Source organism: Couchioplanes azureus, from assembly GCF_014648355.1.
Classification (GTDB): domain Bacteria; phylum Actinomycetota; class Actinomycetes; order Mycobacteriales; family Micromonosporaceae; genus Actinoplanes; species Actinoplanes azureus.
The window spans coordinates 1-113,700 of the sequence record NZ_BMQY01000011.1 but is presented as its reverse complement, the minus strand read 5'-3'; the positions used below and the strand labels follow the sequence as shown (position 1 = coordinate 113,700).

106 protein-coding genes and 1 pseudogene (1 of these 107 only partly in view) are annotated in these 113,700 nt (G+C 74.0%); 33 read left to right on the top strand and 74 right to left on the bottom strand.

Annotation, left to right across the window (positions count from 1 at the left end):
• Positions 1–1,163 carry the 5' portion of a YncE family protein gene (locus tag IEY99_RS29575; RefSeq protein WP_189207377.1) on the bottom strand. Its footprint begins 91 nt before the window's first position, so only the first 1,163 of its 1,254 coding nucleotides appear in the window; its start codon is at positions 1,161–1,163; its stop codon lies off the left edge, out of view.
• 139 nt (positions 1,164–1,302) lie between these two features.
• On the opposite strand from IEY99_RS29575, the gene IEY99_RS29570 reads away from it, so the two are divergent.
• The 3 genes from IEY99_RS29570 to IEY99_RS29560 all read left to right on the top strand — a co-directional run bounded on the left by IEY99_RS29570 (position 1,303) and on the right by IEY99_RS29560 (position 3,890).
• Positions 1,303–2,451 (top strand): PucR family transcriptional regulator, encoded by a 1,149-nt coding sequence (locus tag IEY99_RS29570; RefSeq protein ID WP_229799363.1) that lies wholly within the window; start codon positions 1,303–1,305, stop codon positions 2,449–2,451.
• 83 nt (positions 2,452–2,534) lie between these two features.
• Positions 2,535–3,188 carry a DUF6230 family protein gene (locus IEY99_RS29565; RefSeq protein WP_229799362.1) on the top strand — a complete coding sequence of 218 codons (654 nt, stop codon included), beginning with the start codon at positions 2,535–2,537 and terminating at the stop codon, positions 3,186–3,188.
• A gap of 9 nt (positions 3,189–3,197) precedes the next feature.
• The gene (locus IEY99_RS29560) at positions 3,198–3,890 is read left to right on the top strand and encodes a hypothetical protein (RefSeq protein ID WP_189207375.1); all 693 of its coding nucleotides are present in this window, start codon (positions 3,198–3,200) and stop codon (positions 3,888–3,890) included.
• A gap of 51 nt (positions 3,891–3,941) precedes the next feature.
• Here IEY99_RS29560 and IEY99_RS29555 read toward each other — a convergent pair whose 3' ends face one another.
• Together IEY99_RS29555 and IEY99_RS29550 are read right to left on the bottom strand one after the other, a co-directional pair.
• Positions 3,942–4,631, bottom strand: coding sequence for a TetR/AcrR family transcriptional regulator (locus IEY99_RS29555; protein WP_189207374.1), 690 nt, complete (start codon positions 4,629–4,631; stop codon positions 3,942–3,944).
• Between the two features lie 42 nt (positions 4,632–4,673).
• Entirely contained in the window at positions 4,674–5,630 is a 957-nt protein-coding gene (locus tag IEY99_RS29550; RefSeq protein ID WP_189207373.1) for a lamin tail domain-containing protein, read from the bottom strand.
• 239 nt (positions 5,631–5,869) lie between these two features.
• Between IEY99_RS29550 and IEY99_RS29545 the strand changes: the two genes are divergently transcribed.
• Complete coding sequence (locus IEY99_RS29545; protein ID WP_189207372.1) at positions 5,870–6,802, top strand: lipid II:glycine glycyltransferase FemX; 933 nt, start codon at positions 5,870–5,872, stop codon at positions 6,800–6,802.
• A gap of 91 nt (positions 6,803–6,893) precedes the next feature.
• The gene (locus IEY99_RS29540) at positions 6,894–8,468 is read left to right on the top strand and encodes a UDP-N-acetylmuramoyl-L-alanyl-D-glutamate--2,6-diaminopimelate ligase (RefSeq protein ID WP_189207371.1); all 1,575 of its coding nucleotides are present in this window, start codon (positions 6,894–6,896) and stop codon (positions 8,466–8,468) included.
• Here the strand turns inward: IEY99_RS29540 and IEY99_RS29535 are convergent.
• From IEY99_RS29535 to IEY99_RS29525, 3 genes are all read right to left on the bottom strand, one after another.
• The gene (locus tag IEY99_RS29535; protein WP_189207370.1) at positions 8,425–9,246 is read right to left on the bottom strand and encodes a hypothetical protein; all 822 of its coding nucleotides are present in this window, start codon (positions 9,244–9,246) and stop codon (positions 8,425–8,427) included. The two genes, IEY99_RS29540 and IEY99_RS29535, sit on opposite strands and share 44 nt — an antisense overlap.
• A 97-nt stretch (positions 9,247–9,343) precedes the next feature.
• Entirely contained in the window at positions 9,344–9,937 is a 594-nt protein-coding gene (locus IEY99_RS29530; protein WP_229799361.1) for an FHA domain-containing protein, read from the bottom strand.
• Positions 9,934–11,667 (bottom strand): serine/threonine-protein kinase, encoded by a 1,734-nt coding sequence (locus IEY99_RS29525; RefSeq protein WP_189207369.1) that lies wholly within the window; start codon positions 11,665–11,667, stop codon positions 9,934–9,936. The genes IEY99_RS29530 and IEY99_RS29525 overlap by 4 nt, the downstream gene beginning before the upstream one ends.
• 164 nt (positions 11,668–11,831) lie before the next feature.
• Between IEY99_RS29525 and IEY99_RS29520 the strand changes: the two genes are divergently transcribed.
• Positions 11,832–12,260 carry a hypothetical protein gene (locus IEY99_RS29520; RefSeq protein ID WP_189207368.1) on the top strand — a complete coding sequence of 143 codons (429 nt, stop codon included), beginning with the start codon at positions 11,832–11,834 and terminating at the stop codon, positions 12,258–12,260.
• Between the two features lie 67 nt (positions 12,261–12,327).
• Here the strand turns inward: IEY99_RS29520 and IEY99_RS29515 are convergent, their stop codons facing one another.
• Complete coding sequence (locus IEY99_RS29515; protein WP_189207367.1) at positions 12,328–12,939, bottom strand: hypothetical protein; 612 nt, start codon at positions 12,937–12,939, stop codon at positions 12,328–12,330.
• A 245-nt stretch (positions 12,940–13,184) separates the two neighbouring features.
• On the opposite strand from IEY99_RS29515, the gene IEY99_RS29510 reads away from it, so the two are divergent.
• The 4 genes from IEY99_RS29510 (at position 13,185) to IEY99_RS29495 (ending at position 17,853) form a co-directional block, all read left to right on the top strand.
• Positions 13,185–14,123 (top strand): hypothetical protein, encoded by a 939-nt coding sequence (locus IEY99_RS29510; RefSeq protein WP_189207366.1) that lies wholly within the window; start codon positions 13,185–13,187, stop codon positions 14,121–14,123.
• A 1-nt stretch (position 14,124) separates the two neighbouring features.
• The gene (locus IEY99_RS29505) at positions 14,125–15,306 is read left to right on the top strand and encodes a serine hydrolase domain-containing protein (protein ID WP_189207365.1); all 1,182 of its coding nucleotides are present in this window, start codon (positions 14,125–14,127) and stop codon (positions 15,304–15,306) included.
• Between the two features lie 76 nt (positions 15,307–15,382).
• On the top strand, positions 15,383–16,498 hold the full coding sequence (locus IEY99_RS29500) for an alpha/beta fold hydrolase (RefSeq protein ID WP_189207364.1): 1,116 nt from the start codon (positions 15,383–15,385) through the stop codon (positions 16,496–16,498).
• A 134-nt stretch (positions 16,499–16,632) separates the two neighbouring features.
• Positions 16,633–17,853 (top strand): helix-turn-helix domain-containing protein, encoded by a 1,221-nt coding sequence (locus IEY99_RS29495; RefSeq protein ID WP_189207363.1) that lies wholly within the window; start codon positions 16,633–16,635, stop codon positions 17,851–17,853.
• A 5-nt stretch (positions 17,854–17,858) separates the two neighbouring features.
• Here IEY99_RS29495 and IEY99_RS29490 read toward each other — a convergent pair whose 3' ends face one another.
• From IEY99_RS29490 to IEY99_RS29455, 8 genes are all read right to left on the bottom strand, one after another.
• Positions 17,859–18,752, bottom strand: a complete 894-nt coding sequence (locus IEY99_RS29490; protein WP_189207362.1) for a P1 family peptidase — start codon at positions 18,750–18,752, stop codon at positions 17,859–17,861.
• 7 nt (positions 18,753–18,759) lie between these two features.
• Complete coding sequence (locus tag IEY99_RS29485; protein ID WP_189207361.1) at positions 18,760–19,569, bottom strand: SAM-dependent methyltransferase; 810 nt, start codon at positions 19,567–19,569, stop codon at positions 18,760–18,762.
• 51 nt (positions 19,570–19,620) lie between these two features.
• Entirely contained in the window at positions 19,621–20,379 is a 759-nt protein-coding gene (locus IEY99_RS29480; RefSeq protein WP_229799360.1) for a hypothetical protein, read from the bottom strand.
• 165 nt (positions 20,380–20,544) lie between these two features.
• Complete coding sequence (locus IEY99_RS29475) at positions 20,545–21,168, bottom strand: class I SAM-dependent methyltransferase (RefSeq protein ID WP_229799359.1); 624 nt, start codon at positions 21,166–21,168, stop codon at positions 20,545–20,547.
• Between the two features lie 228 nt (positions 21,169–21,396).
• On the bottom strand, positions 21,397–21,894 hold the full coding sequence (locus tag IEY99_RS29470) for a hypothetical protein (protein ID WP_189207360.1): 498 nt from the start codon (positions 21,892–21,894) through the stop codon (positions 21,397–21,399).
• 128 nt (positions 21,895–22,022) lie between these two features.
• On the bottom strand, positions 22,023–22,325 hold the full coding sequence (locus IEY99_RS29465; RefSeq protein WP_189207359.1) for a DUF1905 domain-containing protein: 303 nt from the start codon (positions 22,323–22,325) through the stop codon (positions 22,023–22,025).
• Positions 22,326–22,678: 353 nt separating this feature from the next.
• Positions 22,679–22,939 (bottom strand): hypothetical protein, encoded by a 261-nt coding sequence (locus IEY99_RS29460; protein WP_189207358.1) that lies wholly within the window; start codon positions 22,937–22,939, stop codon positions 22,679–22,681.
• Positions 22,940–23,048: 109 nt separating this feature from the next.
• A complete protein-coding gene (locus IEY99_RS29455) occupies positions 23,049–24,995 on the bottom strand; it encodes an AfsR/SARP family transcriptional regulator (RefSeq protein ID WP_189207357.1) in 1,947 nt (648 codons plus the stop codon).
• Between the two features lie 684 nt (positions 24,996–25,679).
• Here IEY99_RS29455 and IEY99_RS29450 point away from each other — a divergent pair.
• The 5 genes from IEY99_RS29450 to IEY99_RS29430 all read left to right on the top strand — a co-directional run bounded on the left by IEY99_RS29450 (position 25,680) and on the right by IEY99_RS29430 (position 29,404).
• A complete protein-coding gene (locus IEY99_RS29450) occupies positions 25,680–25,859 on the top strand; it encodes a hypothetical protein (RefSeq protein WP_189207356.1) in 180 nt (59 codons plus the stop codon).
• A gap of 420 nt (positions 25,860–26,279) precedes the next feature.
• Positions 26,280–26,555 (top strand): DUF6059 family protein, encoded by a 276-nt coding sequence (locus IEY99_RS29445; protein WP_189207355.1) that lies wholly within the window; start codon positions 26,280–26,282, stop codon positions 26,553–26,555.
• 131 nt (positions 26,556–26,686) lie between these two features.
• Positions 26,687–27,385: an N-acyl homoserine lactonase family protein gene (locus IEY99_RS29440; protein ID WP_189207354.1), complete on the top strand. Its 699-nt coding sequence runs from the start codon at positions 26,687–26,689 to the stop codon at positions 27,383–27,385.
• A 55-nt stretch (positions 27,386–27,440) separates the two neighbouring features.
• Positions 27,441–28,742 (top strand): sensor histidine kinase, encoded by a 1,302-nt coding sequence (locus tag IEY99_RS29435; protein WP_189207353.1) that lies wholly within the window; start codon positions 27,441–27,443, stop codon positions 28,740–28,742.
• Entirely contained in the window at positions 28,739–29,404 is a 666-nt protein-coding gene (locus IEY99_RS29430; RefSeq protein WP_189207352.1) for a response regulator, read from the top strand. Before IEY99_RS29435 ends, IEY99_RS29430 begins: the two co-directional genes overlap by 4 nt.
• On the opposite strand, the gene IEY99_RS29425 is transcribed toward IEY99_RS29430, so the two are convergent.
• The 7 genes from IEY99_RS29425 to IEY99_RS29395 all read right to left on the bottom strand — a co-directional run bounded on the left by IEY99_RS29425 (position 29,401) and on the right by IEY99_RS29395 (position 38,324).
• Entirely contained in the window at positions 29,401–30,600 is a 1,200-nt protein-coding gene (locus tag IEY99_RS29425) for a M24 family metallopeptidase (protein ID WP_189207351.1), read from the bottom strand. The genes IEY99_RS29430 and IEY99_RS29425 overlap by 4 nt on opposite strands.
• A 24-nt stretch (positions 30,601–30,624) precedes the next feature.
• Positions 30,625–31,674 carry a PLP-dependent cysteine synthase family protein gene (locus tag IEY99_RS29420; RefSeq protein WP_189207350.1) on the bottom strand — a complete coding sequence of 350 codons (1,050 nt, stop codon included), beginning with the start codon at positions 31,672–31,674 and terminating at the stop codon, positions 30,625–30,627.
• Between the two features lie 30 nt (positions 31,675–31,704).
• Positions 31,705–33,540 carry an asparagine synthase (glutamine-hydrolyzing) gene (gene asnB / locus IEY99_RS29415; RefSeq protein WP_189207349.1) on the bottom strand — a complete coding sequence of 612 codons (1,836 nt, stop codon included), beginning with the start codon at positions 33,538–33,540 and terminating at the stop codon, positions 31,705–31,707.
• A gap of 86 nt (positions 33,541–33,626) precedes the next feature.
• Positions 33,627–34,007, bottom strand: coding sequence for a SchA/CurD-like domain-containing protein (locus IEY99_RS29410; RefSeq protein WP_189207348.1), 381 nt, complete (start codon positions 34,005–34,007; stop codon positions 33,627–33,629).
• 37 nt (positions 34,008–34,044) lie between these two features.
• On the bottom strand, positions 34,045–35,907 hold the full coding sequence (locus IEY99_RS29405) for an asparagine synthetase B family protein (RefSeq protein WP_229799358.1): 1,863 nt from the start codon (positions 35,905–35,907) through the stop codon (positions 34,045–34,047).
• Positions 35,907–36,809 (bottom strand): NAD(P)-dependent oxidoreductase, encoded by a 903-nt coding sequence (locus IEY99_RS29400; protein WP_189207347.1) that lies wholly within the window; start codon positions 36,807–36,809, stop codon positions 35,907–35,909. Before IEY99_RS29400 ends, IEY99_RS29405 begins: the two co-directional genes overlap by 1 nt.
• A gap of 18 nt (positions 36,810–36,827) precedes the next feature.
• Positions 36,828–38,324 (bottom strand): peptide MFS transporter, encoded by a 1,497-nt coding sequence (locus IEY99_RS29395; RefSeq protein WP_189207346.1) that lies wholly within the window; start codon positions 38,322–38,324, stop codon positions 36,828–36,830.
• A 134-nt stretch (positions 38,325–38,458) separates the two neighbouring features.
• Here IEY99_RS29395 and IEY99_RS29390 point away from each other — a divergent pair, with 134 nt between their 5' ends.
• Complete coding sequence (locus IEY99_RS29390; RefSeq protein ID WP_189207345.1) at positions 38,459–40,015, top strand: FAD-dependent oxidoreductase; 1,557 nt, start codon at positions 38,459–38,461, stop codon at positions 40,013–40,015.
• A gap of 62 nt (positions 40,016–40,077) precedes the next feature.
• Here IEY99_RS29390 and accC read toward each other — a convergent pair whose 3' ends face one another.
• The 14 genes from accC to IEY99_RS29320 form a co-directional block, all read right to left on the bottom strand.
• The gene (gene accC / locus IEY99_RS29385; RefSeq protein ID WP_189207457.1) at positions 40,078–41,430 is read right to left on the bottom strand and encodes an acetyl-CoA carboxylase biotin carboxylase subunit; all 1,353 of its coding nucleotides are present in this window, start codon (positions 41,428–41,430) and stop codon (positions 40,078–40,080) included.
• A 5-nt stretch (positions 41,431–41,435) separates the two neighbouring features.
• Complete coding sequence (gene accB / locus IEY99_RS29380) at positions 41,436–42,005, bottom strand: acetyl-CoA carboxylase biotin carboxyl carrier protein (RefSeq protein ID WP_189207344.1); 570 nt, start codon at positions 42,003–42,005, stop codon at positions 41,436–41,438.
• Positions 42,002–43,711: an acetyl-CoA carboxylase carboxyl transferase subunit alpha gene (gene accA, locus IEY99_RS29375; RefSeq protein ID WP_189207456.1), complete on the bottom strand. Its 1,710-nt coding sequence runs from the start codon at positions 43,709–43,711 to the stop codon at positions 42,002–42,004. Before accA ends, accB begins: the two co-directional genes overlap by 4 nt.
• An 88-nt stretch (positions 43,712–43,799) precedes the next feature.
• Complete coding sequence (locus tag IEY99_RS29370; RefSeq protein WP_189207343.1) at positions 43,800–44,687, bottom strand: methyltransferase domain-containing protein; 888 nt, start codon at positions 44,685–44,687, stop codon at positions 43,800–43,802.
• 29 nt (positions 44,688–44,716) lie between these two features.
• Entirely contained in the window at positions 44,717–45,301 is a 585-nt protein-coding gene (locus IEY99_RS29365; RefSeq protein WP_189207342.1) for an NADPH-dependent FMN reductase, read from the bottom strand.
• Between the two features lie 5 nt (positions 45,302–45,306).
• Positions 45,307–47,043 (bottom strand): AMP-binding protein, encoded by a 1,737-nt coding sequence (locus IEY99_RS29360; protein WP_189207341.1) that lies wholly within the window; start codon positions 47,041–47,043, stop codon positions 45,307–45,309.
• Positions 47,044–47,057: 14 nt separating this feature from the next.
• Positions 47,058–48,536, bottom strand: coding sequence for an aminotransferase class III-fold pyridoxal phosphate-dependent enzyme (locus IEY99_RS29355; RefSeq protein WP_189207340.1), 1,479 nt, complete (start codon positions 48,534–48,536; stop codon positions 47,058–47,060).
• A gap of 24 nt (positions 48,537–48,560) precedes the next feature.
• Positions 48,561–50,021 (bottom strand): aminotransferase class III-fold pyridoxal phosphate-dependent enzyme, encoded by a 1,461-nt coding sequence (locus IEY99_RS29350; RefSeq protein WP_189207339.1) that lies wholly within the window; start codon positions 50,019–50,021, stop codon positions 48,561–48,563.
• 37 nt (positions 50,022–50,058) lie between these two features.
• Complete coding sequence (locus IEY99_RS29345) at positions 50,059–51,141, bottom strand: type III polyketide synthase (protein WP_189207338.1); 1,083 nt, start codon at positions 51,139–51,141, stop codon at positions 50,059–50,061.
• Positions 51,138–51,614 (bottom strand): SRPBCC family protein, encoded by a 477-nt coding sequence (locus IEY99_RS29340; RefSeq protein ID WP_189207337.1) that lies wholly within the window; start codon positions 51,612–51,614, stop codon positions 51,138–51,140. Before IEY99_RS29340 ends, IEY99_RS29345 begins: the two co-directional genes overlap by 4 nt.
• Positions 51,615–51,617: 3 nt before the next feature.
• A complete protein-coding gene (ubiG, locus tag IEY99_RS29335; protein WP_189207336.1) occupies positions 51,618–52,382 on the bottom strand; it encodes a bifunctional 2-polyprenyl-6-hydroxyphenol methylase/3-demethylubiquinol 3-O-methyltransferase UbiG in 765 nt (254 codons plus the stop codon).
• A complete protein-coding gene (locus IEY99_RS29330) occupies positions 52,382–52,807 on the bottom strand; it encodes a hypothetical protein (RefSeq protein WP_189207335.1) in 426 nt (141 codons plus the stop codon). Before IEY99_RS29330 ends, ubiG begins: the two co-directional genes overlap by 1 nt.
• A gap of 5 nt (positions 52,808–52,812) precedes the next feature.
• Entirely contained in the window at positions 52,813–53,988 is a 1,176-nt protein-coding gene (locus IEY99_RS29325) for an acyl-CoA dehydrogenase family protein (protein WP_189207334.1), read from the bottom strand.
• A complete protein-coding gene (locus IEY99_RS29320) occupies positions 53,985–54,263 on the bottom strand; it encodes an acyl carrier protein (protein ID WP_189207333.1) in 279 nt (92 codons plus the stop codon). The genes IEY99_RS29325 and IEY99_RS29320 overlap by 4 nt, the downstream gene beginning before the upstream one ends.
• A 241-nt stretch (positions 54,264–54,504) precedes the next feature.
• Between IEY99_RS29320 and IEY99_RS29315 the strand changes: the two genes are divergently transcribed.
• Positions 54,505–56,688 carry an MMPL family transporter gene (locus IEY99_RS29315; RefSeq protein WP_189207332.1) on the top strand — a complete coding sequence of 728 codons (2,184 nt, stop codon included), beginning with the start codon at positions 54,505–54,507 and terminating at the stop codon, positions 56,686–56,688.
• A 29-nt stretch (positions 56,689–56,717) separates the two neighbouring features.
• Here IEY99_RS29315 and IEY99_RS29310 read toward each other — a convergent pair whose 3' ends face one another.
• Genes IEY99_RS29310 through IEY99_RS29295 form a run of 4 tightly spaced genes read right to left on the bottom strand, consistent with a single transcriptional unit; the run spans position 56,718 to position 59,372 of the window.
• Positions 56,718–57,029, bottom strand: a complete 312-nt coding sequence (locus IEY99_RS29310) for a transcriptional regulator (protein ID WP_189207331.1) — start codon at positions 57,027–57,029, stop codon at positions 56,718–56,720.
• A complete protein-coding gene (locus IEY99_RS29305) occupies positions 57,026–57,469 on the bottom strand; it encodes a hypothetical protein (RefSeq protein WP_189207330.1) in 444 nt (147 codons plus the stop codon). Before IEY99_RS29305 ends, IEY99_RS29310 begins: the two co-directional genes overlap by 4 nt.
• A gap of 42 nt (positions 57,470–57,511) precedes the next feature.
• A complete protein-coding gene (locus IEY99_RS29300) occupies positions 57,512–58,531 on the bottom strand; it encodes a YlbL family protein (protein WP_189207329.1) in 1,020 nt (339 codons plus the stop codon).
• A 52-nt stretch (positions 58,532–58,583) separates the two neighbouring features.
• Positions 58,584–59,372: an MBL fold metallo-hydrolase gene (locus IEY99_RS29295; protein WP_189207328.1), complete on the bottom strand. Its 789-nt coding sequence runs from the start codon at positions 59,370–59,372 to the stop codon at positions 58,584–58,586.
• Positions 59,373–59,442: 70 nt separating this feature from the next.
• Between IEY99_RS29295 and IEY99_RS29290 the strand changes: the two genes are divergently transcribed.
• Positions 59,443–60,423, top strand: coding sequence for a GlxA family transcriptional regulator (locus IEY99_RS29290; protein WP_189207327.1), 981 nt, complete (start codon positions 59,443–59,445; stop codon positions 60,421–60,423).
• Between the two features lie 22 nt (positions 60,424–60,445).
• Here IEY99_RS29290 and IEY99_RS29285 read toward each other — a convergent pair whose 3' ends face one another.
• From IEY99_RS29285 to IEY99_RS29230, 12 genes are all read right to left on the bottom strand, one after another.
• Positions 60,446–60,748 carry an antibiotic biosynthesis monooxygenase family protein gene (locus IEY99_RS29285; RefSeq protein ID WP_189207455.1) on the bottom strand — a complete coding sequence of 101 codons (303 nt, stop codon included), beginning with the start codon at positions 60,746–60,748 and terminating at the stop codon, positions 60,446–60,448.
• Positions 60,748–61,101 carry an antibiotic biosynthesis monooxygenase family protein gene (locus IEY99_RS29280; RefSeq protein ID WP_189207326.1) on the bottom strand — a complete coding sequence of 118 codons (354 nt, stop codon included), beginning with the start codon at positions 61,099–61,101 and terminating at the stop codon, positions 60,748–60,750. The genes IEY99_RS29285 and IEY99_RS29280 overlap by 1 nt, the downstream gene beginning before the upstream one ends.
• A complete protein-coding gene (locus tag IEY99_RS29275; protein WP_189207325.1) occupies positions 61,098–61,850 on the bottom strand; it encodes an SDR family NAD(P)-dependent oxidoreductase in 753 nt (250 codons plus the stop codon). The genes IEY99_RS29280 and IEY99_RS29275 overlap by 4 nt, the downstream gene beginning before the upstream one ends.
• 10 nt (positions 61,851–61,860) lie before the next feature.
• Positions 61,861–62,337, bottom strand: coding sequence for an anthrone oxygenase family protein (locus IEY99_RS29270; protein ID WP_189207324.1), 477 nt, complete (start codon positions 62,335–62,337; stop codon positions 61,861–61,863).
• Between the two features lie 3 nt (positions 62,338–62,340).
• On the bottom strand, positions 62,341–62,799 hold the full coding sequence (locus IEY99_RS29265; protein WP_189207323.1) for an SRPBCC family protein: 459 nt from the start codon (positions 62,797–62,799) through the stop codon (positions 62,341–62,343).
• A 1-nt stretch (position 62,800) separates the two neighbouring features.
• On the bottom strand, positions 62,801–63,064 hold the full coding sequence (locus IEY99_RS29260; RefSeq protein ID WP_189207322.1) for an acyl carrier protein: 264 nt from the start codon (positions 63,062–63,064) through the stop codon (positions 62,801–62,803).
• Between the two features lie 26 nt (positions 63,065–63,090).
• Entirely contained in the window at positions 63,091–64,332 is a 1,242-nt protein-coding gene (locus IEY99_RS29255) for a ketosynthase chain-length factor (RefSeq protein WP_189207321.1), read from the bottom strand.
• 55 nt (positions 64,333–64,387) lie between these two features.
• Positions 64,388–65,641, bottom strand: coding sequence for a beta-ketoacyl-[acyl-carrier-protein] synthase family protein (locus tag IEY99_RS29250; RefSeq protein WP_189207320.1), 1,254 nt, complete (start codon positions 65,639–65,641; stop codon positions 64,388–64,390).
• On the bottom strand, positions 65,638–66,066 hold the full coding sequence (locus IEY99_RS29245; protein ID WP_189207319.1) for a cupin domain-containing protein: 429 nt from the start codon (positions 66,064–66,066) through the stop codon (positions 65,638–65,640). Before IEY99_RS29245 ends, IEY99_RS29250 begins: the two co-directional genes overlap by 4 nt.
• Positions 66,063–66,398: a TcmI family type II polyketide cyclase gene (locus IEY99_RS29240; RefSeq protein WP_189207318.1), complete on the bottom strand. Its 336-nt coding sequence runs from the start codon at positions 66,396–66,398 to the stop codon at positions 66,063–66,065. The genes IEY99_RS29245 and IEY99_RS29240 overlap by 4 nt, the downstream gene beginning before the upstream one ends.
• A 27-nt stretch (positions 66,399–66,425) precedes the next feature.
• Positions 66,426–67,163: an SDR family NAD(P)-dependent oxidoreductase gene (locus IEY99_RS29235; protein WP_189207317.1), complete on the bottom strand. Its 738-nt coding sequence runs from the start codon at positions 67,161–67,163 to the stop codon at positions 66,426–66,428.
• Between the two features lie 172 nt (positions 67,164–67,335).
• On the bottom strand, positions 67,336–69,228 hold the full coding sequence (locus IEY99_RS29230; RefSeq protein ID WP_189207316.1) for an AfsR/SARP family transcriptional regulator: 1,893 nt from the start codon (positions 69,226–69,228) through the stop codon (positions 67,336–67,338).
• A gap of 771 nt (positions 69,229–69,999) precedes the next feature.
• Between IEY99_RS29230 and asnB (IEY99_RS29225) the strand changes: the two genes are divergently transcribed.
• From asnB (IEY99_RS29225) to IEY99_RS29205, 5 genes are all read left to right on the top strand, one after another.
• A complete protein-coding gene (gene asnB / locus IEY99_RS29225) occupies positions 70,000–71,868 on the top strand; it encodes an asparagine synthase (glutamine-hydrolyzing) (RefSeq protein WP_189207315.1) in 1,869 nt (622 codons plus the stop codon).
• Positions 71,869–71,915: 47 nt separating this feature from the next.
• Positions 71,916–73,988, top strand: coding sequence for a multicopper oxidase family protein (locus IEY99_RS29220; protein WP_189207314.1), 2,073 nt, complete (start codon positions 71,916–71,918; stop codon positions 73,986–73,988).
• A 2-nt stretch (positions 73,989–73,990) separates the two neighbouring features.
• Positions 73,991–75,460, top strand: a complete 1,470-nt coding sequence (locus IEY99_RS29215) for an MFS transporter (RefSeq protein ID WP_189207313.1) — start codon at positions 73,991–73,993, stop codon at positions 75,458–75,460.
• A 35-nt stretch (positions 75,461–75,495) separates the two neighbouring features.
• Entirely contained in the window at positions 75,496–77,082 is a 1,587-nt protein-coding gene (locus IEY99_RS29210) for a multicopper oxidase family protein (RefSeq protein WP_189207312.1), read from the top strand.
• A gap of 383 nt (positions 77,083–77,465) precedes the next feature.
• The gene (locus tag IEY99_RS29205; protein ID WP_229799357.1) at positions 77,466–78,908 is read left to right on the top strand and encodes a multicopper oxidase family protein; all 1,443 of its coding nucleotides are present in this window, start codon (positions 77,466–77,468) and stop codon (positions 78,906–78,908) included.
• Between the two features lie 70 nt (positions 78,909–78,978).
• Here IEY99_RS29205 and IEY99_RS29200 read toward each other — a convergent pair whose 3' ends face one another.
• Positions 78,979–79,437: an anthrone oxygenase family protein gene (locus tag IEY99_RS29200; protein ID WP_229799356.1), complete on the bottom strand. Its 459-nt coding sequence runs from the start codon at positions 79,435–79,437 to the stop codon at positions 78,979–78,981.
• 4 nt (positions 79,438–79,441) lie between these two features.
• Entirely contained in the window at positions 79,442–79,822 is a 381-nt protein-coding gene (locus IEY99_RS29195; RefSeq protein WP_189207310.1) for a SchA/CurD-like domain-containing protein, read from the bottom strand.
• Between the two features lie 188 nt (positions 79,823–80,010).
• Between IEY99_RS29195 and IEY99_RS29190 the strand changes: the two genes are divergently transcribed.
• The 3 genes from IEY99_RS29190 (at position 80,011) to IEY99_RS29180 (ending at position 82,447) form a co-directional block, all read left to right on the top strand.
• On the top strand, positions 80,011–80,886 hold the full coding sequence (locus tag IEY99_RS29190) for a DUF6410 domain-containing protein (RefSeq protein WP_189207309.1): 876 nt from the start codon (positions 80,011–80,013) through the stop codon (positions 80,884–80,886).
• Positions 80,887–81,110: 224 nt separating this feature from the next.
• Entirely contained in the window at positions 81,111–81,644 is a 534-nt protein-coding gene (locus IEY99_RS29185) for a SigE family RNA polymerase sigma factor (RefSeq protein WP_189207308.1), read from the top strand.
• Positions 81,641–82,447: a hypothetical protein gene (locus tag IEY99_RS29180; protein ID WP_189207307.1), complete on the top strand. Its 807-nt coding sequence runs from the start codon at positions 81,641–81,643 to the stop codon at positions 82,445–82,447. Before IEY99_RS29185 ends, IEY99_RS29180 begins: the two co-directional genes overlap by 4 nt.
• Before the next feature lie 7 nt (positions 82,448–82,454).
• Here the strand turns inward: IEY99_RS29180 and IEY99_RS29175 are convergent, their stop codons facing one another.
• Entirely contained in the window at positions 82,455–83,435 is a 981-nt protein-coding gene (locus IEY99_RS29175) for a pectate lyase (RefSeq protein ID WP_189207306.1), read from the bottom strand.
• Between the two features lie 167 nt (positions 83,436–83,602).
• Between IEY99_RS29175 and IEY99_RS29170 the strand changes: the two genes are divergently transcribed.
• From IEY99_RS29170 to ptsP, 4 genes are all read left to right on the top strand, one after another.
• Entirely contained in the window at positions 83,603–84,226 is a 624-nt protein-coding gene (locus IEY99_RS29170; protein WP_189207305.1) for a DedA family protein, read from the top strand.
• Between the two features lie 79 nt (positions 84,227–84,305).
• Complete coding sequence (gene dhaK / locus IEY99_RS29165; protein ID WP_189207304.1) at positions 84,306–85,307, top strand: dihydroxyacetone kinase subunit DhaK; 1,002 nt, start codon at positions 84,306–84,308, stop codon at positions 85,305–85,307.
• Positions 85,262–85,957, top strand: coding sequence for a dihydroxyacetone kinase subunit DhaL (gene dhaL, locus IEY99_RS29160; RefSeq protein ID WP_229799355.1), 696 nt, complete (start codon positions 85,262–85,264; stop codon positions 85,955–85,957). The genes dhaK and dhaL overlap by 46 nt, the downstream gene beginning before the upstream one ends.
• Positions 85,958–88,378: a phosphoenolpyruvate--protein phosphotransferase gene (gene ptsP / locus IEY99_RS29155; protein WP_189207303.1), complete on the top strand. Its 2,421-nt coding sequence runs from the start codon at positions 85,958–85,960 to the stop codon at positions 88,376–88,378.
• Here the strand turns inward: ptsP and IEY99_RS29150 are convergent.
• From IEY99_RS29150 to IEY99_RS29095, 12 genes and pseudogenes are all read right to left on the bottom strand, one after another.
• On the bottom strand, positions 88,352–89,635 hold the full coding sequence (locus IEY99_RS29150) for an MFS transporter (RefSeq protein WP_189207302.1): 1,284 nt from the start codon (positions 89,633–89,635) through the stop codon (positions 88,352–88,354). The genes ptsP and IEY99_RS29150 overlap by 27 nt on opposite strands.
• Positions 89,632–90,456: a formyltransferase family protein gene (locus IEY99_RS29145; protein WP_189207301.1), complete on the bottom strand. Its 825-nt coding sequence runs from the start codon at positions 90,454–90,456 to the stop codon at positions 89,632–89,634. Before IEY99_RS29145 ends, IEY99_RS29150 begins: the two co-directional genes overlap by 4 nt.
• Complete coding sequence (locus IEY99_RS29140) at positions 90,453–91,454, bottom strand: acetyl-CoA carboxylase biotin carboxylase subunit family protein (protein WP_189207300.1); 1,002 nt, start codon at positions 91,452–91,454, stop codon at positions 90,453–90,455. The genes IEY99_RS29145 and IEY99_RS29140 overlap by 4 nt, the downstream gene beginning before the upstream one ends.
• 170 nt (positions 91,455–91,624) lie before the next feature.
• Positions 91,625–92,614: pseudogene (sbnB, locus tag IEY99_RS29135) on the bottom strand (2,3-diaminopropionate biosynthesis protein SbnB); the annotation flags it as partial.
• Between the two features lie 125 nt (positions 92,615–92,739).
• Positions 92,740–93,291, bottom strand: a complete 552-nt coding sequence (locus IEY99_RS29130) for a GNAT family N-acetyltransferase (protein WP_189207299.1) — start codon at positions 93,289–93,291, stop codon at positions 92,740–92,742.
• Between the two features lie 126 nt (positions 93,292–93,417).
• A complete protein-coding gene (locus tag IEY99_RS29125) occupies positions 93,418–95,328 on the bottom strand; it encodes a RiPP maturation radical SAM C-methyltransferase (protein WP_189207298.1) in 1,911 nt (636 codons plus the stop codon).
• A gap of 13 nt (positions 95,329–95,341) precedes the next feature.
• Positions 95,342–95,638 carry a hypothetical protein gene (locus IEY99_RS29120; protein ID WP_189207297.1) on the bottom strand — a complete coding sequence of 99 codons (297 nt, stop codon included), beginning with the start codon at positions 95,636–95,638 and terminating at the stop codon, positions 95,342–95,344.
• Positions 95,639–95,726: 88 nt separating this feature from the next.
• A complete protein-coding gene (locus IEY99_RS29115) occupies positions 95,727–98,651 on the bottom strand; it encodes an AfsR/SARP family transcriptional regulator (RefSeq protein WP_229799354.1) in 2,925 nt (974 codons plus the stop codon).
• 212 nt (positions 98,652–98,863) lie between these two features.
• Positions 98,864–100,057, bottom strand: a complete 1,194-nt coding sequence (locus IEY99_RS29110) for an MAB_1171c family putative transporter (RefSeq protein ID WP_189207296.1) — start codon at positions 100,055–100,057, stop codon at positions 98,864–98,866.
• Positions 100,050–100,538, bottom strand: coding sequence for a hypothetical protein (locus IEY99_RS29105; RefSeq protein ID WP_229799353.1), 489 nt, complete (start codon positions 100,536–100,538; stop codon positions 100,050–100,052). The genes IEY99_RS29110 and IEY99_RS29105 overlap by 8 nt, the downstream gene beginning before the upstream one ends.
• A gap of 38 nt (positions 100,539–100,576) precedes the next feature.
• Positions 100,577–100,987 carry a hypothetical protein gene (locus tag IEY99_RS29100; protein WP_189207295.1) on the bottom strand — a complete coding sequence of 137 codons (411 nt, stop codon included), beginning with the start codon at positions 100,985–100,987 and terminating at the stop codon, positions 100,577–100,579.
• 32 nt (positions 100,988–101,019) lie between these two features.
• On the bottom strand, positions 101,020–101,847 hold the full coding sequence (locus tag IEY99_RS29095) for a PIG-L deacetylase family protein (protein WP_189207294.1): 828 nt from the start codon (positions 101,845–101,847) through the stop codon (positions 101,020–101,022).
• A 366-nt stretch (positions 101,848–102,213) separates the two neighbouring features.
• On the opposite strand from IEY99_RS29095, the gene IEY99_RS29090 reads away from it, so the two are divergent.
• A complete protein-coding gene (locus IEY99_RS29090; RefSeq protein ID WP_189207293.1) occupies positions 102,214–102,603 on the top strand; it encodes a histone-like nucleoid-structuring protein Lsr2 in 390 nt (129 codons plus the stop codon).
• A gap of 190 nt (positions 102,604–102,793) precedes the next feature.
• On the opposite strand, the gene IEY99_RS29085 is transcribed toward IEY99_RS29090, so the two are convergent.
• Positions 102,794–103,351 carry a hypothetical protein gene (locus IEY99_RS29085; RefSeq protein WP_189207292.1) on the bottom strand — a complete coding sequence of 186 codons (558 nt, stop codon included), beginning with the start codon at positions 103,349–103,351 and terminating at the stop codon, positions 102,794–102,796.
• A 46-nt stretch (positions 103,352–103,397) separates the two neighbouring features.
• Here IEY99_RS29085 and IEY99_RS29080 point away from each other — a divergent pair, with 46 nt between their 5' ends.
• The gene (locus IEY99_RS29080; RefSeq protein WP_189207449.1) at positions 103,398–104,072 is read left to right on the top strand and encodes a response regulator transcription factor; all 675 of its coding nucleotides are present in this window, start codon (positions 103,398–103,400) and stop codon (positions 104,070–104,072) included.
• A gap of 27 nt (positions 104,073–104,099) precedes the next feature.
• Here the strand turns inward: IEY99_RS29080 and IEY99_RS29075 are convergent, their stop codons facing one another.
• Entirely contained in the window at positions 104,100–105,473 is a 1,374-nt protein-coding gene (locus tag IEY99_RS29075; protein WP_189207291.1) for a sensor histidine kinase, read from the bottom strand.
• 99 nt (positions 105,474–105,572) lie between these two features.
• On the bottom strand, positions 105,573–108,416 hold the full coding sequence (locus IEY99_RS29070; RefSeq protein WP_189207448.1) for a M28 family peptidase: 2,844 nt from the start codon (positions 108,414–108,416) through the stop codon (positions 105,573–105,575).
• A gap of 202 nt (positions 108,417–108,618) precedes the next feature.
• Here IEY99_RS29070 and IEY99_RS29065 point away from each other — a divergent pair, with 202 nt between their 5' ends.
• Positions 108,619–109,476 carry an SDR family oxidoreductase gene (locus tag IEY99_RS29065; protein ID WP_189207290.1) on the top strand — a complete coding sequence of 286 codons (858 nt, stop codon included), beginning with the start codon at positions 108,619–108,621 and terminating at the stop codon, positions 109,474–109,476.
• A gap of 21 nt (positions 109,477–109,497) precedes the next feature.
• On the opposite strand, the gene IEY99_RS29060 is transcribed toward IEY99_RS29065, so the two are convergent.
• The 4 genes from IEY99_RS29060 to IEY99_RS29045 form a co-directional block, all read right to left on the bottom strand.
• Complete coding sequence (locus tag IEY99_RS29060) at positions 109,498–109,851, bottom strand: VOC family protein (RefSeq protein ID WP_189207289.1); 354 nt, start codon at positions 109,849–109,851, stop codon at positions 109,498–109,500.
• On the bottom strand, positions 109,848–110,732 hold the full coding sequence (locus IEY99_RS29055) for an alpha/beta fold hydrolase (protein WP_189207288.1): 885 nt from the start codon (positions 110,730–110,732) through the stop codon (positions 109,848–109,850). The genes IEY99_RS29060 and IEY99_RS29055 overlap by 4 nt, the downstream gene beginning before the upstream one ends.
• Positions 110,729–112,036, bottom strand: coding sequence for an MFS transporter (locus IEY99_RS29050; protein WP_189207287.1), 1,308 nt, complete (start codon positions 112,034–112,036; stop codon positions 110,729–110,731). The genes IEY99_RS29055 and IEY99_RS29050 overlap by 4 nt, the downstream gene beginning before the upstream one ends.
• The coding region (locus IEY99_RS29045) for an SDR family oxidoreductase (protein ID WP_189207286.1) at positions 112,033–113,700 on the bottom strand (1,668 nt) is incomplete at its 5' end. The genes IEY99_RS29050 and IEY99_RS29045, both read right to left, overlap by 4 nt.

Genomic DNA, 113,700 nt, shown 5'->3' with positions numbered 1-113,700 from the left:
CGGCCGGTCGCGAAGCTGATCGCCGTCACCCGGTCGGCGCCCGACTCCGAGATGACGCAGCTCTGCCCGTCGCCGCTGACCGTCGCCCAGTACGGCTTGCTCGCGGCGACCAGCTCCCCCGGCGCGAGGGTGGCCCGGTCGACGATCGTGGCGTAGTCGTCCACGGTCCCCGCCACGCACAGCCTGGTGCCGTCCGGGCTCATCGACAGCCCGTGGTGCCGCGAGTCGTTCACCCACGTCGTGCGGTCCTCGTTGGTGGCGGGGTTCTTCGGCAGCTCGCGGACCCGGGTGACGCGGTCGCCCCGCACGTCGTACTCGACCACCCCGCCGAAGAAGGACACCTGGAAGTACAGGGTGGACTCGTCGGGGGTGAAGACCGCCGGGCGGACGGCGTCGGAGAGGTCGCGGCGGCCGGCCGCGTCGAGGCGCGGGCGCATGTCGATCGTGCGTACGGTGCGGAAGGTCTGCGTGTCGGCGATCGTGAGGTGCCGGTCGCCCTTGGTCCAGTCCTGGGCCGGGGCGTCGAGCGACGTCGTGACCGCGCCGATCGACGAGTTCCACAGATACCGCCCGCCGTCGGTGTAGACGTTCTCGTGCGGCTGGTCGCCGGTGGGGAACGAGCCGAGCTGCCGGCCGGTGGCGATGTCCAGCACGTGCACGGTGTTGGAGGTCGAGGCCGAGACCGCGACCGACCGGCCGTCGGGCGCCACGGCCATGTGGTCGCTGCGGAAGCCGGAGACCGGGAACCGCCACCTGACGGCGCCGGTGGTGAGGTCGATCGAGACCACGTCGGCGAAGCTCGGGCGCGAGACCACCAGCGCGTCGCCGGCCGGGGTGGTGTACATGTCGTCGACGAGCTGGTCGTGACCCTCGCCGGAGCTGTACCGCACGCCGAGGTAGAAGACGAGCTTGAGCGGGTCCGAGTAGATCTCCCGCAGCCGCTCGGCCCGGTCGGGCACGACGTCGATGCGGCCGAGGGAGGCGAGGTCGCCGCGGGACTCGATGACGTCGACGGTCCCGTCCCAGTTGTTGCCGACGAACATGACCTCGCGCAGCGGTGCCGCCGCGGCCACGGGCGCCGCGGCCGGGACGGCGCCGAGCGACGCCGCCAGCAGCAGGGCGGCCAGGGCCCGGGTCTTCGACGGTACGGACGCAGCGCTCACGGACGCCTCCGGCGGACGGGCGGGGCGCGGTGGGTGTTCCGCCCGGCGCCCCGCGATGTTACTTTGCGGTAACGCATAGGGAACAATGAATGTCCCCCGTGCCGGTAGAGGACGGGAACCAATGCCGCAGCCGCCCGTTGTGCACCGACCACAACCGCGCGAGGACGCCCTCGCCGCGCTCGTGCGGGACCTGGCGGCGGACCCGCACCTCGTCGACGAGGTCGTGCGCGCGGTCGGCGCGGCGTTCCCCGAGGCGTCCCGGCGGCCGTCGGCGGAGATCCGGCACGCGGTGGCCGCCCTGCTGGCCGCCGGGTTCGCCGCCTTCACCCGCGACGGCGAGCCGGACTTCACCGAGGCCTGCCGCTTCGGCGCCGCCCGGGCCGCGCTCGGCGTGCCGGTCGCGGCGCTGCTGTCCGGGGTGCACGCCGGCCGCGGCCGGATCCTCGAGATCGCGATCGAGCGCGGGCGGGCGGCCGGCATCGCGGCCGAGGTCATGATGCAGGCCCTGCTCCGGCTGGACCGGTACGGGCTGCTGCTGGAGCGGCAGGTCGTCGAGGCGTACCGGGCGGCGCGGCGGGACCTGCGCCGCGACTACCGCGACGCCCGGAGCGCGGTGCTGCGGACGCTGCTGCTGGGCGAGCGGAGCGACGGCGTGCCGGACCCGGCCCGGTTCGGCCTGACCGCCGGCGGCCGCTACCACTGCCTGGCCGCCGACGCCGCCGACCCGGCCCAGATCCGCGGCCTGGAGGCGAGTCTGGCCCGCTGCGGCGGGGTCGTCGCCCCGGTGGCCGGGCGGCTGGCCGCGCTGGTCCCGCGGCTGCCGTCGCCGGCTCCCGCGACGCCGGCGCTCGTGGTGACCACCCCGGCGGTCGGCCTGGACCGGGCGCCGGCCGCGTACGCCCTGTGCCTGACCGCCCTGCGCGCGGCCGGCGGCGACGCGCCGGCCGGGATCCGCCGGACCGGGATGCACGGCGTGGCGGACCTGGCCGGCGAGACCGCGCTCGCGGCGCAGCCCATGCTGGCCGGCTTCCTCAGCGAGAGCCTGCTCGGCGGCCTGGACCCCGGCGACGAGTTCCACCACGAGCTCGCCTCGACCGCGCTGGCGTACCTGGACCACGGGCAACGCCTGGACCGGACCGCCGAGGCGCTGCACCTGCACCCGAACACGGTGCGCTACCGGCTGCGCCGGCTGCAGGAGCTGACCGGGCTCGGCGAGCGGCTGACGGTGCTGGAGACGGTGCGGTGGTGGTGGGCCCTGCTCTCCTGGCCCGGCCCTTCGATTCATTGACAGCTGTTAATGTCGTGAACTACCGTCCGAACTCACTGAGAAAACCCACCTTTTCTCAATCATCTCCGGACGGAGTGACGACGGTGACGGATCACCCCTCGACATCCCCGGGACGCACGAACTGGCGCCGCTTCGGCGTGGTGATGGGGCTCAGCGCCGTCGCCACCGCCGGCGTGGTCTCGCTCATCTCGAACGGCGCGCTGGCCGCGACCTTCGTGGTCTCCGGCCAGCAGTTCAAGGTGAGCGCCGACGAGCTCGTGGCGACCGGCTTCATCCAGTACGGCACGGTCGACGCCCGCCTCGACCCCGGCAGCAATCCCCCGTCCCAGAAACCCGAACCGGTCGCGGTCTCGGCCATGAAGACCGCGACGCTGAAGAACCTGTGCCAGTCGGTGGTCACCGACCTCGGCGACTTCGGCTCGGTGAGCCTGGTCATCCGCGCCGGCACCGGCGACCAGCCGGTCACCGCGCGGAACATGGTCGTCGACATGGCCCAGCTCGACGGCAACGCCAAGTTCGAGACCATCGAGATCGGCCGCGACGCGTCCACCCTCGACAAGGGGCCGGAGAACGACCCCGGCGAGAAGGCGCAGCGCCGGGAGGGCTTCTTCAGCCAGCAGGCCGAGAAGGTCACCATCACCAACCTCAAGCAGGTCGCCTGGTCCACCAACGCGGCCGAGTTCAACCTGCGCAACCTCAAGCTGGCCCTGCACTGGGGCAAGGACGAGTGCTTCTAAGGAGATCCGATGCGACACCTCGTTCGGACGGGCGTCGTCGCCGCCGCCCTCGGCCTCGGCCTCGGCGCGTTGCCCGCGGCACCCGCCCTCGCGCTCGCCCCCGGCACCACCGTCACCCCGGCCGGGCACGACTACACCGCCGCCCTGGTGAGCGGCACCACCGCCGCCTTCGTGGTCGGCAGCACCACGGTGAACTGCGCCCAGTCGGGCACCACCGGCCAGGTGCCGGCCGAGCCGGCCAACACCAGCCCCGACGGCCCGGTGGTGTCCCCGGTCAGCCCGGCCACGTTCGGCACCAACGGCGCCAGCTGCCCGACCAACGTGCCGTTCACGACGGCCCGCACCGTCTCCAACGCCACCAACGGCCCGTGGACGATCGCGTTGCAGTACGACCCCGCGGGCTCCACCGGCACGATGACCATCCCGGCCGCCGGCGTGGTCACCACCATCACCGGGCTCGCCTCGTGCACGGTCACGGTGGCACCCGACGGTCCGGCGTCGGTGAGCGGGCCGTGGCGCGCGGGCGGCGCGGCCGGACCGCCGGTGCTCGACTTCTCCGCCGGGGTCACCCTGCCGATCCGGGTGACCGGCGGCCTCGCCTGCCCCACCGGCGCGACCACGGCGACCTTCCGGGCGACGTACGAGATCACCGACGCCACGGACCCGGCCCGGCAGATCACCGTCTCGGCCCCGGAGGGCTGAGGGCGCTCGGCCCGGCAGATCACCGTCTCGGCCCCGGAGGGCTGAGGGCGCTCAGGTCCCGTTCGCCACCCGGGCGGCGTCGGCCGGGCCGAGGAAGGGCACCAGGACGAAATACGTGAGGTCGGGCAGGCGGTCCGGAAGCTCCGCCGCCCGGCCCGTCGAGACCAGGTCGAAGATGACCCCGTACACGCCGTTGACGACGGCCTCCACCACCCCGTCGGGCACCTCGGGCCCGCCGGGGCGGCGGGGCACCTCGGCGAAGAAGCCGGTGTAGCTCTCCAGCAGCAGCCGCCGCCGTTCCCGGGCCCGCGGCCCGGCGGCCAGCACCTCCACGACCGCGAGCACCGCGAACGCCGGCTCGGCGGCGAGGATCCGCAGCAGGGTGTCGAGCCCGCGGTGGATCCGCTGCGGCCAGCCGGCGCTCTGCGCGAACGCCTCGGCGACCGTCTTCTGCATCAGGCCGACCCCCAGATCGAAGGCCGCCAGCAGGCACGTCTCCTTGTCGGCGAAGTGCTCGTAGAACGCGCGCGTCGAGACGCCAGCGGTGGTGCAGACCTCGGTCAGGGAGGCGTTCACATAACCCTTCTGCGCCACCACGCGGGCCATCGCGTCGACCAGCCGGTCCCGCTGGGTGCGCGAGACGAACTCGCGGGGCAGGTCGTGCCGGCCCCGGGGCAGGCGCGCCCCATCGGCCGGGCGCGACCCGGGCAGGCGCTCGCGCTCGCCGGCGACCTCGACCATGGTGCCCCCTCGCTGTACGTCGCCGGACAGCTTAGGGCCTTGTCAGGCCGGCGGCCGGGTGCCCACCGGGTACTGCATCCAGGCGCGCATGTCGCCCTTCGGGTCGAACAGGTACGCACCGTCACCCAGCGCCCGCTCGTCGTCGGTCGGGTTGTCGAACACCGGCGAGCTCAGGCCCCAGTACCTGTGGGTCGCGGTGTCCCTGCCCGTGCCGACGTGGACGTAGAGCGAGCCGTGGGCGGGGATCACGCTGCCCGCCCGGAACGTGTAGCGGCGCAGGCCGGAGTCGCGGACCCACCAGCCGCCGATCGGGACGGCGGCGGCGGAGGCGTTGTCGAGGCGGACGTACTCCCCGTTGAGGTTGCGCTCGTCCAGGCCCTCGGCGTCGTAGTTGACGAACGCCGAGATGGCCGCCTGCTGCGACGGCCCGCTGCCGCAGGCGTCGGTGTCGTAGAGGTTGAGGCGGTCCTGCGCGGCGCGGGCCTGCGCCGCCCGGTAGGCGGCGTTCCACGCGTACTCGCCCTTGAAGGGCTGCCACAGCGTCAGCCCGCGCCGCAGCAGGTCCAGGCCGACGTCGCGCCACACCCCGCCGATCCGGACCTGGACGGCGCGCAGCGGGCGGTTCTTGCTGGCGCTCGAGGCGTGCTGGGCGGTCATCCGGACGACCCCGCCGCCGGCCCGGACGAGCTGCTCGAGCCGCGCGGCGGCGGCCACCGCGTGACACTGCCCGCGGCGGCGCGACGCAACCGTGGAGTAGACCGTCAGCTCCATGGCCTGCACGTTGATGAGCCGAATCCAGCGCGGGTTGTTGCGGCCGTCGCCGGTGACGTCCACCAGGAGGGTGTCGCCGTCGCCGACCCGGACCACCTTGCCGGTCCAGACCTGGCAGCGGGGACCGCCGCCGGTGGGCAGGCAGGAGCCGGACGCGGCCGCCGCGGGGGCGGCGACGCCGCCGGACGCGAGGACGGCGGCCAGCACGAGGGCGAGTCGGCGCAGCATGCCACTGGTATCGACCGTCACACCGCCGGCCTGAGCGAACATCCGGGAGCGCCCGGACGGCCGGTTGCGGTGTCGCCCGATGCGTCACAAATCGCGCTCAGAAACGGCCCGGCCCCGATCGCGCGCCGATTCCGCTTTAAGGTGGTCGGCGTCCCAATGCCTCGTGGAGGATTCCGATGTCACTCGATGTATCTTGGCCGTGGCACTCCGTATTGCCCGGAGACTCCTGGGACCGGAAATTGGCCGAGCGCGACGCCCATTTCCTGCAGACCACCCATTGGGCGGCATTCCAGCAGGCGATGGGACGAGAGGTCTTCTTCGGCGAGGGACCGGGCTGGCAGTGCATGGCGATCCTGGAGCGGGCCGGGGAGAATGCCCGGCTGTACGCCCCGTACGGCCCGGTGGCGGACGATCTCGAGGCATACACCGCGGCGGTGGCCGCCCTGCGCGCGCTCGGCGAGAAGTACAGCGTGCTGTTCATCCGGTCGGAGCCGTGGGCCCCGGTCGCGCAGGACGACGTCGCGGCGCTCGGCTTCTTCCGGGCCCGCAACCTGCAGCCGGCCCTGACCTGGGTGCAGGACCTGCGCAAGACCCGCGACGAGCTCTTCGGCGAGTTCTCGGCGAACAACCGCAACCGGTTCCGCAACGCCCACAAGAAGGGCCTGAGCATCACGTCGAGCACCGACCTCGCCGACGTGGAGATCCTGCTGGAGATGATCCACGACGTCTCCCGCAACACCGGCATGCAGCCGCACGAGGACGACTACTACCGCCGCCAGGCCAAGGCGCTGCTCGACCGGGACGCGGCGACCCTCTACGTCGCCCGGCACCACGACAAGCCGGTGGCGGCCGCCATCGTGTACGACAGCGCCACCACGCGCTACTACGCCCACTCCGGCAGCCTGCTCGAGGCCCGCAACCTGCACCCCGGCGGCCCGATGCTGGCCACCATGGTCCTCGACGCGCAGGCGCGCGGGCAGGCGGTGTTCGACTTCATGGGCGCCGCCCCGGCCGACCAGCCCGATCACCCGTGGGCGGGCTTCACCCAGTTCAAGCAGTCGTTCGGCGGACGTTATCGGGCATACTTGGGCACGTGGGAAATGCCCATTACTGACAAGAATCGCTTCGCTGCCCAGAGTAATTCCGCTACCCCCGGAAAGGCCGTTGGCTAACGTGGTGGATTTGTCCGAAAATGGCGATATTCCGGCGACCGGTAATCCGACATTCCGGCATCTTCTGGCCGCCATACCCACCGCCAGCCTGGTGCAGGGCGACCCGGACGCCGTGGTATCCGGTGTCACGCACGACTCGCGCCGGGTGGCGGCGGGCGACCTCTTCGTCGCCATCCCCGGCGAGCGTCACGACGCCCGCCGGTTCGTCGCCGACGCGCTGGCCCGCGGCGCCGCCGGCGTCGTGACCGAGGGCCCGGTCGACGTGCCGGACGGCACCGTGGTCGTCCGGGTGCCCTCCGCCCGCGCGGCCCTCGCCGACTTCGCGGCCGCCGTGTACGGCCCCGCCCCGGAGCGCCTGCGCCTGATCGGCGTCACCGGCACCGACGGCAAGACCACCACGACACACATGATCCACGCGGTGCTCGAGGCGCACGGCGAGCGGGCCGGGCGGCTCAGCACGGTGGGGATGACCGCCGGCGACGGCGCACCGGCGGCCGGCTTCGGCTTCACCACCCCCGAGGCGGGCGACCTGCACCGCATGCTGGCCGGACTGGCGGACGCCGGGTGCACCACGGCGGTGACCGAGGTGAGCTCGCACGCCCTGGCCCTGCAGCGGGTGCGGGGCTGCGTCTTCCAGGTCGCGGTCTTCACCAACCTGACGCCGGAGCACCTGGACTTCCACGGCAGCATGCCGGAGTACGCGGCCGCCAAGGCCCAGCTGTTCGCGATGGTGGCGCAGAAGGCGCCGGACGGGTTCGGCGTGGTCAACGCCGACGATCCCGCCTCGGAGGTCATGCGGCGGCACGGACCGGCCCGGATCCTGAGCTACGGCATCGACAACGACGCCGACGTGCGGGCCGTCGGCATCCGGTGCGAGCCCGACCGGACCGTCTTCACGCTGACCACCCCGTGGGGCGACCAGGAGATCGTCTCCGCCATCCCCGGCCGGGTGAACGTCTACAACTGGCTGGCCGCCGCCACCACCGCGCTGGGGCTGGGCCTGCCGTTGGAGGCGATCCGCGCCGCGGCGGAGGTCACCACCGTGGACGGCCGGCTGGAGAGCGTCGACTGCGGGCAGCCGTTCAAGGTGTTCGTCGACTTCGCCCACACGCCGCACGCGCTGGCGACCGTGCTGCGCACGGTCCGGCCGCAGACCAGGAACCGGCTGATGGTGCTCTTCGGGCACGCGGGCGGGCGCGACGCGGCCAACCGCGCACCCATGGGCGCGGTCGCCGCCGGCCTGGCCGACGTGGTGATGGTGACCGCGGACAACCCGCTGCACGAGGACCCGGCCGCGATCGCGGAGGAGATCCTCGCGGGGGCGCGGGAGCGCGAGGGCGGGACCACCGACATCAGCGTGAACGTCGACCGCCGGGAGGCGCTCCGCGCGCTCGTCGAGCGGGCGGAGCCCGGCGACACCATCGTCCTCGCGGGCAAGGGGCACGAGCGGTACCAGGCCCTCGCGGAGGGCAAGGTCGAGTGGAACGACGCCGAGGAGGCCCGCCGGGCGCTGGCCGCCCGCGGGTGGACCACGCCCCGCTCCGGCTCCGCCGACGCCGCACGGCGCACCGCCGTGCCGCAGCAGCGGGCCGCCAGCGACGGCCCCGCGGAGGCGTCGGCGGTCATGGCAGCGCCGGGCCGGCAGCCGGGTGGTGGCGCCTCGTAGCGGCCGGGCCCCGGGCGATCCAGCCGCAGTCGGGACAGAGATCGAAGGTGGCGTAGCGGCGGATGCGCCCGCAGCCACAGAGCGGGCAGCGGGCCGGGCGCTCCCCCGGCGGCCGGGGGCCGTCGAGGGCGAGCACCGTGAAGTCCAGCACCGTCCGCAGCAGGCCGTCGCCCGGGTCGACGGAGACCGTGCCGGTCGCCTCGGGCACGGCGGCGCGCACCACGAGCCACGGCCGGACCGCAGGAGTCGTGGCGGCCTCCGGCGCGGCCGCCGGACCGTCCGCCCGCGCCGGGCCGGCCACCGGCCCCGCCCCGGCGTCCGCAGCCGGCGCACCGCCCAGCAGGGCCGCCACGTCGGCGGGCTCCACCTGGTCGATGCCGGTGACCACGGTGGCGCCCGCGCGCACCCCTGGGGTGCCGAGCCCCTGACGCCAGGGGCGGTGCGGACCGGGACCCGGCTCCGGTACCCCCGGCCCGGCCCGCAGCACCAGACACGCCCCCGCGCCACCGTCGGCGCTGAGCATGGCGATCTTCACCGCCGCGCCGCGGCCGTCGTTGAGGCCGGACAACCGTGGCGTGCCCGCGGGCGCCGCGGCGCCGGGATGGGTCACCGGCACCGTCTCCCGCACGAACTCCCACAGGGCCGCCCGCACCGCCGGCGAGATCACCTCGTCGCAGCGCCGGTCGAGCCACCGGTCCGGGTGCCGGCGGCGGGACGGGACGAAGATCGCCGGCTGGGGCCGGGACGGCCCGTACGGCTGCGGTGACGCCGAACGCATGCGCCAAATCGTGTCACCCTGGCGGCCGTCGATCGGTGCCGGGCCGCGCACCCGGCCCCTGCCCGGGCCGGACATTGCGGACATCGGCGGCCGGGGCTCAGCCCTCCGGCGATCCGGTGCAGACGCCGCGGCGGACCGCCTCGGCGGCCAGCCGGGAACGCCGCCGCTCGGCGTTGCTCAGCAGGCCGAACTTGTCGAACAGATGGGTGAGGTGCTTCTTGACCGCGCTCTCCGACAACCCCAGCGCGGACGCCAGCTCGCGCACCGACGGCGGCTCCGGGAACGCCGTGCCGCCCGCCGTGTACGGCGCGCACAGCCGCTCCAGCACGTCGCGCTCCCGGCGGGTCAGCGCGGGCGGGGCCGGCGGCGGGTCGGTGCTCACCGTCTCCGTGGCCGGGTGGTCCGCCGGCGCCCGGAAGAGCAGCCGGGCCGGGCCGATCTCGATGCGGTCGCCGTCGCGCAGCTGCCGCGCCTGGCGCAGCCGCACGCCGTTGACCGTGGTGCCGTTGGTGCTGCCCAGGTCGCGGATCGACCAGCCGGACGGGAAGCGCTCCAGCACCGCGTGCAGCCGCGAGACGCTGCGGCTGTCGATGGTCAGCTCGTTCGCCGGCGCCCGGCCGATCGCCAGCGGGCCGGCGGTCAGCGGGACCAGCCGCACCGTGCCGGCCTGGTGCATCTCGAGGTAGCTCACGGGCAGTGCGCGGCGGTCGCGACGGTCAGCGGGGCGTCCAGGCCGGTGCCGGCCATGGTGGCGGTGGCCCGGGTGCATCCCGCGGTGGCGGCGACCGGGTCCGTCCAGAGCTCCAGCGGCTGCCCGGACGCCCGCTCCTGCGCGCCGCGCCCGGCGATGCCGAGCCGGACCGACCAGGTGCCGCGCGGCCCGGCGTTGTCGCGGTACTGCTTCCAGACCCACGCGTACGCCATCACCTTGCGGCAGCCGGGCGACCAGTACTGCTTCACGGAGACCGCCTTCTGGCCGCCGACGTAGCCGTACGCCGACTGTCCTACCTGGTAGGCGTCGGCATAGCAGAGCCCCGGGGGCGGATCGTCGTCGACCGCGTACGACAACAGGCCCGAGCCGGTGACCGCGACCGTACGCCCGGGCAGCCGCAGCGTGCCCCGGCGCGGCCCGGTGCCCGTGGGCGCGAACGCGATCCGGACCTCGCAGCCGGCACCCGGCGCGATCGGCTGGGCGCCGCAGCCGTCGGCGACGATCCGGAAGTCGGGGCCGTCGAGCGTCACCTGGCGGACCAGCACCGGCCGCCCGCCGTCGTTGCGCACCGCCACCGGACGCTCGCCCGCGGGCCCGCTGATCTCCTGACCGCCGAAGTCGACGACGGCGGGTGCGGCCACCGCCGGGGCACGCACGACGCCGGATCCGCCGGCGAGCGCGAGCGTCGCCGCCGCCACCAACGCCGCCCCGGCGGCCCGCGCCGGAACCGCCCGCCGCGCGCCGGTGACGACGGTCGCCGACATGCCGCCCGGGCGCGGCGCCCCGACGGGCGCGGAGACGAGCCCGGTGGACGCCGGGCCGGAGCCGTCACCGTCCTCGGCGCCGGCGAGCAGCGGCGTGACGGGTTCGCCGGTGGCCCGCTGGGCCTCCTGCAGCTCCTCGGCGAAGCGGGCCGCCGAGGCGGGCCGGGCGGCGGGATCCTTGGCCATCGCCCGTTCCAGCACCGCGCAGACGGCCGCGGGCACGCCGTGCGGCCGCAGGTCGGGCACGGGCCCGGCGACGACGCGCGCGACGAGGTCGCCGACGGGCTCCCGCGGTGCCGCGCCGAAGGCGGTGCCGCCGCGCAGCCACCAGAACAGCGTCGAGGCCAGCGAGTAGACGTCGGAGGCCACCGTGGCCGGCCGGCCCTGCAGCACCTCCGGGGCGGCGTGCAGCACGGTCGCGGTGACCGTGCTCGGCGGCGGGGCGGTGCGCCGCACCGGGCGGGCCAGCCCGAAGTCGGCCAGCTTCGGGTCGCCGTACCGGGAGATCAGGATGTTCTCGGGTTTGACGTCGCGGTGCAGGACGCCGGCGCGGTGCGCGCTCTCCAGGGCCCCGGCGATCGCGATGCCGCCCGCCACGGCCTCCGGCCAGGGCGCCGGCCCCCGGTCCGCGAGCGAGCCACCCTCCTCATAGGCCATGAGAAGGTACGGGTTGCCGGCCGCGGTGAACCCGGCCTGGTGCACGGTGACGATGTGCGGGTGGCCGGAGAGCCGCCCCATCGCCTGCACCTCGCGCTCGAAGCGGCGGCGGGCGGCGGCGTCGAGGCCGTCGGCGGCGAGCACCTTGACGGCGACCGTCCGCGAGAACGCCGGCTGCCGGACCCGGTAGACGACACCGAACCCGCCGCGTCCGATCTCGACGGCGTCACGGCACCCGGGCACGCCGATGTCCAGGCCGGTCACGGCCGCGGTTTCCTGGCGGCGCACGGTCGCCTCCCCGTCTTCGCCGGAGCTCGTGATTGGGCGAGGCGATGATACCGAGCCCCGCCCGGCGCCCCAGGGGAGGGAACGGTGGCCGTTTCGACACCTGTCCGCCACCCGGTGCCGGCTGCTTTTCTGGCACGGCCAAACGAAAAGGGAAGGGAAACCTCATGTCGATCCTCAGCCGGACCCTCGCCGGCGCCGCCGCGCTCGCCGCCGCCGGCGTCGTGACCGTGCTCAACCCGACGCCCGCCCTGGCGAGCACGCCCGCCAGCTGCGGCGACGTGCGCCAGATCGGCACGACGCGGGTGCTCAAGGTCGGCGGCATGGAGGCCGCGTCGGTCAAGCAGTACTACGGCTGCGGCTACAACTACGCCTACATCTACGTGTGGGAGCAGTACCGCAACACGCACAGCAAGTGGGACCTGCACGTGCACGTCGTCGACCACTCGGACAGCGGCTCGGACTACGGCATGGGCACGGCGAACAACACGACCCGCAAGGAGCTGTGGGGCGCCCCGGCGAACACCGCGTCGCACTGCACGCACGTGACCGGCTACCTGAACTCGGTCGGCGGCTCCACCAGCAAGGTCTGCTGACCGCGCCGAGCCGATCTCCCCACGGGGGCAAGGGGCACACCTCACCGGTGTGCCCCTTGTGCCGCGCTCAGTCCCGGTGGGCGGGCTGGGCGGTGCGCCGGCGCGCCTCGGCGACGTCGGCCATCAGCTTGTCCCAGGCCGGGTCGGGGCGGAACGGGCCCAGCGGCAGCCGGCCGCCGACCCGCGCCCAGCAGTACTCCCACCAGGCCGCCACCCGCACCGGCCACAGGCCGACCCGGACCGCCCCGGCCAGGAAGCAGCGGTGCGCGAGCAGAGTGGCGGCGAGCATGTCGTCGTCGAACTCGGCGCCCTCGACGTCGACGGCGCGCCCGAGGGCCCGCACGTCGCGGTGCATCTCCGAGTAGGCGATCAGGTCCGGCACGGCCGGCACCCGCACCTCGGCGCCGCGCACCAGCATGTCGGCGGCGTACGCCGGCATGAAGACCACGTCGCCCACGGTGACGATCAGCGGGAGCTCCTCGTGGCCGCGCCGGATGCCGAGCTGGAGGCCGGGGTCCCCGGTCGGCACGACGACCTGCTCGAAGCCGAGCACGTCGCGGACCGCCACACGGACCGAGTCGCCGATCGCCGGCACGTGGACCGTCACCACGCCGGCCTTGACCGACACCTCCGTGCCCGGCACCTCGCCGAGCAGACCCACGAGCGCTTCACTCTGCATGCGCCCGGTTATACCCGATGGCCGCGACCCGGCCCGGAACGGCTCGACCGCGCTCTCCGGATCGCCGACGGCCGGGCGTTTTGTTCCTGTTCCCGGCCCTGCCGCGCACGACCATTTTCGGCGTGTTGTGGATCGGCTACGCAAAGTCATATTTCTCGATATTGACAAGTGTGCGAGGCCTAGCCTCCGAGTACTACGCACCCGCGCACTTGTCCCAGCCGGGGAATCGGACAAAGAATTGCGGTATGACGCTCGGCAAGAAGGATCTGCCTTTCCCCTATAACCAGGACTTTTCCGGCATCGTCACGCGTGTCAAGGGAGTCCGGGAGGCGACCCGCGCCGCGCTGGTCAACTCGCCGAAGGTCGCGTCGTACCTGAAGGCCGGCGCCAACCTGGTCGAGCAGAACCTCGGCGCCTGCCCGGAGCCGCCGGCCGCCGACGGCCGCAAGCAGTACTGGTCGGGCCTGCGGTTCCTCACCGAGCGCGCATTGTCGCGTGAGATGGAGAATCTCGCACCGCCGTTCCTGCGGCAGAAGGGCGACGGCCCCTATCGCGCCACCTGGGCGACCCACGACGACTACCTCAACGACCTGCTGACCTTCCTTTTCCACGCCATGAATTACGACCCGCAGTACAACGCGGAGGTCGAGACCCGGGGCTGGCTGGACGACGAGGAGAGCTTCGTCGACGCCATCGACCGGGCCACCTTCCACGAGCTGCAGGCGATCTGCCGGATGCCGCTGTTCCGGCTGCAACTGATCATGGTCGCCACCGCCGACCGCAACGACGGCATCCACGAGGCGATCTCCAACAACTACGCCGGCGCCCTCGAGCCGTGGAAGAAGATCTACGAGTCCACCTTCGCCTCCCGCGGCTTCCAGCTGCGCCCCGGGGTGACCCTCGACCAGCTCGCGTACATGCTCGCCGCGGTCACCGAGGGCTTCGCCCTGCACCACCTGGGCGACCCTGGCGCCGGCATCGTCGGCGACGACCCCGCCGGCAACCTGGTCGGCATGGCCGTCCTCGGCATCCTCGCCGGGTACCTCGAACCGGTCGCTGAACCCACCGGCTCGACCCTTCGTGAACAGTTCCGAAGCGTCTCGAACCGAGCGCGTCCCGCCGACCGCACCATCGAGCGCAGTGTCGCGAGACGGACAGAGGAACCCCGGGGACAAGGGGAATGACATGACGAGCACGACGCAGCAACCGGCCGTCCAGGCCGGCGACCCTCCCTCGTGGTGGGACCGCCGGAGCGACCTGGTCATGCGCCGCCCGTTCAACGAGTTCACCTTCACCCACATGAACTGGCTGATGCCGACCGAGCGGGTCGCCCGCGGCCCGGCCGTCCGGCCGCTGCCCACCGCACCCGAGCCCCTCGACCTCACCTACCGCTTCGACGACCGCGACCTGAGCCTCGCCGACCTGCACCGGCGCACCTTCACCACGGCGTTCGTCGTGCTGCACCACGGCGCGATCGTGCACGAGAGCTACCCGGGGATGTTCGCCGGGCCGCACACCCGCATGCAGCTCTTCTCCCTGTCCAAGTCGGTCACCAGCGTCCTCATCGGCATCGCGCTGGCCGAGGGCGCGATCGGCAGCGTCAAGGACCAGGTCACCGACTACCGCCGCGACTTCGCCGGCACGGCCTACGACGGCACCACCCTGGCCGACCTGCTGGACATGACCAGCGGCGTCGGCGACCTGGAGACCTGGGAGACGACCGACAGCGCCATCCGGCGCTTCGAGCGGGCCGCGCTCAACGGCGGCGACGTCGCGGCGATCATCCGCTCCCTGCCGCGGACCGGCGCCATCGGCGAGCGCTTCAACTACTCCACCTTCGACGCCCAGATGCTGGGCTGGGTGTTGGAGGCGGCCACCGGGCGGTCGCTGGCGGCGTACGCGTCCGAGCGCCTGTGGTCGCGCATCGGCGCCGAGCGCGACGCGTACTACGGGCTGACCCGCTCCCACCCGCGGACCGCCATCGGCGCCGGCGCCTTCAACGCCACCGCCCGCGACCTCGCCCGGGTCGGCCTGCTCATGGCCGACGACGGCGTCGCCGGCGACCGCCGGCTGCTGAGCGCCGCATGGGTACGCCGCAGCCGCGGCACCGGCCTGCCCCACCTCTCGGTCGGCGCGCTCGGCGCCAGCGGCTACGACCACTACGGGTACGCCAACCAGTGGTGGACCCTCGGCGAGAGCTGCTTCCACGCCTTCACCGGCCTGGGCGTGCACGGCCAGTACCTCTTCGTCGACCCCGCCGCCGGCGTCGTCATCGTCAAGTGCAGCGCCTGGCCCTGCGAGGACGACGAGGCCCGCGACCGCGAGACCGTCACCGCGCTGCGCCGGATCGCCGACCACTTCGCCTGACCCCCGCCGGAAATCCCCTCGCCCCCACCGCACCACCGTGCCCGTACCACCCCATGCCCGCGAGAGGAAGAACCCCATGAGAGCAGCGCTCCGGCGACGACTCGCCGTCCTCGCCGCCGCCGTCCTCGCCGCCGCCGGCGTCCTGGCCGGCACCGGCGGCCCCGCGCACGCCCTGGTCTCCCCCGGCACCGTGCTCTCGGCCGCCGGCGCGACGCTCCCGAGCGAGCTGAGCACGCTGGCCACCGGCAAGCGCATCCAGTACGTCACCACCACGGTCAGCGGTGTCACCACCGTCGCCACCGGGCTGATCCTCACGCCCCGCAGCGGCAAGGCGAACCGGACGGTGGCGTGGAGCCACGGCACGACCGGCCTCGCCGACCGGTGCGCGCCGTCGGCCAGCCAGGCCGTGTTCTGGCCCGAGGCCCGCGCGGCGATCGCCGGGCTGCTCCGCCGCGGCTGGACGGTCGCCGCCCCCGACTACCCGGGTCTCGGCACCCCGGACGCCCACCCGTACCTGGTGGGCAACAGCGAGGGCCGCGCCGTCATCGACAGCGTCAAGGCGGCCCGCAACCTCGACGGCGAGCTGTCCACCCAGTACGCCGTGGACGGCCACTCCCAGGGCGGCCAGGGGGCGTTGTTCGCCGGGCAGCTCGCGCCCGCCTACGACGGGCCGCTGGTGCTGACGGGCGTGGCGGCCATCGCACCGGTGTCGAACCTCGACCAGATCGCGCCGTACATCCCGGGCACCCCCGGGCAGGGCTACCTGGTGATGGCGCTGTACGGCATCAACGCCGTCGAGCCGGCCTTCAACCCCGCCGCCTACCTGGCTCCGCCGGCCCGGCAACGCACGTCGGTGCTGCAGACCGGCTGCCTGAACGAGATCCTCGCCGCGTACGCCCCGCTCACCCCGGAACAGCTGGTCCCCGGCGGCGTGGTCTCCCCGACCGTGCTGGCCCGGCTCGCCCGGTACGGCAACCCGGCCACCGTGGCGCCGAGCGCCCCGATCCTCATCGTGCAGGGCACCGACGACGACGCGGTCCCGTACGACATCACCGCCGGCTTCCTGCTCGACCAGCTGTCGCACTACGGCCAGCCGGTCGAGTTCGTCCCGCTGCCGGGCGAGACCCACGACGGCGCCGTCTTCGCCTCCGTGGAGACCGTCGCCGACTGGATCGCCGCCCGCTTCACCTGAGGCGTCCCGACCCACCCCCTCACCGACGACGGCACCCCACGCGACCACCCCCGCATGGGGTGCCGTCCCGTCCGCGCACCGCAGCGGTACAGCGATGCACCACCGGTCGGTGCGGCGGCGCTACCGTCGTTCGCATGACCCCACGACGGAGCGTGGATCCCGCCGTCGGCGACCGGATCCGCGCGGGCCGACTGCTCCGCGGCTGGAGCATCCGGTACGCCGCCAGCAGGGCCGGCGTCTCGCACGCCACCTGGAGCCGGATCGAACGGGGGCGGCAAGCCGCCGACAACCGGTTCATGCTCGCGGCGATCGCCGGCGCGCTGGAGTGCACGCCGGCCGAGCTGGCCGGCACCGACGTGCCGGCCGTCGACCGGACGACCGCGGCGGCCCGGGCCGGCGTGCTCGGCCTGCGCCGGGCCCTCGTCGACATCGACCTGACCGAGCCGCCGGCCGGGCCCGCGCCGCCGGTGGCCGAACTGCGCCGCAGCGTCGCCCTGGCCGATGCCCTGCACCAGGCGTGCGACTACGCCGGCGCCGCCCGCCTGCTCCCGGACCTGCTGCGCGACCTGCACACCGAGACGGCCGGGCCGGACCATCGCGAGGCGCTGCGGCTGCTCTGCGACGCGACCTCCATCGCCTTCTCGGTGCTGCGCAACCTCGGGCATCCCGCGGACGCGTGGCTGGCCGCGCAGCGGTGCCGCGACGCGGCGGACGCGGCCGGCGACCCCGTGCTGCGGGGACACGCGGCGTACGCGCTGGCCCGGGCGGCCATCGCCTGCGGGTCGTACCAGCGGGGGCAGACGCTCGCCGAGCGGGCCGTGGACGATCTGGGCCGCCACCTCGGCCGGCCCGGCGGCCCGGAGGCGCTCGGCTCGCTGCACCTGGTCGCCGCGCTGGCCGGCCGCTGCCGGCAGCGGCTCGACGACAGCCGGGACTGGCTGGCCGAGGCGGCCGAGCTGGCCCGCCGGACCGGCGAGACCAGCACGATGAGCATGTTCTTCGGGCCCACCAACGTGAACATCTGGCGGATGAGCATCGAGGTGGACCACGGCGACCCCGGGCTGGTGGTGGAGATCGCCCGGGGCACCGATCCGGCCGCGATCCCGGCCGGCGTCCGGCAGGTGTTCTACTACGCCGACGCCGCCCGGGCGCTGGCCCGCATCGGCGGACGGGATCGCGAGGCGATCCGCCTGCTGCTCACCGCGGAGCGGATCGCGCCGCAGCACGTCCGCACGTCGGCCGAGCTCGCGGAGACCGTCCTGGCCCTGCTCGAGCGGTCCCGCCGGCAGGCCGGTGGCACCGCGCTGCGCGGACTGTACGCCCGCATGCGGGCGGGCGCCGCGTCACGGCCGTAGGAGACTCACCGTGTCTCGCCGGGCGCGTCCACCGGCGGGGCCACCGCGTCGCGGATCGCCGCCGCGACCGTCTCGGCCGCCACCGCCCGTACCAGGTCGAGGTCGAAGCCCTCGGTGACCTCGCCGGTCGCGAGGGCGACCACCGCGTCGCCGTCGAACCGGGAGTGCGCGGGGTGCATCGCCCGCGCGAAGCCGGCATGGCCGCTCTGGGCCAGCAGGTGACAGTCGTTCTTGGACAAACGGGCGTCGGTCAGCACCACCGCCACCGTGGTGTTGGCGAGTCCGGCCGGTGCCGCCGGCGGCGGCATGGCTCCCGGAGCCGCCGCGGCGGCGAAGATCGGTGAGCCGTCGGCGGCGAGGACGTCACCCCAGGCGTTGACCACGGCGACCGCGGCGATCCGGGCGGTGCCCGCGGCGCCGTCCGCCCGGCCGAGGCCGCCCGGGTCGCGCCGCCGGCGCCATTTCCCCGTGGAGGCGCCGGTGCCCGCGCCGACCCGGCCGGTGGCGAGCGGCGCGCCGGACCAGGCGGCCAGGGCGGCCTCGCGACCGGCCGCGGCGTCCGGTGGGCCGGTGCGCACCGAGTCGTCGAAGATCGACATGCCGACCACGATCGGCACCGGCCCGGCCGGCGTGGGGAAACCGCTGCCCCGCTCGCGCAGCAGGTCCATCACCCCGTCGGCCGCCGAGAGCCCGAACGCGGAGCCGCCCGACAGCACCACGGCGTCCGCCCGGTCGACCAGGCGGGTGGGCTCGAGCAGCGCGAACTCCCGCGTGGCCGGCGCGCCACCGCGCACCTCGCCGGAGGCCACCGTGCCCGGCGGCGGGAGGATCACGGTCACGCCGGTGCCGGCACCGGTCCAGTGTCCCGCGTACGCCGACAGCAACTGCGGTTCTGCCATGCCCCGATCATGCCGCGGGCTTGCGCGCCACCGCACCGTACTCGTCGACCTCGCGCAGCTCCTCCGCGGTCGCCCTCGGGGCGGGCCGCCAGCGCGAGCACGGCACCAGGCCGGGCTCGACGACCTCCAGCCCGGCCAGGAAGCGGGAGAGCTGCTCCGGCGTCCGCAGATGGTACGACAACGGCGCGTTGGCGTTCCACACCGCGATGGCCTCCTCGAAGGCCGGGCCGTCGATCACGTTGGTGCCGTCCGCGGTGACCAGGAAGCTGCCCGGCGCGAGGCCCGCGAGCAGCCGCCGGACGATGCCCACCGCCTCGTCCAGGTCGGCCACGTGGCCGAGGATGTTCATGAGGATCAGGCCGACGGGCTGCGTCAGGTCGAGCGTGGTGCGCCCGGCGAGGGCCAGGACCTCGTCCGGGTCCCGCAGGTCGGCGTCGAGATACTCGGTGGCGCCCTGCGGGGTGCCGGTGAGCAGGGCCCGGGCGTACGCCAGCACCATCGGATCGTTGTCGACGTAGACGATCCGGGCGTCGGGCGCCGCCGCCTGCGCGACCTGGTGGGTGTTGTCGACGGTCGGCAGTCCCGTACCGATGTCGAGCAGTTGCCGGATGCCGCGATCGGCGACCAGGTAGGTCACCGCCCGGGTGAGGAACGCGCGCGAGCTGCGGGCGACCGCCTCGATGTCCGGGTAGAAGCCGGCGAACTCGTCACCGACCTGCCGGTCGATCTCGAAGTTGTCCTTGCCGCCGAGCCAGTAGTTCCACACCCGCGCGGAGTGGGGCACGGTCTCGTCGATCGGTGTCCGCTCGCTGGCCACGCGCCCACCCTAGGGCATGTCCACGACGGTCGATACCTGTCGCGGCCGGATTCACTCGTCGCGGGACGCGTGGGCGCCACGCCGGCGCGGGGTCCCCGGCTGCTCCGCGGCCGCCTCGTCGCCCGCGGGCGCGGGGTCGCCGTCCGCTTCCCCGGCCGCCTCGCGCGGGTCGGCCTCCGCCACCGCCTCCGCCACCGCCTCGGCGTCCGCCTCGGCCTCCGGCTCGCCGCCGGGCAGCTCACCGGTCACCTGCGGCTGGTCCAGCCAGAGTGCGCGCAGCTGGCCCTGCATGAAGGCGGTGAGGCGGGCACGGTACTCCTGGTCGAAGCGCTCCAGGGCCTCGATCTGCTCCTGCAGGGCCTCGCGCCGGGCGCTGAGGCTGCCCACCACGTCGTCGTAGCGCTGCTGGGCGGCCAGCCGCAGCTGGTCGGCGTTGGCCTGGGCGTCGGCGGTGATGCGCCCGGCCTCGCCGCGGGCCTCCAGGATCACCTTCGCGGCGTTGCGCTGTGCCTCCTCGGCACGGACCTGCGACTCGCGGGCGGTCTGCTCCGCCGACGCCCGCGCCTCGAACAGCACCTGCTCGGCCTCGCGCCGCACGGCGTGGGCGTGCATCTGCGCCTCCCGGCCGATCTCCTCGGCGGCCGCCAGCGCATCCGTGCGGATCTTGTCCGCCTGCTGCTGGGCCTTGGCGAGGTGCTCCTCGGCGGTGCGCTGGGCCATGGTGAGCACCTGCAGCGCCTGGTTGCCGGTGGCCGGCGGGATCAGCGCCTGCTCGGAGGTGGCAGCTTGCGGGGAAGTCCCGTTGAACATCACTTTCCACGATCCTTCGTCCGATGGTCCGCCCGAGAACGGCGGGATGCTACCAACGGGACGGGGAGGCCCGCGAGGATCAGCGCGTCACGGGATGATCACTTTACGTAATGGGATACCGATTCACATTGGCCCGGCTGAATGCGAATGGAACACCGGTTCCGCTCAGCTCCCGGCGCAGCTCCGGGGGTCCGGAGGCCCGGGACGGCGGACCCGGAACACCGCCGTCCGCGCATTCTGATGATCCTCGGCGGGCCCCAGGGCCGGCTGCTCGTACACGGCCACGCGTTCCAGCAGGCCACTGCCGGAATGCCCGCGGCCCGGATCCCCCGCGAGCACGAGGGCACCCCGGGCCGCCTGCCGGGCGAGGTAGTCGAGGACCCGGGCCGCGAGGGCCGGCTCGTACAGCCCGTCGCCGGCGAGGACGACCTCGGCGTCCTCCCCGGCGCCGTCGAGCAGGTCGCCGGGAAGGCACGCCACGGGTACGCCGTTGGCCCGGGCGTTCGCCTCGATGGCCACGGCCGCGTACGGGTCGATGTCGTTGGCCACCACCGAGGCCGCCCCGGCCCGCGCCGCCGCGATCGCGACCAGGCCGGAGCCCGAGGCGATGTCGAGGACCCGCCGCCCGGCGACGAGCGCGGGATGGTCCAGCACGTAGCGCGCCAGCGCCTGACCGCCCGGCCAGGCGGACGCCCAGAAGGGTGCCTGCAGCCGGCGCCCCGCGGCCGCCTCCAGCCGGGCCCACAGCACGGTGGGGTCCTCGGCGAGGTACAGCCGGAGCTCGGGCACCAGGGCGACGGGACGCAGGTGCAGCGCGTCGACGGCCGGCGGGCCGCCCGTCTCGGCGCCGGCGGTCAGCCAGGGCGTCAGAGAGTCCGGTGGCGCCTGGGACTTCCCGCGAATGTCGATGTCATATCACCACCGGCAAACTAGCACGGGGCGAAATGGGAACCGCGCGCGAATCGCCGGCGGATTTCCCGGCCCCGGCGCCATTCCGGCGATCTTTGCCGCGGCAGGTCAGCTGCGCCACAAGCCGGAGATCGCCGGCGCGACGACGTCGAGCCCGGGCAGGCCCCGCGCGGTGGAGGTTCCGTCGCCGGCGGCCAGGATGACGCCGCCGCACAGGCAGAGCAGGATCACCAGCGTGACGACGGCCAGCACGACCGTACCCACCATGCCGGGATACTTCTGCGGCGGCGCACCGAGCGCTCCCCCGAAGAAGGCGATCATCGGCGCGCGGTACTCCAGCTCCACGGTCTGCCCGGGATGCACCGCGACCCCCAGGTCCGCGGCCCCGATGCGGGTCGGCAGCAGGTACGGCACGTGCACGTGCACGTGGTGCTGACCGGGCGCGAGCGGTACGACGATGCGCCCCCAGGCGTGGCCGACCCGGTGGCCGTCGACCTGCACCACGGGCGTGAAGAGCGCGAGCAGGAAGGTCACCGGGTGGTACCGGAGGGTCAGCGCGAGGGCGCCGCCACCGGCCGGCGGGTGGGCGGGCTGCTGCTGGTACACGACGTTCCTCCCGGGGCGATCCGCCGGTTCTCCCTACCGCCCCGATCCGGTGGGCGCAGGACACTGTCCCGGCCGTCACGGCGGGCACTCAGTGCCTCACTCAGTGTAGTGGCCAGCCGTCCGCCGGGTCAGAGGTCGAGGACCTCCACGCGCAGTGCCGCGACGTCGCCGGCCTCGAGGTCCTCGGCGCGGCGGACGTCGCGCTTGACCGGCAGCACGTACGCCCCCCGCCCCTTGTCGGGAAAGATCGACGTCGTCCAGGTGGTGGAGCCGACGGTCGCCCGGACGCGCAGCGAACCGAAGCCGCGCCGCCGGCCGGCGGTCAGCTCCCGCAGCACCTCGGACTCCTCGGCGGGCAGGCTGACGAAGGTCCAGCTGTCGGCCCGCCGGGCGTCCCACACCCACAGCTCGGCGTCGAAGGTCACGATCACCGCCGCAGCATGCCACGAAAGACGCCGCTGCGAATTCCACGGGGGAAGAACTCGCAACGGCGTAGGGTCAATTTATCCGACGGAGACCGTTCTCGTCCAATCGCGAGTGTCCCCCGGTCCGGCACGACGCCCTGGACGGCCCGGACACACCGGCGAGCGCGGGCCGCGAACGGCCACGGGCCGCAGGTCGACGCACGCCGTGGTGCGGGGACGCGAGCCTGGGACAGGCGCACGCCACAGGCGGGCGCACGGCAGAGCGGGCGCGGCCCCGGGAATGGCGCGGGGCGCGCGTCGGGGCGGACCCGGGCCGCGGTCCACCTTGCGGGGCCGGCGCGCGGCAGAGCGGGCGCGAGTCAGGGGCGTAGGACGGCCAGGACCCGTGCGACGGCGCCGACGCTGTCGCCGTGCGAGGCGCGGGCGTGGGTCACCCAGGCGCCCAGGTCGAAGCCCGGATAGCCGGCCCGGAACCGGTCGGCGAGCTCCGCCAGGTCGCGCGCGTCCAGGTTCAGGTCCGCGGTGAGCAGTGAGTAGGGCCGTACGTTGCCCGCGGCCAGCGCGGGCTTGACGGCCACCAGCTCGTCCACCACCACTCGCAGCTGCTCGTCCTCGCCCATGACCGCAGTGTGCGCCGGGCGGGTGGAGGCCAGCTCGCGGAATGCTCAACCCTGCCTAGTGCCGCCGTCCTGGCGGAACCCCGGTAGTGCCGGAGTCCCGGCCTCACGGTCAGGCGAGCGCCGCCTCGCAGTCGGCGAGCAGGGACCGCGCGGACCCGTCCGCGCCGAGCAGGTCGACGGCGGCCGCGTACGGGCGGGGCACCCGGTAGACGAAGCCGTCCGGGGTCGCGGCCGTCGGCTCCACCTGCACCAGCCCGAAGGTCGCGAGCTCCTCGGCCAGCTCCTCCGCCCGGTGCTCCTCCACCGACAGCGCCCCGGCGACCGCGCCCAGCGGCGCCGGGTCCGCCATCCGGGCCAGGCCGCAGAACGCCGCGCGCAGCTCCTCGCCGAGCAGCCGCAGGGTGCGGCGCAGGCTGCGGTGCACGCCGTCGGGGGTCGCCGGCCGGGCGCCGCGGTCCTCGCCGGAGCGCGCCCGCCGGACCTGGCGGGCGATCGGCCAGTGCGGCTTCAGCTCCAGCTGGGCCGCCGCCTCGCGCAACGCCATGGGCAGGCCCTCACAGAGCTCCACGAGGTCGTGCGCCGCCGCTATCTGCCGGTTGACCCGTTCCTCGCCGAGAACGTGGGCGAGCAGCCGGTATGCGTCGGCGCACGCCAGCGGTCCCAGGTGGACGGTGGCGGCGACGGCCGGGTCGGAGAAGCGGCGCCGGGCGGCGATGAGCGTGCCGCAGGACAGCCCGGTGGGCAGCAGCGCACCGATCTGCTCGGCGCCGGCCACGTCGTCGAGCACGACGAGCACCCGGCGGCCGGCCGACCAGCTGCGGAAGAGGCTGGACCGCTCGTCGAGCGGCCCGGGGATCGCGGCGGCCGCGTATCCGGCGGCGCGCAGGAAGCTGCCGAGGACCTCGGCCGGCGCGACCAGTTGCCCCTCGTCGTCGATCATGCGGGCGTAGAGCAGGCCGTCGGGATACCGGCCCCGCAGCTTGTGGGCGACGTGGACGCAGAGGGCGGTCTTGCCCGACCCCGGTGGGCCGGCGACCACCACCACGGGCGCCGCGCCACGGTCGTCGGCGGCGAGCGGGGCCGACGCCTCGGCCACCTGCTGACCCCGGCCCACCAGGCGGGCCACGTCCGGCGGGAGCTGATCCGGCGGCTCGGCGGCACCCCGCACCGTGACGCCGGCCCGGGCGGCCGGGAAGTCCTCGTCGATGGCGGGATCGGCGACCAGCACCGCCTGGTGGACCCGCTGCAGCTCCGGCATCGGCTCCAGGCCCAGCTCGTTGGCCAGCACCTCGCGCGCCTGCTGGTAGACGCGCAGGGCGTCGAGGCGGCGCCCCGCGCGGTAGAGGGCCAGCATCAGCCGGCTCTGCAGACTCTCGTCGGTGGGCTGCTGGGCCACCATCGCGGTCAGCTCGCCGATCAGCTCGTGGTGCCGGCGCAGCGCCAGATCGGCGTCGATGCGCTGCAGGGTGAGCCCGCGCCGCTGCTCCTCCAGCCAGACGGTGGCGGCCCGCAGGAGCGGGCCGGTCGCGACCTCGGCCAGCGCCGGGCCGCGCCACAGGCGCAGGGCCGCCCGCAGGGTGTCCACCGCCGGCTCCAGCGAGCCGGCGTCCAGCTCGGCACGGGCCCGGTCGGCGAGGCGTACGAAGCTCGTCGCGTCCACCGCGTCGCTCGCCAGCATGAGCACGTAGCCGGTGGGCGAGGTGGACAGCGCGGGTGCGTCGCCGCCCGGCCGGGCGGCCCGCGCGCCGGAGCCGAGCCGGTAGAGCTTGCGCAACTGGTAGACGTAGGTCTGCAGAGTGGTGGTGGCGCTGGACGGCGGGCGGTCGCCCCAGAGCTCCTCGATGAGCTGCTCGGAGCTGACCACCCGATCGACGTTGATGGCGAGCAGGGACAGGACCTGGCGCAGTTTGGGAGCGGTGGGCACGACCTGGCGGCCGTCGAGCTCCACATGGAACGGACCGAGCAGGCTCACCCGCACGTCGGCCGCCGTCCCCGGCTCGACGGGACCGGCCGGGTGGCCGGCCGTCCGACGGCGAGCCCGAGATCCACTTGACACACCAACACCGTTCATCCCCCCGTTGTCGGCAGTTCGCGATCGCTGAAAGCGATGATTGCGCCCGCAAATATCGAGGCGGGTCGCACCATGGCCAATATAGGCTTCCGGAGAGCCCGCTGACAGCCCCGGCGCCCGGAGTCGAGAAATCGACAGCACCGGGTACGGGGCGTCACGCGCGCGCGGGCCGGCGTCGCATCCAGCAGGCATGATGCAGTGATCGCCAGTGTTCATGCAGTAACCTCCGTCTATTTACCACCGTCCTCTGCGGATACGAAAGCGAATTCCCACCACCCGCACCGGAGCGTCCCCGAATGGCGACGAGAATGGCACGGCGGAAATCGGGAACGGCACCGGCATGGTCGCGCGCCCGGCCGGACCGACGCCGCCCGCGGAGCCGCCGGGCCACCGCCGCTCCGGCGCACCGTCCCGGGCGGCGGCCGGGTACGCCGGGCAAAGGCGCAGCCCCGGAGCCCCGTACCACAGTTTCTCCATGCGCGATAGCGCACCGGACGACCGGGACGCGGCATACATCCGTGGTCGTACTCACGGGACCGGAGTGCTGACGTTGTGTACATCCGCGGACGGTTGTGCCGGTTTTGGCGCGGCAATAGGTTTCGATCGGGTCCACCGGCGACCGGACGCCCGTCCGGGCGAATGCCGAAATCGGCGGAAGGTGGTTGTGCCATGGCAAGGACAGTCGGCGCCGCGGTGCTCGGCATCGTGGTCGGCGTGGTCGTGAGCCTGGTCGTCTTCGGCGACGACGGGCCGGGCTTCGAGGTCAAGCACGTGATCATGGCCTTGGTGGGCCTCGTCGTCGCGGTCGTGGCGCAGCGCGCGCTGGAATCGCGCGGCCCCCGCCGCTGACCCCTCCCGCTCGCACACCGGCCGGCGTCGCAGCTGTGACGCCGGCCGTCCCCGTGCGTCGAGCCCGCCTCTCCGGCAAGGCCGCCGGTCGTCGGCGCCTTCTGCCTACGCCAGGTCCGCCGGCTCGCCCGGCGGTCAACCTCGCCTCGACCGGACCTCGAGCGACCCCGCCCACCATCGGGTTCGTCCCGGCCGCCGCCTCCGGCGCCGGTTCGCCCGGCAAACCGACCCGGCCGGCCACCGCCCCCGATGGCTCACCGGCCCTCGTGGTACACCGGCCCGGTGGCAGAGGGAGCCAAGGTGACCACCGATCCAGGTGGACCACCGGCCCAGGTGGACCACCGGCCCGGCCGCGACGGCCCGGCGGCGACGGCGGATCAGGTCGATCCGGCGCCCGGGACCGGAGAGGGGTGTCGAACGATGGATGCGACCGCGCCACTGCGGCGCTGCGCCCGCCTGGCCGTGGCCGTGCTGCGGTGGACCTGGCGGGGCTTCGGGATGTACGGCATGGCCGTCACGGGAGTGCAGCCGTCGTCGGCGAACCCGGCCGCACCGGACCGCCGGCCGACCGCCGCCGGCGACCCACCGCCCGCCGGGCGGCCGCTCGCCGGCCCGCCACCGGGCCATCCGGAACGGCTGCTTCCCGGCGTGCCCCTGGATCCCGTCGAGCTCGGCCTCTGGCGGCAACTGAGCTGAGGCGACCCCACCGGCGACGAAGCGGGCCGGGGAAACAGGCGTCGAGCCCGGATGGATTCCCACTCCAGCGGCCGTCCGGACGATGTCGATGACGGGGCGCTCGGGGCGCCCGTACGGACGGAGGCCACCGGATGAAACTGTATCTGCTCGAGCTGGGCACGATCCGCTACTACAAGGACCGCCCGGTGTGCGGCTACCTCATCCGCTGCGACGACGGCACCGATGTGCTCGTGGACACCGGTCCCCACCGCGACGCCGCGCCCGACTCACCGATCATCGCGCGTACCGATCCCGGGCTGGTGGACCAGCTCGCCGCCGTCGGCGTCCGGCCCGGCGACATCGACATCGTGGTCTGTTCCCACCTCGACCCCGACCACGCCGGGAACCACGACCTGTTCCCCGACGCCGAGTTCGTCGTGCAGCACAGCCACCTCGAGCTGGCCCGTTCCGGCGCCGAGGCGCGGCTCGAGGCCACCCGGGCGCAGTGGGACCTGCCGCACCTGAAGTACCGCACGGTCGACGGGGACACCACGCTGCGGCCCGGGATCGAGCTCGTCGAGTCCGGCGGCCACATCACCGGCCACCAGTCGGTGCTCGTCCGGCTGCCACGGACCGGCGCGGTGCTGCTGGCCGTGGACGCGATCACGCAGGAGGCCGCGATGGATCCGGACAACCGGCCGATGACCCGCTTCGACCTCGACGCGGACGCCGCCCGGGCCAGCACCCGCAAGCTCGTCGACCTCGCCCGGCGGGAGAACGCCATGGTCGTGCGCAACCACGACCCGGTGCAGTGGCCGACGCTGAGGCAGTGGCCGGCCTGCTACGAGTGACCGAACGGTGACGGCGGGCGCCCGCCGGAGCGGCGGTGTGCCTACAGTGGTCGGCATGTGGCCGGCCTCAGCGCGAAAACCCGCACCGGATCCCGGGTCCTGGTGGACGACCTGGCGGGCCGCGGCCATCCCGGCCCTGGTGCTCATCTTCGACGTCGTGGTCGTGGAGACCAGCGGTGACCGGGGCGGCCGCCCGCTGATGCCGCTGGGCTGGACGTTGATGGTGGTCAGCGCGGCCGCGCTGTACTGGCGCCAGCAACATCCGGTGGCCGTGCTGGCGGTGACGAGCGTGACCGGGCTGCTCTACTACCCGCTGAGCTTCCCCGACTCGCCCATCGCGCTGGCGTTCGTCATCGCCCTCTACACGGTCGCCCGGGACCGCGAGCGCTGGCTGTCGATCGGCGCGGCGCTGTTCCTGGCGATCGCCTTCCCGGTGCTGACCTCGCTCAACCTGGACGGCTACGGCCGCCAGCGGTCGGTGCAGACCCAGGTGCAGACGGCGGTCGGCGTGGCCGCCATCCTGCTGCTGGCCATCATCCTGGGCGAGGTCGCCCGCAGCCGGATGCGGCACGTGGCCCAGGCGGAGCAGCGGGCCGCCCTGGCCGAGGCGACGCGGGAGAGCGAGGCGCTGCGGCGCGCCATGGAGGAGCGCCTGCGCATCGCCCGGGACCTGCACGACGTGGTCGCGCACCAGATCTCGCTGATCAACGTACAGGCGAACGCGGCCCTGCACACCCGCTCGCCGGACGGCGCCTTCGAGGCGCTGGAGGCGATCCGTACGGCGAGCAAGGACGCCCTGCGCGAGGTGCGGGCGGTGCTCGGCGTGCTGCGCCAGGCCGACGGCGCCGATCCCGTGCAGCCCAGCCCGTCGCTGGCGCGGCTGCCCGAGCTGATCGGCCGCACCGAGGCCGCGGGCCTGCCGGTACGGTCCCACGTGGACGTCCCGCCCACGCCGCTGCCCACCTCCGTGGAGCTGGCCGCCTACCGGATCGTGCAGGAGGCGTTGACCAACGCCGTGCGGCACGCGGCGGCGAGCACCGTGGAGGTGGACATCCGGTGCCGCGGCGGGGACGTCATGGTCACCGTCGAGGACGACGGCACCAAGCCGGTCGATCCGCGGGCGGTGCGCGACGGCAACGGCCTGCTCGGCATGGCGGAACGGGCCGCCGCGGTCGGCGGGGAGGTGACCGCCGGTCCCCGCCCCGGCGGCGGCTTCCGGGTCGAGGCCCGGCTCCCGATCCGTCCCCCCGCGGAGACGGAACAACCCGCGGATACCCCGCAACCCCCGCAGGCACTGCAGCTCACGGAAACACGACGATCCCCGACAGCAGCGAACGACGGGAACGGAAACCGATGATCTCCCTAGTCCTGGCCGACGACCAGACGCTCGTCCGGGCCGGCTTCCGCTCGATCCTCGCCGGCGAGCCGGACCTGCGCGTGGTCGGCGAGGCCGCCGACGGCGACGAGGCGGTCCGGCTGGCCCGCGAGCTACGTCCCGACGTCATGCTGATGGACATCCGCATGCCGGGGCTCGACGGCCTCGCCGCCACGCGGCAGATCTGCGCGGACAAGAGCCTCGACGGCGTGAAGGTCGTCATCCTCACCACCTTCGAGTCCGACGAGTACGTCTACGGCGCGATCCGCGCCGGGGCCAGCGGTTTCCTGCTCAAGGACACCGAGCCGGTCGAGCTCATCCGCTGCGTGCGGGTGGTGGCCCGGGGTGACGCCCTGCTCGCGCCGTCGGTCACCCGGCGGCTGATCGCCGAGGTGGCCGCGCGCCTGACCCCGCCGCCGCCGGCGCCCGAGCTGGCCACGCTGACCGCGCGCGAGGCCGAGATCATGGATCTGGTGGCCCAGGGGCTGTCGAACGAGGAGATCGCCGGGCGGCTGGTGATCAGCCACGCGACGACCAAGACGCACGTCAGCCGGATCCTCACCAAGCTGGGCCTGCGCGACCGGGCCCAGCTCGTGGTGTGGGCGTACGAGTCCGGCCGCGCGCTGCCCGGCTGGCTGCCCTAGCCGCCGATGACGCCGAGCCCCCGGTCCAGCGTGGTGAGGACGCGGTTGCCCGCGGACTCCACCACGAACGGGTCCTCCACGTGCACCGCACCGAAGCCGAACTCGTAGTACGGCGTCTCGATGTTGACCACGGTGCCGATCTCGATCACGTCCTGGCTGGACGGCGTGATCAGGACCGGTTCGTAGATCTCCACGCCGATGCCGTGCCCGACGTGGTGGCGGCGGTAGTGCGGGATGCCGGCCCGGCGGACCCCGTCGACGGTGATGTCGAACAGCTCCTTGCCGCGCATCCCCGGCCGCGCCTCGGCGATGCCGCGCTCCTCGCCGGCGAGCACCGCGTCGTAGTGACGGGCCAGCTTGGCGTCGGGCTCGCCGAGCACGAACGTGCGTGCCAGGTCCGACCAGTAGCCGTTCAGCACGCATCCGACGTCGAACCAGATGCCGTCGCCGCGGCGCAGCGGCTCGTCGCTCGGGCGCTGCTGGCCGCCGACCGCCGCGCGGCCGAACTTGATGAGCGTGAACTTGGGCCGCGCGCCGTGGCGGACGACCTCGAGCTCGAACTCGCGGACGAGCTCGCGTTCGGTGGCGCCGGGCCGGGCGGCCGCGACGGCCGCCCGGATGCCCGCCTCGGTCGCCGCGGCCGAGGCGGTGATCCGCTCCACCTCGGCCGGCGTCTTCACCTTGCGGACCCAGCGCAGGTCCTCGGCGGCCGGCACCACCCGGGTCCCGGGCAGCGCGTCGCCCAGGGCGTCGAGGAAGCCGAACGGTGCCCCCTTCTCGTCGATCCCGACCGTGCCGCCGGCCACCCCGGCCTCGCGCAGCACGTCGGCCAGCGCGTCCAGCGCCGTCGCCGGCGCCGGCCCGAGCACCGACACGTCGTACAGGCGCTGCTCTTGCGGGGTCAGCACGGCGTCGTCGGCCAGCTCCCGGTGGAACGTGCCGAAGCCGACCGCGCCGGCCAGCGGCACGGTCGCGTCGAGGAACTGGTCGACGTCGCACCGCGAGGTGAGGAAGTACGGCGTCGCGAGCCGGTCGCGGACGACCACGGCCAGGCAGCGGCCGCCGTGCGGGTGGGTCTGCGCGGGCTGGCTCGCCACCCCGGTCAGGTAGTAGACGTTCTCGAACGTGGTGGCCACGAACGCGTCGAGGCCGGCCTCGTCCATCCGGCGCGCGAGCCGGTCGAGGTGTGCCAGCATGGGTCCTCCTTGACGGGAGCCGGCTCAGGTCAGGGCCAGCAGGTCGGCGACGGCGACCGAGGGGTGGCTGGGCTCGCGGGCCGCCGCCAGCAGCCCCTCGAGGTCGCCGAGCCCGGCCGCGGCGATCCGGGCGTCGAGTCCCTTGGCCTGCAGCCAGCCGTCGTCGAACGACTCACCGAGGTAGTTGACCGCGCCGTCGGCCGCGACGACGACGATCCGGGAGCCCGGGTGGCGCTGCGCGTGGTGCAGCGCGGCGAAGATCGCCGCGCCCGCCGACTCCCCCACCATCAGTCCTTCGGTACGGGCGAGCAGCCGGCTGGTCGCGATCCCCTCGGCGTCGTCGACCAGGTGCACCCGGTCCACGAGCGACATCTCCAGGTTGCCGGGGCGCCAGGCGAGCCCGAGCCCGCGCATGACGTACCCGTGGAACGGGTGGCCGAAGGCCGCCGAGCCCACCGCGTCCACCGCGACCGTGGTGACCTCGGGCAGCTTCTCCTTGACCGTACGGGCCAGGCCGCTGATGTGCCCGCCGGTGCTCGCCGTGGCCATCAGCACGTCGAACTGCGGCACGTCGTCGAGCAGTTCGCGGGCGGTGGTCTCGGCGTGCGCACGCGGGTTGTCGGGGTTGTGCATCTGGTTGGGCCAGAAGGCACCGGGGATGGAAGCGACGAGCTGCTCGACCCGCTCGCGCCGCGGGCGCTGGAACCCGCCGTTCTCGTCGGGCTGCCGGACCACCTCGACCTCGGCGCCGAGCGCGGCGACGAACTTCAGCATGGACTCCGGCGCCTTCGGGTCGACCACGATGATGACGCGGTAGCCGCTGACCGCGCCGATCAGCGCGAGCGCCTTGCCCATGTTGCCGGACGACGACTCGACGATCGTGCCACCGGGGCGCAGCCGGCCGTCGCGCTCCGCCGCGGTGATCATCTGCAGGGCCGGGCGGTCCTTGATGCTGCCGGCCGGGTTGAAGGACTCCAGCTTGACGAGGATCTCGGAGCCGTACGAGCGGTCGAGGCAGCGCAGCCGCACGACCGGGGTGCGCCCGATCGTCTCGAGGATGTTGTCGAAGATCATGTGTCTCCCTCCCAGGGGGACGGGCGCACCTCAGAGCGCGAGCCGCACCCGGTAGTGGTCGAGCCAGAGGTTGAGCTGGATGGCGAGCTCGACGTCCGCCCGGGCCATCCGGTCCTTGGCGAGCCGCGGCAGGTCCCCGGCGAGGTCGGCGGCGCGGTCGAGGTCGATGAGCTCGCGGACCGGCGCCTTGGGGTCGGCGACGACGGCCGCGATCTCGCGCTGCAGGCCGGCCGGGTAGTCGGGGTTGTTGCTGACCGGCGAGGCGCTGCGGTGCCGCTGCAGCACCGAGGAGGGCAGCAGGTCGGCGACCGCCTGGCGCAGGACCGCCTTCTCGATGCCGCCGGTGTTGTGCATGGCGTTCGGGATGTTGTACGCGTACTGCACCAGCCGGTGGTAGTTGATCGGCGAGCGCAGCTGCAGCCCGGCGGCGGCGTACGAGCCGGCGTCGATGCTGAACCGCGTGTTCATCAGGTACGCGATGGTCCGCATGCGCCGCTGCCAGTCGTCCTCCTCCGGCAGGAACTCGACCTCGGCGACCGCGGTGGCGTACTCGTCGGCGTAGTAGGTGGGCAGGTCGAGGGCGGCGAGCGTGTCGGCGTTGAGCAGACCGGTGCCGAAACCGTGGTGGGCGCCGTACTTCTGCGCCAGCGCGATCCACGGGAACGTGCCCGACTCGACCAGGTCCCGGTGGGTGTACCAGGTGGCACCCTGGAAGTACTTGTCGCCGCCGTAGCCGGCGAAGACCACCTTGCAGCCCTGCTCGGCGGCGCGGTGCACGGTCAGGTACTGCGCCGTGTCCATGTCGTACTGCCGGGTCGGGAAGTCCTTGGAGCGCAGCATGCCGAGGCGCACGATCGGGTCGAGGATGTCGTTGGTCTCCAGCTCGACCAGGGTGTGCCGGGAGCCGATCCGCTCGGCGACCTGCTGGGCGAAGGGCGTGTCGTTGGTGCTGCGCATGACGTCCGCCTGGAACTCGCTGCGCGCGAAGTCGATGGTGAACGTCTGCAGCGGGCCGGTGCCGCGCCGGCGCAGCTCCTCGGCGGCCAGGGCCGCCACCGACGACGAGTCGATGCCGCCGGAGAGCATGACCAGCTCCCGCGAGGGGTCGTCGCCGAGGTTGCGCCGCACGCTGCCGGCGAGCATGTCGCGCACGGTGGCCACGGTGGTCTCGTAGTCGTCGGTGTGCGGCTCGGTGGTGAACTTCCAGTACCGCTCGCGGCGCCAGCCCGACCGGTCGAAGCGGGCGATCTCGGCGCCGCCCACCCGGCCGAAGCCGCCGAAGATGCCGCCGTGCGGCAGCGCCTGGGAGATGGCCTCGCGCAGGCCCGCGGCGTCCACCCGGGGGTGCACCTCCGGGTGCGCGAGCAGGGCCTTGCGCTCGGAGCCGAACACCAGGCCGGTGGGGGTCTCGACGTGGTAGAGCGGCTGACCGCCGAGGTGGTCGCGGACCAGCACCAGCTCGTCGGTGCGCCCGTCCCAGATCGCGATGGCGAAGGTGCCGGTCAGCTCCGGCACGAAGGTCGTGCCCCAGCGCAGGTACGCCCGGACGAACAGCTCGGCCGTGCCGGCGGTGTCGATGCCGGTGCCCTCCACCGGGCGCAGCTTGGCCCGCAGGGTGTCCAGGCCGGTGGGCCATCCGGAGACCACGCCGGCGACGGCCCGGTCGCCGAGGTTGACGACGAAGGGCTGCGCCTCGGCGGTGTCGTCGACGGCGAGCGTGCGGTAGCCGAGCGCGGCGTGCCGGGACACCCACACCGCCTCGGCGTCCGGGCCGCGCTGCGCGAGCGTGGCGGTCATGGTGATGACCGTCGGCCGCTGCCGCTCCAGATCCCGCGCGAAGTCGATCCAGCCTACGAGTCCTGACATGGGCGTTACCTCTCCTCGAAGGGTTCGAGTGCCACCGTCGCCGGTGGCACTCGAAGCCGGGTACAGGGCGGTTCGAGACCGCCGTTTCAGGCGTTCGCCGGCAGGGTGTCGACCGACAGCTGCGAGATGCAACGCATGGTGGCGTTGCGGAAGTACGCGCCGAAGCCCTCGGCGGTGGCGGTCTCGCGCTGCTCGGCGAGCAGGGGCGCGAGCTTGCCCTCGATCTCGTGCACGCCCTTCTGCGCCGCCATCGTGCGGGCGATGTGCGCGAAGTCGCCCTCGTAGTGGATGACCCGCACCATCACCGTGTCCTTGATGAACACGGCGGTGCCGAGCAGCCTGCCGACCTCGGCGCCGTCCTGGTCGCGGACCGCGGGCGAGCTGACCCGCTGGAAGTTGGCGAAGATCTCGGCGATCTCCTCCTCGTGCCCGGGCTTGACGTTGTAGGTGATCGCGGCGTACGGCATGGTTCCTCCTGTGGTGATGTGACGTGGGACGGGAAAGTCAGAGCGCGACCCGGACGCCGTAGCGGCGCAGCCAGGCGTCGAGGGCGAGCACCATCTCGGCGCTGGCCCGGGCCACCCAGGCGCCCGGCCCCGCGGCGAGCACCCGCTGGTCGGCCTGCAGGGCGCGGATGCCGCCGGCGTCGACGAGCGGCGCGGCGGGTGAGGTGGCGTCGGCGAGCAGCGCGGCGAGCTCGTCGACCAGCCAGCGCCCGTACGCGGGATCCGGGGCGGCCGGGTACGGGCTCGCCGGCCGGTGCCGCACCGAGGGTGGCAGCAGATCCCCGACGGCGGCCCGCAGCAGGCTCTTCTCCTTGCCGTCGAAGTTCTTCAGCGCCCAGGGCACGTTGTAGACGTACTGGACCAGCCGGTGGTCGCCGAACGGCATCCGCGCCTGCACGCCGGCCGCCATGGCCAGCGACTCGCGGTGCAGCAGCCGGGTCTGGTCCCAGCGGGTCAGCCGCAGGTACGCGGTGCGGCGCATCCGGCGGTCCCGCTCGTCCTCGCCGGGCAGGTGCTCGGCGTCGGCGACCGAGCGGGCCCACTCGTCGTGGCAGTAGCCGTTGAGGTCGAGCTTGTCGCGCAGGTCCGGGTCGAGCAGGTCGCCGCCGAAGCCGTACCGGCCGCCGCGCTGCCGGGCGAGCGCGATCCAGGGCAGGGTCTGCCAGTCGGTCGCCGGCGCGTCGCACGCCCCGGCATGACAGCCGAAGATCGCGTCGGCGAGCTCGTCGGAGAGCGCGCCGCGCACGTGCTGGCCGGCCTCGCAGCAGAGCAGGTACGTCGAGGTGCTCGCGCTGCCGAGCGGGTCGGGCACGTCCCGGGCCCGCAGCGCGGCGGCGCGGGCCAGCGGGTCGAGGATGTCCGCGGTGTCGAGCACGACGTCGGTGTGCTCGGCGCCCACCCGGCGCACCACGTCCGCGACGAAGCGGGCGTCCGGGCTCGACCGCACGTCCTCCGGCGGCACGCACTCCGACTCGCGGGCGACGGTGACGGTGAAGGTCCGCAGCCGGCCGCCGGACCCGCGCGCGAGCCCGCGCGCGGCCAGGGCGGTCATCGCCGAGGACTCGAGGGTGCCGTCGAGCAGGATGCCGATGTCGTCGCCGCCGGCGAACTGGCCGGCCACGCTCTCCTCGAGCAGTTCCCGCACGGTGCCGACGGTGGTGGCCAGGTCGTCGGTGTGCGCCTCGGTGGTCAGCTTCCAGTAGCGCCGGCGCGTCAGGCCGGCCCGGCCGTAGCGGACCATCTCCCCGGCGCGGACCTGGTGGACGCCGGCGAAGACGCCGTGCCCGGCCGTGCCCGCGCAGGTGAACAGCTCCCGCAGGCCGGTCAGGTCGATCTGCGCCTCGACCGCCGGGTGCGCCAGCAGGCCCTTGCGCTCGGTGGCGAAGACGATCCCGCTGTCGGTCAGGTGGTAGTAGATCGGCTGGGTGCCGAGCCGGTCGCGGACCAGCAGCAGCTCCTCGGCGCGCCCGTCCCAGACCGCCACGGCGAACCCCCCGGTCAGCCGGGTCACCCCGGCCGCGCCCTCGGCCAGGTACGCGTGCGCGACCAGGCCCGCGACGCCGGTCTCGGGCTCGGGCGCCACCCTGCGCCCGGCGAGCCGGCCCCGCAGCTCGGCCAGGCCGGTCGGCGCGCCGGTCACGCAGACCGTGACGGGCCCGTCGGCGGTGCGCGCCGTGTACGGCTGAGGCGAGAACTTCCCGTGGACCGCGAGGTACCGGAAGCCGAGCCCGGCGCACGGGGCGACCCACAGCGCCTCGTCGTCCGGGCCCCGGGCGGCGAGGGCACCCGCCATCGCCCGCAGCACCGGCCGTTCCCGACGCTGGTCGCGGGCGTAGTCCACCCAGCCGACCAGAGCTGACATCAGGCCGTCTCGTTCCGGACGCCGCCATCGGCGAGCTGCTGGAGCAGGATGGCCGCCGCGTCCAGCCCGCCGCGCCCGGAGGCGACGAGATCCCGGAAGCGCTCGTCGGCGGCAACGATCACCGGCAGCGTCACACCGTGCTCGGCCGCGTCGCCGATCGCGAACCGCAGGTCCTTCTCCATCAGCTCGGCGCGGAACGTCGGCCGGTCGTAGCGCTCCTCGCGCATCACGGCGCACCGGTACGACATGACCGGCGAGCTGAACGCGCTGTCGGCGATGGTCCGCAGCAGCAGGTCCCGGTCGAGCCCGGCCCGCTCGCCGTAGCCGACCGCCTCGGCCAGGGACACGAGCTGGGCGCCGAGCAGCGAGTTGAGGACGAGCTTCATCGTGCTCGCGTTCCCGGTGGCGCCGAGCTCGACGAGCTGCCGGCCCAGCGCCACCAGGATGTCGCGGACCTGGCCGACGGTCTGCGGCTCGCCGGCCGCGAACACCCGGGCGTCGCCCTGGCGCGCCTGCGCCGGGTTGCCGATCAGGGTGGCCTCGACCCGGCCGATCCCGGTCTCGGCGAGCCGGCGGGTCACCTCGCGGGAGAACGCCGGCGTCACCGTCGACGCGTCGATCACCACCGCACCCGGCTTGAGCGCCCCGGCCAGTCCGTCCGGGCCGAAGAGCACCGCCTCGACGGCGGTCTCGTCGGCGAGGCTGAGCAGGGCCACGTCCGTGCCGTCGGCCGCGTCGGCCGGGGTGGCGGCGATCCGCGCCGCCACGCCCGCGAAGCCGGCGGCCCGCTCGGCCGAGCGGTTCCACACCACGGGCGCCCAGCCCAGGCCGGCGAGCCGGTGGGCGAGACCGCCGCCCATGCCGCCCAGGCCGAGCACCGCTACGGTCATCTTCTTTGACATGGCTGACAACTCCTTAGGTCAGACGGTGGTGGCCGCGGGTGCGTCCCCGACGTGGCCGCGCAGCCACCGCACGGCACCGGCCAGGACGACGCCCACGACGGTGGCGAGCGCGCCGAAGAGCAGGAAGTAGGCGGGCAGGGAGAGGACCTCGGCGAGCCGGGCGAGCTGGCCGCCCAGCCCGGCGCCCACGGCCGCGAAGAGCCAGAAGAGGCCCAGGTACTGGTTGGTGTAGCCGGCGGGCGCGACCTTGACGGCCAGGCTCAGCCCCACCGGTGCCAGCGCCAGCTCGCCGCAGACCTGCAGCAGGAAGGCGCTCAGCAGCCAGAGGGGCGACACCGGGTCTCCCCCGGCGGCGAGGCGGGCCGCGACCGCCAGCAGCAGCCAGCTCACGCCGGCGCACACCAGCGCGGCGGCGAACTTGACGGGTACGTCGACCCGGCGGCCGAGCCGCAGCCAGAGCGCGGCGAAGACCGGCGCGAGCACCAGGATGAAGAACGGGTGGGCCGACTGGAACCAGCTCACCGGCACCGTCCAGCCGGCGACGTCGCGGTCGGTGTGGCGCTGGGCGAACATCGCGAGCACCGAACCGCCCTGGGCGTAGAGCAACCAGAAGACCGACGATCCCGCGAGCAGCACCACGTACGCGCCGAGGCGGCCGCGGTCCGCGCCGGTCAGCGCCGGGATGCGGCGCAGCGCCAGGACGTAGCCGGCCGGCAGGGCGAGCAGCAGCAGTCCGGAGGCCATCAGCACGTGTTCGATGTGGACGACGCCGGTGGACGTACCCACGAGAAGGGCGAGGGCCAGCGCGCCCAGCGCGGTGCCGGCACGGCGGCCCAGCACGCGGCGGCGGTCCGGCGGCAGCGGTGCCGCCGGGCGCAGGCCGAGGTCGCCGAAGCGGCGCGCCCCCGCCGCGTACACGATCAGGCCGGCCGTCATGCCGATCGCCGCCGCGCCGAAACCGAGGTGCCAGGCCACCTTCTCGGCGAGCAGGCCGACCACGACCGGGGCCAGCAGCGCGCTGAGCTGGATGCTCATGTAGAAGATCGACATGGCGGCCTCGCGGCGCCGGTCGTCGCGGTGCGGGCTGCTCACGAGCGCGGCCATGGCGGGCTTGAGCAGCCCGGTGCCGGCGATCACGAACAGCAGCCCCAGGTAGAGCGACCAGCGCACGGGCAGGCTGAGCACCGCGTGGCCGGCGGCGATGCCGGCGCCACCGAGGACGACCGCGCGCCGGGTGCCGAGTACCCGGTCGGCCAGCCAGCCGCCGGGCAGCGCGGCCAGGAAGACCAGGGACATGTACGTGCCGAACAGGGCCGCGGCGCTGGCCGCCGGCAGCCCGAAGCCGCCGTCGGACACGGGCGCGCTGGCGTACAGGTAGAGGATCGCGGTCATGCCGTAGAAGCTGAAGCGCTCCCACATGTCCATCCAGAACAGCGTGCCGAACCAGGCCGGCTGGCCCTGGAAGAGCCGTCCGGCGACGCCCGGGCGCACCGGGCGGTCGAGTATCGACGCCATGCCGCACTCCCTGTCGAGGTGATGTCGGCGAAAGTCTCGGCGCGGCCGGTACAGCGCCACTCGAGGGGCGGTCGACGGTCCCAATCGAGGAAGGCTTGAGCAGCCCTCCACCCCGGCCCGGCACCGTCACCGGCATGAGCGACACATCGAGCAGCACGCCGACCGCTTCGGTGCTGGTGGTGGGTGGTGGGGTCGTGGGACTCTCCGCCGCTCTCTTCCTGGCCCGCCGCGGGATTCCGACGGTCCTCGTCGAGCGGCACCCCGGCACCTCCATCCATCCACGGGCGTGGGGCTGGTATCCCCGCACCCTCGAACTGTTCCGCTCCGCCGGACTCGAAGAGGAGGTCCTGCGCGCGGCCGCCGGCTTCGCCGACCACCGCCTGAACGCCAAGGTCGAGTCGCTGACCGGACGCGAGCTGCGCAGCACCGTCCTGCCGGCCGCCGAGGACCTGGGCGACCTGACGCCGAGCCGGCAGATCTCGCTGGGCCAGGACCGGCTGGAACCCCTCGTCCGGGCCGCGGCCGAGCGCAGCGGCGCCCGGCTGCTGTTCCACACCGAGGCGCTGGACCTGGTCCAGGACGACGACGGCGTCACCGTCACCGTGCGCGACCGCGACACCGACGAGCGCCGCACCATCCGCGCCCGGTACGTCGTCGCCGCCGACGGCGCCCGCAGCCCGCTGCGCGAGCGGCTCGGGGTGGGCGCGCACGGTCGCGGCGTCTTCCGGCACCAGGTCAGCATCCTGTTCCGGGCGCCGCTGTCCGAGGCGCTGGCCGGCCGCCGGTTCTCCATCTGCCAGATCGAGAACCCGCAGGTCAGCGCGATCCTCGGCCACGACGACTCGCTGACCGAGGGCACCCTGATCGTCACCTACCAGCCCGAGGCGGGCGAGGCGGCGAGCGACTTCACCGCCGAGCGGTGCGTGCAGCTCGTCCGGGCCGCGGTCGGCACGCCGGAGCTGCCGGTGCACATCCGCGACGTCCTGCCGTGGGACATGGCGGCCCTGGTCGCCGAGCGCTACCGGGCCGGCCGGGTGTTCTTCGCCGGCGACTCGGCCCACGTGGTCCCGCCGATCGGCGGCTACGGCGCCAACACCGGCGTCCAGGACGCGCACAACCTGGCGTGGAAGCTGGCCGCGGTGCTCGACGGGCACGCCGGCCCGGCCCTGCTGGACAGCTACGAGCGGGAGCGGCTGCCGATCGCCCGCGGCACGGTGGAGCAGGCTCAGCTGCGCCTGGCGACGCGGGCCGGCTTCGCTACTCCGGAGCAGCGCGCACAGACCCTCGACACACTGCACGTGAGCCTCGGCTACCGGTACCCCGGCGAGGACGGGCCGTTGTTCGCCGACCCCGCCTCGCGGACCGCCCAGGTGGGCACCCGGGCCCCGCACGTGTGGCTCGACGAGGCGGGCACCCGGTCCACCCTGGACCTGTTCGGCCCGGGCTGGACCGTGCTGGCGGGTCCCGCGGGCGGCGGCTGGACCGATGCGGCGCAGGCGGCCGCCGCGGAGCTGGCGGTGCCGGTCTCCGCCCACCTGCTGCCCGGCGAGCCGTGGGAGCGGCGGTACGGCGCCACCGCCCGGGGGGCGGTGCTGGTGCGTCCGGACGGCTTCGTCGCATACCGGTGGGACGACGTCGCGGAGCCCGCGAAGGAACTCACCGCGGCGCTGCGCACGGCGCTGCACCGCTGATCCTTCCGGACAGACGAAGGTGCCGCTGCCCGGCCGGGCAGCGGCACCTTTCGCGTGCGGGCTCAGGCCACCGGCGTCAGCCACTGCTCGAGGAACCCGGTGGTGTGCTCGGCGGCCCGGAAGCCGGGCGCGTCGATCACCCGGGCGAGCAGCTCCGAGGTGGTCCGCACGCCACCGCCGGCGATCTCGAACTCGGCGAGGGCCCGCCGCATCCGGTCCAGCGCCTGTTCCCGGTCCGGCCCCCACACCACGAGCTTGGCCAGCAGCGAGTCGTAGTACGGCGTGATCCGGTATCCGGGCGCCGCGTGCGTGTCGACCCGCACGAACGGGCCGGCCGGCGGCGCGAACCGGGTCAGCAGGCCCGGCGTCGGCGCGAAGTCGCGCTCCGGGTCCTCGGCGTTGATCCGGCACTCCACCGAGACGCCGCGCGGCTCGACGTCGGCCTGGCGCACCGACAGCGGCCGGCCGGCGGCGACCAGCAGCTGCTCGCGGACGATGTCGACGCCGGTCACCATCTCCGTCACCGGGTGCTCGACCTGGATCCGGCAGTTGATCTCCATGAAGTAGAAGCCCTGGTCGTCGACGAGGAACTCGAAGGTGCCCGCGCCGACGTAGCCGATCGCCCGGGCACCGCGCACGGCGGCGTCGGCGACGTCCGCCATCATCGCCCGGGACAGCCCGGGCGCCGGGGTCTCCTCGATGAGCTTCTGGTGGCGGCGCTGCACCGAGCAGTCCCGCTCGCCGAGGTGCACGACGTTGCCGTACGTGTCGGCGAGGATCTGCACCTCGACGTGGCGGGCCCGGTCGCAGTAGCGCTCGACGTAGACCCGGCTGTCGCCGAACACGGCCTGGGCGGTGGCGCGCGTGCGCTGGTACGCCGGCAGCAGGTCGGCGCGCTCGCGGACCACCGCCATGCCGCGCCCGCCGCCGCCCGCGGCCGCCTTGATGATGACCGGGAAGCCGAGCCGGTCGGCCAGCTCCAGCGCCTCGTTGGCGCTGTCGATGGTGCGGGTGCTGCCGGGCAGCAGCGGCAGTCCCGCCGCCGTCATCAGCTCCCGGGCCACCGCCTTGTCACCGAGCTTCGCGATGACGTCCGGCGGCGGCCCGATGAAGACGATGCCGTTGGCGGCGCAGATCTCGGCGAAGTCGGGATCCTCGGACAGGAAGCCGTAGCCGGGGTGGACGGCCTGCGCGCCGGTCATGGTGGCCGCCTCGACGATGGCCGCCGCCGACAGATAGCTCTGCCGCGGGGCCGGCGGCCCGATCTGGACCGCCTCGTCGGCCAGCCGCACCACCGCCGAGTCGCGGTCCGCGGTCGAGTGGACGGCCACCGTGCGGATGCCCATCTCCTGGCACGTGCGCACCACGCGCAGGGCGATCTCGCCCCGGTTGGCGATGAGGACCTTGTCGAACATGGCGCTCATTCCTCGTCCGTGGCGGCGACGACGATCAGACCCTGCTCGTACTCGACCGCGTCGCCGGAGCCGGCGAGCAGCCGCAGCACCGTGCCGGAGCGGTCGGCCTCCACCGGGTTCATCAGCTTCATCGCCTCGACGATGCCGATCTGCTGGCCGGCGACGACCGTGTCGCCGACCTTCACAAAGGGTGCGGCGCCCGGCTCGGGTGTGGTGTAGAAGGTGCCGACCAGCGGGCTGGTGATCACGTGCTCGCCCGGGGCCGCGCCGGGCTCGGGTGCCGCGGCGGGCACCGCGACGGCCGGTGCCGGGACGGCGGGCGCGGCGGCGGGCGTGGCGGCGACGGCCGCCGGCGCGGTCAGGACGGGCAGGTGCACCGGTTCCACCGGCGTGCGGCTCTCCCACTCCACCTCCACCGTCGCCGCGCCCAGGCTGAGCCGGACCCGCCGCAGCGGCGTCGTGGCGTCGCCCGCCATCGCGGCCACGCTGCGCCGCATCTGCTCCAGCAGCAGCGCGTGGTACCCGCCGTCGTCGCCGGCCGCTATCTCGAGTTGCGGATCGTCCATGATGGTCATGCCGAGGTCTCCGTTCCTTGCGTGGGGGACACACCGAACTGCCGGAACCGCTCGAACCGGTGCCGCAGCAACTCTTCCGGCTTGCGGTCGGCCAGCTCCGCCACGGCGGCGGCGACCGCGCGGTGCACCAGCTCCGCGGCCGCGGCGGGGTCGGTGTGCGCCCCGCCCGGCGGTTCCGGGACGACACCGTCGACCACCCCGAGCCGCAGCAGGTCCGTGGCCGTGATGCGCAGGGCCCGGGCGGCGTCGGCGGCGGCGTCGGGCCGCTTCCACAGAATGGCGGCGCAGCCCTCCGGGCTGATCACCGAGTAGATCGAGTTCGCACACATCAGCACCCGGTCGGCGACCCCGAGAGCGAGAGCGCCCCCGCTGCCGCCCTCGCCCGTCACGACCGCGACCACCGGGACGCCCAGGCGGCCCATCAACCGCAGCGACTCCGCCACCGCGATCGCCTGCCCCTGCTCCTCGGCCTGCAGACCGGGGTCCGCGCCGGGGGTGTCGATCAGGGTGACCACGGGCAGCCCGAGCTTGGCGGCGAGGCGGAAGAGCCGGCCCGCCTTGCGGAAACCGGCCGGCGAGGGCATGCCGAACTTGCGGCGGACCAGCTCCGCGGTGGTGTGCCCCTTCTGGTGGCCGACCAGCACGACCGGGCGTCCGGCCAGCCAGCCGAGGCCGCCCACGACGGCCGGGCAGTCCGCCCCGGCGCGGTCGCCGTGCAGCTCGATGAAGCCGTCCAGCCAGTGCGCGGCGTGGTCGAGCGCGGTCGGGCGCTGCGGCATCCGGGCCAGGGCGACGACCTCGCGCGGCTCGCGCCCGGCGATCTCGGCGGGCAGCGAGTCCGGGTCGGTCCAGACCTCGCCCCGCGGCGCCTGCGCCGCCGGGGCGCCGTCGTCGACGCGGCTCATCGCCACCAGCCGGCCCAGCGTCTGGCGCAGCTCGCTACGGCGCACGACCCGGTCGACGAGACCGTGGGCGAGCAGGAACTCCGCGGTCTGGAAGCCCTCGGGCAGCTCCTGGCGGATGGTCTGGCGGATGACCCGCGGGCCGGCGAAGCCCATCCGCGCCCCGGGCTCGGCGATGACCACGTCGGACAGGGTGGCGAAGGATGCCGCCACCCCGCCGTAGGTCGGGTCCGTCACCACCGTGACGGTGAGCAGGCCCGCCTCGTCGAGCGCCGCGAACGCGTTGCTGGTCTTGGCCATCTGCATCAGCGACAGGGCGCCCTCCTGCATGCGGGCGCCGCCGGACGCGGCGACCACGATCAGCGGTGCGCGCTCCGCCAGCGCCGCCTCGGCGGCCGCGGTGACGGCCTCGCCCTCGGCGGTGCCCAGACTGCCGCCGAGGAAGGCGAAGTCCATGACGGCCAGCACCACCGGGTGGCCGTCGATGCGGCCGCGGACGGCGAGCACCCCGGTGCCGCGGCCGCTGCGCTCCACCGCCTCGGCGTGGCGGTCCGGGTAGGCCCGCAGATCCGCGAAGCCCAGCGGGTCGGCGACGGTCGAGGCGACCTCCACCTCGCTCGCCGAACCGGGGTCCAGCAGCTGCCGGGCCCGCAGCTCGGGACCGACCCGGCCGTGGTGGCCGCAGGACGGGCACACCCGCAGCTCCCGCTCGTAACGCTTGCCGTACGTCAGGGCGCGGCACGGACCGCAGCGGATCCATTCGGGCTCGGTCTGCCCGGACCCGGGTCTCGCCTGATCTGTCATGTCGATCAACGCGGCTCTCCTTCAGATGCGTGGCGTGTCACCGGTCTCAAGCGTCGGGAACCGCGCTGGAAGACGAATCGAGGCGCGGTCAGCCCGGCTTGACCGCGGTGAAGACGCCGTAGCGCATGACGTCGCGGTCGTAGGCCTGCTTCATCAGCGGCACGGAGTTGAGGAAGCGGAAGATGTCGGCACCCTTGGCGCGGACGAGCTTCCAGACGTACGAGGGGTCGCGCATGAGCGGCTTGACGATGTCGGCCGACAGGGCCCAGGTGCCTCGCACGTGGTCGGTCCAGTCGGCGGTGGTGACGCCGGTGTAGCCCAGCTCGGTGCAGTGCCGCGCGTAGTGGTCCAGCGGCAGCACGTGCGACACCGCGAAGTCGCGGTAGAGCCGGCGCAGGAGCTTGACCTCCGACGGGTCGAGCCGGTCGTCGCGGCTGACCCAGGTGGCCACGACGAGCCGGCCGCCGGGCTTGAGGATGCGCAGGTTCTCCTCGAGGTACGCCCGCTTGTCGGGCATGAGCTCGCAGCTCTCCAGCGACCACACCACGTCGAAGGTGTCGTCCGGGTAGTCGGTGTGCACGGCGTCCATGACCCGGAACGACGTGCGGTTGCGGACACCGGCCTCGGTGGCCTTCTCGGTGGCCCGCCGGACCTGCTCGTGGCTGAGCGTGATGCCCTCCACGGTGCAGCCCGACTCGACGGCCAGCATGACGGCCGACGCGCCGATGCCGCAGCCGCTGTCCAGCACCCGCGCGCCCCGCGGCACCGCGCCGAAGGCGGCGAGCTCGCGGGTCGTGCGCTGCTGGGCGGCGTGCCGTGGCGTCTGCGGGGCGTCGAGGTCCCAGTAGCCGTGGTGGATGTGCTCGCCCCACAAATCCTCGTAGAGGTCGACGAGCTTGTCGTAGTGGTCGCGCACGGCCCGGTGCAGGTCCTCGATCGAACCTTCCTGGGTCATGCCGGTGTCGGTGACGGTCATGGTCTCTCCTCGCAGATGGTCGGTGCGGGTCAGGCGGCGAGGCGGGCGCGGGCGTACCGGTCGGCGAAGTCCGTGACCTGGCCGAGCAGGATGTCCAGGCGTCGCATCAGGCGGGCGTCGCCGCGCAGGGCGGCCCGGGCGCAGGGGCCGTCGAGGGCGGTGAGGCCGGTGGCGTCGAAGGTGACGGCCATCGGCGCCACCCAGCCGCGCAGCGACTGCACGGTGGTGCGCAGCGACTGCACGGCGGTGGCCGCGCCGTGCTCGCTCCAGCCGACCGCCGCCACGCCCACGACCTTTCCGTCGAGGTACGCGGGACGGTCGTGCACGAGCTCCTCGGCGTGGTCCAGGGCGTTCTTGACCAGGCCCGACATGCCGCCGTGGTAGGTCGGCGTGACGATGACCAGGCCGTCGGCGCGGCGCAGCGTCTCGACCAGCCGCCGGGCGAGCGCCGCGCGGTGCGCCGCGCCGGGCCGGTAGAGCGGCAGGTCGAGGGTGTCCGCGGTGCAGACGGTGGGCCGGGCGCCGTACCCGGCGGCGAGGCCGGCGCAGAGATGCAGCACCGCCTCGCTCACCGAGCCCGGGCGCAGCGACCCGCCCAGCAGTGCCAGCTCCATGTCCGTCAGCCGATCGTGCCGGCGGCCACCTGCGCCGCGACGCGGGGACGCTGGAGCTTGCCACTCGACGTCTTCGGCAGGGTGCGCGGCGGCACCACCACCACCCGGGCCGGCCGGACGCCGGTGCGGCGGGCCACCACGGCGCCGACCTCGTCGGCGGTCGCGGCGGACAGTCCCGCGTCGCGCTGGTGGACGCTCTCGACGACCAGCACGAGCCGTTCCGTGCCGCTCGCCGGGTCCGGCACGCCGACCGCGGCGACACCGCCGGCCCGCACGCCGGCGACCTTCTCGGCGGCCAGCTCGAAGGACTGCGGTTGGTAGTTGCGTCCGGCCAGGATCACCAGGTCCTTGTGCCGGCCGGTGACGAAGAGCTCGCCGCCCAGCTGGAAGCCGAGGTCGCCGGTGTCCAGCCAGCCGTCGCGCAGGTCGAGCACCGGGTCGGCGCCCGGGCTCTCGACGTACCCGGTCATCATCGACTCGGCCGCGACCAGGATCCGGCCGACCCGGCCGTCGCCGACGTCCAGCCCGCTGTCGTCGACCACCCGGATCTTGATGCCGGGCACGGGCACGCCGCAGGAGACGTACGGGTGGGCGTCCTCGTCCGACTCCGGCGGCTCGGCGCGTCCCTCGCTGATCGCGGAGCGGGACAGCAGCTCCACCCGGGGCGCGGTGCCGGCCGGCGAGAACGTGGCGGCCAGCCCCACCTCGGCCATCCCGTAGCAGGGACGCAGGTGCTCCGGCCGGAAGCCGTAGCGGGCGGTGAGGTCGACGAAGTCGTGCAGCGTCGCCGCGTCGACGACCTCGGCGCCGTTGAACGCCGTCCGCCAGCAGCTCAGGTCGAGCCCGCTCAGGTCGGTGCGCCGGGCGACCGCGGTGACCAGCCGGTACGCGAAGTTCGGCGCCGGCGACAGCGTGCCGCGGTACTCGTGGACGAGCCGCAGCCAGCGGTCCGGCCTGCTGCCGAAGGCCATCGGCCGGATGAGCACCGACGGCAGCGACAGCAGGAACGGCGTCAGGGTCCCGCCGATCATGCCCATGTCGTGGTGCAGCGGCAACCAGCTGACCATGACGTCGTCGGCCAGGAACGGCCCGCCCGCGCCGATCGCGGCCGCGGCGGCGAACACCGCCCGGTGACTGAGCACGATGCCCTTCGCGGCACCGGTCGTGCCCGAGGTGAACTGCATGAACGCGGATTCGTCCGGCGGCGCGGAGAGGACCGGCGCCGCCACGGTTCCCGGGGCGAACGGCGGGCTGACCACCGTGACGTCGGTGCCGTCGAGCGCCGCCTCGACGTCGCCGCGCAGCGGCTCGTCGCAGACCAGCACGGCGGGCCGCGCGACGGCGACGATGTGCCGGACGCGCTCCAGCCAGAGCGCGCGGCGGCCGGCGGTCAGCGGGGGTTCGAGCACGGACGGCACGGCACCGGCGAGCGCCGCGCCGAAGAGCCCCGCCAGCAGCGGCGCGGAGGTGTCCAGGCACAGGCAGACCCGGGCGAGCGGGGTCACGCCGGCGGCCACCAGCGCGGCACCCGCGGCGTGGGCGCGCGCGAGCAGGTCCGCCACGGTGATGCGCCGGTCCGGCTCGGGCTCGTCCGGCAGGTAGTAGGCCACGGCGGCGGGTTCACGGCGGGCGCGCTCCACGAGCGCCTCCGCCACCGTGCCGGCGTCGAGGAGCAGGGCGAGGTCCGACGTGGCGCCGGGGCGGTACCCGCGCCGATCGGGATGGACGTCGGGAATCGACATGGTGACTCCAAGGGTCAGCGGAGCACGAACGGGAAGCCGTGGCGGCCCATCTCCCGCGCCGCGTCGGTGACGGCGTCGCAGACGACGTCGATGTCGGCCTCGGTGTGGGCGTCGCCGGTGTAGAACATCGGCATGCTGAGCGTGTAGACGCCGCGGCGGCGCAGCATCAGGGTGAGCATCGCGGGACCGATCGGGTTGACCGCGGCGCCGAACTCGCGGTAGGTGTCGTACGTCTCCTCGGCGACGAAGCCGAAGGTGCCGGCGAACGCCCCGAAGCCCAGCAGGCGCAGGGGGATGCCGGTCTCGGCGCGGAACGCGGCCAGCCGGTCCCGTACCCGGTCCACCTTGGCCTCCGTACGCCGGTAGAAGTCCGGCCCCGCCTCGCGGAGCAGGTTCAGCGAGGCGTAGGAGGCGGCGAGCGACAGGTGGTTGCCGGAGTGCGTGTTGACCACGAAGGTACGGGTGCCGATGTCGGTCAGCGGCGTGCCGGAGGTGTGGATCACCTCCAGCATGTCGGCGCGCCCGCCGACCGCGGCCAGCGGCAGCCCCAGCCCGGAGACCACCTTGCCGTAGCAGTACAGGTCGGCGGGGATCCCGTAGTGGCCGGCGGCGCCCGCGGTGCCGAACCGGAAGCCGGTCAGCACCTCGTCCAGGACGAACGGCACGCCCAGCGCGCGGCACCGGTGCGCCACCTCGGTGACCTCGGGGATCGTCCGCTCGACGAACGGCCACGACTGGCAGGCGGGGTCGGCGATGACGCAGGCCAGCTCGTCGCGGTACCGCTCGATGAGCGCGCCGGCCGCCGCCGCGTCGTGCGGCAGGATCAGCAGGTCCGGCCGGGTCACGCCGGCGAAGGCGCTCAGCGGCGCGATGCCGTCCGGGCCCTGCTCGGGGAACGGGGTGATCCGGGGGTGGCCGTGCGCGAAGAACGACGTGTTGTGCGCCGCCACGTCGTGGGTGCCGTGCCAGCACCCCTCGAACTTGGCGACCATGCGGCGCCCGGTGAAGGCCCGGGCCACCCGGATCGCCACGTTGGTGGCGTCGGTGCCGGAGTTCAGCAGGGCGAACCGCTCGACGTGCGGGACCAGCTCGTGCAGCAGCTCCCCGAGCTGGAGCTCGATGGGATTGAGGTACCCGTTGCCGGTGTTGCGCCCGGCGTGCTCGCGGACGAAGTCGACGACCGCCGGCGGGTTGTGGCCCCACAGCGACTGCCCGCCGAAGCCGAGGTGCGCGTCGACGTACGTGTTGCCGTCGAGGTCGGTGAGCCGGCCCCGCTGCGCGTCGGCGACCGCGAGCGGGAACATCGGGGCGTGGAAGGGCAGGAAGACGTGGTTGGTGACGGTGTGTTCGCGCACCTGCTCGGCGAGCTCCAGGGACGTCTTCTGCCGCTCCTCCAGCTCGGTGAAGAGGTCGACGACCCAGGGCCGGCCGAGCAGCTCGGCGACGATCTCGTCGGTGCTGCGGGTGTCACGGTCCGGTGCGGTGATGGTCATGGCGGTTCTCCTCCGCGGGGGCCTTCAGGACGGCAGCACGAACGGGAAGCCGTGCTTGTCGAGCTCGCGCGAGGCGTCGAGGACGGCGTCGAGCACCTCGTCCACGTCCGCGTCGCTGTGCGCGTCGCCGGTGAAGAACATCGGCAGGCTGAGCGTGTAGACGCCGCGGCGGCGCAGCATCAGCGTGAGCAGGAACAGGCCGAGCGGGTTCACCGCGGCGGCGAACTCGCGGTAGTCGGCGTACGACTCCTGCGCCACGTAACCGAAGGAGCCGATGAAGTCGCCGAAGCCGAGCAGCCGCAGCGGGATCCCGGTCTCGCTGCGGAAGGAAGCGAGCCGGTCCTGCACCCGGGACACCTTCGCGCGGGTCCGCTGGTAGTAGGCGTCGCCCGCGTCGTGCAGCAGGGTCAGCGAGGCGTACGAGGCGGCCAGCGACAGGTGGTTGCCGGCGTGCGTGGTCTGCACGCAGGTCTTGCTGCCGAGGTCGGTCAGCGACAACCCGGAGGTCTGCGCGTTCTCGATGATGTCGGCGCGGCCGGCCACGATGGACAGCGGCAGGCCCAGGCCGGTCACCACCTTGCCGTAGCAGTACAGGTCGGCGGGGATGTCGAAGTGCGCGCCGGCGCCGGAGGGCCCGTAGCGGAAGCCGGTCAGCACCTCGTCGAGGACGAACGGCACCCGCAGCTCCCGGCAGCGCTGCGCCACGGCGCGGATCATCGGGACGGTGTGCTCGGCGTACGGGAAGGACGACGACACCGCCTCACCCAGCACGCACGCGAGCTCGTGCCGGTGCGCCTCGATGAGCGCCAGCGCGGCGTCCGTGTCGTTGGGCAGGATGAGCAGCTCGGTCGCCGGGGCGGGAGCGACGCCGGTGAGCGCCGGCAGCGGCGCGATGCCGCCCGGGCCGGACTCGGGGAACGGCGCGGCCGGGTGGCCGTGGTACCAGAAGGCGGTGTTGTGCGCGGCGATGTCGTGCACGCCGTGCAGCGCGCCCTCGAACTTCGCGACGAGCCGCCGCCCGGTGTGCGCCCGGGCGAGCCGGATCGCCGCGGCGGTCGCGTCGGTGCCGGAGTTGAGGAAGGCGAACTTCTGGCAGTGCGGCAGGAACTGCTCGAGCAGATCGACCAGCTGCAGCTCGGTGAGGTTGAGGTAGCCGTTGCCGGTGGAACGGCCCAGCAGCTCGCGCACGTGCTCGGTGACCGCCGGCGGGTTGTGCCCGAACAGCGCCTGGGCGCCGAAGCCCAGGTGCGTGTCCAGGTAGGAGTTGCCGTCGATGTCGGTGATCCGGCTGCCGGCGGCGTCGGCGACGACGAGCGGGAACTGCGGCGCGTGGAACGGCCAGAAGACGTGGTTGGTGGCGGCGCGCTCGCGTACCTGGGCGGCCACCTCCGTGGACTGGCGCTGCCGGTCGCCGAGCTCGGTGAACAGGTCGATCACCCACCGCTGGGCGAGCAGGTCGGCGACCAGGGTCTCGATCGTGGTCATGGGGCCCACCGTTTCTGTGCGTACGTCAAGGGGTGGATCAGAAGCGGACCAGGGCGGATTCCATGGTGAGTCCGGGTCCGAAGGCCATCAGGACGCCGTGCTCGCCGGGCGCCGGGCGCGACTGCCGCAGGATGCGGTCGAGGATCAGCAGCACCGTCGGGGAGCTGCAGTTGCCCCACGACGAGAGGATGTCCAGGGAGGGTTGCAGGGCGGCGTCGGGAAGGTCGAGCCGTTCCCCGACGAACTCGATGATCTTCGGCCCGCCCGGGTGGATGGCCCAGTGCTGCACGTCGGTGACGTCGAGCCCGTGCGGGGCGAGCAGCCGCTCCACGAACGGCTTGACGGCCTCCGCCAGATAGAGCGGCACGTACGGCGACAGCGTCATCCGGAACGCGTCGTCCATGACCTTCCACGTCATGGCGGACGACGTCTCCGGGTGCGCCTCGGTGTGGGTGCCCAGCAGCAGCGGCCCGGAACCGTCACCCGGGTCGAGGGGCCCGCCGGCGGCGGCCAGCAGCGCGGTGGCGCCGGCGTCGCCGAACAGCCCGGTGATGACCACCTGCTCCTTGGTGGCCTCCGGGCGCAGGTGCACCGAGCAGACCTCGGCGCAGGTGACCATCGCCAGCTCGTCGGGGCGCCCGGCCAGCGCGTCCAGGCCGATCTTGACGCCGTTGAAGGCGGCGTAGCAGCCCATGTGGCCCACGAACGCGCGGCGCAGATTCTGCCGCAGGCCGAACTCCTTGGCGAGCAGCATCTCCGGGGTGGGCCCGGCGTACCCGGTGCAGCTCACGAAGGTGTAGCTGCCGACCTGCTGGGCGTCGACGCCGGAGAGGACGCCGGCGACGGTCTCCCGGCCCATGGCCAGCACCCCGCGCTCCCACGCCTCGATGCGCTCGCGCATGCCCGGCCAGCCGTCGCCGTAGTACTCCGACGGCGGCCAGGCCAGCCGGCGCTGGTCGACGCGGGTGCTCATGAACAGCTTCTCCGCGTCCGGCACCTCGGCGAACAGGTCGCGGTAGAACGAGTCGAAGAGCTCCTGCTGGGCGATGGCGGGCCCGGCCGGCGCGACCCGCAGGCCGAGGAGCCGGGCCGGACGCGGCAGGGAAGAGCCCCAGGTCATCTCGGCACGCCCGCGGTCTCGAGGCGGCCCTTGATCGCCGCCAGGAACCCGGTGGTGACCTCGGCGGTCTCCTTCTGCGCGAACGGCTCGATGAGCACCACCACGACCCGGGCGACGTCGACGTTCGCCTCGGAGCGCATGTCGATGCGCAGCACCACCTCCTCCGGCGAGGCGCCGTCGAGGACGTGGAACGTGCCCCACGAGCGGAAGTTGTGCTCGCCGTGCGGCTCCCAGGTGATGGCGTCCGGGTCGGACACGTCGTACCTGGCCACGTAGTCGGGGCGGAACTTCACGACGCCGTTGGAGACCTCGGCCAGCCGGAAGTGGTACAGGCCGTCGCCGACCTGCTCCAGCTCCTCGACGCCGGGCATCATCCGGCCGCAGCCGGCGACGTCGAGCAGCAGTGCCCGCAGCGCCTCCCGGCTGGTCCGGATGGTGATCTCCTTCGCGGTCTTGGTCCTGATCCAAACCATGTCTCAGCCCTCCTGGGACTTGACCGCCCGGCCGATGTAGCTCACGGCGGTGGAATCGGTGAGATGGAACGGGCCCACGGCGCCCCCGCGCAGCACGGAGGTGAAGATCCGGTGCGGCGGCGCCACGGGCTCCAGGCCCCGGACGTCCGTCACGACGAGGCCGTGCGCGGCGAAGGCGCCCCGCAGCTCGTCCGGGCGGATGAACATGGACCAGTTGTGGGTGCCGGGATACACGATCCGCAGCACCCGCTCGGACAGCACGATCGCCTTCAGCCAGGCGGCCGGCGTGCGGTTGATCGTGTCGAAGACGACCAGGCCGCCGGGGCGCAGCACGCGGGCGATCTCCGCCGTGGCGGCACCCAGGTCGTCCAGGTGCTCGAGGACGTCCGAGACGACCACCAGGTCCACCGAGGCGTCGTCGCGGGGCAGGTCGAAGGCCGAGCCGACCACGTACTCGACGTCCACGCCACGCTCGGCGGCGTGCCGGCGGGCGATCTCCACCGAGCCGGCGGAGAGGTCGACGCCGGTGACGCGGTAGCCGAGGGCGGCCAGCCGCTCGGACACCAGGCCACCGCCGCAGCCGACGTCGAGGACCCGGATCGCCGCCCGGTCGGGGCCGAGCGCCTGCCGGGCGGCCCCGTCGAAGTAGGACACCCGGGCCGGGTTCATGTCGTGCAGGGTGCGCAGCGGCCCGCGCTCGTCCCACCAGCCCTCGCCGACCTCGTGGTAGTAGTCGTTGTCGATGGCGGCGTCGCCGCGGCGGGCCATCACAACCACCTCGGCGTGGCGTCGGGGTCGATGCCGAGGGCGGCCTTGCCGGCCAGCTCGTGCAGGCGGTCGTCGGGCACGGGAGGCGGCGTCGCGCGCAGGTCGCGGCGCAGCTCCGCGAGCCGGGCCGCGCCCTCGGGGTCGCCGGCGAGCAGGCGCTCGGCCGCCGTGACGACGCGCTCGGCGGCGTCGTCGACGAAGAGCGCCGCGGTGCAGGCGGCGGTCAGGGCGTCCGGCGTACGGTCCAGCAGCGCGGCCATGGTGTCGCAGGCGGCGCGCATGCCGGCCACCGCGAACTGCGGGCCGGGCAGGCGCGCCGCGGCGTCGTCCGTCAGGCGCCGCACGGCGACGGCGTAGGCCTCCCGGGCCACGGTCGCCTGGGCGGCGGCGTGGCCGAGGACGGCGGCGGGGTCTGGCTTGGACACGGAAGTCACCCTTCCCAGCGGGGTTCGGCGAAGATGGGCACGCCCAGCGCCTGCTTGCCGGCCCATTCCAGGACCACGTCCGTGGCGGGCGGCACGAGCAGGCCGGCGACGACGTCGCGGTACATGCGCTGCAGCGGGTCACCGGACGCCAGCCCGGAACCGCCCTGCACCTGCATGCCGAGCGTGACCACCTCGTGGGCGAGCCTGGTGACGCTGGTCTTCATGACGCTCATGTCGACGTAGTGGGCGAGCGGGTCCACGTCCTCGTGCTCGGCGTGGATCGCGGCGTCGAGGTGCGCCTCGGCGGCCGCCACCTTCGCGGCCATCTCGGCGATGCGGAACTGGATGCCGGGCAGGTGCGCGTTCGGCTTGCCGATGACGCTGATGACCCGCCGGCGCTGGGTCCGCACGACGTGCTCGAGGGCGGCGCGCGCGATGCCGACGAAGCAGCTGGCGAAGCTGCACCAGGCCCAGTGCACGCCGAGCATGAAGAGCATCGGCAGCGCGCCGCGCTCCCCCACGGCCCAGCGGGAGTCGACGAACAGGTCCTCCAGCGCCAGCGAGTGGCTGCCGGTGGCGCGCATGCCCGCGGCATCCCACTCGGCGGTGACCCGCACGCCCCGCTCGGGCTTCGGGATGAGGAAGGCGACCGGCTCGGGCAGGCCGCGGTCGTCGGTGACGGCCGCGGACAGGAACAGGTGGGTGGCGCCCGGGTATCCGGTGAAGAACCCCTTGCGGCCGTTGAGGACGAACCCGCCGTCGACCTCGTCGGCGCGGGTGGTGGGGTGCCACCAGTTGCCGCCGACGCCGGGCTCGCTGAACCCGCCGGCGATGACCGCGCCGTCGAGGACCGCGCGGCAGGCCCAACCCGCGCTCTCGCCGCCCACCCGGGCGATCATCGCCAGGCCGTGGACGTGCATGTTGACCGCGAAGGCCGTGGAGGCGCACGCGCCGGCGAGGATCTGTTGGGCCGCGCAGAGGTCGGCCAGGCTGACGGCGGGGCCGCCGTACTCGGCCGGCACGGTCATCGCGGTGTATCCGCTCGCCACCAGCTCGGCCAGGTTCTCGTGCGGGAAGCTCGCGTCCCGGTCGTGGGCGGCGGCCCGCTCGGCGAGGGCCGGGGCGAGCTCGCGGGCCAGCGCGACGACGTCGGTACGCGGCGGCGCGGGCGCGGCCGTCACCGGACCGGCTCCGCGGCCGCTCGCGCCGGCGCCAGCATGCGCGCCAGCGACCGCACGCTGTCCACCTCGGACGACATCGCCTCGGTCAGCCACACGCGCAGATCGAAGTCCGGGTACGCGGCGGTGATCCGGGAGGCGAGCTGGACGAGGTCCAGGGAGTCGAGGCCGAGGTCGCGGGTCAGCGACGCGTCGAGGTGGACGTCGCCGGGGTGCAGCGCCGGCTTCACGGCCACGATCGCGTCGATCACCGCCTGGGCGGGCGGGGTGCCGGTCATGGGATCACCTCCAAGGGGTTCGGTCACAGCGAGGAATGGTTCGCGGGGCCACTGGGGGCCGCGTCGCGGGCCACTCGAGAACGGGTCGGGCCCCGGCCAGCCCGCGATTCGAGCCGGACTCCAGCGAAATTCGAGCGAGACTCGAGCCGGCTCCGGCCGGCGCGTGCGAGCATGCCGCGACCGCACTCCGACCGGTGTCCCGGCCGCGGCCGGGCCGCCTCGACCGACCGGGAGCGCCCTCGTGAAGCCCCTCGTCCGGTTCTCCATCGCCCGCCCGAAGACCGTCGTCGCGATCTGGGTCGTGATCGTGGCGGTCTGCGTACCGCTGATGGGTGCGCTGACCGGCGCCCTCAAGGCCGGCGGCTTCGACAATCCGCGGGGCGAGGCCGCCGCGGCCCAGCGCACCCTGGAACGCGCCTTCGCCGAGCTGCCCGAGACCCTGCAGGTGGTGCTCACCCGCACCGAGGGCGACGTCACCGCCTCCGTGGACAGCGCGGTCGCCGTAGCCAAGGCCACCCCGCACGTCGCGCAGGTGCAGGACTACCGGCAGAATCCCGGCTGGCTCTCGCCGGACCGGCGCACCACCTTCCTGCAGCTGGGCTTCCGCGCCGACCGCTCGACGATCCAGCACGAGGTGCCGGGCCTGCGCGAACGGCTGTCCGCGGCGCTGGCCGCAGCCGGCGTCACCAGCCACGTGACCGGCGCGCAGGCGCTCGACCACGACCTGAGCGTGCAGGCGGAGGACGACGCGGTGACCGCCGAGCTGATCGCGTTCCCGCTGCTCGTCGTCGTGCTGCTGGTGGTCTTCCGCTCGGTGGCGGCGATGCTGCTGCCCGTCGTGCTGGCGGGCGTCGCGCTGGTGGTGGCCTCCGCGATCGGCTACCTGCTGACGTTCGCGACCGACCTGTCCACCCTGTTCACCAACGCGGTGTCCATCATCGGACTGGCCGTGGCCGTGGACTACTCACTGTTCGTCATCAAGCGCTACCGCGACGAGCTGGCCGCCGGCGACCCGTACGTGCCGGCGCTGCGTACCGCGATGCGCACGGCCGGGCACGCGGTGGTCTTCAGCGGCCTGGCCGTGGTGGTGGCGCTGCTCGCCCTCTTCATCCCGCGCATCATGGTGTTCAGCAGCATGGCGATCGCGGGCGTGGTGGTGACGCTGGTGGCCCTGGCCATGTCGCTGACCCTGCTGCCCGCCGTGCTGCGCCTGCTCGGCCGGCGCATCGACTGGCTGTCGCTGCGCCGCCGCCCCGCCGCCGGCCGGCCGGTCCGGCCGCCGCGCCGCCGCGCCGCGCTGGCCCTGACCCTCGCCGCGCTGGTCGCCGCGTTCGGCGTGCTCGCCTGGCCGGTCACCGACATCCGGCTGCAGTCGCCGGTGGCCAGCGCGACGATCCTGCCCGAGGACGCCGACTCCCGGCAGGGCATCGAGCGGATGCAGGCGGCGCTGGAGTTCCGCACCCTGTTCCCGGTCCAGGTGGTCCTCACCGCGCCCGCGTCCGCGCCGGCCGGCGAGCTGCTCACCGGCCTGCGGGCCGCGGCCGGCGTGGTCCGCGCCGCGCCGCACGTCGACCAGGTCACCGACGTGACCTCGCTGGGCCTGCCCGCGGCCGATCTCGCCGCGGCCCTGGCCGCGCCGGACGCGCTGCCCGCCGAGGCACGGGCCGCGGCCACCCAGCTCTGGGCCACGACGGGGGACACCCGGGTCACCCGCGTCGTCGCCGTCGCCGCGGCGGACCCGGACTCGGACGCGGCGCACGACCTCGTGCACGCGCTGCGCGAACGGCTGCCGGACGCCGTGCCGGCCGGCGTCACCGTGCAGGTCACCGGCGCCACCGCGACCGGCGTGGACTTCGACGAGGTGCTGACCGACACGCTGCCCGCGGTGCTCGGCACGGTCGTGCTCATCACGGTGGTGCTGCTGGCCCGCGCGTTCCGCTCCTGGCTGCTGCCGCTGCTCGCCCTGGCCCTCAACGCCCTGGTGGTCGCGGCCAGCCTGGGCCTGCTCACCCTGATCAGCCAGCACGGGCTCGGTCAGCGGATCGACAGCACCACGCCCGCCCTGGTCTTCGCCATCATGTTCGGGCTGAGCATGGACTACATGGTCATCATGATCTCCCGCATGCGGGAGCACTACACCCTGCACGGCGACCACCACCGCGCCGTCTCCGAGGGCCTGCGCGAGACGGCGGGCCTGGTCAACGGCGCGGCGCTGATCATGGTCGCCGTCTTCGCCTCGTTCCTCATCGCGAAGGTCAGCGTCGTCCAGCAGCTCGGCCTGAGCCTGGCCATCGCCGTGGTGCTCGACGCCGTGGTGATCCGCCTGGTCGTCATGCCGGCGGCACTGCACCTCATCGGCCCCCGCGTCTGGGGCCGGGCGGCCGCTCGCGAGCGGACGGCCGCGCCGGACCTGCAACTGGTCTGAGCTCGCCGCCGACCGCGCCGGCGGCCGGGTCACCCGGCAGGATGGCCGGCCGGTCCGGGACTGTCGATCAGTGCCCGGAGCGCGGCGACGTGGCGGTGGTAGGCCTGCTTGCCGCCGGGGGTGAGGCTGACCCAGGTCTTCACCCGCCCCCGGCCGGTGGGTTTGGAGATCTCCACGTGGCCGGCGTCCTGGAGGACCTTGAGGTGTTTGCTCAGCACCGAGTCGGCGACGCCGAGCACGTCGCGCAGGACGCCGAACTCGGTGCTCGTGGTGGCGTCGAGGAAGGCGCAGATCCGCAGCCGGTGGGGGGCGTGGATGGTGTCGTCGAACCCCTCGCTCACGCGGCCGCTCGCAGCTGGGCGCGCAGCGCGGTGTCGAACCGGCGGCCGATGACGACGGTGCCGACGAGGCCCGCGACGGCGAGGGTCCACACCGGCCACCGCAGGTCGGTGTAGGTGGCGGTGGCCCACGCGGTGGCGGCGGCGACGCCGATCAGGGCACCCAGCGCGATCGCCCACCGGCCGGCGCGTCCCGCGCCGAGACCGGACACCCAGATGCCGGTGCGCTGCCGGTAGGCGACGGCGAGGGCGGCCGCCCCCGCGCTGAACAACACCCCGGAGGCGAGCTTGACCGCGGTGTCACCGACGCTCATGCCGACGATGTAGCCGGCCACGAGCAGGCCGAGGAGCGGGTGGTACCAGAAGGGGGTGACCAGGCGGTCGGCGACGGCCGCCCGGGTGTCGGCGATGGCGGCGAGCTGCTGAGCGGCATTACTTTCCATGGCGGAAAGACAATCACATTCCAACTCGGAAAGTCAACGCGGTCAGCCCGCGGACGGGCAGCCCGCGGGGACGCCGCCCGCCGCCAAGGTCCGCAACGCCGTGAGCGCCTCGGCGACCGTGGCGACCTTGGCCATGGGCAGTCCCGGGACGGCGTTGCGGGCCGCCTCGGCACAGTTGCCCTCGGGCACCAGGAACAGCTGCGCACCGGCCGCCCGGGCCGCGACGAGCTTCTGCGGGATGCCACCGATCGGCCCGACCGCACCGGCGTCGTCGATGCTTCCGGTACCGGCGACGATCCGCCCGCCGGTGAGGTCGGCCGGGGTCAGCTTGTCGATGATGCCGAGCGTGAACATCAGCCCCGCGCTGGGCCCGCCGATCTCGTCGAGCGCGATCGCCACGGTGAACGGCGCCTGCGACTTCTGCTCGACCCGCGCTCCGATACCGACGAACCCGCCCTGCGAAGTGACCGTCGCGCTGCCGGCCCGCCCCGCCCGGGTGTACGCGATGGTCAGCTCGGTGCCGGAGGCCACGTGACCGGTCAGGCGGGTGAACGTCTCCGCGGTGTCCACGCCCTGATCGCCGACGCCGGTGATCACGTCGCCCACGCGCAGCGCGCCGGCAGAGGGGCCACCGGGGGTCACCGCGGTCACCTGCGGCCGGGGCGGATGACCCAGCTCGCGCAGGGCGACCGTCTCGGCGGTGCGCTGGGAGGTCGCGAACAGCTCGGTGTTCTCGCGGTCGACCTGCTCGGTGCTCCGCCCCGGTGGGTAGACGACGCTGCGCGGGGCCAGCGCCCGGTCGCCGTCGAACCAGCTCGCGACCGCCTCCGGGAGCCCGACCTCGCTCTCCACCTGCACGGTGGTCAGCCGCAGCTGTCCCGCGGAGGCGGACTCCTTGGCACCGGACACCCTGATCACCGGCTCACCCTCGTGGCGGCCCAGGGTGTCGACCGTGGGGCCCGGCCCGAGCACCACGTACGGCAGCGGACAGAGCCCGGCACCGGCGCCGAGCAGGGCGGTGACCACGACGCCCGCGATGACCGTGACACCACGACGTTTCATGGTCGCGAGCGTACCGAGCAGGCCCTCGACGATCCGCCAGGCCCCGTGCGCGTCAGGAGGACGGCACCACCGCCCCGGACACCCGGCGGCCGCCCGGCACGTGGAGCATGCCGGCCAGGCCGGCGGCGGCGAACGCGGCGCGGACGTCGCCGATGCCCTCGGTGAAGTGGGCCCAGCCGTCCACATGGACCGGCACCACGGTCGAGACGCCGAGGGTGCGGGCCGCCTGGACCATGCCGGCGGCGTCGAGGGTGAGGTTCGCGTCGCCGAGCACCCGGGTCCGTGCCCTGCCGCCGAACAGGATCGCGACGTCGATCCCCGGGAACCGGGTGGCGATCTCCCCGACGACCCGCAGCGAGGCGTTGTCGCCGCTGACGTACACGGCGGGCAGGTCGTCGCCCTGCAGCACGAAGCCGGTGACGGGGCCGGTGAGATGGTCGGTGCCGTCGGGGCCGTGCTGGGCGGGGACGGCGGTCACCCGCAGGTCGCCGGCGCGGTCGGGCCGCGGCAGGTCGAGGTGGGCCCAGGCCGCCAGGGGCCGCACCGGCGGACCCATCCGGTCCGCGGCGGCAGGGGTGGACACCACCAGGGGCACGGTGGCGCAGAAGGCGCGGCCCGCGTCGTCGAGGTTGTCGGGATGGTGGTCGTGGGAGAGCAGGACGACGTCGACGGGACCGGCGTCGGCCGGCGTGCCGGCGGCCGGCGCCGTCTTGGTCAGGGTGGTGTGGGAACCGAGGTGGTAGTCGCCCGGCGCGTCGAACGTGGGGTCGGTCATGAAGGTGAGGCCGCCGAGCGTGAACGTCGCGGTCGGGCCGCCGAAGTGGCGGATGTGCAAGGTCATGAGTCGAGTCTGCGGTGGGCCGCGGACGACGGACAGTGGCTCAAAAGCCATCCTGCGATAGATTCACGCCATGACTCGGAGCCCGACGACCGTAGGCGTGCTCATCGGCGACGGCGCCCCACTGATGGAGGTGGGCGTGGCGCCGCGGGTGTTCGGCATCGACCAGAGCCGCCGGGGCGGCCCCCGCTTCGACGTGCGGGTCGCGAGCGAGCACGGTCGCCCGATCGCCACGACCGCCGGCATCGCGCTGCACGCCCCTCATCCACCGGCCGCGCTCGACGAGGCGGGGGTGGTCATCGTTCCCGCATGGCGCGAGCCGGGCGGGGCACCGGTCGAGGAGGAGATCCTCGATCTGCTCCGGCGGGCCCATCGGGAGGGCGCCGTCGTCGTGGGGCTGTGCCTGGGCGCCTTCGTGCTCGCCGAGGCCGGGCTGCTCGACGGCCGCCGGGCCACCACGCACTGGTGGCACCTGCGCGAGTTCGCCGACCGGTACCCCCGCGTCGAGGTGGCCGCCGACGCCCTCTTCGTCGACGAGGGCACCATCGTCACCAGCGCCGGCAGCGCCGCCGGTCTCGACGCCTGCCTGCACCTGCTGCGCCGCGACCACGGACCGGACGCGGCCAACACGGTCGCCCGCGCGCTCGTCGTCGCGCCCCAGCGGGCCGGCGGGCAGGCGCAGTTCGTGGAGCGGCCGGTGCCGGAGCTGCGCACCGGTGACGCCATCGCCGACGCGATGCGGTACGCGCTCGACCGCTTGGCCGACACCGGGCTGGACGTCGCCGGCCTGGCCGGCGCGGCGCACCTGAGCCGGCGCACCTTCGACCGGCGCTTTCGTGAGACGACCGGCTGCTCGCCTCTGCAATGGCTGATCCACCAGCGGGTGCTGCACGCCCAGCAGCTGCTGTCCACGACCGGCCTCGACGTCGACGCCGTCGCCCGGGCCAGCGGGTTCGCCGACGGCGTGACGATGCGCCCGCACTTCCGCCGGATCGTGGGTGTGCCGCCGCAGTCCTACCGGGCCGCCTTCCGCGCCCGGGCTCCGGTCGCCTGACGGCGACCGGAGCCGCGGCGTCCTAGTAGGACGCCTGCACCTCGTAGACCCCGAACGGCATGGCCATGCGGGTGTCCCGGAACGGCCGGAGCGGCGCGGTGCTCGCCCGGTGCGCGGGTCCCTGTTCCCACTCCCGGAACGCCGCCAGGTCGGCCCAGCGGCTCACCACCACGAACCCGGTGGGATCCGGCACCGAGCGCAGCAGCTCGTTGCCGAGCATGCCGGGCACCTCGGCGAGGACCCCGCTCACGTCGTGGTAGGCCTTGTGCACGCCGGCCACGTCCTCGGTGGCGTGGTAGACGAGCACCCGCAGCTCGGCTCCCATCAGGCTGCCGCCAGCCACTCGGCGTGGGTGCGGACCGTGGCGGAAGGCGCGACGAACGCGACCACCTCCATGGTGCTCATCGAGCCGCCCGACCGGTACGGGTGCAGCTTCTGCCGGTGCTCGAGGTGCCGGTCGCTGGTCTCGAACTCGCGGAAGCGCGCCTCGTCCACCCAGTCGCTGACGATGTAGTAGACGCCGTCCTCGTCGGTGCTGCGCGACAGCCACTGGCCCAGGTTGGCGGGGTGCGAGGTGACCGAGTCGCCGACGGCTACCCAGGTCTTCTCGAACTCCTCCGCCATGCCCGGCTTGATGTGCATCTTGAGCATGACGCGGAACGTGGTGTCGGTGGTCATGAGATTCCTCCGTCGACGTGGATGGTGGCGCCGGTGACGTAGCGCGACAGGTCGCTGGCTAGCCAGAGCACCGCGCCCGCGACCTCGTCCGGGGTGCCCAGCCGGCCCAGCGCGGTCTTCTCGCTGTACCGCTTGCGCATCATCGCGGCCTGCTCCGCCGGCATGGCGTCCATCGCCTCGGTCTCGATCACGCCGAGGGCCAGGACGTTGAACCGCAGGCCGCGCCCGCCGAACTCCTTGGCCAGCGAGCGGGTGAGCCCCCGCAGCGCGGCCTTGGTCGCCGTGTAGTGCGCCCGCAGCGGGATGCCGACCTCGGACGACTTGGAGCCGATGCTGACCACCGAGGCACCCTCGGACAGCAGCGGCAGCGCGCCCTGGATGATGAGGTACGGCGCCGTGAGGTTGGTGTCGATGACCCGCCGCCACTCCTGCTCGGGGAGCTCGGCGTACGGGATGTGGCTGATCGCACCGGCGTTGTTGACCACCAGGTCGAGGCTGCCGAACGTGTCGCGGATCTTGTCCAGCAGGATCGTCACCTGGGCCGGGTCGGCGATGTCGGCCTGCAGCACCAGGTGGTTGCCGCCGATCTCCTTGAGCTCGCGTTCCAGCGACGCGACCAGCTCGCTGTCCTGCCGGTAGCACGTCACGACGTCCACACCGGCGCGGGCCAGGGCCAGCACGATGCCGCGGCCGACGCCGCGCACCCCGCCGGTCACCAGCGCCTTCTTACCGTTCAATCCGAGGTTCACCCGATTCTCCTTAAGGTCGGAGCGCCAGCGCCACCGCGGCGCAGTTGACCACCAGCGCCGCCACGGTCAGCCAGCTTCGTAGCGAGTTCCAGCGCCCCCAGGCCCGCCGCCGCCCCGCGTAGTCGAAGCCGGACGGCAGGCGGTCGGGGTCGAGCTGCTGCACCCATCGGTTGATGGGCACGTTCTTGGTGAGTGAGATGACGACGGTGCCGCCGGCCAGCACCGTCCCGGTCAGGTGCAGCACCCACGCGCCGGGGCCGGGCGCCACCACGGCCAGCACCGCGTCCCCGAGCGCCGTGGTCACCAGGCAGATCGGCATGAACGGGTCGTACCTGGTGGAGAAGAACGCGTGGGCGTGCACGTACCGGTCCGGGGGCAGCGCCGCCATCAGCGGGAATCCGCCGAGCTGGGTGCCCAGCAGGACCCCGGCGGCGAGGCCGTTGGCCAGCAGCACCAGCGGCATCAGCACGACGAAGAGAGCGGACATCGCTCAGACCCGGGCCTTGGCGGCCGCCTCGACCTTGTCCTTGATGAGGCTCATCTGCGTGGCCGTGTTGCGGTTGAGCCGCTCGGTCATGGCGGCGTCGTCGATCGGCGCCACCGGCTTCATCTCGAAGTCCTGGACCCAGCGCATCCGCACGCCCTGGGGCGTCTCGGTGTACTCCCAGAACAGCGACATGTACTTGAACACGCCGGTCTCGACCCGCTGGGCCCGCACCGTACGGGAGGCACGGTCGAGCGTCCGCTCGGAGACCCAGTCCCAGACCTTGCCGTTCTCGTCGGGGTGCAGGGCCAGCCGGAACCGGAAGGTGTCGCCGTCGCGGTGCAGCACCTCGGCCGCCGAGTACTCGCTGAAGAGCTCGGTCCAGCGCGAGATGTCGTTCGTCATGTCCCAGACCAGGTCCAGGGGCGCGTCGATGACGACGGAGTTGTCGGTGTGGCCGGACATGTCACGCCACCGCCGCGACGAGCCGGGAGTTGACGTAGTCCACGGCGGCGCGCGGGCTGGTCATCTCCTCGGTGACGGCCTCGTCGGGGATCTGCACGCCGTAGCGGCGCTGGATCTGGCTGGCCAGCTCCAGGATGGCGAGCGAGTCGAACCCCAGGTCGGCGAAGGGTACGTCGAGGTGGTCGCCGTCGAAGTAGACGTCGTCCTCGACACCGACGCTGACGCTCATGATCTCGCGCAGCTCGGCGACGTCGAACGTGGACATGAGAAGGTTCCTTTCGATGGAGTCGACTAGAGATCGGAAGCGGAACGGTCGCCGCGGCCGAGGACCATGGCCGAGGTGAAGCCGCCGTAGCCGCGGGCGACCACCAGGGCGGTCCGCAGCGGGCGCTCGCGGGGGACGTCGAGCACCAGGTCGATCGGGACGTCGGAGCGCATCCGGGTGGGTCCAACGGTGTGCGGGATGACCCCGTCGCGCAGCGCCAGCAGGGCGGTGGCGACGTCCAGGGCGGCGCCTCCGCCGTAGAGCCGGCCGGTCAGGGTCTTCGGCGCGGTGACCGGCACCGCGTGGGTGCCGAAGACCTCGGCCAGCGCCTCGGCCTCGATCCGGTCGAGGTCCGGGTCGGCGGCGGCGTCGGCGAAGACGACGTCGATGTCGTCGGCGGCGCAGCGCGCGTCGTCGAGCGCCCGCCGGATCGTGCCGGCCAGCACCGGGCGCCGGCCGGTCCGGGCGGACTGGTCGAACCCGGCGGCGTAGCCCAGCACCCGGCCGTAGCCGCGGCCCTCGGTGTGCGGGCCGCCCCGCTCGGCGACCAGGATGGCGCCGCCCTCGCCGGGCACGTACCCGTCCGCGTCGTCGTCGAACGGCAGGTACGCCCGGCCGACGTCCTCGGCGGTCGACAGGTGGCCGTTGGCCATCTGGGCGACGAGCCCGTACGGGCACAGCGAGCTGTCCGTCCCGCCGGTCACCACCAGGCGGCTCTGGTCGCGCAGCAGCCGCCGGGCCTGGCCGATGGCGTCCAGCCCGCCGGCCTGCTCGGTGCAGACCACCCCGCACGGCCCCCGCATACCGTGCCGGATGGAGACCTGCCCCGTCGTCGCCGCGTAGAACCAGGCGATCGACTGGTAGGCGCCCACCCAGGAGGGCCCGTTCTGGTACAGGCGCTCCATCTCGTGCTGGCCGAAGTCGGTGCCGCCGGACGAGCTGGCGGTCACGACGGCCATCTCGTACTCGGGCAGCGCCGTGAGGTCGACGGCCGAGTCGGCGACGGCGGCGTCGGCCGCCGCCAGCGCGAGGTGGGTCCAGCGGTCCGTCTGCGGCACCAGCCGGGCGGGCACCCGGCCCTTGGCGGTGAAGTCCGCCACCTCGCCGGCCAGGCGTACGGGATAGCCCGACGGGTCGAACCGGGTGATCCGGCCGACGCCGGTCTTGCCGTTCAGCACGGACTGCCAGTGTTCCTCGCTCCCGATGCCCGTGGGGGCGACGACGCCCATGCCGGTGATCACGGCGGCGCCGGCGGTAGAGGTATTCATGCGCTTCACCTTCCTAGCTCGGGCTCGGACGCCTCTCGAACGCCGGTCGACGCGGTCACGACCGGGTGAGGACCATCGCGCTCTGGAAGCCGCCGAACCCGCTGCCGACGCTGAGCACGGCGTCCATGCGGTGTTCGCGCGCCACCAGCGGCACGTAGTCCAGGTCGCATTCCGGGTCGCGGTGGTGCAGGTTCGCCGTCGGCGGCACGACCTGGCGGTCGAGGGCCAGGGCACACGCCGCGACCTCGATCGCCCCGATGGCGCCGAGCGAGTGCCCGACCATGCTCTTGATCGAGCTGACCGGCACCTCGTACGCGCGCTGCCCGAGCGCCCGCTTGAAGGCGGCGGTCTCGTGCCGGTCGTTCTGCTTGGTCCCCGAGCCGTGCGCGTTGATGTAGTCCACATCGGACGCGTTCAGCTCGGCGCCGGCGAGGGCGACCCGGATGGCCTCGGCCATCTCCCGGCCGTCGGGCTTGAGCCCGGTCATGTGGAAGGCGTTGCTGCGGGCGCCGAAGCCGGACAGCCGGGCGTAGACGTGCGCCCCGCGCCGCCTCGCCGCCTCCTCGTCCTCGAGCACGAGCACGGCACAGCCCTCCCCCAGCACGAAGCCGTCGCGGTGGGCGTCGAACGGCCGGGACGCGTGCGCGGCGTCGTCGTTGTTGGGCGAGGTCGCGGTGATGGCGTCGAAGCAGGCCGAGGTGATCGGCGACAGCGGTGCGTCGGTGGCGCCGGCGAGCACCACGTCGGCGGAGCCCTCCTCGATGAGCTGCATGCCGTGCCCGACGGCGTCCAGCCCGGACGTGCAGCCGGTCGAGATGAGCGCCACCGTGCCCTCGGCGGCGACCTCGTACGCGACCTCGGCGGCCAGCGTGCTCGGCACCATGTAGCCGTAGAGGTGCGGTACGCCGTACGAGTGGTCGACCAGCCACTTGCGGCCGCCGTCGGAGAGCACCTCGTACTCCTGCTCGAGGCCCATCGTGCAGCCGACCGCGCTGCCGATGCTGACGCCGACCCGGCCGGGGTCGACGCCCGCGAGGTCGACGCCGCTGTCGGCGAGCGCCTCGCGGGTGCTCACCACGGCGAACTGCGCGGCCCGGTCCATCCGGCGGACCTCCTGGGCCGACAGCCCGGCGGCCCGCGGGTCGAAGTCGACCTCGGCGGCGATCTGCGACCGGAAGGCCGAGGGGTCGAACATGCTGATCCGGCGGGTGGCGGTGCGGCCGGCGCTCAGCAGGTCCCAGAACGCCTCCCGGCCGACGCCGCCCGGCGCCACCGCACCGATCCCCGTGACGACGGCGCGACGCTTCACCGCCCGCCTCCGACCTGCGGATTGGGCTCGTGCGGCGCGGTCGGCTGCTCGGTGTCGACGTGGCCGAGCTCGGGCCGCGGCGCCAGCGGGGACAGGTGGAAGACGACGTGCGCCTCCTGCTCGCCGACGTTCACCAGGCGGTGCCGGGCGTTGATCGGCACGAGCAGCGAGTCGCCGGCGCCGAGCCGGATCGGCCGGTCGTCCACGGTCATCTCCAGCTCGCCGGCGACGACGTGCAGGAACTCCTCCGAGTACGGGTGGTAGTGCTCGGTGACGTACTCCCCCGCCCCGAGGCGCAGGGTGCCGCCGAACCCGGAGGTGCACCCCACGGTCTTGGGGCTGAGCGTCACCCGGATGTCCCCGCCGCGGCGGGTGTTCGGGGCGGCCTCGGAGACGTTGACTTTGAGCTGTTGGGTGGTGGTCACTGCACTCGTCCTTCCTCGGCCGTCCACACGTAGAACGGCGAAGCCATGGCGTCCTTGGGTTCTTTCCAGTCGGGGTCGTACGGCCACACGAACTCCGTCAACCGCTGGTTGATCTCGGAGTACAGCGGGTGGCTGCGCGCCTTGTAGAGGTTCTTGGTGATGTCCTCGTCCGCCTCCACGAGGTGGAAGTACAGGTCGTGGAAGGAGAACAGGGTCCGCCGGGAAACCCCGACCATGTGCGGCAGGTCGGTGGCGTCGGACTCGGCGAAGGTCTCGGCGATGCCGGAGGTGTCGCCGGTCTTGAGCCGGGCGACGATGAGTGTGCGATGCACGGTGCCTCTCCTCAGGGTTGCGATTGGTCAGATGCCGCCGTCGACGGGCAGCTCCACGCCGGTCACCAGGCGCGAGGCGTCCCCGGCGAGGAAGAGGATCGCCCCCGCGACGTCCTCCGGCGCGGCGAGCCGGCCGAGGGCGGTGGCGGCGAGCAGGTGCTGCAGCACGGGCGGCGGCAGCTCCTTCTCGGGCGCCACGGAGGTGACCCCGGGCGCCACGGTGTTGACCCGGATCCCGCGCGGGCCGAGCTCCTTGGCGAGGCTGCGGCCGAGGCCGAGCAGCGCGGCCTTGGCGGCGGTGTAGTGCGCGCTCATCGGCCGGCCCCGCAGCGCGACGGAGGCGCCGACGTTCACCACCGAGGCCCCGTCCACCAGGACGTCCAGGGAGGCCTGGATGACCCGGTACGCGGCCGTCACGTTGTGGTCGAACACCCGGTCCCATTCGGCGTCGTCCAGGGCGGCGAAGGGCATCCGCCCGTCCACCCCGACGTTGTTGACGAGCACGTCGAGGCCGCCGAGGTGGTCCTGGCAGATCCGCACGAGCCGCGCGACGTCCGCGCGTTGCGTCACGTCCGCCGCGACGACGAGGTTGCCGCCGCCGAGCGTCTTGAGCTCGTGGGCGAGGCTGTCGGCGTCCTCGCCGACCCGGTGGTGGCAGGCGACCACCCGGGCGCCGGCCCGGGCGAACGCCAGCGCCGTCGCACGCCCGATCCCCCGGCTCCCGCCGGTGATCAGTACCCGCTTGCCGGCCAGACCCTGGTCCACGTCCTACCTCCTTATTGACGGCCGGCGGCGTCGCCGCGGCCACACGACGATGGTGGCGACGGCCGATCACGGCGCACTCGAACCGGGGTTGAGCCGCGTCCCGCCGGCGCCGCGCACGGACCGGGCCGCCCACCGTCGGTGGGCGGCCCGGGCGGGCGGGGCTGCCGCCGGCTCAGCCGGTGGCGAGCACCGCCGTGGCCACGGCACCACCGGCGGGCGGCTCGGCGATGGTGCGGGGCCCGGGGAAGAACCTGCGGAACGGCCGCTGCACCCGGTAGTGGAAGTCGCCGCGGTCGCCGGCGGCGACCTCGACCAGGCCGAACTCCACCAGCTCCTCGACGACGGTCTCGGTGCGGTACTCGTCGGCCTCCAGCAGCGTCGCCACGTCGCTGAGCGGCAGCGCCCGCTCGGAGCCGACCAGCGTCTGGAACGCCGCCTGCAGGTCGGTGGTGAGCAGCCGGTACGTCAGCCGCACGCTGCGCGAGGTGCCCGGGCCGCTGTCGCCGGAGTGCTGTTCGGCGGCGGCCGAGCGGAGCCGTTCCACCTGCCTCTGCACGGGCCAGTGCGGCTTGAGCTCCAGCTGCGTGACGGCCTCCCGCAGCGCCGCCGGCAGCCCCTCGCACAGGTCGACGAGTTCGTGCACGGCGGCCAGCTGCGGGCGCAGCCGCTGCTCACCGAGGACGGAGGTGAGCATCTGCAGCGCCTCGCCGCGGTCGAACGGCCGCAGGTTGACCGTCGAGGACACCGACGGGTGGGAGAACCGGCGCCGGGCCGCGATCAGCGTCGCGCACCGGGGTCCGGTGGGCAGCAGGTGCTGGAGTTGCTCGGCCCCGACCACGTCGTCGAGGACGACCAGCACCCGCCGCCCGGCGGACCAGCTGCGGAAGAGGCTGGACCGTTCGGCCAGCGACTCCGGCAGCCGGGAGCCGGTGTACCCCGCGGCGCGCAGAAACCCGCCGAGCACCTCGGCGGGATCGACGGGCCGGCCCGTGTCGTCGGTGAGCCGGGCGTGCAGCCGGCCGTCGGGGTAGTCCTCGCGGAGCCGGTGCGCCAGGTGCACGCAGAGGGTGGACTTGCCCACGCCGGGAGCGCCCACCACCACGACCGCCGGCGCCGCGCTGCGCTCCGGCCGGGAGATCACCTGGGTGATCTGGGCCGTCTCGGCGCGGCGGCCGACGAGTTCGCCGACGTCCGGCGGGAGCAGATCGGGCTGCTCGGGCGTGGCGGGACGCGTACCGCCGCCGATCACCGAGTCCATGCCGTCGCCGAGCATCGGCGGCTCGATGGTCGGATCGGCCAGCAGCACCGCCTGGTGCACCCGCTGCAGCTCCTGCATCGGCTCCAGGCCCAGCTCCTCGGCCAGGGTGGAGCGGGCCTTCTGGTAGACCCGCAGCGCGTCGAAGCGCCGGCCGGCCCGGTAGAGCGACAGCATGAGCCGCGCCTGCAGGCTCTCGTCGGTCGGGCGCTGCGCCACCATCCCGGTGAGCTCACCGATGATGTCGTGGTGCCGGCACAGCCGCAGGTCGGCATCGATGCGCTGCAGGGTGAGGCCGCGGCGCTGCTCCTCCAGCCAGACCGTCATGGCCCGCAGCAGGGAGCCGGTCGTGACGTCGACCAGCGCCGGTCCGCGCCAGAGCTGCAGCGCCGAGCGGATGGTGTCGGCCGCGGTCTCGACCGAGCCCGCGTCGAGCTGCGTCCGGGCCCGCTCGGCGAGGCGCAGGAACTCGGCGGAGTCGACCGCGCCGTCGTCGAGGCTGAGGATGTAGCCGTTCGACGAGCGGTGCAGGGTGGGCGGCGCGGTGTCACCCTCGGAGTCGGCCGGGCCCCGGGTGCCGAGGCCGAGCTGGTACAGCTTGCGCAGGTGGTAGACGTACGTCTGCAGAGTCGTGGTGGCGCTGGACGGCGGCCGCTCCTCCCACAGTTCTTCGATGATCTGGTCGGTGCTCACCACCGTGTTGGCGTTCATCGCCAGCAGGGCGAGGACCTGGCGCAGCTTGGGCGCCGACGGCACCAGCGACTGGGTGCCGCGCACGACGTGGAAGGCCCCGAGGACGTTCACCTGCACGACGGCCACCCCCCTCGGCGGTGCGCGGCGGCGCGGGTCGTCTGCGGCTGCGGCTGCGGGACTGCATGCTGAGGAGCTCGGTGCAATTCCACGTGGATTGTTCCCCCATCTCTCCAACCCATGGTGGCCAATGTCAAGCACCATGCCGTGAATTACGGGGAAGACCGTGGATCGCGTCGATCCATTTTCCCTCGAATCACTCTGGAGTGCCGATCGAGGCGTGGGCACCGGCGCCGGCCCAATCGACCGCCGGCGCTCGCGCAACCGCTTTACGAGCAGGCGAGACAACGCCGTAAGGCCCTGCGCGGCACGAGCCGCAGCCGCTGATACTGCCTATTTCCCGACCGTTCGGGATTCCGCAATGACTTCCGTCACCGTACCGGGTTGTCCACTAGGGGTCAAAGGTGCATATGCGCCCATCCACCACGGCGCCATCCCAGGTCAGACCGTCCACGTCGGACATATGGCCCCACCGGCCGGAGCTTATGACGGCGGTCACATACATCGCAAGATGTACACCCCGGTTCCCGGGCCGCATTCTCCGGGCCCAAGATACGTCGGGCGAACGATGTGCGGCCACGGCCGCGCATTGCACAATCATGCGCGTGCTGTTTCTTTGTGCACCGGCACGATGAAATAGCCGCCGGCCGGTCGGCGCTTATCTCGAGGCGCCGACGAGCGAGATTCGACCGCCGCCCTTGACGATGGGGGCCCATCAATTCGGCCGTCCACGCGGACGTGCCGTATCCGCCAGGCGAGAGGGTGTAGTCGATGTCAGGTTTGGTTGGCTGGGTGGACTTCTCCCCCCGTGATCTCCAGCGGGAAACGGCGGTGCTGTCCGCGATGGCGGAAGCGCTGGCCACCCGCGGGCCCGACGGGCAGCAGGTGTGGAGCCGGCGCGACGCCGGGCTCGGTTTCCGGTCCCTGTCCATCGGCGCGCGGCCCACGCCGCGGCAGCCCCACGTGCGGTCCACACCGGACGGGGAGATCGCCGTGTGCGTCTCCGGCACCCCGGTCGGCCTCGGCGCGCTGGCCGCCTGGCTGCGCGGCCGCGGCCGGGGCGTGAGCGACGAGGCCGGCGCGGCCGAGCTCGTCGCCGCGGCGTACCAGGAGGACGGCACGGCGGCCGTGGTCCGCCTGACCGGGGCCTTCGCCGTCGCGATCTGGGACGGCCGCAGCGACGAGCTCGTCCTGGTCCGGGACCGGTTCGGCAACCAGCCGCTCTACTACTGGGTCACCGGCACCGGCCTGGTCTTCGGATCCGAGCGCAAGGCGCTGTTCGCGCACCCGGAGACGGAGGCCGCCGTCGACCTCGACGGGATGCGCGAGCTCTTCTCCTACGCGGGCACCGCGGGACACGGCATCTTCGCCGGCGTCCGGCAGGTCGAGGCCGCCGAGATCCTGCGCTTCGGCCGGGCCGGGCTGCGCCGGGAGAAGTACTGGCGGCTCACCACCGCCGAGCACACCGACGACCTCGACACCACCATCGGTACCGTCCGGGAGCTGCTGTCGGCGAGCGTGGCCGACCAGCTCGGCGACGCCGACGGGGTCGGCATCATGCTCTCCGGCGGCGTCGACTCCTCCGCGGTCACCGCGCTCGCCGGCGACGCCCTCAAGCGCCGCGGCGGCGGGAAGCTGCGGACCTTCACCGTCACCTTCGCCGAGCACGCCGACAACTTCACGCCCGACGAGGTGTGGGCCACCCCGGACGCCCCGTTCGTGCGGGACATGGTGGCCCACGTCGGCGCGGAGCACACCGACGTCGTGCTCGACACCGCCGACATCCTCGATCCGGCGGTGCGCGAGGCCACGCTGGTGGCCAAGGACGTGCCGAGCCCGCTCGGCAACATGAACACCTCGCTGCACCTGCTCGACCGGGAGGTCAGCAAGCACGTCCGCGCGGCGCTGCTGGGCGAGATCGCGGACGCGGTGTTCGGCGGCTTCTCCTGGGTGCACAACCCGCAGCTGGCGGCCGCGCAGACGATGCCGTGGATCGCGATGGCGCACTACGGCGGCGGCAGGCACGGCATGGGCGGCGACCTGCTGCACCCGGACCTGCTCGACAAGCTCCAGCTCAACGACTACTGCACGGCGGCGTGGGAGAGCTCGGTCGCCCAGGTCGAGCACCTCGCCGGCGAGACCGACGTGGACCGGCAGATGCGGCGGATCAACTATCTGCACCTGACCCGCTGGCTGGAGACGCTGCTGTCGCACGACGAGTCCATCGGCATGTCGACGGGCCTGGAGGTCCGCATGCCGTTCTGCGACGACAAGCTCGTCCAGTACGTCTACAACGTGCCGTGGGCGCAGAAGTCGTTCGACGGCCAGGAGAAGAGCCTGCTCCGCGCCGCGGTCGCCGACCTGCTGCCGGAGTCGGTGCGCTCGCGGCCGAAGAGCCCGTACCCCGTGACGCAGGACCCCGCCTACGGCAAGTGGCTGGTGGACCAGCTCGGCGCGCTCGTCGCCGACCCGCTGTCCCCGGCCGCGGCGCTCGTCGACAAGCGGGCCATCGCGGCACTCCGCGCCGACCACGCGGTGCTCGACAGCGGGCCGCGGGCGTGGGTCGCCCGGGCCAACGTCGAGATGGTCCTGGGCCTGGACGCCTGGCTGCGCCGCTACCGCATCCGCGTCGAGGTCTGAGGCCACCCGGCCGCTTTCACCGTCACCAACCGAAAGGACAGTTTCCGATGTTCGAGGCCTGGCTGGGCGCCGACACCTCGGTCGGCGTCGCGCTCATCGTCCTCTGGGCGTGGGCTTCATGGTGGCTCGGGCGCCTGACGCAGCACACCGAGCGGAAGAGGACCGCGTCCCGCGGTGTCGGGACGGCGGTGCTCCTGCTCGTCGCGGGCATCCCCGCGCTGGCGAAGGCCGCGCTCATCGCGCTGTTCCTCTCGTACGGCTGGGAGTTCGGCGCGAACTACGTGGTGTTCGCCCTGCCGATGGTGATCGTCCCGGCCGTCCTCACGTACGTGTGGACGCTGCCCGCCGTCCTGCGGTGGCGTCGCGCGGCCCGCGAGGCGGACGGGACGCAGCCGTCACCGGCGCGGCGCGCGGCGCTGACGGACCTGAAGGTCGCCCTGCCACCGCGGCTCACCGCCGTCGGCGGCGCGTTCGCGCTGTGGCTGGGCTTCTTCAAGCAGCCGGTTCCCGGGCTCGGCGACGACATCGCGCTCTACTACGGCCTGTTCCTGCTCGCCGCCGCGTGGCAGGTGGTCAAGCTGCGCCGCACCGCGGCGTGGATCGCCACCGGCACCCGGCCCGCGCTCGGCGTCCGCGCCGCGCGGGCCGGCGCCGTCGTCGCCGCGTTCGCCGCGGTCACCGTGCTCGGGATCGTCTGGTCGGCCACCTCCAGCAAGCTGCCGGGCAGCTACAACATGACCGACCACGGAAAGGCCACGGCGGCCGGGGCCGGGCACGGCAGCGGCGGCGTCACCCACGTGGCGCACGACACCCCGAGCGGGCGCTCCATCACCGCGCTCACCGGGCCCCGCGACGGCAAGCCCGACAAGAAGTTCACTCTCACCGCGCGCAAGGCACAGCTCACGCTGCCGGGCGGGGGGAAGGTCGACGGCTGGACCTACAACGGCACCGTGCCGGGGCCGCTGCTGCGGGTCACCCAGAACGAGCTCGTCGAGGTGGAGCTCGTCAACCAGGACGTCGAGGCCGGCGTGTCGCTGCACTGGCACGGCGTCGACGTGCCCAACGCCGAGGACGGCGTGCCCGGGCTGACCCAGGACGCGGTCCCGCCGGGCGGCCGGCACGTCTACCGCTTCCGGGCGCCGGACGTCGGCTCGTACTGGTACCACTCGCACCAGGTCTCCTCGGAGCAGGTCCGCGCCGGGCTCTACGGGGCGTTCATCGTCGATCCGCCCCGGGGCCCCGAGGCGGCGGTCACCGACCTCCCCGTGGTGCTGCACACCTTCAAGGGCCAGATCCAGACCATCAACGGCAGCGACCGGCTCGAGCGCACGACGATCGCGCCGGGCACCAGGGTACGGCTGCGGCTGATCAACACCGACAGCCTGTCGCGGACGTTCGCGCTGACCGGCACACCGTTCCGGCTGGTGGGCATCGACGGCAACGCGGTCAACGGCCCCGGCGAGGTCACCGGCAAGCTGCTGGAGCTGGGCGGCGGCGCCCGCAACGACGTGGAGTTCACCATGCCGGCCGCACCGGTCCGGCTGGCGGCCACCAACTTCCCGGACAAGGGCGTGCTGTTCACCCCGGACGGTGCCGGCGACCGTGCGGCCGACGTCACGGGCGAGAAGCTCGACACCGACAGCTACGGTACGCCCGCCCCGACGCCGTTCGGCCGCGACACCAAGCCCTCGCAGACCGTCGAATGGGTCCTGGACAACCACTTCGGCTTCTTCGACGGCGGCTTCCACATGGTGTTCACCGTCAACGGCAAGCTCTTCCCGGACGTCCCGCCGACCGTGGTCCGCGAGGGCGACATCGTGAAGGTGCGGTTCGTCAACCGCAGCTTCCTCGACCACCCGATGCACCTGCACGGCCACCACGTGCTCATGCTCTCCCGCAACGGCGTGCCCGCGTCCGGAAGCCCGCAGTGGCTCGACACGGTGCTGGTCCGCCCTGGGGAGACGGCGGAGGTCATGTTCCGGGCGGACAACCCGGGCCTCTGGATGGACCACTGCCACAACCTGGACCACGCCGCGATCGGCATGGTGATGCACCTGAGCTACGAGGGCTGGACGACGCCCTTCCAGGCCGGCACCGACACGCCGAACCAGCCGGAGTGACCGTGACGACCGCACCCGCACGGCCCCGGCACGACGAGGGCGGCGCAGTCCCGGCCACGGGCGGCCCGGCCCGCCCGTGGCTGGTGCTGTCCGCCGTCCTCGCCGGCAGTTTCCTGCACACGTTCGACATGATGGTGATCAGCGTCGCGGTGCCGTCCATCCAGGAGGGTCTGGGGGCCGGCGCCGCGGCGACGCAGTGGATGCTCGCCGGCTACACGCTGCCGTTCGCCCTGCTGCTGATCACCTTCGGCCGGCTCGGCGACGCCGTCGGCCGGCGCCGCATGATCCTGCTCGGCTCGCTCAGCTTCTCGGCCGCCTCGGCGCTGTGCGCCGTGGCGACCGACCCGGGCGTGCTCATCGCCGGCCGGGTGTGGCAGGGCGCCTCGGCGGCGGCGCTGACCCCGCAGGTGCTGCCCGTCATCGTGCTGCTGTTCGCCGGCAAGCGGCGCGGCGCCGCCCTGGGGGCCCAGGCCGGCGTGATCGCCCTGGCCACGGTCTCCGGCCCGCTGCTGGGCGGCCTGCTGCTCGCCGCGGACCTCGGCGGGCTGGGCTGGCGCACCATCTTCCTGCTCAACCTGCCGGTCGGCCTCTTCACCGTGGCGGCGGTCCTGCGCTGGTATCCGCGCGGCGACGCCTCGCCGCAGCGGCCGCGGCTCGACATGGGCAGCGTGACCCTGGCCACGCTCGGCCTGCTGCTGCTGATCTTCCCGCTCGTGCAGGGCCCGGAGCTGGGCTGGTCCGCCGGGGTCTTCGCGCTGATGGCGCTCGCGGTCCCGGTGCTCGCCGCGACCGTACGGCGCCAGCTGCGCCGCTCCCGCGGCGGCCGCTACCCGCTGATCGCGATGAGCCTGTTCCGCCGGCGCAGCTTCGTCGCGGGCGGCCTGGCCAACTTCCTGCTGATCGGCGGCGTGTCGTCGTTCTTCCTGGTGTTCGTCGTCTACCTGCAGACCGGGCTCGGGTACGCGCCCGAGCGGATCGGCATCGTCACGGCCGCCTGGGCGCTCGCGGCCGCCGTCGCCTCCGGCGCGACGGTGCCGCTCGCCCGCCGGGTGGGCCGGCCGATGCTGGTGGCCGGGGCGGTGGTGATGGCGGTGGCGACGGCCACCCTGGGCCTGACCCTCGGGCTGCGCGGCGAGCCGGCGCCCACCTGGGTCGTCGCCGGCTGCCTCGCCCTGGGCGGCCTGGGCCAGGGCATGCTGAGCCCGCCGCTCTACAACCTGACCCTCACCGACGTCCCGAAGGCGGACGTCGGTTCGGCCTCCGGCGTGTTCGGGATGCTCACCCAGGTCGGCGCCGCGCTGGGAGTGGCGATCGTCGGCGCGGTCTTCTACGGCCTGCTCGGGGGCTCGGACTCCGCGGCGCACTACACCCGGGTGATGGCCCTGACGCTGATCAGCCACGTGACCTGCTTCCTGGCCGTGGCGGTGATCCTGCAGCGCTTCCTGCCCGGGCCCGCCCGCCGTTCCACCTGACTTCCGTACGACACGTCCATACAGGGGAGGATTCGATGTCACCCAGCAGAAGAACGGTGATCGGCGGTGTGCTCGGCGGCGCGGCCGCCGCGGCGCTGCCGTTCGTCGCGTTTCGCGACCAGCCCGGCAAGAAGGTCCACGCCACGCCGGATCCCGGTTTCACCCGGATAGCGAACCAGGCGGCGCTGCCCGCGCAGTTCTCGCTGCCGTTGAAGTTCCCGCCCGTGCTGCGCCCGACCCGTACGGACGGCACCACCGACTACTACAGCGTCACGGCCCGGGAGGCCGACCTCACCATCCTGCCCGGGATGAGCACCCGCGTCTTCAGCTACGAGGGCAGCTTCCCGGGGCCGACGATCGAGGCGCGCAGCGGCCGCCGGGTCGTCGTCACCACCACCAACCAGCTCCCGGTGCCGACCGTCACGCACCTGCACGGCGGCCACACGCCGGCCGACAGCGACGGCTACGCGACCGACCTCATCCTGCCGGTGGGCGGCTGGCCGGTCGCGCCCAGCCACCGCGGGCACGCCGGCCACGGCGCCACCATGTCCGGAGACGTGCGGCAGGGCACGCGCGACTACGTCTATCCGAACCGGCAGCGTGCGGCCACCCTCTGGTATCACGACCATCGGATGGACTTCACCGGCCCGCAGGTGTGGCGCGGGCTGGCGGGCTTCTACATCGTGCGCGACGGCGTGGACGATGCGCTGCCGCTGCCGGACGGCGACCGCGAGCTCCCCTTGATGATCATGGATCGGTCGTTCGACGCGAACGGCCAGTTCACCTACCCGTCCGCGGACCCGACGCTGCACGAGCCCGGCCTGACCGTCAACCCGAACGGCGTGCAGGGCGACGTCATCCTGGTCAACGGCGTGCCGTGGCCGTTCCACGAGGTCAAGCAGGTGAAGTACCGGCTGCGCCTGCTCAACGCCTCCAACTCGCGCCGCTACCGGGTCTCGCTCAGCCCGGACCCCTCGGGCGACGGCGAGCCGTTCACCCAGATCGGCAGCGACGGCGGCCTGCTCGCCGCGCCCCAGCCGATGTCGTCGATCTACATGGTGCCGGGCGAGCGCTTCGACGTCATCGTCGACTTCAGCAAGTACGCCGCGGGCACCAAGGTGGTCATGACGAACTCGCTGGGCGACGGCTCCACCAAGCAGATCATGCAGTTCCGGGTGACCGGCCCCGCCTCGGACGGCTCGCAGATCCCCGCCCAGCTCTCCACGGTGGAACGGCTCGACCCGGCCCGGGCCGTACGGACGCGGACCTTCAACCTGCTCAGCACCCGCCGTGACGGCAAGGAGGTCCACGTCATCAACGACCGGATGTTCTCGACCGACCACATCATGGCCGACCCCCGGCTCGGCACCCTCGAGATCTGGGAGTTCCGCTCCTCGACCCACCACCCGGTGCACGTGCACCTCAACCCGTTCCAGGTGATCGGGCGCGGCGGCGGCCTCGAGCCGGAGGACGCCGGCTGGAAGGACACCGTCCGGCTGACGCCCAACAACACCGTGCGGGTCGTCACCCGCTTCGACGACTACACCGGCAAGTTCATGCTGCACTGCCACAACCTCGAGCACGAGGACATGGCGATGATGGCCAACTTCCAGGTCTCCTGACCCTGTCCGACAGAAGCGTGCGGTGCCGGTCGCCCGGCACCGCACGCTTCTGTTTCCGGGGGTTTCAGTAAAGACTTCCGTTATTCTCTCCGGCAATGCCGTCCGGCGCATCGGGCCGCGGACTCACGTCCCGCTACATCCGCGGTCGCAACCATTATCAGAAAGGTACATCCCGAGATGTACGCGCCATGAACATCGCGTCGACCACCCCCGCCAACACCGCTCTGACCTGGGGATACATGAGTCGATCACCGCCCGGCGGATACATCTGGAGCATGATGGGGGAACCTAGGGGAAATCACCTGATGAACCCCGCACGCACCCGTGCCACAATTGCTCCCGTGAAGCGCAGAAGTGTCCTTTCCCTGGCTGCCCTCAGCGGCGTGAGTGCCGTTCTGGGCGCCTGTTCGTCAGCATCCTCCAAGAGTGGCGGCGGTGGCGGCGGTTCCGCCTTCACCAACCGGCTGCGGATCCCGCCGCTGGCCAAGCCCGAGACCGGCGCGGACGGCGTGAAGACCTTCGCCCTGACCCTGCAGCCCGGCGGGCGCTCCGAGTTCCTGCCGGGCAAGACCACCGACACCTGGGGCATCGACGGCGCCTACCTCGGGCCGACGGTGCGCGCGTCGCGGGGCGACAAGGTGCGGATGAAGGTCACCAACCGCCTCCCCGAGACCAGCACGCTGCACTGGCACGGCATGCGCCTGCCCGCCAAGATGGACGGCGGCCCGCACCAGATGATCGAGCCGGGCGCCACCTGGGCGCCCGAGTGGACCATCGACCAGCCCGGCATGACCTCCTGGTTCCACCCGCACCTGCACGAGAAGACCGCCATGCACGTCTACCGCGGGCTGGCCGGCCTCTTCCTCATCGACGACCCGAACGGCCCGGACCTGCCCGACGAGTACGGCGTGGACGACATCCCGCTGATCATCCAGGACAAGAAGTTCTCCGGCGACGGGCAGCTCGACACCTTCCGCGTCGACGGCGGCACCTTCGGCATGCTCGGCGACACCATCCTGGTCAACGGCACGTACGACCCGTTCCTCGACGTGAGGACCGAGCTGGTCCGGTTCCGCCTGCTCAACGCGTCCAACGCCCGCGTCTACCGGGTGGGCTTCGCCGACGACCGCCAGTTCCACGTGGTCGGCAACGACGCCGGCCCGCTGGAGAAGCCGGTCGCCGTCGACCGGGTCAAGATCAGCCCGGGCGAGCGGTACGAGATCGTGGTCCGCTTCGCCGCCGGTGAGAGCGTCGTCATGGACAGCAAGGGCGAGGACTCGCAGAAGGCCAACGACATCGAGGAGGAGGACTTCCGCCTCGTGAAGATCGTGGCGGCGGCGAGGCTGTCCTCCTCCCCCGCGCTCCCCGCGACGCTCGGCGGCACCGCCACCGTGGCGCCGCCCGCCGGCGCCCGGGTCCGCACGTTCTCCCTGTCCGGGTCCGAGATCAACGACAAGGACATGGACATGAACCGCATCGACGAGGTCGTCCCCGCCGGTGCCCTGGAGATCTGGGAGATCGACAACACCACGTACGCGCACAACTTCCACATCCACGAGGTGGCGTTCCGCGTGCTGGACGTCAACGGCGCGCCGCCGCCGGCGTACCAGGCCGGCCCGAAGGACACGGTGTTCGTGCCGAAGAAGGCGAAGGTGCGGCTGGCGGTCCAGTTCGGCCACTACACCGATCCGAGCTCGCCGTACATGTTCCACTGCCACATCCTGCGCCACGAGGACAAAGGCATGATGGGCCAGTTCGTGCTCGTCGAGCCCGGTACCGAGGCGCGGGTGCCCCTGGTGATCGCCGCCGGGCACCACCACGGCTGAGCGCACGATGATGGGCCCGGCGGCGCCGGGCCCGTCATCGTGTCCGGCGATCGCCGGCCGGCGGCACCGGTCAGCCGGCGGCGATCGCCGCGGCGTTGACCAGCAGCGCGCCGATCGCGCACGAGGTCCGCAGCAGGTGCCACCTGCGCCACAGCGGGCGAGGGTCGGCCCAGTCGGCCGGCATGTGGTCCGGGTCGAGGGCACGCACCTGCCGGTTGATGGGGACGTTCGCGAAGTGCGAGACCACCGAGACCGCCACGAGCAGAGCCGCGGCGGTGGCGTACAGCGGGCCGGCGCCCCGCGGCCCGGGCGCCATCGCCGCCAGCACGATGTCGGCGAGCATCGTGCTGAGCACGAGGATCGGCATCGTCGGGTCCCAGTTGCGGCCCAGCAGCCTCTGGGCGTAGATGTAGCGGCCCGGTGGCATCGCGATCAGCGCGGGCAGCGTGCTCAGCGCGACGGCGAAGAGCACACCCGCCACGATCCCGCTGCCCACCAGGACGGCGACCTGGAGTGCCTGCGCCAGCACGGCTTCAGCCGGCCGTGCTGAGGCGGGTCTGACCGAGGTGGCTGACGCACCGCATGACGCTGGCGGTGAACGTCCGTACGAACCCCTCCGGCGTGGCCGTGTCCCGCGGCTTGGACAGATAGGGAACGATCTTGCGTTCGAACTCGCGGACGCCGGGCTGCTCGGCCATGAACCGCGCCACGCTCTCGATGTCGCCCTCGAACTCGATGAAGCGCACCATCGTGTCCTCCTTGAGGAACACCGCGGTGCCGATGATGCGCGCCACCTCGGCGCCGTCGTCGTCGCGCACCGACGGGGAGGCCGGACGCCGGTAGTCGGTGAAGATCGCGGCGATCTCGTCCTCGAAACCCGCCTTGATGTCGTACCTGATCGCGGCAATAGGCATGCCTGCACTCCTCCGTGGTGGTGACGGATCTCCCGTGCACGCTCACAGGCGCGCGTCGACGAGGGCTGGAAATCCGCTCGAACAGCCGCCGCAACCCGCGGTCGAGCCCGCCTCGACGCCCGTTCCAGCCGGCCGGAGCAGCCTGCGGGCGAGGGCAGGTCACCGATTCCTCCAGAAGGGTTGAAGCCGTGCGTGAAACCATGTTCACCGCGCAGCCACGCGTCACCGGGCGCGACGCGGGACCGGGCGGGCGGGCGTTCCGCATCCTGGCCGGCGCCACCGGGCTCGTGCCGATCATCGTCAAGCTGGACGGCGCCGGGGCCGTCCTGGCCGGGATCGCCTGGCTGGTGGTGGTCGCGGCGGCCTTCGTCGGCATCGTGGCCCTGCTGCGGCCGTGGCTCGACGGCAGCCGGGAGCGCGTGCTCAGCCCGTGGACGGGCAGCGCGATCCTGCTGCTGCCGCTGATGGCGTACCCGTTCGGCCTGATCCCGGAGGGGCCCGCGGTCGGCGTCCGGCTGTTCACCGACGGCTCGGTGCTGCTGGCCGGCCTGATCGGCTACGGCGGCCTGGAGATGGCGGCGCTGGCCACCCTCGTGCTGCGCACCCGGCCGCGGCTCTACAGCCAGTACAACGTCGTCGACCTCGTCGAGAACGCGCCGGAACGCGCCCAGCGCCGCCCCCTCGCCCGGGCCGCCTCGACGCTGGGCATCCTCGCCTTCTCCTGGTACTGGATCGTGCCCAACCTCGTGGTCGAGGGCAGCCCGCTGCACGGCGCCAAGGAGACCACCGAGCGGCTCGACGGCGTGGTCGCCCTCGTGATCGCCGGGGTGGCGCTGCTGCTCCTCGCGGCCCGCGTCACCACCACCACGGGACGTACCGCCTGGGCCCTCGCCGCCCTGCTGGTCTTCTTCGCCGCCGGCGCGGCGGTCGGCGCGATGCCCGACGCCCTGTACGCCGTCATCATCCTGACCGGCGCCGTCGTCGCGGTGGCCGCCGCGGTGCGTCCCCGGGCCTCCCGGCCGAGCCGGCCGCAGCCCGGCCTCGGCACCCGCGAACGCGTGTGACCCCGCCCCGGTCGTCGCCCGACCGACCCGCGCCCGCCGCCCACGGCGGCGGGTGATCCGCGTCCCATCCCGCCCCTTCCCCGCCGGACCGGCGGCCGGCCCGGTCCCCCGCCGGGTTGCCCGGTCCGGCGGGGACCTCTACCGTCATCGCGGCCGGCCGGCGCATCCGTCGTCCGGCCCCGGGCGCATCCGTCGTCCGGCCCCGGGAGCCGCAGGAGGTGGGGATGTCCGACGACGCGTCGGCCTTCCACGCGTTCTTCGAGCGCCACCACGCCGAGCTGGCCCGCCTCGCGTACCTGATGACGGGCGAGGCGTCGGCCGCCGACGACCTGGCCGCCGATGCGCTGACCGAGGTGTGGCGGCACTGGTCCCGGGTGGCGGCGGCAGACGACCCGGCCGCGTACGCCCGCGGGATCGTGGCGAACCTGACCCGCCACTGGGTGCGCCGCCGGGTCCGCGAGCGGCACGGGCTGCTCGGGCTGACCCTGCTCGGCGCGACCCGCCGCGACCCGGAACCGGACGTTCCCGCCGTGCTGGACGTGCGCCGGGCGCTGAGCCGGCTCCCCCATCGCCGCCGCGCCTGCGTGGTGCTGCGGTATGCGTTCGACCTGTCGGAGCGGGAGGTCGCGAAGGCGCTGGGCATCTCGGTCGGCGCGGTGAAGAGCCAGACCTCGCGCGGCGCACGGCAACTGGCGGAACTGCTCGGCGGCCCGGCCGAGGCGGCGGCGCGCTACGGCGGTTGGGAGGCGGCCCGGTGAACGACCACCTGCCGGACGAGGAGCTGCGTACCCTGCTGGGCCGCTCGGCCGAGGAGCACCGGCCGGACCGCACCGCGATGCTCAACCGGATCGCGCAGCAGCGGGCCGCCCGGCCGGTCGCCGGCCGGCGCCCCCGCCAGGCCGTGCGGATGGCGGGCGCCGCGCTGGCGGTGGCGGCCGTGCTCGGCCTGGGCGGGGTGGCCCGCTGGGCACTGGCCGGCGACGGGGACCGCGACACCCCGCCCGCCGCCACACCCGCGACGCCGTCCGCCGGCGCCCCGTCCGTCCCCGCCCCCGCCACACCGTCCGCGGCGCCCAGGCCGGGCACCACGCCGCCGCGCACCCCGGCGACGACGGCGCCCGCCGGCCCGGCGGCCGGGACCTCCGCGCCCACGCGGCCCTCCCTGCCCCGCTCCCGGACGGAACAGGGACCGCTGTGGTCCGACGGGTCGGTCCGGGCCGGCGGCGACGCCGCGCGCAGCGAGATCACCCTCAAGCTGGACGAACCGGTCACCGCACTGACGATCACCGTACGGGTCAGGCGCACGCCCGGCTTCAGCGACCAGGGCGCGGTCCACGACGTGGCCACGGCCCGGATCGACACCCAGGTGATCCAGGAGCCGGACGTCGTGACCTTCCGCTTCACCCTGGCCGCGGGCGCCACCCTCGGCAGGGGAACGCACGTGTTCGCCGCCAAGTACGGGCACGAGGACGGTGGCCGCGACGCCCGCGACGACACGTACCGGGCGACCGCGACCACCGCCGGCGGCGAGCAGCTGACCGTGTCCGGCGATTTCTCCTGAGCCGGCCTCAGCTCAGGGTGACCCCGGAGGCTACGCACGAGGCGCCGTCGGGCTTGGTGCCGACCCGCTTCGGCTCGCCGCGGGTGACGCCTTCGAAGCGGGCGCAGATCACGGTCTCGGCGCCGCCCCCGGAGACGGTGACGCCGCTGATCCGGGCGGTGTCACCGAGGTTCGGGTTGATGCCCACGAGGGTCTTCAGCGGCGCGGTGACGGTCACGTTCGACACCCGTACGTGCCGGGGGAACTGCTTCCTGCAGTTGCCGCACGACCGGTAGAGCTTGCCGATGTCGGACGCCCGGAAGTCCCTGATGATCATCGTGCCGGGTCCGTTGTGCTGGAACGTCTTGTCGGCGGCGTGCCGGGCGCCGCCGCCCTCCACGACCATGGTCTGGCGCGGCGAGGTCCCCCGGAAGGTGGCGGCGTCCTCACCCACGTCCTGCCACCACACGTTGCGCAGCGTACAGCTGCCGAGGCAGTGCACCCCGTCGGCGGCCGGCGTGCCGATGACGACGTTGGCCAGCGTGGCGCCGTCGGCCAGCTCGAACAGCGGGTCCTGCCCCTCGCTCTGCCCGCCGTCGCCGAGCGCCGCGCCGCCGACGAAGCGCACCGTGCCGCCGTCGACGTACCCGCTGATCCTCCTGGTCGCGGTCAGCGTCTCGGTGCGTACGGGCGTCGGCCAGCTCCGGACCACCGGCTTGCGGGCCTTCCGGGCCGGTTCGCCGGCCTTGCCCGGTTTGCCGGTCGGGCCCACGGCCTTCGTGGACGTCGTGGTGCCCGGCCGTCTCGTGGTGCCCGGCGGTCTCGTGGGGGCCGGTGCCGGGGTGGCGACCGCGGGCGCGGTCACCGGGACGTGGCCGGCCGGCGAGGTCGTGCTCGCGGCGAACGCCGTCGCGGCGATGCCCGCCGCCGCGGCCAGCACGGCGGCGAACCCACCCGCCAGGGCCACCCGGCGCCGGCGACCCGGACCGCCGGTCGTTGCGTGTCTCATCCGTCTGCTCCTCCAGCTCTCGTCGGACGCCAGAGGGTGGCCGTCCGCGCCGCGCAGGTTGTCCACCGCGCCCACAAGTGGCCCGAGACACATAGGGGTGCCGTCTCAGGGGCGTATGGGGGGATGGCCCGATGGTGCCGGGGCGGCGTGCTGAGCAGGCTGAGGGTGTGATCGCCGACCTGCAGAGCGCCGCGTCCGCCTTCGTCGACTGGCTCAGCACCCTCGACACCGGGGCGGTCCTGCTCGTCACCGCCATGTCCACCGCCGTCGAGACCACCTTCCTGCTCGGGCTCTTCGTGCCCGGCGAGTCCGTGGTGACGCTGGCCGGGTCGCTCCCGCACGGGTTCGGCGGGTTCGTGCTGGCCGTCGCCGCCGGTACGGCCGGCGCGATGGCCGGTCAGATCGCCGGGTACGCGGTCGGCCGGCTGCTCGGGCCCCGGCTGCGCGACACCCGGCTCGGCCGGCGGATCGGCGCCGAGCGGTGGGACCGCGCGGAGGCCTTCCTGCGGGACCGGGGCGCGGCCGCGTTGGTGGCCGTGCGCTTCGTCGCGGTCATCCATGCGGTGGTGCCGATCGTCGCGGGAACCGTGCGGATGCCGTTCGGCCGGTTCGCCGGCTGGTCGGCGCTGGGCACGGGCATCTGGGTGAGCGCCTTCGCGGCGGTGGGCGCGCTCAGCGCCGGGGACGGTTCCTCCGGCGGTACGGGCGTCGTGCTCACCGCCGTCGGCGCCACCTGCCTCGGCGTCGTCCCGTTCGCCGGCCGGCTGGTGCGGCGGACCGCCCTGGTCTGAGACGGCGACGGGGGGCAGGGACCGGCGTAGCTTGAGGGAGGCAGGTCGTCTCTCCAGCCTTTCCGGTGAGGAGCCATCGATGAACAAGCTCATCAACGACCCCGCGAACGTCGTCTCCGACGCCCTCCGCGGCATCGCCGCCGCCCATCCGGAACTGCACGTCGATCACGACAACCAGATCGTCCGCCGCGGCGACGCGCCGGTGCGCGGCAAGGTGGCCCTGGTGTCCGGGGGCGGTTCGGGGCACGAGCCGCTGCATGCCGGGTTCGTCGGTAAGGGCATGCTCGACGCCGCCTGCGCGGGTGAGATCTTCACGTCGCCCGTACCGGATCAGATCGTGGCCGCCACCACGGCGGTCGACGGCGGCGCGGGCGTGCTGCACGTGGTCAAGAACTACACCGGCGACGTCATGAACTTCGAGATGGCGGCCGAGATGGCCGAGGCCGAGACCGGCGTCGCCGTGGTCGCGGTGGTCACCGACGACGACGTGGCGGTACAGGACAGCCTCTACACGGCCGGGCGCCGCGGGGTGGGCGTGACCGTCCTGCTGGAGAAGATCGCCGGTGCCGCCGCCGACCAGGGCCGGCCGCTGGCCGAGGTCGCCGAGGTGGCGCGCCGGGTGAACGGCAACGGCCGCAGCATGGGCGTCGCGCTCACCTCCTGCACGGTCCCGGCCGCCGGCAAGCCCACGTTCGACCTGCCCGACGGCCAGATGGAGCTGGGCATCGGCATCCACGGGGAGCCGGGCCGCCGCCGCGTGCCGGCCGCCCCGGCCGCGGAGATCGCCGAGATGCTGCTCACCCCGATCCTGGCCGACCTGGACTTCACCGGCGGCTCCGGGGTGATCGCCTTCGTCAACGGCATGGGCGCCACCCCGCAGCTCGAGCTGTACCTGATGTACCACGAGGTGGCGGCGATCCTGGGCAAGGCGGGGATCGGCGTCGCGCGCTCGCTGGTCGGCTCGTACATCACCAGCCTGGACATGGCCGGCTGCTCGGTGACGCTGCTGCGGGCCGACGACGACATCCTGCGGTTGTGGGACGCGCCGGTGCGGACGCCCGCGCTGCGGTGGGGGGCCTGACCGCCGTGGCCACCACCGTGGACACCGCGGCGCTCACCGCCTGGCTGCAGGAGTTCGCCCGGGAGATCTCGGCCGGCAAGGAGCTGCTGACCCGGCTCGACTCGGCGATCGGCGACGCCGACCACGGGGTCAACATGGACCGTGGCATGACGGCGGTGCTCGCGGCGACCCGCGACGAGGCCTCCGCCACCCCGGCCGAGCTGTTCAAGCGCACCGGGATGACGCTGGTCAGCCGGGTCGGCGGCGCCAGCGGGCCGCTGTACGGCACGGCGTTCCTGCGCATGGCGGCCGCGGCCGGCGACGCCGGGACCCTGGACGCCCGCGGCTTCGCCAAGGTCCTGCGGGCGGGCCTCGACGGCGTCGTCGCGCGGGGCCAGGCCCAGGCCGGCGACAAGACGATGTACGACGCGTTCGCCCCGGCGGTGGACGCGCTCGACGCGGCCCTGGACGCCGGGCAGGCGCTGGACCAGGCCCTGCGTGCCGCGGTCCGCGCCGCCGAGGAGGGCCGCGACGCCACGACGGCCATGGTCGCCCGCAAGGGCCGGGCCAGCTATCTCGGCGAGCGCAGCGCCGGCCACCAGGACCCGGGCGCCACCTCGATGACGATGCTGCTCGCCGCCGCGGCGGCCGCGCTGGCCGGCGAGGGCTGAATGGTCGGGCTGGTGGTGGTCTGCCACAGCCGCGCCCTGGCCCGGGCCGCCGTGGCCCTGGCGGCGGAGATGGTGCGGGACAGTCCGGTGCCGATCGCGGTCGCGGCCGGGCTGGACGAAACGACCTCCGGCACCGACGCGGTCGCCGTCACCGAGGCCGTCGCCGCCGCGGACCGCGGCGACGGCGTGGTCGTGCTCATGGACCTGGGCAGCGCCGTGCTCTCGGCCGAGCTCGCCCTGGACCTGCTCGACGAGGACCAGCGTTCCCGGGTGCTGCTCTGCGCCGCCCCGCTCGTCGAGGGTCTCGTCGCCGCCGCGGTCGCGGCGGCCGGCGGGGCCGGACGCCGGGAGGTCGCCGGCGAGGCCACGCAGGCCCTGGCCGGCAAGCTGGCCCACCTCGCCCCCGGCGCGGGCGAGCCCGGGGACGCGCCGGCGGATGACGGCCCGTCGGCCACCGTCACGGTGGTCCATCGCCACGGTCTGCACGCTCGCCCCGCGGCACGGCTCGTCGCCGCGGCACGGGCCTTCGACGCCCGGGTGGAGGTGCGCAACCGCAGCACCGGATCGCCGTGGGTGCCGGCGACGAGCCTCTCGCGGATCGCCACCCTCGCGGTCGGAGAGGGACAGGACCTCCAGGTGCGCGCGTCCGGTCCGCAGGCCGGCGCGGCGATCGACCACGTGGTGGCCCTCGTCGGCCGCTCCTTCGACGAGACGCCCGGCGGCGGCGCCCCGGTCGGGGCCGGGGTGCGGACCGGACAGCATGCCTCCGCGGGCGTCGGGATCGGACCCGCGTGGCACGCCGGCGACGCCGTACCCGAGCTGCCCCAGGCCGCCTCCCGGGGACCGGACGAGGAATGGCACCGGATCGAGGAGGCGACCGCCGCGGTCCGGCGTGACCTGCGCCGGCTGCGGGCGGACACGGCCCGCGCCGCCGGCGAGCGGCACGCGGCGATCTTCGACGCCCATCTGCTGCTGCTCGACGACGCGGAGCTGCTGGCCGACGTCCGGTCGGGGATCGCGGGCGGCTCCCCGGCCCCGCAGGCCTGGCACGCCGCCACGGAGCGGGTCGCCACCGGCATCGAGGCGCTGGCCGACCCGTACCTGCGCTCGCGCGCCACCGACGTCCGTGCGGTCGGCCACCAGATGATCCGCGCGCTGGTGGGCGCGCCCCGGGTGTCCATGAGGGAGGAAGGCGTGCTGATCGCCGCCGACCTCGCGCCGGCCGACGCGGCCGAGCTCGACCCCGAACGGGTCGCCGGCGTGCTGCTCGCCTACGGCAGTCCCACGGCGCACGGGGCGATCCTGGCGCGTACCCGCGGCATCCCGATGGTCACCGGTCTGGGCCCGGCGGTGCTCGGCATCGCCCCGGGCACGCCGATCGCGCTGGACGGCGCGACCGGCGAGGTGGCGGTGGCCCCCGACGACGAGGTGCTGGCCTCGTTCCGGCGGCGGGCGGGCGAGCAGGCGTCCCGCCGGGCGCGCGCCGCCGGGCGCGCCGGGGCCCCGGCGGTGACCCGGGACGGCACGACCGTCGCCGTGGGAGCGAACGTGGGGTCGGTCGCGGACGCCCGCGCCGCGGCGGCGCACGGCGCCGACCTGGCCGGCCTGATCCGCACCGAGTTCCTGTTCCTCGGCCGTGGGACCGCCCCGGGCGTCGACGAGCAGGAGGCCGCCTACCGGGAGCTCGCCGACGCGTTCGGCGGGCGCCCGATCACCGTACGCACGCTGGACGCCGGCGGGGACAAGCCGCTGCCCTACGCCGCGGCGGCCGGGGAGGACAACCCGTTCCTGGGCGTGCGCGGCATCCGGCACTCGCTGGCCCACCCGGCGCTGCTCGCGGACCAGCTGCTGGCGATCGCCCTGGTCGCCCGCGACGCGCCGGTGAGCGTCATGTTTCCCATGGTCAGCACGGTCGCCGAGCTGGTCCGCGCGCGCCGGATGCTCACCGAGGCGAGCGCCCGGGCCGGTGGTGGCGAGCTCCGGACCGGACTCATGGTGGAGGTTCCGGCGGCCGCGCTCAAGGCCGCGGCGTTCGCGCCGTACGCGGACTTCTTCAGCATCGGCACCAACGACCTGACGCAGTACGCGCTGGCCGCCGAGCGCGGCAACGCCGCCGTGGCGGCGCTGGCGGACGGCCTGGACCCCGGCGTGCTGCGGCTGGTCGACGCGGTGTGCCGCGGTGCCGGCGACCACGTCACCGTCTCGGTGTGCGGGGAGCTGGCCGGCGACGCGACGGCGATCCCGCTGCTGGCCGGGCTCGGCGTCCGGGAGCTGAGCGTGGCGCCCGGGGCGGTGCCGCTGGTCAAGGAGGCCGTCCGTGCCGTCGGCCTGGCACGCGCGGCGGAGCTCGCCGCCCGGGCACTGGAGCTCGAGGACGCCGCGGCCGTGCGCGACCTAACCGCGGACGGCGCGCACCGGTGAGAGTGCCAGCAGCAGCGGCGGGAGCAGCAGGCCCGCTCCGGCGACCACCATGGCCTCGCGCAGGCCGATCCACTGGCCGAGCGCACCGCCGAGCACCGCGCCGGCCGGCGTGGCGGTCCAGGCGAGCAGGCGCATGGGTTCGGCGGCCCGGCCGACCAGGCGGTCCGGCGCGAGGGCCCGGCGCATGCCGATCACGGCCGTGGTGAAGGCGGGGCAGCCGTACGCGAAGATCGGGTAGGCGAAGCTGAGCCAGGCCAGCCGCAGCTGGGGCGGGCCGCTCGCCAGGCCCAGCAGCAGGGCGCCGGCGCCGGTGACGCCCGCGCTGGTCACCAGGGCCGGGCCGAGCCCGAGACGCCGGGCGAGGCCGGGGCCGGACGCCGCGCCGAGCAGCGCGCCGATGCCGGCGATGGCGAGCAGGATCCCGATCATCGCGGCGCTCAGGTGCAGGATGCGGACCAGGTAGAGCAGCACGACGGCCAGCAGCGCGTGGGTGAACAGGTAGGACACGGTCGACGCGATCGCCGTCCACCGCAGCAGCGGGTGCCGCCCGACGACGGCGAGGCCGGCGCGCAGCCGCGGCCACGCCGGCGCGCGCCCGGGCGCCGGTGCGGGCCCCGGCTCGCGCACCCGGACGCCGGCCATCAGCGCCGCGGCGACGAGGGAGCAGGCCGCGTCGGCCAGCAGGGCCAGCGGGGCGGTGACCGCCTGGACCAGGGCGCCGCCGGCGGACGGGCCGGCCAGGCCGGTGGCGGTCCGGCTCACCTCGAGCCGGTCGTTCGCCTCGACGGTGCGCCGCCCGGCCAGCACGGGCAGGATCTCGCGCGCGGCGACGGCGGAGAACAGCGCCAGGGCGCCGGCGGCGAAGGCCACGGCGTACAGCTGAGCGACCGTGAGCATGCCCCGCGCCGCCGCCACGGGCACCCAGACCAGCACCACGGCGCGGGCCAGGGCGGTGCCGACCAGCACCGGGCGGCGCGGCCAGCGGTCCACCCACCCGCCGGCGAGCGGTCCGAAGACCAGGAAGGGCAGCTTGCCGGCGGCGGCGAGGATCCCGGCCTGCCAGGCCTGGACGTCCAGCACCAGGATCGCGGCGAGCGGGATCGCCAGGCAGCTCACCTGGCCGCCCGCCATCGTCAGAGTCTGGCCGGTCCAGAACGTCAGGAAGGGACGGTCGTGCCGCAACCGCCCCGGTGGCCACTGCCGCGCCGGCGCCGCCGTCGCGCCCGTCCCGGCCGGAGCCTCGGGGACGGACGTCACCGCATCGCTCCCTCGAGGACCGACGCCCGCCGCTCGCCGACGCAGCCCCGCGACGGTCCCGCGGTGCGCAGGCACCGGCGCAGGAAGTACCGCAGGTCGTGGGCCGGCCCGCGGTCGCGGATCCCGTACGTGCGCCCGACCGGCGGCTGGGCGTACGACGGCAGCTCGCCCCCGCGCTCCAGGATCTCCAGCCAGCCGGCGAGGCGGTGGATGGCGAGCAGGTCGGCACGGCAGTTCAGGTGCTCCGGCAGTTCGTCGCCGCGCACCTGCGGGCGGACCACCTCGATCAGCTCGCCGGTGTCGACGTCCGGGTCGGCCCGGTGGATGGTCGCGCCCACCCGGTCGAAGCGCCGGTCGTAGACCGCGAAGAAGAAGCCGTGGTCACCGCGGTAGTAGGGCAGGAATCCGTCGTGCACGTTGAGCACGAGCGGGCCCGCGGCGGCGAGCGTCGCCCGTGACAGCGGGGAGCACCCGATGATCACGACGACGTCGACGAAGACCGCCCGCAGCGCGTCGACGACCGCGTCCTCGTTGACGGAGCGCACCCGCAGGCGCCGGGGACCGGGATCCGCCCACAGCTCCGGGGTGTGGGCGAAATACTGCCGGCGGTAGGCGTCCTTGCCGGTGAGCGCCCGGCGGCAGCGGTGGTAGAGGTGATAGAGCCAGTCCCGGTAGCGGCCGTGCCGGCGCAGCGCGGCGGCCCGGGCGGAATCCGGCTCGACGACCACCAGCGCGAGGTCGAAGCGGCCGGCGAGCAGCGACTCGAGGTACCGGTGATGATGGTCGTCGCCGCGGACGAGCGCCAGGCGCAGCGGTGTCACAGGGCACCGCCCGGCACCGCCGACGGTCTCGAGGGCCAGCCGGCCAGCCGCTCCACGGCCGAGCGCGCACCCCACGACGCGCTCGTCCGGTCGTCCGCGACGGTGACGACCGCGCCGTCGGCCCCGGGCCGCACCGAGACGAGGCCGGGCAGGTCCACCCAGGCGGCGTCCGCCCGGGCCGGGGCGCCGCGCAGGTCCGCCCGGCGCAGGCAGGCATGCCGGCGCGCATGGTGCGGGGCCGGGCGGTGCGGCGGCGGTAGCGCGGCCGAGACGGCGGACCGCACCGCGCCGAGGATCACGTCGTGGCCGGTGGCGAGTTCGATCACCGAGGCGATGCAGCCGTCGATCCGGCCCGGCGCCAGGCTCACGACGGACACCTGGCGGCCGGTGGCGTGCAGGATCACCTCGACCGGGCCGCGGGTCAGCCCCGCCTCGTCGAGCGCGGCGCGGGCCTGGGCCCGGAGCCGGCGCGCGGTCCAGCCCTGGGCGCTGCCGGGACAGTCGTAGTCGCGCCCGCGCCCGTCGGTGGTGACGTCCTCGACGATGCCGATGACCTCGCCGTCCTGTGCCTGGACCACGTAGCGGGACACCGCCCGGCCGGGCTCCGGCGTGGCCGCGGTCCGCCGGCCGGCGACGTAGCCGGCGGACCGGGCCACCGCACCCGGATCGGGATTCCGGGCGCCGAGCAACGCCGCCACCCGGGCCGTCGTGTCCGACAGGCCGGGGCCGTCGCCGACCAGGAGCGCCGGGGCGATGGCCCGGCTTCCCGCGGGGGCGAACGCGGTGGCGATGCTGGCGGGGTCCAGGCCGGACGCGGGCCGCAGCGACCAGCCGTCGGCGGCCAGGCGGGCCAGGCAGCGTTCGTCGGTGCTGACCGCGAGCGTCCGCAGGCCCAGCGCGCGGCCGGCGCGCACCGTGCGCCGTGCGCAGGAGCTGGCGTCGCCGGCGATGGTCCACTCTCCCGCGATGAGGCCGAGCCAGCCGATCGGGGCGCTCATGCCGGCACCGCCCCGGTGAGCCGCCCGGCGCCGGGCTCCGCGCCGGGCTCGCCGGCCGCCGCGGCCTCACCGGTCCGGCCGTCGGCGGCCCCGCCCCCGCCGGCACGACCGGGAGGAGCGCCGGCACGACCGGGAAAAAAATCGGTGCGGCCGGGAAGGAGGTCGCCCGCGGCGGGGAGGAAGCCGTCGACGCGGATGCCCAGGTTCGCCCGCAGCGCGCGGTCCCGGGCGTAGCGGGCCACGGCGAGGTCGAGGATGCCCAGGCCGGACGGCGTGAAGATGGTGGTACGGCGGGGATCGCGGACGCCCGTCGTCCCCGCCAGCAGCAGGTCACCGAGGCTCGCCGTGATGAAGTCGCGGTTGCCGGACAGCCGCTCGGCCCGCTCCAGCGAGGTGTCCGCCCGGCAGACGTGGTCGGCGTCGTCGACCACGTTCACCGCGGCGAGCACACCCTCCGGCGTCACGTCGCGCAGCGAGGTGTGCAGCACCAGCGTGCCCGGCCGCAACGTCCGCGGGTCGAGGTACGGCGTCACCGCGGTGGTGGCGACCGCCACCAGGCCGGCGGCGGCCAGCGCCCGGCCGCGGTCCGGCTCGAACCGGACGCGCATCGACGGCAGCTCCCGTGCGACCCGCGCCGCGAACGCCCCTGCTCGCTCGCGCCGCAGATCGTGCACGGTGACCTCATGGAGGTCGGGATGCACCACATGCAGAAACCGCAGTGTCTCGAAGGTCACGACGCCGCAGCCCACCAGCGTGACTCCGGCCGCGTCCTCCCCCGTACCCAGCGCCGAGGCGGCGAGCGCGGCACTGGCAGCCGCGCGCCGGGCCGCGATGAGCGACCCCTCGAGCAACGCCTCCGGGCGACCCGTTGCCGTCGCGTTGAGGATGATCGCGGTCGACGCCCGCTCCTCGTCGCGCTCGGCGGTGTCCGGAAAGGACGCGGTCCACGTGACGCCGGCCGATGCGCCGGCCCCGCCGAGGAAGGCGGGCAGCGCGATCGCGCCGTCGCGTGGCTGGTCCGGCAGGCGCAGGAAGGCCGACTGCGGCACGGCCGTGGCGCCCTGCGCATGCAGGATGTACGCCCTTCGGACGGCGGCGAGGATGTCGACCTCGTGGCCGTCGAGGACGGATCTCACGTCCTGGTGGGTCAGTACGAGCACGGTGTCCCCCGTTGCCGCTTCCGGCACGCCCTGCGGCGTGAACTACGGGATTCATCCTGTGCGACGGGGGTGGAACGGGCGCTGGAACGCCGGCTGGAAGCCCCGCTGACCGGGGTCTGCCGCGTTCAGTCGCCGGCGCCTGCGCGCAGGTCGGGGCGGAGGAGACCGTACATCAGCATGTCGCGCCACTCGCCCTCGCGGAAGCGCGCGCCACGCAGGACGCCCTCGCGGCGGAAGCCGATCTTCTCCAGCGCCAGTTGCTCGGCGATGTTGTCCGCGTCGGTCTGCGCCTCCAGCCGGAACGCGAGGGTGCAGTCGAACAGGTGCCGCACCATCTCCCGCTGCGCCGCGGTGCCCAGGCCGCGGCCCCGGTACTCCGGCAGCAGCGCGAGGCCGATCTCGTAGCAGCCGCCGGGCGGGCCGCCGCGGTCCTTCGCCTCCCAGCTCGCGATGCCCAGGACCGTGTCCGGGCCCAGCTCCGGATCGTCGCCGACCACGGCGAGCGCCGACGAGTCGGCACCGACGTACCCGTCCTTCTCCCAGCGGCGGCGCCGCGCCCGGGGGTCGCGGAAGCCGGCCCAGACGTAGCGCCCGGTGACGCTCGGATCCGAACCCAGCCGTTCCAGAAAGGGCAGGTCCTGTTCGGAGAAGGGCCGCAGGGCCACGTGATCGTCCATTGCCACCTCGGGGGGAGTTCGGTCGCGGGTCACAGCATCATCGGCCATCGCCCGGGCGCGGGGGAACCGCGGAACGGTGCGATGCGCCGGCCCTCGGGGCCGATCAGGGCCGCGGGGGCGGGTGCGTCACCGGGTCGCTCCGGCCGGGAGCGCCAGCGCGAGGGCGGCCGTGCCGTCGAGGAACATCAGGCCACGCTCGGCGAACCCGGCGAACGCCTCCCGGACCGCCTCCAGCGGCAGGCGTCCGCCGAGGCGCTCGCGCACCGCGGAGGCCGAGATCGGGCGGTCGGCACAGGCGAGGTAGATCGCGGCGAGATCTCCCTCGAAGGTGTACGTTCCCTCGCTCCCGGCGTGCCGGCCGTCGTAGATCTGCAGGAAGCCGGGCGCGGAGAAGTAGGTGAGGGTCGGCGGCTCGGGGCGTTCCCAGGCGGCCTGCCAGTCCTCGACGGCCGCGCGCAGGCCGGCGTACGCCTCGGCGGGCAGCGGGTCGGCGAGCTCGTACTCGAAGAAGTAGGCCAGCCGGCCGAGGTCGAAGCCCTGCGGGTAGACGTAGCGGTAGCCGCGCTCGGGCCGGCGGGTCCGCACGCCGGAGCCCGCCTCGGTGAACAGGGGGCTGAACCGCTCCAGCCAGACCCGACCGGCGCCCACCGGCGGACGCAGGTGCACCAGGTGCGGCACGACGGCGGCCTGCTCCCGGTAGTCCTCGGCGGACTCGCCCGGGAAGCCCCACAGGATGTTCCAGGAGATCGTGATGCCGTAGTACTGGCCCCAGCGCAGCACGTTGACGTTCTGCCCGGCGCGGACGCCCTTGCGCATCAGGGCCAGCACCCGGGTGCTCAGCGACTCGATGCCCGGCTGCAGGTGGGTCACGCCGCCCTGGCGCAGCAGTCTCAGCTGTTCCCGGCTGAGGTTGGCCTTGACCTCGTAGAAGATGTCGTACGTGGTGCCGGCGGCGGCCAGCTCGGGGAAGAGCCCGGTGAGGTACGAGGTGTCCACGATGTTGTCCACCGCCTCGAACCGGAAGCTGCGGTAGCGTCGCGCCTGGGCGGCCAGCTCGGCGGAGACCCGCGGTGCCGACTTGGCGCGGAAGCTCATGGTCGAGCCGTTGAGCCCGCAGAACGTGCAGTGGTGCTTCGCGCCCCACCAGCATCCGCGCGCCGACTCGAAGGGGATGCGGATCGTGCGCAGCCCGGCGCGCGGCTGCAGCCCCAGCGCCTCGGCGCGGGCGAAGTACTCGTCGTAGTCGGGCAGCGGGGACTCGTCGAGGCGGCCGTACGGCGCTCGCCCGGGGGCCGCGGACACGCCGGCGGCGGTGCGGCGGGCGACGCCGGGGACCGCGCCCGGGTCGGCGCCGGTGGCGAGGGCCGCCAGCAGCTCCGGCAGCGCCACGTCTCCCTCGCCGATCACGGCGTAGTCGATGCAGGGGACCCGGCGCACGTACTCGAGGCCCATCTCGTCCTCGAAGTTGGCGCCGCCGAAGACCGTGACGAGCCGGGGGAACCGTTCCTTCAGCCGCCGGGCGAGCGCGAAGGAGGCCGCGTTCTGCTGGAACGTGCAGGTGAAGCCGACGACCCGGGCCTCGTCCCAGGAGAAGCCGTCCACCAGGGCGTCGAGATACGCCGGGACGTCGTGCTCGCGCAGGCGCAGCAGCAGCTTGCGGCTGTCGTCCGGGCTGTGGCCGGGCAGCTCGAGCTCGGCCGCGAAGTCGTCGAGCAGGGCGCCGTCGGGATCCGGGGCCGCGTCGCCGAAGGCCTCCCGCGAGAAGAGCCAGTCGCCGATCATCAGCCCCCGGTCCTCGCACAGCGCGTGGTAGACGTCGGCGCCGATCCGGGCGGCGAGGTCGAGGTTGGCGTGCAGCGTGCGGACGGCGTAGCCGTGGCCGGCCGCCACGGCCCGGAGCAGTCCGAGCTGGATCGAGGGCCGGTCGGCCATCATGAACGGCATGGAGACCAGCACCACCGGCCAGGCGGCGCGCTGCGCCGCGCTCGGACCGTCGGCCGCCGGTCCGAGCGGGCGGAGCACGATCGGCTCGCGCATCGCAGATGTCTGGTTACCGTGGATCACAGATGATCGGCATGAGATCCGTCCCCGCCCCGGTGACGGCGCCGGCGGTGAACGACATCTGGAACTGTTCGCGGATGGTGGTCACCGGCTCGTCGGCCGCGACCCGTGGCACCTGACAGGCGCCGACGGTCGTGCCGACCTCGGTGACGATGGCCGGCGGCTCCGCGGCGGTCGCCGCGGAGGCGGCCACCGGAGTGCCCAGCAGGGCACCGACGGCGAGTCCTCCGATGATGGCACCCGACCCCCCGCGGGTCGATCTCGGTGCACCGGTCTTGTCGGACATCTCTTTCCTTTCGCTGGTCGCCTCGTCCCGGTCCCGGACGACGGCACCCGACCCGGACCGTCGGCACCAGCCTAGTCGCCAATTACTATCATCGATGTCCCTTCTCGTTTCGTGGTCCCCGGGCCAGCAGGTCGAGCTTGGAGCGCACCGTGGCGGCCTCCGGGTGGCCGAAACCGTCGAAGATCCGGATGGCCCGCAACCAGGCGTCCCGGGCCGCGACCAGGTCTCCCGCGGCCCGATGGGTGTCGCCCAGGCGCAGCAGCGTCATCGCCACCTGATAACGGTCGCCGAGATCGTGCCAGAGTGCGAGCGCCTGTTCGTAACAAGAAATCGCCTCGTCGTGATGGCCCAGATGGTGATGGGCGTAACCGAGGCTGTCCCAGGTGTCGGCGCGGCCCGGCCAGTCGCCCGAGCCCTGGTGCACGACCAGCGACTGGTGGCAGTACTCCAGCGCCTGCTCGTGGTAGCCGAGCTGGCTGTGATACCAGCCCACCCAGTTGAGCGCGTCGGCCTCGCCGGGCGGATCGCCGGCGAGCCGGAACAGCTCCAGCGCCTTGCGGGCCTGGTCGAGCGCCTCCTGGAACCGGCACTGCCGCTCCAGCACCCGCCCGAAGTTGAGGTGGATCCGCGCCTGCCCGGGCAGGTCGCCCAGCTCGGCGAAGACCCGCAGCGCCTGCCGCGCGTGGTCGCCGGCCTCGTCCAGCCGGCCGAGCTGCAGGTAGGCGAGGTTGAGCAGGCGGTGCGCCTGGGCCTGGCCGCCGAGGTCGCCGAGGCGCCGGGCGGCGCGCAGGGCGGCTTCCATCGTCGCGGCCCAGTCGTGCCAGTGGCCCTGGTAGTTGAGGAAGGCGGTCATCGTCCACGCCAGGCCGTAGACATAGGAGTGCTGCCCGCCGGCGCTGGCCAGGGTGATCGCGGCGAGCAGGTTCGGGTGCTCCGCGACGAACCAGGCCATCGCCCGGTCCGGGTCCGGCAGCTGCGCCGCGGTCACCCCCTCGGCCGGCTCGCCGACCTCCAGCGGCGCCCGGTACGGGTAGAGCAACCGGTCGGCGGCGTGCCCGGTGTGCAGATAGTGGTCGAACATCCGCGCCAGCGCCAGCTCCCGCTCCTCGGCCGCACCGGGTGCGCGGGCCTGCTCGGCGGCGTACGCCCGCAGCAGGTCGTGGAAGCCGAACCGGCCCGGCGTGACCTCGTCGAGCAGGTGCGCGCCGCACAGGGCGGCGAGCAGCCGGCGGGCCTCGCCCGCCGGGACGCCGGCCAGGCTGGCGGCCGCGGCGACCGAGATGTCCGGACCCGGATGCAGCCCCAGCAGCCGGAACAGCCGGGCCGCCGGCGGCGCGAGCAGGTGGTACGACCAGGACAGCACCGCCCGCGCGTCGGTCGCCCCGTCCTCGCCGACGAACGCGTCCAGCCCGCCCCGGGCCTGACCGAGATCGCCGGCGAGCGCGGCCAGGGAGAACCGCGGATGGGCCGCCGCCCGGGCGGCCACGATGGCCAGCGCCAGCGGCAGCCGAGCCGAGACGGCGATGATGTCGTCCACCGCGCCGGGCTCCGCCTCGACCCGGGACGGGCCGATCCGGCCGCGCAGCATCTGCCGGCCCTCGTCGGCGGTCAGCAGGTCGACCGGCACCGCGACGGCACCGGCCGCGACCAGGCCGGACAGCCGGTTGCGGCTGGTCACGAGCACGAGGCAGCCGGCCGAGCCGGGCAGCAGCGGCATCACCTGCTCGGTGTCGCGGGCGTTGTCCAGCACCACCATCACCCGCCGGCCGGCGAGCAGGCTGCGGTAGAGCGCCGCCTGCTGCTCCAGGGTGGCCGGCACCCGGCGCGCCGGCACGCCCAGGGCGTCGAGGAACCCGCGCAGCGCCTCGCCCGGCTCCACCGCGGACAGGTTGGGGTCGAAGCCGCGCAGGTCCACGTAGAGCTGTCCGTCCGGGAAGCGGCCGCTGATCCGGTGCGCCCAGTGCACCGCCAGCGAGGTCTTGCCGACCCCGGCTGTGCCGGTGATGGCGGCGATGACCAGGCCGTCGCCGCCGTCCGGCCCGACGAGCCCGTCGAGGTGCCGCAGCTCGGCGTCCCGGCCCACGAAGTGCGGGATCGCGTACGGCAGCTGCGCCGGCACCGGCAGCACCGGGCCGGGCGCCGTCCCGGCGGGCTCGGCGACCGGCCGGGCCGGCGCCGCGGTGCCGGCCAGCGCCGGATCGTTGGTGAGGATGCGCTGGTAGAGCTCCTGCAGCTCGGCGGACGGGTCGACGCCGAGCTCCTCTTTGAGGTAGCGGGCGACCGCGTGGAACGCGGCCAGCGCCTCGCCCTGGCGTCCGCTGCGGTACAGCGCCGTCATCAGGGAGCCGCGCAGGCGCTCGCGCATCGGATGCTCGGCGACGAGGCGTTGCAGCTCGGCGACGAGGTCCTGGTCGTTGCCCATGGCCAGGTCGATCTCGATGCGCTCCTCAAGCACGCTGATCCGGCGCTCGGCGAGCCGTTCCCGCTCGGCGTCCAGCAGCGGGCTGGTCAGCCCGTCGAAGGCCGGGCCGCGCCACAGCTGCAGCGCGGCGTGGACCGCCTGCGCGGCCTCGGGCAGCTCGCCCGCGGCCCGGGCGGCGCGGGCCCGGCCGATCTCGCGGTCGAAGACCTCCAGGTCGAGGCAGCCGGGCGGCAGGGACAGCCGGTATCCGATGTCCGTCCAGGCGAGCAGCCGCGACGGGGAGCCGGCGGAGCGGACCGGATCGAAGGCCCGGCGCAGCCCGGAGATGTACTTGTGGACCAGGTTCACCGCGTAGGCGGGCGCGGCCTCGCCCCAGACCGCCTCGATGAGCTGTTCGCGGCGCAGCGGCCGGTTGGCGTGCAGGGCCAGCACCGAGAGCACGACCCGCTGTTGTACCGGGCCCAGCGCCAGGCGGGTGTCGCCCTGCCAGGCCTGCAACGGGCCGAGCACCTCGAGGCGCAGCGCCGGTCCCGGGGTGTCGTCCCCCGCGGCGGACGACGCACCCGGGCCGGTCCCGCCCGGCGTGTCCAATGCAGCCTCCCGTTGCAGAGACAGAACACCCAGTCTACGAGTGCACGGTCACCATTTCATCGACATCGGTGAATTCTGTCAGAAGCGCATCTATCGGATCGCCCCGAGGTCGCGGGACGCCGCACCGAACAGGACGATCGTCGTCCCGCGGAGATACATCGGATCGTCAAGAGGGCACGGCCGCCGGCGGCCGTGCCCGCACCGCGGACCGCTCAGGGCACCGGACTGGCCGGGCTGCTCGCGTGCCGGTCGGCGAAGTCCCGGACGGCCCGCGAGGTGAGGTGCCGGTGCAGGCGCACGAGCTGGCCCACCTCGCGCCGCATGGTGGACGCGGTCGCGCGCACGTCCGGGAGCAGCTCCTGCCCCGGCTCCTGAGCGGCCCTCGGCACGCCGGCCAGGGCCTGGCGCCGGGTCGCCTCCACCCAGCACGCGATGGCGACGAGGCGCTGCCGGCCGGGTCCGGCCGGCGCGGCGTGCTCCGCGGCCGCTCGGAGCAGGGCGGGCGTCGCCCAGCCGTCGTGCAGGAAGGTGATGCTGTCGCGGATCTCGACGACCCGCTGGTGCAGCAGCTCCCAGGTGTTGCCGAGGACGAAGAGGTCGGCCGTGCGCGACACCGGCTGGTGCAGGACGAGACCGGGCGTCGACTCTCTGAGCAGCGACCACAGGGCGTACAGCCGCTGCCGGCGTCCCCAGTACACGACGGCCTTGCGCATCGGTTCGAGGGCGGCGACGGAGCAGGCGAGGGCGACCACGACGAACCGGGCGAAGGAGCACCAGAAGCCGGCCAGCGCCAGCTCCGCGGGAGTGCCCGGGACGAACCACCGGACGGCCCGGATCACCAGGTACGGCAGTTCGGCCCCGACGCCGATCGTCAGCGCGAGCATGCTGTAGCGCAGGAGCGGGCCGCGCACCGACCGGGCGGTGCGCCAGAAGATGGCCGCCGCCGCGATCGCCGTCGTCGCCCCGTACCCGATCCAGGCGACGGCGTAGACGATCCACCAGCCGTGGGCCTCCTTGCCGAACCGGTCGGCCTCCGGGGTGACGGCGAACAGCAGGACCGCGGCCGCGGCCATCGCCGCGGCGGCCAGCCACGGCGCCCGGTGGCGCGGCGCGGGGTCCGCGTCGCGGCGCAGGTGCTGGGCGAACCACCACACGGCCGCGAAGTCGGTGAGCGCGACCAGGCTCACCACCAGATCGCTCAGGTGCGCGACGCCGGTCACCCCGTCGATCCACCGGGCGACGCCGGCCTGGATCGCCACCGATCCGGCCGCCAGGCACAGCAGCACGACCCACGCGGGGCGTTGCCGGCGCCGGCGGACGGCCGGGACGCGCAGGATCAGCACGGCCCAGACGACGACCAGGATGACGCCGCGCAGGCTCTCGACCCAGCCCGGCACGTCACGCACGGGTGGCCCCGAACAGCTCCTCGGCGCGGCGTTCCGTCATGCTGAGGTGGCGCGGGGGACGCTGGCCGGCCGAGCGCAGCACCATCGAGGCGAAGGTCTCGGCGACCTCCTCCTCGATGCTGTCGCAGAGCCGCGCCCGGCCCTGCTCCGCGCGGCCGGCCGGGCCGGTCCGCGTCATCTCGGCCACCGCCGCCGGCCGGGGGACGCCGTGGCCCGCGAGGATGTGACACAGCTCGTGCAGGATGATGTGGTCGCGGTAGTAGCCGGTCGCCGAGGCGCGGTGGATGATCCGGTCGCTGACGCCGTCGTCGTACCACAGGCCCGAGGGCAGGCCCCGCAGGGTGACCGCGTGCACGGTCAGCGGGCGGCCGCGCAGCCGCGCCAGGTCCCGGCAGAGCACCTCGATGCGCCACGGCTCGGGAAGCTCCGGCAGGCGGGCGACCAGCCTGCCGGCGATGGCGCGCGTGTACTTGGACGTCAAGACCCTCTCCGTTCCCCGCCCCGGCGGGCACCGCCGGCTCACCCTCGGTCGATGGTGTCGCGCGCGCTCCTGACCATGTGGATGGCCTTCTCGATCGCCGCGAGCTCCTCCGGGCGCAGGGAGGAGAAGCGCATCGCCAGGGTCTCGGCGGAGGGCGGGCCGGCCGGTGCGCTCGCCTGCTCCGCCGAGGGCATCAGCGCGGTCGGCGGCACCCCGAGGAACCGGGCGAGCACCGCCCGGGTCCGGTCGGTGATGTTGACCGCGCCGCCGCTGAGGATGTTGTGCATGTGACCGTGCGAGATGGTGTCGCCGTCGTTGGCGTCGCGGATGTCCCGCGACAGGACCCGCACGGACGGGACGCGGCCCCGGCCGTACCGCTCCTCCAGCAGCCGGAGAACCGTGCCGGCCAGCCAGAAACCGGACGTGTCGCCGGCGGGCGTGCTGCTCATGTCGTCACCTCGTCAAGTCGTGCGGCCGGGCGTCACGCCCGATCGGCGCGGATGCCGGCGAACAGATCCCGCTCGGGAAGCGGCGCCCCGCTGCGGTCCCAGGTGCGGATGTAGGTCTCCCGGCCGAGGACCGCCGGCATCTCGCGCGAGAAGAGCCGTTCGATCCAGGTGCCCCGGATCTGGCTGGCATGGGCGAGGATGGCGGCCTGCTTGCGCGCCAGCACCTCCGCGACGTCGACGATCGTGGTGATACGGTCGTCCACCTGCCGCGCCTCGGCGCCGGGCCCGGGCCGGCCGCCGTCCTCGCGCAGGCCGGCCCGGACGGCCGCGTCGTGGATCTCCGTCCAGTACGCCGCGCCGAGGGCCACCGAATACCCCTTGGCGGGGATGCCGGTCTCCCGCACCGCCTGCTGGGTCGCCAGCGCGGCGTGGGTGTGGTCGGGGTGGTAGTGCACCTCGGGGTCGTAGGTCACCACGACCTGGGGCCGATACCGCTCGACGAGGGCGCCGATCCGGGCGGCGACCTCCTCGACCGGCACGTCGCGGAAGCCGCCGGGCGGGCCCGCGGCGTCCATCCCCGAGTCGCGGTAGCCGAGCAGCTCGAGGTGATGCACGCCGAGGTGCTCACCGGCCGCGCGCAGCTCCGCGCGGCGGGTCTCGGCCACCGCCGAGGGATCGTGACCGTCCTGCCCGGGCGCGGCACCCTCCGCGCCGGTGCCGAGCTGCCCGTCGGTGCAGGTCACGAGGACGACGCGGACGCCCTGCCGGGCGTAGTGCGCGAGAATGCCGCCGGTATTGGTGGACTCCGGGCCGGGGTGGGCGTGCACCGCCATCAGCACCAACTCTTGCGGGGAAGCCATCGGCTCAGTGTACGGGTCCACCGATCCAATTCGGAGATCGACTGTCGCCTACTCCACAACGGACGGACCGATTGGGCTGGTCGGGCGCACGCACCCGTTCGTCCACTGTATTGTCTTATGCACTTGACACCTCCGCGGCGGCCTACCTAGGCTCGGTCGGGTCAGCAGATCGGTGCCGCGGACACCATTCTCGAAATGACATTCCCGCCACATTCCTGTGACAATTCGCGAGCGACACCGGCCACACCTCGACACGGGCGAGCCGTCGCCCTGGGCGCCACGGCGAGTCATCGGGGGCGTCGCGCTCAGGACACCGCACGCCCGTGCGCCGGTCGGGCCGCACCGCCCCGCCCCAGGAGATCCCGCATGGCCAGGCAAGTCATCACGGTGCTGACCGACGACCTCGACGGCGGCAGCGCCGACCGTACGGTCGAGTTCGGCATCGACGGCGTCACCTACACCATCGACCTGTCCGAGACGAACGCCGGAGTGCTGCGGACGGCGCTGCGGCCGTTCCTGTCCGCGGCGACCCCCGTCGGCCCCGGAGGCCGCACCGGCCGCGCCGCTCGCCGCCCACCGGCCCGGCCCCGCAGCTCCGGGCGCGAGCACAACCAGCTGATCCGCGACTGGGCCCATCAGCACGGCTATGCGATCTCGGGGCGTGGCCGGATGCCCCTGTCCGTGGTGGAGGCGTTCCACCGGGCCCACCAGCCCGGCGAGCCCCTCCGGCCACGTCAGCCGCGCCTGTGGTGGTGATGGTGCCGCAGGCGCAGGTGCGAGGGCGGCGTCAGCACCATCATCGTGACGACCATGCTGAGGATCAGCAGGGTGCCGAGCAGGAAATCGATCACCGTGGGAACCCCCTCCGGCGCTAGTGTGACCAGCCCGAACGTCCAGCGTCGCGCGCCGGGTGCGGCCCGTCAACCGCTTCGGCGAAGCCCGCCCCTCAGCGGTACTCCTCGACGATCTGCGCCTCCGGTCCGTCGTCCCAGTACGCCGTGACGACCGAGGCGTGCGCCGGGCCCTCCAGCCGCACGACGACCACCGTGTCGCTGCTGCGGCTCGCGCTTGCGACGTACCCCAGCCGGGGCTCGGTGTCGATCACGTCGACCCGGGTCGACGAGTAGGCGACGATCACGTCGCCGCCGTCGGCGGGGACGCGGTACCGCGGGCGGCGGTCGGGTTCGGTCTGCGACGGGCTCGCCGACGGGGAGGCCGTGGGCGGGCGCACCGACGGGGTCCGGGTCGGGGTGGGTGCGGCCGTCGGCGTCCGGGCCGGCCGCGCGGACGAGCGGCTGGGCTTGGGCCGCGGCGCGGTGGGCGTGACCGTGGGATCGGCCGGCCCGAAACGGACCTCCGTGTACCGTCGGTTGACGTCGATGGCGACCGGCGCCTCGGCGGTGATCGCGGGGGCGATGCCGACCCGCACCCCGAGCCAGGACACCGTGACCGCCGCACTCGCCGCGGTCAGCCACGCGACGACGAATCTCCAGCTCCGGCCCATGATTACATTCTGCCTCAGCGATCGATAGATTGTGAGCATGGCTCAGGTGCTGGTGATCGAGGACGATCGGGACATCCGCGAAGCCATCGATCGCTTACTGTCGGTGACCGGACATGCCGTACGGCTCTGCGCGGCCGCCCTCGACGGGCTGCGCGAGCTCGCCAGCTGGCGGCCCGACGTGGTGGTCCTCGACCTCAATCTGCCCGATCTCGACGGCGCCACGGTGCTGCGCCGGATCCGGGCCACCTCGGCGGTGCCGGTCGTCGTCGCGACCGCCCGCGGCGCGGAGAGCGAGATGATCAGCCTGCTGCGCGCCGGCGCGGACGACTACGTGGTCAAGCCGTACTCCGCCGAGCAGCTGGAGGCGCGGATCGCGGCGGTGCTGCGCCGCGGCGCCGCGCCCGAGTCCCGCACGCTCACCCTGGGCGGCATCCAGCTCGATCCGGAGGCGCGGACGGCCTCGCTCGACGGCGCGCCGCTGCAGCTGTCCCGGCTCGAGTTCGACCTGCTCGCCTACCTCATGCAGCGGGCCGGCAAGGTGGTCACCCGGCGCCAGCTGCTCGACGACGTCTGGTGCTCGGAGAGCCGCTCGCTCGAGACGGTCGACGTCCACGTCACCTGGCTGCGGCGCAAGCTGGGCGAGCGAGCGGCGGCGCCGCGCTATCTGCACACCGTCCGCGGGGTGGGCATCCGGCTCTCCGCGCCGGACGACGCGGCCTGAGCGGCCCGTGCCGCGCCGAACCGGCCCCTAGCGCCGGGCGTGCGCGCCGCTGCCGCCCGATCTGGCGCCGGTCAGGCGCCGCCACAGCCCCTGGCGGGGCGCCGGCGGCGGCACCTCCTCGGCGACCAGGCCCAGCGTCAGCACGACCCGGGCGCCGCCGAGCTCGCCGCGGCCGACGGTGAGCCGGCCGCCGGTGTCCGCGGCGAGGCGCCGGGCGATGTCCAGGCCCAGCCCGGTGGAGTCGGCGTCGCTGGCCCCGCGCGACACCGCGGCCTCGGGGTCACGGAAGCCCGGCCCGGCGTCGTCGACCGTGACCGACGCCCCGTCGGGGCCGCGCTGCACGGACACGCGGCATGCGGCCGTCTCCGGCGTGTGGTGGAAGACGTTGCCCAGCAGCACGTCCAGGGCCTCGGCGACGACCGAGAAGGCCGCCGGCACGGTGATGCCCGCGGGCGGCGGATCGGCCTGCCAGGGCCGGCCCTGGTCCTCGGCCAGGGCACCCCAGAACTCCGTCCGGTCGGCCACGACGGCACCGAGGTCGCACCGTAGCCGCGGCCGCGCGGCCAGCGGACGGGCCGCCTCGACGATCACCGCGTTGATCTCGTTCTCCAGCCGGTCCACCACCCGCAGCTGACGGTCCCGGTCCGCGCCGGACGGCAGCGCCTCGGTGTTCAGCCGCAGCGCCGTCAGCGGCACCCGCAGCCGGTGCGACAGGTTCGCGGCCAGTGCGCGCTCGGTGGCCAGCAGCTCGAGGAACCGCTCGGCGAGGACGTTGAGCGCGCCGCCGACCTCCTCGATCTCCCGGGGGCCGCTCGGCTGGACCCGGGCGTGCAGGCTGCCGCGGCCGAGGCTGGCGGCGGTCCGGGCGAGGTCGCCGGTCGCGCGCACCACCCGGGCGGCGAGCCGGTCGGCGAGCAACGTCGAGACCCCCACCAACACGATCGCCTCGGCGATGAGCACCAGCCAGGCCAGGGCGACCCCCGAGCGCAGCGACGCCGTGGGCACGTACACCTCGATCACCGCGATGAGCCCCTCCGGCAGGGCCACCGGGCGCAGGTACGCCCGGCCACCGTCCACGTCGACGGTGCCCGCGCTCTGCTGCTGCCGGACCTGGGACACGATGGCGGCGTCGACCCGCGAGGCGCCGACCGTACCCATCGACGGCAGATGGGCGGCGAGCCGTTCCTCGTGCCCGGCTTGCGTACTCTCGATCGAATTGAGCACGAGGTCGCGGTCCTTGGCGACCACCACCACGGCCGACAGGCCGAGGGCCTGCCGTTCCGCCTCGCGCATGGCGCGGTCCTGCGCCGCGGTCTGCACGAGCAGGCCGAGCGGGATGACGAACGCCAGGGCCACCAGCGTCGTCACCGCGAGGGCGACGCGAACGTAACTGCGTCTCATTCCAGGAAGCACCGCCGGGTCGAAAGATCGAGTGCCGACCATAGCGGTCGGGGGCGGTCCGTGCCCACCACGGAACCGCCCCCGACCTGTGCCCCTGACCTAGAAGGTCAGGCCCCAGGAACGCAATGTGCCGGTGTCACCCGAGTAGAGGTCGCGCACCCGCAGCTTCCAGGTGCCGCTCGCCTGCTCCGCCGAGGCGTCGACGGTCTTGCTGAGCTTGACGTCGTCGGCCCGGTCGAAGCGGCTCGCCTTCTTGACCAGGTACGCCGTGCCGTCCGGCGCCAGCAGGTGGATCTCCAGGTCACCGCGGAACGGGTGGGCGATGTCGACGTCCACCGTCAGGTCGGCCGGCGCCTGACCCGCTCGCTGCACGGTGATCGGGGACTCGACGGCCGCCCGGTCGCGGATGGGGAACTCCGCGTCGTTCGACACCCGGGTGCCGGTCGTCTCCACCGGCGCCTTCACGCCGGCCAGCTTCCAGGCGGCGTACGCGGCCACGTCGGTGTGCGTGTCCAGCGCCGCGGCGTCGATGTTGTCGAGCGTGTCGCAGTCCTTGTGGTAGCAGGGGTCGAACGGCTGCCCGGCCCGGCCGCCCCAGCGCTGCGCCTGGGCCTGGCTCATGGTCGGCGCGAGGCTCAGCGTCGCCGTACCGCCGCTGGGAATGCCGGCCGCCATGAAGGAGGCGTGGTCCGAGCGGCCGTTCAGGCCGACGCCCTCCGACTCGATGCGCTCGGCGGCGAAGCCCTCCTGGAAGGCCTGGGTGATGAACCCGCCCTTGGCGTCGTCGTTGTAGACGAAGTACCCGGGGTTGGGCGAACCGATCATGTCGAAATTGAGGTAGGCGGTCACCTTGGCCTTCTCGGCCGCGGACAGCGAGCTCACGTACGCCTTGGAGCCGACCAGGCCGTCCTCCTCCGCGCCCCACCAGCCGAAGCGGAGGGCCTTGTCACCCTTGGCGCCGGAGCCGGCGTAGGTCAGGGCGACCTCCAGGATGCCGGCGGAGCCGCTGGCGTTGTCGTTGACGCCGGGGCCCTCCTCGACGCTGTCCAGGTGTGCACCGAGCATCACGACCTGGTTCGGGTCGCCGCGGCCGGGCAGGTCGGCGATCAGGTTGAGGCCGGTCCGGCCGCCGGAGGTGAACCGGTGGATCCGCGTCGTGTATCCCGCGGCGTCCAGCTTGCCCTTGATGTAGTCGATCGAGGCCTGGTAGCCGGCGGTGCCATGCGCCCGGTTGCCGCCGTTCTCCTCGGCGATGCGGGCGAACTCCCGCAGGTGCGCCTCGACCTTGGCGCCGTCGACGTCCGGCGCCGGGACGGCCTGGCCGCCGGTCGTGGGCGTGCTGGCCGAGGGCTTCGGCGCGGGGGTGGAGGCGGACGGCGTGGGCTTCGGCCCGGGGTTCGACGGTGCGGTGCAGGTCGGGTCGTTGCGCGCCGGCACGCTCACCGCGTCCCAGGCGGCCTTGACCGCGTCGAACTCGGCGCAGCTGTCCGGGTGCAGTTCCCTGGTGGCGTCCAGGGTCGCCTTGCGCACCTGCGAGTACGTCCAGCCGGAGGTCTTGCGCAGCAGGGCGTGGTAGTAGATCTCTCCGGCCTGCCACAGCCCGATGCCGGTGACCTGCTTGCCGTTGCAGGTGGGGCTGGCCGGCTTGCCCGCGGGCCGGGAGCCCTCCGCGGCCAGGTAGAACCAGTGGTTGAGCGGGCCGGCCGCCGAGTGCACCTCGGTGCGCGGGATGGCGGTGGACCAGCAGTTCGGGTCGCCCGCCTTGGACGGGTCGAACATGTTGCGGATCGGACCCTGACCGACGAGGTCGACCTCCTCGCCGACGAGGTAGTCGGCCGGGTCGTTCGGGTTGGCGGCGAAGTGCTCGGCGAGCGTGCCGAAGATGTCGCCGGTGCCCTCGTTGAGGCCGCCGGTCTCGTTCGAGGTGCCCCGGCTGCCGCCCGGGGTGTGGCAGAACACGCCGTGCCCCAGCTCGTGCGCGACCACGTCCACCGAGTTGACCTGGCGGCCGTTGTCCTCGGTGTGCCCGTACTTGGTCTCGTCGCGGCTGGCGTCGCCGGTGCCGGCGCAGCTGTAGAACGCGTTCACGTCGTCCAGGCCGACGAACATGGTGGCGGTCCGCCCCTTGCCGTCGATGCCGTCCCGCTGGAACTTGCTCTTCAGCATGTCCCACATCGTGGCGCCGGCGAACTGGGTGTCGACCGCGCCGGTCACCAGGTCGGTGCCGCGGCCGTTGCCCCATCTGTCGTCGGCGTCGGTGAAGGCGCGGCCGCCGGCCTCGTTCACCGTGCGCATGTTGCCCCGCGCCGGGTCGCGCATCTCGAACTGGCCGCCGCTGCCGGTCGTGCCGATCTGCACCGTGCCGTTGTAGTGACCGTTGCCCGTGCCCCCGGCGATCTCGTCCCAGGAGCCGACGTAGCTCCCGGTGCGCGCGTCGACGTAGGCGTGGGCCCGGCTCGGGCCGTGGTCGCCGCGGCCGTCGACGACGACCTCCCACACCAGCCGGCCGTCCTTCTCCGCGATCACGCCGAGCTTCGGCGTTCCCCGCACGGTTCCGGGGTGCCTGCCCAGCGCGGTGGCGCTGGCCTGCTTGGCGGTCACCTTGGCCTTGGTCGGTACCTTCAGCGGCCCGGCCCCGGCGGCACTCCCCCGGACGATGCCGTCGCGGTCGGTGACCACCACGGCGTCACCACCGACGAAAACCGGCAGATCCTTATATGTACGGGCGTAGCTGACGTAGGTCAGCCCCCGCGCGGTGGAGGTCACCTGCTGGCGGCTGAACTTCTCCTCCGAGCCCTTCGTGAAGCCGGTCGACGAGCCGGTGACGTACTGGTCCGCCGCGGCCGTGCTGAGCGCCAGCCGGTCCGCCGCGTCCGGGGCCGTCACCCCGGCGCTGACCGAGTACCCGGCCGTGACGATCGCCCCGGCGCCGAGGACGACCAGCGTGACGCCGCCGAACACCGTCGCACGCAGCGCGGTTCTGCTCTTCCTCGCATGCTTCACGAGTGGTCCTCCCCAGGGCCCGAATCGATCATCGTGACGCTGGGAGTCTGAGCGGCGCTGCCTTAAGAGCACCGGAAGGTTCGCTATCGGAGCGGTAACAGGACGGCGCCGGGCCGTTCCCGCCCGGGCCTAACCTGGTCGCATGGATCTTCTCGTGGTGGGCGGCAGCGGCTTCCTCGGCCGGGAGGTCGCCCGGCGGGCCCGCGACGCCGGAGCCCAGGTCACGGCCACCCGACACGGCGCCGCGCCCCCGACCTTCCACAGTCGAGCGTCGCTGCTCACCGGCGTCGCCTGGCGGACAGTGGACATCCGGCGCCGCGAGGACGTGGCCAGGCTGGTCGCCGACGTCCGGCCGGCCGTCGTCGTCAACGCCGCGTACCGGCAGTCGGACTGGGCGACCACGGCGGACGGCGCCATGCACGTCGCGGCGGCGGCCGCGGCGACCGGAGCCCGGCTCGTGCAGGTGTCCAGCGACGCGGTCTTCTCCGGCCGGGCGGTCCGCTACGACGAGACGGCGCCGCCCGACCCGATCACCCCGTACGGCGCCGCCAAGGCCGCCGCCGAGACGGCGGTCAAGGGCCTCGACCCCACCGCCGTCATCGCCCGGACCTCCCTCATCATCGGCGACGGCGACTCGGTGCACGAGACGTTCGTCCACGCGCTCGCCTCGGGCGCCACGACGGGCGCCCTGTTCACCGACGACGTCCGCTGCCCGGTCCACGTCGGCGACCTGGCCGCGGCGCTGCTGGAGCTGGCCGCGTCCCCGCACACCGGGATCCACCACGTGGCCGGACCCGACCCGGTCAACCGCCACGAGCTCGGCACCCTCATCGCCCGCCGCGACGGCCTCGACGCCACCGCCCTGCCCACCGGCCGGCGCGCGGCCTCCGGCCCACCGGGCCCCCTCGACGTCCGCCTCGACTGCACCACGACCCGCGCCCGCCTCACCACCCGCCTCCGCGGCGCCCACGAGTTCCTGGCCCGTCGAGGTGATCGCTAGTCGTACCGCGCGGGGGTGCCGTCAGGCGAGCGGCTGGAGGAACTCGAGGCGGTTGCCGTGGCAGTCGCTGCTGTAGAAGCGGCGCATGCCGGGGAAGTCGTCGTCGAAGTCGGCCGGGTAGCCTGCCTCGCGCAGCCGGGTCGCCCATGTGTCGAGGTCGTCGACGAGCAGGCCCGGGTGCGCCTTGCGGGCCGGCCGGAAGTCCTGCTCCACGCCGAGGTGCAGCTCGATGCCGTGGCCGCGGAACCAGCATCCGCCGCGGGCCGCCAGGACGGGAGGCTTCGGGATCTCCCGCAGGCCCAGGACGCCTCCGTAGAAGGCGCGCAGGGCTTCCTCGCTGCCGGGCGGGCAGGCGAGCTGGACGTGGTGGATCAACTCTGCGCCTCCTGGGGCCCGGCGCCGGCCAGGACCTCGCGGAGCCGGGCCGCGAACTGCTCGGGCTTGCCCGCGTAGCCGAACTCCCCGCCGAGGAAGCCGCCGTGGTGGCTGGGGAAGACCGTCGCCTCCTGGCCGAGCAGCGCCGCCGTGCCGTGGGCCGTGCGCGCCGTGTACGTGCCCTGCGACTCCTCGCCCACCGCGATGACGATGCGGGTCGGTGCCGCCCGCAGCGCCACCGGGTCGGGGCGGTAGTCGGTGATCGCCCACGACCTCTTCGACAGCAGCGGGTCGTCGCGGGTGCCGTCGTCGCCGGCCGGCAGGCCCATCGCGGCCGGGTCGCTCGCCGGCCGGGCGAAGTACGCATCGGTGAACTCGCCCTGCCAGGAGGTCATCGCGAGGAAGGCGGCCATGCCCGCGCCGAAGCCCCCGGCCTGGTACGCCTCGTGGAAGCCGGCCCGGGCCCGGGCGGCGGCCTCGGCGTCGGGCAGCACGGCGTTGATCGGCGGCTCGTGGGCGACCAGGGTGGCGACGTCGCCGGGATGGGTCGCGACCAGCTCCAGTGCGGTCACCGCGCCGCCGCTGCTGGCGAACACGTCCACCGGGCCGCCCAGCTCCTGGACGAGCAGGTGCAGGTCGGCCGCCTGGTCCTGGGGCGTGTGGTCGCAGCGGCCGTCCTTGCGGACGCTGCGGCCCAGGCCGCGCGGGTCGTAGGTGACCACCGTACGGTCGGCGAAGTGGGCGGCGAGCGCGCCGAAGCCGTCCGCGGTCATCGGCTGGCCGATCATCAGCAGCGCACGGCCGCCGGCCGGCGGGAGCGGGCCGCGGACGTCGTAGACCAGGTCCACGTCGGGCGTGACGAGGGTGTGTGTCTGCGTCATGCCGCCGACCCTATGCCAGCCGGGGCCGGCTCGCGGCGCCGCAGCGCCAGCAGGGCCAGGGCGACCGGGACGAAGCCGGCCGCCTGGATCAGGCAGAGCGTCCGCGGCGGCAGGCCGTCGCCCAGGAACCCGAAGGTGAGGGAGGCGACCGGGAAGGTCGCGGTCAGCAGGGCCTGCATCGCGGCGAAGAAGACCGGCTTGTCGCCGGCCGGCACGGTGTGCTGGAACAGCGTCACGAACTTCACCCCGAGCACGCCCGCGCTCCAGCCGACCACGAGCAGCCCGGCGACGATCGCCGCCCGGTCGGTGACCAGGCCCGGCACGGCCGAGCCGGCGCCGATGGCGGCGATGCAGATGGGGCCCAGGGTGGCCGGGCGGCCGGGGACGTGCGGGCCGGAGAAGGAGCCGGCCAGCATGCCGATGCCCACCGCCGCCTGGAACAGGACCAGGGTCGTGGGGTCGTCGCCGAACAGGCCGCGCACGTACAGCGGGAAGATGACCGCGCCGGCCGTGGCGAACAGGTTCGCGGCGGCGAAGCAGATCAGCACGGCACGGATGAACGGCAGGTCGGCGAGCACGGCGCGGAGCTTGCGCCGCACGGGCGCGGGTGCGGGGGCCGGGGCGGTGACGGTGCCCGTCGGCGCGGAGCCGCCGGCCGCGGACGGGGCCGGGGCCGGGGCCGGGGCCGGAGCCGGGGCCGGGGCCGGGGCCGGGGCCGCGCGGAAGGCGGCGGTGTGCACCAGCAACGCCGACAGCAGATAGCTGGAGGCACACGCCGCGACGAGCGCGGCCGGGCCACCCAGGTGGATCAGGAACGGTCCGGCCACCGCACCGGTCAGCCCGGCGATGGACTGGGTGGACAGTTCGAAGGACGTCGCGTGCTGGATGTCCTCCCGGTCGACCAGCTCCGGCACCGACTTGGTCAGGCACGGGTCGAAGAAGCACTGGGTGGCGGCCAGCAGGAGCACCGCCGGATAGGGCGCCAGCAGGGGCAGGTCCCCCACGAGCGCCCACGCCAGCAGGACCAGGGCCACAGCGGCCGCGCAGAGCTCGGCCGTGCGCATCACGGTACGGCTGGCGTACCGCGACAGGGTGCGGGCCACCACCGGGATGAGCAGCACGGCGGGCAGGGTCGCCAGCATCATGAACGGACCGGTGGAGCGGCCCCGGAGGTCCTCGCTCACCTCGCTGACGACCCACCACACGGTGCCGGCCTGGAACATCCGGCCGGCGACCTGGCTGCAGATCTGCGCCGCCCACACCCGGGCGAAGGCCCGGTTGCGCAGGATCAGGGGCTTGCTCATGAACGCTCCTCGGGCAGGAAACCGGTCTCCGCGAAGAACCGCACGTAGCGCTCGAGAGTGTCCGGGCCGACGATCGGGCACTCGACGCCGGAGCCGGCGAGTTCCCGCTGGGTGATGGTGCTGTCGAAACGGGGTTGCCGCGGCTGGGTCCCGCCCGCGCCGCCGCTGTGCAGCAGCGCCGCTCCGGGCAGTGAGCTGCCGGGCCCGGCCGTGCGAGCCGCGGCGTGCAGCGCGGCGACCCACTCGTCGTGGGGCAGGCTCCGGACCGCACGGCCGGCGGCCCGGACGGCCGTGAAGACGTCCGCGGCGTCGGTGTGCACCGGGTTGACCAGGTGGTACGCCTGGCCGTGCAGGGCCGCGGTGCGCGACAGGTGCACGATGGCCCGGGCCACGTAGTCGACGGGCACCAGGTCGACGTCGGCGTAGGGACCGCCGTCGGGGCCGGCGCCGAGCTCCACGCTGGCCCGCACCATCTGCCAGAACGCGTCGCCCTCGCCGGTCGCCCCGGTCGCCGTCGCGCCGCTGATCCGGCTGGGCCGGTAGACGGCGACGGGCAGGCCCCGGCGGCCGGCTTCCCGGACCAGTTCCTCCGCCACCCACTTGGTCTGGATGTACCCGTTGGCCGGGACCTCGTCCGCCTCGACCCGCCGGTCCTCGGTGAGCACCGGCGGAGTGTCCTTGCGGGAGTAGAGCACGCTGCACGTCGAGACGTAGTGCAGCGGGACGCCGCGGCGCGCCGCCAGGCGGATGATGTCCGTGGTGGCGGCGACGTTGGCCGCCCGCATCCGCTCGTACGGGTCGGCGAGGTGCACCCGGGCCCCGTTGTGGTAGATCACGTCCACCGTGGCGGCGAGCTGCTCGAACTGCGCCGCGGTCAGGCCGAGCCGGGGTTCCTCGAGGTCGCCGGGGACGGCGGTGACCCGGGCGCGGACGCCCTCGTCCCACAGCCGGTAGCGGCGCAGGCTCCGCTCGATCCGGGCCATGGCGCCGACCTCGTCCTCCGCCCGTACCGGGCAGATGATCCGGGCCCGCGGGTGGACCCGCAGGAGCTCGGCGAGCAGGAACGCGCCGAGGAAGCCGGTCGCGCCGGTGAGCAGGATGCGCTCGGGCGGGCCGGGTCGGCGCGGGTGTGCACCGATGGTGATCGAGGGGTCGAGCCGGGCGTCCGCCGTCAGCGCCGCACCGGCCGAGCGGCCGGCCCCGGAGAGGCCCTCCGCCAGCGCGGCCACGGTGCGCCGGAGGAAGACGTCGCGGACCGGCACCTCCGCCTCGAGCGTGGCCCGGATCCGCGCGGCGAGCCTGGTGGCCAGCAGCGAGTGCCCGCCGAGCGCGAAGAAGTCGTCGTCGATGCCGACCTGCTCCACGCCGAGCTCCTCGGCGAACAGCCGGCACAGGATTTCCTCGCGGGCGTCGCGCGGGGCCCGGCCGGGCTCGGCGGCCGCGGCCGGGGCGGGCAGGGCCTTCTTGTCGATCTTCCCGTTGCCGGTCAGCGGCATCGCGTCGAGGACGACCACCACCGGGACCATGTAGGCGGGCAGCTCCCCGGCGGCGTGCCCGCGCACCGCGGCCGGGTCCGGGTTCCGGCCGGCCGCCGCGGTCACGTACGCGACGAGCCGCTTGTCGCCGGGCCGGTCCTCCCGGGCCACGACGACGGCCTGGCGCAC

Excerpts from the sequence above, each read along its gene's own strand:
- IEY99_RS29560 (WP_189207375.1), top strand. The coding sequence starts at position 3,198 with ATGCGACACCTCGTTCGGACGGGCGTCGTCGCCGCCGCCCTCGGCCTC.
- IEY99_RS29555 (WP_189207374.1), bottom strand. The coding sequence starts at position 4,631 with ATGGTCGAGGTCGCCGGCGAGCGCGAGCGCCTGCCCGGGTCGCGCCCG.
- IEY99_RS29550 (WP_189207373.1), bottom strand. The coding sequence starts at position 5,630 with ATGCTGCGCCGACTCGCCCTCGTGCTGGCCGCCGTCCTCGCGTCCGGC.
- IEY99_RS29535 (WP_189207370.1), bottom strand. The coding sequence starts at position 9,246 with ATGCGTTCGGCGTCACCGCAGCCGTACGGGCCGTCCCGGCCCCAGCCG.
- IEY99_RS29520 (WP_189207368.1), top strand. The coding sequence starts at position 11,832 with ATGTCGATCCTCAGCCGGACCCTCGCCGGCGCCGCCGCGCTCGCCGCC.
- IEY99_RS29515 (WP_189207367.1), bottom strand. The coding sequence starts at position 12,939 with ATGCAGAGTGAAGCGCTCGTGGGTCTGCTCGGCGAGGTGCCGGGCACG.
- IEY99_RS29510 (WP_189207366.1), top strand. The coding sequence starts at position 13,185 with ATGACGCTCGGCAAGAAGGATCTGCCTTTCCCCTATAACCAGGACTTT.
- IEY99_RS29505 (WP_189207365.1), top strand. The coding sequence starts at position 14,125 with ATGACGAGCACGACGCAGCAACCGGCCGTCCAGGCCGGCGACCCTCCC.
- IEY99_RS29500 (WP_189207364.1), top strand. The coding sequence starts at position 15,383 with ATGAGAGCAGCGCTCCGGCGACGACTCGCCGTCCTCGCCGCCGCCGTC.
- IEY99_RS29495 (WP_189207363.1), top strand. The coding sequence starts at position 16,633 with ATGACCCCACGACGGAGCGTGGATCCCGCCGTCGGCGACCGGATCCGC.
- IEY99_RS29490 (WP_189207362.1), bottom strand. The coding sequence starts at position 18,752 with ATGGCAGAACCGCAGTTGCTGTCGGCGTACGCGGGACACTGGACCGGT.
- IEY99_RS29480 (WP_229799360.1), bottom strand. The coding sequence starts at position 20,379 with ATGTTCAACGGGACTTCCCCGCAAGCTGCCACCTCCGAGCAGGCGCTG.
- IEY99_RS29460 (WP_189207358.1), bottom strand. The coding sequence starts at position 22,939 with ATGGGCGAGGACGAGCAGCTGCGAGTGGTGGTGGACGAGCTGGTGGCC.
- IEY99_RS29450 (WP_189207356.1), top strand. The coding sequence starts at position 25,680 with ATGGCAAGGACAGTCGGCGCCGCGGTGCTCGGCATCGTGGTCGGCGTG.
- IEY99_RS29445 (WP_189207355.1), top strand. The coding sequence starts at position 26,280 with ATGGATGCGACCGCGCCACTGCGGCGCTGCGCCCGCCTGGCCGTGGCC.
- IEY99_RS29440 (WP_189207354.1), top strand. The coding sequence starts at position 26,687 with ATGAAACTGTATCTGCTCGAGCTGGGCACGATCCGCTACTACAAGGAC.
- IEY99_RS29435 (WP_189207353.1), top strand. The coding sequence starts at position 27,441 with ATGTGGCCGGCCTCAGCGCGAAAACCCGCACCGGATCCCGGGTCCTGG.
- IEY99_RS29430 (WP_189207352.1), top strand. The coding sequence starts at position 28,739 with ATGATCTCCCTAGTCCTGGCCGACGACCAGACGCTCGTCCGGGCCGGC.
- IEY99_RS29425 (WP_189207351.1), bottom strand. The coding sequence starts at position 30,600 with ATGCTGGCACACCTCGACCGGCTCGCGCGCCGGATGGACGAGGCCGGC.
- IEY99_RS29420 (WP_189207350.1), bottom strand. The coding sequence starts at position 31,674 with ATGATCTTCGACAACATCCTCGAGACGATCGGGCGCACCCCGGTCGTG.
- asnB (WP_189207349.1), bottom strand. The coding sequence starts at position 33,540 with ATGTCAGGACTCGTAGGCTGGATCGACTTCGCGCGGGATCTGGAGCGG.
- IEY99_RS29410 (WP_189207348.1), bottom strand. The coding sequence starts at position 34,007 with ATGCCGTACGCCGCGATCACCTACAACGTCAAGCCCGGGCACGAGGAG.
- IEY99_RS29405 (WP_229799358.1), bottom strand. The coding sequence starts at position 35,907 with ATGTCAGCTCTGGTCGGCTGGGTGGACTACGCCCGCGACCAGCGTCGG.
- IEY99_RS29400 (WP_189207347.1), bottom strand. The coding sequence starts at position 36,809 with ATGTCAAAGAAGATGACCGTAGCGGTGCTCGGCCTGGGCGGCATGGGC.
- IEY99_RS29395 (WP_189207346.1), bottom strand. The coding sequence starts at position 38,324 with ATGGCGTCGATACTCGACCGCCCGGTGCGCCCGGGCGTCGCCGGACGG.
- IEY99_RS29390 (WP_189207345.1), top strand. The coding sequence starts at position 38,459 with ATGAGCGACACATCGAGCAGCACGCCGACCGCTTCGGTGCTGGTGGTG.
- accC (WP_189207457.1), bottom strand. The coding sequence starts at position 41,430 with ATGTTCGACAAGGTCCTCATCGCCAACCGGGGCGAGATCGCCCTGCGC.
- accB (WP_189207344.1), bottom strand. The coding sequence starts at position 42,005 with ATGACCATCATGGACGATCCGCAACTCGAGATAGCGGCCGGCGACGAC.
- accA (WP_189207456.1), bottom strand. The coding sequence starts at position 43,711 with ATGACAGATCAGGCGAGACCCGGGTCCGGGCAGACCGAGCCCGAATGG.
- IEY99_RS29370 (WP_189207343.1), bottom strand. The coding sequence starts at position 44,687 with ATGACCGTCACCGACACCGGCATGACCCAGGAAGGTTCGATCGAGGAC.
- IEY99_RS29365 (WP_189207342.1), bottom strand. The coding sequence starts at position 45,301 with ATGGAGCTGGCACTGCTGGGCGGGTCGCTGCGCCCGGGCTCGGTGAGC.
- IEY99_RS29360 (WP_189207341.1), bottom strand. The coding sequence starts at position 47,043 with ATGTCGATTCCCGACGTCCATCCCGATCGGCGCGGGTACCGCCCCGGC.
- IEY99_RS29355 (WP_189207340.1), bottom strand. The coding sequence starts at position 48,536 with ATGACCATCACCGCACCGGACCGTGACACCCGCAGCACCGACGAGATC.
- IEY99_RS29350 (WP_189207339.1), bottom strand. The coding sequence starts at position 50,021 with ATGACCACGATCGAGACCCTGGTCGCCGACCTGCTCGCCCAGCGGTGG.
- IEY99_RS29345 (WP_189207338.1), bottom strand. The coding sequence starts at position 51,141 with ATGACCTGGGGCTCTTCCCTGCCGCGTCCGGCCCGGCTCCTCGGCCTG.
- IEY99_RS29340 (WP_189207337.1), bottom strand. The coding sequence starts at position 51,614 with ATGGTTTGGATCAGGACCAAGACCGCGAAGGAGATCACCATCCGGACC.
- ubiG (WP_189207336.1), bottom strand. The coding sequence starts at position 52,382 with ATGGCCCGCCGCGGCGACGCCGCCATCGACAACGACTACTACCACGAG.
- IEY99_RS29320 (WP_189207333.1), bottom strand. The coding sequence starts at position 54,263 with ATGACCGGCACCCCGCCCGCCCAGGCGGTGATCGACGCGATCGTGGCC.
- IEY99_RS29305 (WP_189207330.1), bottom strand. The coding sequence starts at position 57,469 with ATGGAAAGTAATGCCGCTCAGCAGCTCGCCGCCATCGCCGACACCCGG.
- IEY99_RS29300 (WP_189207329.1), bottom strand. The coding sequence starts at position 58,531 with ATGAAACGTCGTGGTGTCACGGTCATCGCGGGCGTCGTGGTCACCGCC.
- IEY99_RS29295 (WP_189207328.1), bottom strand. The coding sequence starts at position 59,372 with ATGACCTTGCACATCCGCCACTTCGGCGGCCCGACCGCGACGTTCACG.
- IEY99_RS29290 (WP_189207327.1), top strand. The coding sequence starts at position 59,443 with ATGACTCGGAGCCCGACGACCGTAGGCGTGCTCATCGGCGACGGCGCC.
- IEY99_RS29285 (WP_189207455.1), bottom strand. The coding sequence starts at position 60,748 with ATGGGAGCCGAGCTGCGGGTGCTCGTCTACCACGCCACCGAGGACGTG.
- IEY99_RS29280 (WP_189207326.1), bottom strand. The coding sequence starts at position 61,101 with ATGACCACCGACACCACGTTCCGCGTCATGCTCAAGATGCACATCAAG.
- IEY99_RS29270 (WP_189207324.1), bottom strand. The coding sequence starts at position 62,337 with ATGTCCGCTCTCTTCGTCGTGCTGATGCCGCTGGTGCTGCTGGCCAAC.
- IEY99_RS29265 (WP_189207323.1), bottom strand. The coding sequence starts at position 62,799 with ATGTCCGGCCACACCGACAACTCCGTCGTCATCGACGCGCCCCTGGAC.
- IEY99_RS29260 (WP_189207322.1), bottom strand. The coding sequence starts at position 63,064 with ATGTCCACGTTCGACGTCGCCGAGCTGCGCGAGATCATGAGCGTCAGC.
- IEY99_RS29255 (WP_189207321.1), bottom strand. The coding sequence starts at position 64,332 with ATGAATACCTCTACCGCCGGCGCCGCCGTGATCACCGGCATGGGCGTC.
- asnB (WP_189207315.1), top strand. The coding sequence starts at position 70,000 with ATGTCAGGTTTGGTTGGCTGGGTGGACTTCTCCCCCCGTGATCTCCAG.
- IEY99_RS29220 (WP_189207314.1), top strand. The coding sequence starts at position 71,916 with ATGTTCGAGGCCTGGCTGGGCGCCGACACCTCGGTCGGCGTCGCGCTC.
- IEY99_RS29210 (WP_189207312.1), top strand. The coding sequence starts at position 75,496 with ATGTCACCCAGCAGAAGAACGGTGATCGGCGGTGTGCTCGGCGGCGCG.
- IEY99_RS29195 (WP_189207310.1), bottom strand. The coding sequence starts at position 79,822 with ATGCCTATTGCCGCGATCAGGTACGACATCAAGGCGGGTTTCGAGGAC.
- IEY99_RS29185 (WP_189207308.1), top strand. The coding sequence starts at position 81,111 with ATGTCCGACGACGCGTCGGCCTTCCACGCGTTCTTCGAGCGCCACCAC.
- IEY99_RS29175 (WP_189207306.1), bottom strand. The coding sequence starts at position 83,435 with ATGAGACACGCAACGACCGGCGGTCCGGGTCGCCGGCGCCGGGTGGCC.
- dhaK (WP_189207304.1), top strand. The coding sequence starts at position 84,306 with ATGAACAAGCTCATCAACGACCCCGCGAACGTCGTCTCCGACGCCCTC.
- ptsP (WP_189207303.1), top strand. The coding sequence starts at position 85,958 with ATGGTCGGGCTGGTGGTGGTCTGCCACAGCCGCGCCCTGGCCCGGGCC.
- IEY99_RS29140 (WP_189207300.1), bottom strand. The coding sequence starts at position 91,454 with ATGAGCGCCCCGATCGGCTGGCTCGGCCTCATCGCGGGAGAGTGGACC.
- IEY99_RS29130 (WP_189207299.1), bottom strand. The coding sequence starts at position 93,291 with ATGGACGATCACGTGGCCCTGCGGCCCTTCTCCGAACAGGACCTGCCC.
- IEY99_RS29125 (WP_189207298.1), bottom strand. The coding sequence starts at position 95,328 with ATGCGCGAGCCGATCGTGCTCCGCCCGCTCGGACCGGCGGCCGACGGT.
- IEY99_RS29120 (WP_189207297.1), bottom strand. The coding sequence starts at position 95,638 with ATGTCCGACAAGACCGGTGCACCGAGATCGACCCGCGGGGGGTCGGGT.
- IEY99_RS29100 (WP_189207295.1), bottom strand. The coding sequence starts at position 100,987 with ATGAGCAGCACGCCCGCCGGCGACACGTCCGGTTTCTGGCTGGCCGGC.
- IEY99_RS29095 (WP_189207294.1), bottom strand. The coding sequence starts at position 101,847 with ATGGCTTCCCCGCAAGAGTTGGTGCTGATGGCGGTGCACGCCCACCCC.
- IEY99_RS29090 (WP_189207293.1), top strand. The coding sequence starts at position 102,214 with ATGGCCAGGCAAGTCATCACGGTGCTGACCGACGACCTCGACGGCGGC.
- IEY99_RS29085 (WP_189207292.1), bottom strand. The coding sequence starts at position 103,351 with ATGGGCCGGAGCTGGAGATTCGTCGTCGCGTGGCTGACCGCGGCGAGT.
- IEY99_RS29075 (WP_189207291.1), bottom strand. The coding sequence starts at position 105,473 with ATGAGACGCAGTTACGTTCGCGTCGCCCTCGCGGTGACGACGCTGGTG.
- IEY99_RS29065 (WP_189207290.1), top strand. The coding sequence starts at position 108,619 with ATGGATCTTCTCGTGGTGGGCGGCAGCGGCTTCCTCGGCCGGGAGGTC.
- IEY99_RS29055 (WP_189207288.1), bottom strand. The coding sequence starts at position 110,732 with ATGACGCAGACACACACCCTCGTCACGCCCGACGTGGACCTGGTCTAC.
- IEY99_RS29050 (WP_189207287.1), bottom strand. The coding sequence starts at position 112,036 with ATGAGCAAGCCCCTGATCCTGCGCAACCGGGCCTTCGCCCGGGTGTGG.